This is a genomic window from Brevibacillus parabrevis, from assembly GCF_003710905.1.
Taxonomy (GTDB): domain Bacteria; phylum Bacillota; class Bacilli; order Brevibacillales; family Brevibacillaceae; genus Brevibacillus; species Brevibacillus parabrevis.
In genome coordinates, this window is record NZ_RHHV01000002.1 from 1 (window position 1) to 115,343 (window position 115,343).

Genomic DNA, 115,343 nt, shown 5'->3' on the forward strand with positions numbered 1-115,343 from the left:
CAGTTTTCAAAGAGCATTTTGCGCTTTTTACTAGCGCGGAATTTCATTCTATCATATCTCTTCAAGTGAGTCAATGACTTTTTTGAAGACGATTTGATATTTGTTCACTCGCTTTAAACTACTCATTTGCGAGCGGATTTTTAATATAACATCTTTCAAATGTAATTTCAAGAGGTTTTTTAAAACTCATTGAAATTTGTTAGTGGTGCGGTCGGCGAGACTCGAACTCGCACGGGTCGCCCCGCCACCCCCTCAAGATGGTGTGTCTGCCAATTCCACCACGACCGCATGTAAAAACGTCTCAGGAGAGGTTCGAACTCCCGACCGTCCGCTTAGAAGGCGGATGCTCTATCCAGCTGAGCTACTGAGACATATATCGTTATTTGAAATAAAAATGGGGCGATCGATGGGACTTGAACCCACGAGTGCCGGAGCCACAATCCGGTGCGTTAACCCCTTCGCCACGACCGCCATAATTGATTCAATATGTTCTTTTGGCAGGGGCAGTAGGAATCGAACCCACACCAAAGGTTTTGGAGACCTTCGTTCTACCGTTAAACTATGCCCCTATGGTAGCGGTGGAGGGGATCGAACCCCCGACCTTTCGGGTATGAACCGAACGCTCTAGCCATCTGAGCTACGCCGCCACGAACATCAGGTAGTAATTGAAATGGCGGAGGGAGAGGGATTCGAACCCCCGTGAGCTTGCACTCTAACGGTTTTCAAGACCGCCCCGTTATGACCACTTCGGTATCCCTCCGCAAAAAATGGAGCGGGTGATGGGAATCGAACCCACGCGACCAGCTTGGAAGGCTGGAGTTCTACCATTGAACTACACCCGCAAAAATATGGTGCCGGTGAAGGGACTTGAACCCCCACGGTTTCCCTCACGATTTTGAGTCGCGCGCGTCTGCCATTCCGCCACACCGGCATATCAAGTTAATAAAACTGGTCGGGAAGACAGGATTCGAACCTGCGACCCCTTGGTCCCAAGCCAAGTACTCTACCAAGCTGAGCTACTTCCCGACTATAAGGTAAAAATGGCGTGCCCTGAGAGATTCGAACTCCCGACCTTTTGATTCGTAGTCAAACGCTCTATCCAGCTGAGCTAAGGGCACATGTTATGGAGCGGACGACGGGTCTCGAACCCGCGACCTTCGCCTTGGCAAGGCGACGCTCTACCAATTGAGCTACGTCCGCATATTTGTTTAAGAAAATATGGTGCGGTCGAGAGGACTTGAACCTCCACGGTGTTGCCACCACTAGAACCTGAATCTAGCGCGTCTGCCAATTCCGCCACGACCGCATATTCACTTTGTAAAAACTGGTGAGCCATGAAGGACTCGAACCTTCGACCCTCTGATTAAAAGTCAGATGCTCTACCAACTGAGCTAATGGCTCTCATTATGGCTGGGGTACTAGGATTTGAACCTAGGAATGACGGAGTCAAAGTCCGTTGCCTTACCGCTTGGCTATACCCCAATAGCCATGAAGTAAAGATGGTGGGGAGAGACGGATTCGAACCGCCGAACCCGGAGGGAGCAGATTTACAGTCTGCCGTGTTTAGCCACTTCACTATCTCCCCATCTTGTCCTTTTTCAGCATCAGTATTATCAGCTGAAAATTAAAGGTGGTGCCGGCAATAGGACTTGAACCCACAACCCCCTGATTACAAGTCAGGTGCTCTACCAATTGAGCTATACCGGCATATTTGATTATTTCATGGTGGCTCGGGACGGAATCGAACCGCCGACACGAGGATTTTCAGTCCTCTGCTCTACCGACTGAGCTACCGAGCCTCGTGCATATGAGATGCCACCATTAGTTTGAATAATGGCGGAGCTGACGGGACTCGAACCCGCGACCTCCGGTGTGACAGACCGGCGTGAACTCCAACTTCACCACAGCTCCATATTATCATTTTGTAAAAATGGTGGAGGCTGACGGGATCGAACCGCCGACCCTCTGCTTGTAAGGCAGATGCTCTCCCAGCTGAGCTAAGCCTCCGTACTCCCCGACTTTTGTCAGGGACCCAACAAAGTAGTTGGGATTCATAGGTGACCCGTAGGGGATTCGAACCCCTGTATGACAGCGTGAAAGGCTGCTGTGTTAAACCGCTTCACCAACGGGCCATGCTTGTTAGGATGACTTCTGGTGCTCCCGACAGGAATCGAACCTGCGACCTCTTCCTTACCATGGAAACGCTCTACCGACTGAGCTACAGGAGCATCATATGGCTCCTCGGGACGGACTCGAACCGCCGACCGATCGGTTAACAGCCGATTGCTCTACCAACTGAGCTACCGAGGAACAATACAATATCCAGGCCAATTGCCTTTAGGAGTCTATGGTGGAGCTGAACGGGATCGAACCGATGACCTCCTGCTTGCAAGGCAGGCGCTCTCCCAACTGAGCTACAGCCCCATTTTCAAATGGGTAAGCGATCTTGATTTTGCTGCTATCGCCTTATGTAAGTGGTGGGCCTAGGCTGACTCGAACAGCCGACCTCACGCTTATCAGGCGTGCGCTCTAACCAACTGAGCTATAGGCCCGTATCGCTTCCTGGATCTTTAATCTAGCATAGATTTTTATTCATTGCAATAGAATTTTTGATTTTTTTATCGGGTAAAAGTGAATTTTTTGCAAGAAGGCTGGCCCAACTACGAAAAAGCCAGCGAAAAACCCGCTTCGATCCGCAAAACAGCGTGGTAGAAGCCTTTTCCACACCTGTTTCATAGCTGAGCCTTCCTGCAATCAATGTCTATATGGAGCCATCAAGGTCTTAAATATCCAAATCTCTGACAGTCGCTGCGTATTGCTCAATAAACTCTCTGCGCGGCTCAACTTCATCGCCCATGAGCGTCTCAAACACCATATCGGCATCCATGGCGTCTTCCAGGTCAACTTGCAAGAGTGTACGCATCTCTGGGTCCATTGTAGTTTCCCACAATTGGTCCGCGTTCATCTCACCCAACCCTTTGTAACGCTGCACATTTGGCTTTGGTGTAGTCTTCAGGGTAGCGAGTATTTCATCCCGCTGCCTGTCGTTGTAAGCATAATGCAGCGTTTTGCCCTGCTTGATGCTGTACAACGGCGGCTGCGCAATATAAATATACCCCGCTTCGATGAGCTGACGCATGTAGCGATAGAAGAACGTCAACAGCAACGTACGGATATGTGAGCCATCCACGTCGGCGTCCGTCATGATTACGACTTTATGGTAGCGCGCTTTGGTGATGTCGAAGTCTTCGCCCACCCCTGTGCCGAGCGCCGTAATGATCATGCGAATTTCGTTGTTGCCGAGAATTTTGTCCAAGCGCGCCTTTTCTACGTTCAACACTTTTCCACGCAAAGGAAGAATCGCCTGGAAGTGACGATCGCGGCCAGACTTCGCAGAACCGCCCGCAGAGTCTCCCTCAACGATGAACAGTTCGGATTCGGAAGCGTCCTTGGAAGAGCAGTCGGCCAATTTACCCGGCAGCGCACTGACTTCGAGCGCGCTCTTGCGGCGAGTCATTTCCCGGGCTTTACGGGCAGCCTCACGGGCACGCGAAGCCATCAGAGCCTTCTCGACCACTTTTTTCGCTACGCCAGGGTTTTCCTCCATAAAGGTGCTGAAACGATCGCCAAACACGGACTCGGTAATGCTGCGCGCTTCCGAGTTGCCGAGCTTTGTTTTCGTTTGCCCTTCGAACTGAGGCTCCTGGATCTTCACCGAAATAATCGCCGTGATCCCTTCACGCACATCATCCCCGGACAGGTTCGCATCCTTTTCCTTGAGGAGATTGAATTTGCGGCTGTAGTCGTTGATCACGCGGGTAAGAGCTGTCTTAAACCCGGTTTCGTGCGTACCGCCTTCATGCGTGTTGATGTTGTTGGCAAAGGAATAAATATTGCTCACGTAGCTGTCGTTGTATTGCAGGGCAACCTCAACAAGCAGGCCGTCTTTCTCCCCTTCGCAATAAATGACTTCTTCGTGCAGCGCTTCGCGGTTTTTATTCAAATATTCCACAAACTGAACAATACCGCCCTCATAGTGGAACGATTCTTCCTTTTCTTGTTCGGGACGGGTATCTTTCAGCGTAATCCGCAGTCCTTTGTTGAGGAAAGCAAGCTCGCGAATACGTTTTTGCAAAATGTCGTATTCGAAAACGGTTGTTTCTGTAAAGATGGTCGGGTCTGGCTTGAACGTGACTTTTGTTCCCGTCTCTTCTGTCTCGCCAATAACAGCAAGATCAGCAACAGGTGCGCCGACCGTAAAACGCATATAGTGAATTTGATTGTTCTGCTTTACTTCTACTTCCATCCACTCGGATAGCGCGTTTACAACCGAGCTACCTACCCCGTGAAGACCGCCGGAAACTTTATATCCGCCGCCGCCAAATTTTCCGCCGGCGTGCAGGACAGTTAAAACCGTTTCTACTGTCGACTTCCCGGTTTTCTCGTGGATGCCGGTTGGGATTCCCCGGCCATTATCAGTTACAGATACGGAGTTGTCCGGATGAATGACCACCAAGATGTTGTCGCAATAACCGGCAAGCGCCTCATCGATGGCATTGTCGACAATCTCCCATACCAGGTGATGCAAACCGCGGCTGCTGGTTGAGCCGATATACATGCCGGGGCGTTTCCGAACCGCTTCCAGCCCTTCCAGAACCTGAATCTGACTCGCATCATAGTTTGTATCGTTCGTCGTCACTTGATCCACTACTCTGTCAACTCCTCCACTTCAGCTTGTACAAAGGGAAACTGATCCAAGCTGTCCACGAACTGAGCGCGTCGCTTTAGCGTCAGAGAAGAAATAGGTGAACAGTAAATGGCATCCTTGGTGATTACATACGATTTTGTTTCTTCTACGCTGTGGTCGACGATCGTCTTCCGCTTTTCCTGCAAGAAAGCCTTGTTGACCTTCGAGGATTTCACGGTTTGATGATCGAGGATGGAAATGACTTCCTTTGTGCTCACCACAGTATCTCCACCAATGTGAATAAACATCCCTGATCCCTACCTTTCTCCCGAGATTGTCCCTTCCTTCACGTAAAAACGAGAGGCTTGCTGGAGAACCTGATGCTTTAAGCCTTCCACACCTGTCGTGCTCACAAACGTCTGAACCCGATCCTGAATGGTTTCGAGTAACAGGGTTTGCCGATGTTCATCCAACTCTGACAAGACATCATCCAACAAAAGAACGGGGTATTCCCCCACTTCTTCTTTAATCAGTTCGATTTCGGCCAGTTTGATGGACAGTGCGCTCGTGCGCTGCTGCCCTTGTGAACCGTACGTTTGGACATCCATGTTGTTCACTTTGAGCGAAAAATCATCGCGATGCGGTCCGATCAAGGTGCTTCCGCGCATGATTTCCCGGTCGCGAACCTCTTCATAGGCAGCCAGCATTGTATCAACAGCCTGCTCGACCGACATTTCTTCCGTAACTGGCGATGAGTTTACATAGTGCAAGGAAAGCTTCTCCCGGCCATTGGTAATGCCCGTATGGATCTCCTGCGCCCATACTTGGAGCTTGCGCAGAAACTCAAACCGCTTCCTCAACAATTTTACCGCTAAATCGGCTAGTTGGGTATTCCAAATTGCCAACATTTCCAGCGAATGGATTTTTTTCATCGCCAAGTCCTTCAGCAGTTGATTCCGCTGCGCCAGCACTTTGTTGTAATTGCTTAAATAATACAGATAAGTGGGCGATACCTGGCCGATTTCCATGTCAATAAAACGTCTGCGCTGAGCGGGTGCCCCTTTTACAATGGACAAATCCTCCGGCGCAAACATGACTACGTTCAAGGCTCCCACATAGGCGCTCAGCTTTTGCTGCTCCATCCCGTTGATTTTGGCCCGCTTTCCTTTGCTTGTCAACTGTAGCTCCAAACGAACAGAACCGTAGCGACGAAGAACATCGCTACGGATCGTGGCGAAATCGGCATCCCACGTAATCAGCTCCTTGTCTCGGGGCGTACGGTGGGATTTGGCCAGAGCCAGAACGTATATCGATTCGAGTGCATTTGTTTTCCCCTGGGCGTTGTTGCCAATAAACAACTGGATGGGGCCATCAAAATCCAAGGACAGGGATGAATAGTTGCGATAGTTGGTAAGCGACAGGTTCTTGAGAAACAAGAATCACGCTCTCCTCTCAGCGGCGTACCACTTGAAAGCGGCCATGGCCTTCAATCGCCACTTCATCGCCAGGATATAGCTTGCGGCCTCGTCTGTTGTCCAGCTCGCCATTGATTTGAATCGGCACCTCTGCCAAAAAAGCTTTGGCCATGCCTCCGGTATCGATGACGTCAGCCAGCTTTAAAAATTGGCCGAGAGCAATGTATTCGGTGTTGATGGAAACCTCACGCATGGCTTGGCTCCTTTCTTTTACGAAAAAGAACTTTTTTACGAAAAAACCCTAGTAAGTACGGACTGGCAAGATCAAATGCAGCATCCAATCGTGGTCCGTCGGACGAATGACAAACGGACTCATCGGGCCAGTAAAGCTGGCTCTGATTTCGGAGCTGTCAATCGCACGCAAAGCGTCAATCATGTATTTGGCGTTGAAGGAAATCTTCAGCTCTTCGCCTTCCATCGCTTTCGGGCTCAAAATATCCGTTACTTTCCCGATTTCAGGGGCGTTGGAGGTGATCTCCACAGTGCCATCCGGCAGCGTAACGAGCTTGACTACATTGGATTTGCCTTCGCGGCTGAGCAAGGAAGCGCGCTCGATCGACTGCAAAAATTCTTTGGTGCTGACAGTGATCTCTGTTTTGCTTCCTTGCGGGATGATTCTGGTCGTGTCTGGATAAGTTCCCTCCAGCAAACGCGAATAGAACAAAATGTGCTTGGACTTCACCAAAATTTGATTGTCGGCTACGACGATATCAGCAGGATTTTGGTCATCATCCAAGATTTTTACCAATTCGTTGCAGCTTTTTCCTGGTACGACTACGTTGTGGAAGGAAAGGTCATCCGGGCATTCTACCATGGCAGTACGGCTGGCCAAACGGTGACTGTCAGTCGCAACAAAACGAAGCTTGCCTTGTTCCAGGGACCACATCAATCCAGTAAGAATCGGGCGCATTTCAGAAGTGGATACGCCAAAAACAGTCTGACGGATCATTGCTTTTAGCAAGTCACAGGGAACGCTGAATACTTTATCCTCTTCGAGATGCGGCAATTGCGGATACTCGCTGGCATCCATTCCGTTGATGGTGAACTCAGCTTGTCCGGAACGGATTTGGGTAACAAGGCGATCGTCTACCTGGATATGGATTTCGTTGCTTGGCAGCTTGCGGACGATTTCGCTGAAAATGCGAGCTGTCAAAACGATGCTTCCAGGCTGATGGATCGTTACTCCCCATTCTCCCGCTTCTTCCAAAGGAATCTGTACTTCGATGGATACGTCCGAGTCGCTTGCAGTCAGAGTAAGCCCCTCGTCATCTGTTTTTATCTTAATCCCGGTCAAAATCGGAATGGTTGTTCGGCTGGAAACGGCTTTACTGACATGTGACACGGCGTTAGACAGCTTGTCTCGCTGAACGGTAATATGCATCAACGTGATCCTCCCTCTATCTGCGCCATTTTTTTAATGGACTATGCATAATGGCTGCGTCTTTATCATAACTTATTAGGATATATCTTTTTAACAGAAGTAGTAATAGGACCTGTGGATTTGTGGATATGTGGACTGATAACGTAAAAGATAGCCTATACACATGTGGGTAAGTTGTGTATAGGCTTTTTGCGTTATGCACAGGTTTAGTGGTTTGCTTTTAACTTTTCAATGAGCGACTGAATCGTAGTTTGCATCTGCGGATCACTTGCCAGTGCCCGCGAGATTTTTTCATGCGCATGGATGACAGTTGTATGGTCGCGTCCGCCAAATTCGTCGCCGATTTTTGGCAAGGAGGCGTCTGTCAGCTCCCGAGACAAATACATGGCGATTTGGCGAGGAAAAGCGACGGTTTTGGTCCGCTTTTTCGCTTTGAAGTCTTCCAGCTTCAGACTGAAAGCTTCTCCGACAGCACGCTGAATGTCCATAATGGTAATCACGCGCGGGCGAGAAGACGGAATGATGTCTTTCAAAGCTTCGGCAGCAAGCTGCGTATCAATGTCGCGATTGATCAAGGAAGAGTAAGCAACGACACGGATCAGCGCACCTTCCAGCTCGCGGATGTTGCTGTCGATTTGATTCGCGATGTAAGCCATTACTTCGTTCGGAATGTCGAGGTTTTCTGCCTTCGCTTTTTTGCGCAAAATGGCAATCCGCGTCTCCAGATCAGGCGGCTGGATGTCGGTAATCAGTCCCCATTCGAAGCGGGAGCGAAGCCGGTCTTCCAGCGTCGGGATCTCTTTTGGAGGCCGGTCGGAGGAAATGATGATCTGTTTGCTCTCTTCGTGCAGAGCGTTGAACGTATGAAAAAACTCCTCTTGCGTCGACTCCTTGCCAGCCAAAAACTGAATGTCATCAATCAAAAGAACGTCTACACTCCGGTACTTGTTGCGAAATTCGACGGCCTTGTTGTCCCGAATGGAGTTGATGAACTCATTGGTAAACTTCTCGGACGACAAATAGACCACTTTTGCCGATGGATTGTGTTGGATAACATAATGGCCAATTGCGTGCATCAAGTGGGTTTTGCCAAGTCCGACTCCTCCGTAAATGAAGAGGGGATTGTAAGCTTTGGCAGGAGCTTCTGCGACTGCAAGCGAAGCGGCATGAGCGAAACGATTTCCCGCACCGATAACGAAAGTGTCAAAGGTGTACTTGGGATTCAAAATGCTGGGTGGCTGGTCATCCGCTGCTGTGGGCGGAGCGCTCATTTTCACCCGTGGGGTAGGTTGTTCCTCGGCAAATGCGGCATCCTGATTTTGCAGGGCGACGAATTTTACCTTCATATTGATACCTGTCACTTCATATAGTGTATCGGTAATCAGTTGAGCGTACCGGGTTTCGAGCCAATCTCTCGCAAAGTCATTGGGCGCCACGACGATCAGTGCATCCTCTTCCAGGGTGGTTGCCCTGGTTGCTTTGAGCCAGGTATCGAAACTTGGTTTGCTTAGCGATTTTTCTATCTTGGCGAGAACTTTGCGCCATAGTTCGCTAATCGCTGCATCCAACCAGAATCCCTCCTTTTGGGCCATCCGAAAAATAAAAATCACCGATAAAAAATAAACGATAACAATTGCAAAAACCGCATATGTGTGACCCGATTGTCAACACGGTCGTATTTGACGACTGTGGATAAAAAAAGTCGAAAAATAGGGATTCTGCTCGCAGAAGAGAAAAAAAGCAGACGGTTATCCTCATCCCTGTGTGTAACGACATACACATAGGAAGGAATCTGTCCACAAACTTATCCACACCCTGTGGAAAAACCGATTAGCCTATCGGAGTTATTCACGCTTCAAAACAAAAACATAATAACAGATATAAGGCATGGCATCAATGGTTTTTTCATACTTATCCACAAACACAACCACTGGTACTAGCCACATATTCACATATCTATATTTTGTGTACAAGCTGTAGATAAAGTTGTCGAAACCTGTTTTTGTGGATAAAACGATATCCACAGACCCGGGAAATAGTTTTGTGGGGATATTTGCCTTGGAAAGGAAATTCCATCGCTGCTTGACTTTTTTTATATATGTCCTTATAATGCAAAAGAATGTCTGTGCTAGACGGAGGTGTATACGATAATGAAACCATCATTCAACCCTAACAATCGCAAGCGCAAAAAGGATCATGGATTCCGTAAGCGCATGAGCACAAAAAACGGCCGTAAAATTTTGGCTGCTCGTCGTCAAAGAGGTAGAAAAGTTCTTTCCGCGTAGGCCACATTTCCAGTGGCCTTTTTGTTTGCCAGATGATGTCGGAAAATTCTTTTTTTAGGTGGAAAGAGGAAGTCTCGCCGCGGCGTGGAACCTTTTGGTGGAGAATCATTACCTAGCTACCAAAAAAGTTCTTGATTCATGCTGTTTGAAAAGAGCGGGAGGGACGATGAAGCCTAATGAAGAGAATTTCACCGACTTTTTTATTGGGGTAGGCCGTGATTTTGTCCATGAGCTGGCTTTGCCTGACTTAGTTTGCGCCTATGCAGGAGGTTCGGTTGGGAGAGGGGAGGCAGACGCCTTCAGCGATCTCGACTTGAACCTTTTTGTGGAGGGAACGAGGGAACACCGCAGCGAAAATCATTCGTTTCGCGGTCAACTGATTCAGCTGCACGTCCATCCTGTGCCGACTGCGGATGATGTACGCGACAATCCTTGGCGTTGGCGCTATTTGCAGGAAGCACGGCTGGTGGCAGATCCAACTGGCCGCTTTGCAGACTGGTTTCCACAGATGCGTGCTTATCTCGAATCAGAAGAGGCAAAAGCGAAGATGATTGCACAGGCGAGGGCGGCGGTCGAGGAGTACGAGCGCATCGCAGATGAGGCTTTGGCAGAAGGGCGCTTGTACTCCGCTGCTTTGCTCGAATGGGCAGGGTGGCTGGAGGCCATGCAGCTGATTGCTTTCGTCCCGCAAGGACAGCTCAGCGATCGTGCGCTTTTCCAGCTCGTGAGTGAGTTGGACGGCTGGTCGGAGCTTGAGCGGCACTTTTCCGTGAGATACGCTGCAAGAGAAGCGCTTATGGAAGGGCTGGCGGTGCTTTCCGATTATCGTGCCCACTTGCAAACGAAGGCTGGTCCAGAGGCGTTCGCACTCGGAGCGGAAAACGATGTTCTTTTGCAGCAGAAGATGGGAAGACTTTTGCAGAAGGAGCAGTATGTCGAAGCGGGGTTCCTGCTGTTTTCCGAAGCGGTTTGGCTGTATTCGAGCACAGACGCCGACAACTGGTGGGAGGAGCATCGACAAGAGCTTCCGCCAGGGCTTGGGGAGTCGCTGCTGGAGCTGGGCTTTTTCCAGATGGATCAGGCGAAGGCGGCAGAACTGCGAAGCGCAAGAGCCGAGCTGATCGCGAAAATCGGCTAAATTTCTTGCAAAGTATGTGTACTTTGGGAAAAAAGTGGACGAAACAAGGATATACTGGTAGATGCTGTTTGCGTTTTCTACTATAATTGTGATGTTAGGGGTTGTTTACCTTGCATCGTTCACACCGGCTCAAAAAAAATGAGCACTTTCAAGCGGTTTTTCAACGAGGAACTTCTGCTGCCAACAAGCAATTTGTCCTGTATTCAGCCAAGCAGGAGGGACAAGCTGCTTTTCGCGCTGGAATTTCCGTCAGCAAAAAAATTGGTAACGCTGTTATCCGCAACAAAGTCAAGCGGCTGATCCGAGAAGCGGTAGCGCGGTTGGAGTCAGTCATTCCACTCGGCCTCGATCTAGTCATCATCGCCCGTCCGGGAGTGGAAAACATGTCGCTTGAAGCCATTGAGCAATCTTTGTTGCATGTGATGAAGCGGGCCAAAGTGATCAAACGGGCACCCGTACATAATGGAAAAAGAGGGTGAAACGATGGTTGCGAAAATCATGGTTTGGTTGATTCGGGGATACCAGCTGTTCATATCTCCGTTAAAGCCTCCTTCATGTAGATTCGCGCCCACCTGCTCACACTATGCGATCGAGTCGGTTCGCCGATTTGGCGCGTGGCGTGGAGGCTGGCTGGCTCTTCGTCGCATCCTGAAATGTCATCCGTTCCACCCGGGCGGGTTTGATCCAGTTCCGGATCAACGCAAATAGCATACCTCACTGAAGCGGGGAAAAGGAGGACCACCCTTGAGTAGACGTACCCTCAGCATAATTATGCTGACTATGCTGGTTCTTGTTCTGTCAGGCTGTAACCCGACGACTGCTGCACCAATCGGGCCTGACGCAACCGGCTTCTGGGACAAATATCTCGTATATCCCTTGTCCTGGTTGATTAAAGAAAGCGCTTTGATCCTTGGCAACAACTACGGCTTTGGTATCCTGGTAGCGACGGTCATCATCCGTTTGATCGTACTGCCATTGATGGTCAAGCAAATCAAGAGTTCCAAGAGAATGCAAGAGCTTCAGCCGGAAATGCAAAAAATCCGCGAGAAGCACAAAAACGATCCGCAAAAGGCTCAGCAAGAAACAATGGCTCTGTTCCAGAAAAACGGCGTCAATCCACTCGCGGGTTGCTTGCCGATGCTGGTGCAAATGCCAATCCTGATCGCCTTTTACCACGCGATCATCCGAACAGAAGAAATCAAGACTCAAACCTTCCTGTGGCTGACGTTGGGCGAAAAAGACCCGTTCTACATTTTGCCGATCATCGCCGCAGTTACGACTTACTTGCAGTCGAAAATGATGGGACAGGCTACACAGGGCAACCCGCAAATGCAAATGATGCTGATCATGATGCCGCTGATGATTTTGGCTATCGCAGTAACCTTGCCATCTGCGCTCTCCCTGTACTGGGTATACGGTAACCTGTTCACTATCGTACAAACGTATTTCCTGTATCGTGATAAAGGCAATAAGCTTACTCCCAAGGAGGGAACCTCCAAGTGAAAAAGGTGGTAGCTACGGCAAAAACGATAGACGATGCTGTGCAAAAAGCTTTGCTGGAATTGGGTGTACCGCGTGAAAAGGCGAGTATCCGCGTCCTGGAGGAACCTAGCAGAGGGTTGTTTGGCCTGATTGGGGCGAAGGACGCCAAAGTGGAAGTGGAATACCACTACGACCCGGTTGCACAGGGACGTGACTTTCTTCAAGATGTTTTGTCTAACATGAAGGTGAACGCCAAAGTGGAGACTCGTACTAATGAAGAGGGCATCCTGTTTGATATCCAGGGCAGCAACCTTGGAATCATCATTGGCCGCAGAGGGCAGACTCTGGATTCCTTACAGTATCTCGTAAACGTCGTAGCGAACCGTCATGCGGACAAACACGTACGCATCACATTGGATGCCGAGAATTACCGGATGCGCCGCAAGGAAACGCTGGAGCAGCTGGCTGACCGGGTGGCGAAAAAAGCTTTGTCGACCAGACGGGATGTGCGGCTGGAGCCAATGTCGGCTGCCGAGCGCAAAGTAATTCACGCCTTCTTGCAAAAAAGAGCGGACGTCGTTACCTTCAGCGAAGGAGACGAGCCAAACCGATACATCGTCATTGCACCGAAAGAAGCCTCGCGTTAGGCTTCTTTTTTTTGTGTCAAAAGGAACGGGTTATCGACAAAAGTCGACGTTTGCGCATGCAGGCGCAGCTTATGTCGAAGCAAACGGTTGTCCACTGTGGATAAATCAAAGCGAGGGTTGAGCTTTTCGAAAAAAGATCATACTGTGGATAACGAGAGCGGACAGCAACCTTGGACGGCAGGGTTGCTTTTTCCTGTTGATGAAGAGAGGGTGTAAAATTTACACTTTCATTTGGAATTTTTCAAGGCGATCTGTTAAGCTAATAAGTTAGTGGCTGACTTGTCTGATTGGAAAGCTTGAGGTGAAGGTCATGAAATTCGATACAATTGCAGCGGTTGCGACGCCGATGGGGGAAGGTGGCATTGCCGTCATTCGGGTAAGCGGTGCGGAAGCGCTCGAAGTTGTGGATAAGATATATAAAGGAAAACAGCGGTTGTCCACTGTGGACAGCCATACGATTCATTACGGGCACTTGTACGACCCGCATACAGGAGATCGGGTGGAAGAGGTACTGGTGTCTGTTATGAGGGCTCCGCGAACTTTTACGCGGGAGGATGTAGTGGAAGTAAACTGTCACGGAGGAATCGTGTCCGTTGAAAAGGTGCTGGAACTGATTCTCGATAACGGAGCCAGACTGGCGGAGCCGGGCGAGTTTACGAAGCGTGCGTTTTTAAACGGACGCGTTGATTTGTCCCAGGCGGAAGCTGTCATCGATCTGATTCGGGCGAAAACGGACAGAGCGATGAAGGTGGCACTGAATCAGGTAGAGGGGAAGCTGTCGCGTTTGATCCGCCAGCTGCGCCAAAATTTGATTGAAGCCATGGCCCATATAGAAGTAACGTTAGATTATCCCGAGCATGACGTGGAGGAGTTTACGCAAAACTTCCTGCGCGGAAAATGCCTGGAGGTAAAAAGCGAGATTCAACGTCTTTTGCAGACCGCAAAGCAAGGAAAAATCTTGCGTGAAGGCTTGTCGACAGCGATTATCGGGCGGCCAAACGTGGGGAAATCCTCTCTTTTGAACAGCCTTGTTCAAGAGGAAAAGGCGATTGTCACGGATGTAGCCGGGACGACTCGCGACGTTATCGAAGAGTACGTCAATGTGCGCGGGGTGCCGTTGCGTCTGATTGATACGGCAGGCATTCGCGATACGGACGATATCGTGGAAAAAATCGGGGTAGAGAAATCGCGGCAGCTTTTGCAAAAGGCGGATCTCGTCTTGCTCGTGATCAACTACAACGAACCGCTCACTGCTGATGATTATGCGATTTTTGAAGCGGCAAAAGGGTTTCAGGTCATCGTGATTGTGAACAAGTTCGACTTGCCGCAAAAAGTGGACCTGGAAGAGATCAAACGCCATTTTCCACAGCAGCCGCTCATCATGACGTCGGCGCGCGAAGAAAAAGGCATCGATTTGCTGGAGCAGGCGATCGGAGAAATTTTCTTCAGCGGCCGTGTACAGCAGGATGATTTGACGTATGTCAGCAATGCCCGGCATATTCAATTGCTGCGCCAGGCGGAAAGAGCGATTGACGAGGCGCTCGGCGGCATTGACGATCTGATGCCAGTCGATATGATTCAAATTGACATCAAGAAGTCGTGGGAGCTGTTGGGAGAAGTCATCGGCGAGAGTGTCGGTGAGGATTTGATCGATCAGATTTTCTCGCAATTTTGTCTGGGCAAGTAGGCTGGTAATAGAAAAGAAACAGTTCGTCATTCGCCGCAAGCAGGGGATGCAGGCATGGCGATGGTGCGTAGTCGGTTAGAGCGAGGAAAGCTCGCGGCATAGGCAAGAAAGAAGTCGTACTGTATTGGCAGGACGCAATCGTTTTTATGAAAAGAAAGTTAGATGCGAGATAGCACTTATGAGCAAGGGGGAAAACAAAATGAACGCTGTACCTGCGTATGAAGCAGGCTCGTTTGACGTCATCGTAATCGGGGCAGGTCATGCGGGGTGTGAGTCAGCTTTGGCTGCGGCACGCATGGGCTGCAACACGCTGCTTTTGACGATCAATCTGGATGCGGTCGCTTATATGCCCTGCAATCCGTCGGTAGGTGGTCCGGCAAAAGGCCACGTTGTACGGGAGCTGGATGCACTCGGCGGCGAAATGGGACGAAATACGGATAAAACGCATATTCAAATGCGGATGCTGAATACGGGAAAGGGTCCTGCTGTACATGCTTTGCGTGCACAGGCAGACAAGTTTGCCTACCAGCACGAAATGAAGAAAACGATTGAAAATACGCCAAATTTGATCCTCCGCCAAGCCATGGTCGAGGAGCTGCTCGTCGAAGATGGAGTATGCGTAGGGGTCATCACCCAGACAGGCGCTCGCTACAAGGCTAAATCCGTCGTGTTGACTACCGGAACGTACTTGCGCGGAAAAATCATCCTTGGCGACTTGCAGTATGAGAGCGGGCCGAACAACATGCGCCCGTCGATTCGCCTGGCGCTGCATTTGAAAGAGCTTGGTTTTGAAATGACTCGCTTCAAGACGGGAACGCCGCCTCGCGTTCATAAAAACAGCGTTGATTTTTCCAAAATGGAGATTCAGCCTGGCGACCCTGTTCCACGGGCATTTTCTTATGAAACGACAGAATTTATTATGGACCAGCTGCCTTGCTGGCTGACGTATACCAATGAAGACACGCATGGCTTGATCAATAGCAATTTGCACCGTGCTCCGATGTACTCCGGCATGATTGAGGGAACCGGGCCGCGTTACTGTCCGTCTATTGAGGATAAAGTGGTGCGTTTCAACGATAAGCCACGCCATCAAATCTTCCTGGAGCCGGAAGGGCGAAATACAGAAGAGATGTACGTACAAGGCTTGTCCACGAGCTTGCCGGAAGACGTGCAGCTGTCCATGTTGCGCTCGATGGCCGGAATGGAAGAAGTCAAAATGATGCGCCCTGGCTATGCGATCGAGTACGATTCGATTGTGCCGACACAGCTTTGGCCGTCGCTGGAAACGAAGAAATTGCCGGGATTGTTTACTGCCGGGCAAATTAATGGAACATCTGGCTATGAAGAAGCAGCGGGCCAAGGTTTGATGGCCGGGATCAATGCTGCACGCCGCGTTCAAGGGAAACCGCCTGTCATTTTGGGCAGGGAAGAGGCGTATATCGGCGTGCTGATCGACGACCTCGTGACAAAAGGAACGCATGAGCCGTATCGGCTGCTCACTTCCCGGGCCGAGTACCGTTTGCTTTTGCGCCACGACAATGCCGACTTGCGCCTGACTGATATCGGCTATGAAATCGGCTTGATCAGCGAAGATCGCTACAGACGCTACAACGAAAAACGCCGATTGATCGAGCAGGAAAAGGAACGTGTGGAAAATACGCGTGTACGCCCTGATATGCAACATGTGCAGGAAGTATTGCGCGCTGCCGGTTCGCCGGAATTGACAGAAGTGATCGAGCTGGCTCAGTTGTTGCGTCGTCCAGAGATCAACTACAGCCATATTGTGGCGATGGTGCCAGCCCCGGAAGTTTTGCCGGACGATGTGACAGAGCAGGTAGAAATCCAGATTAAATACGATGGCTACATCAAAAAGTCTTTGCAGCAAGTAGAGCGGATGAAGAAAATGGAGGAACGCCGCATACCAGCCGACATCGACTATCATCAAATTTCCGGCTTGTCCAAAGAGTCCCGCGAGAACATGTCCAATATCCGCCCGCTGAACATCGGGCAAGCAGCGCGTATCGCCGGGGTTACTCCTGCGGACATCTCGGTATTGATGGTGTATCTGGAGTATAAACGCGTAGGGGCAGCGGAGTAAGGAGATTAGCCAAAATGACTAAAGAACAGTTTGCCGAGGCGCTTGCCGCACAAGGCATTTCCTTAACAGAGCGTCAAAAGGAGCAATTCGACCACTTTTTCCGTTTGCTCGTGGAATGGAACGAAAAAATGAATTTGACAGGCATTACGGAAGAAGGACAAGTGTACGTCAAACATTTTTACGACTCGATCACCCCTGCCTTCTACTTTCCTTTTGACCAGGTAAAATCGGTAGTGGATATCGGAGGAGGAGCCGGGTTCCCCAGCATCCCGCTGAAAATTTGCTTCCCGCATGTGAAAATGACGATTATTGATTCGTTGAACAAGCGCATGGGCTTCTTGCAGCATGTAGCGAGTGAACTGGGGCTGGAAGATGTTCATCCGGTGCATGGACGGGCAGAGGATCGCGGGCAGGAAGCCAACTATCGGGAAAAGTTTGATCTGGTCGTAGCACGGGCTGTAGCCCGCCTGAATTTGCTTTCTGAATTTTGTTTGCCATTTGCTCAGCCAAAAGGTCATTTTATCGCTCTCAAAGGGGCAGATATTACGCCGGAGCTGAACGAAGCGAAAAAGGCAATCAAGACGCTGGGCGGCAAAACACGAAAGGTCGAGACGTTCCAACTGCTGGAGGAAGCAGGAGAGCGCAACATCGTGATTATCGAAAAGGTTGAAGCTACACCCAAGAGCTATCCGCGCAAAGCGGGCGTTCCTGCGAAAAAACCGCTGGTATAGTGACTGTATAGGCTCAAGGAACGATGGAAAGATCGCAGTTGGACGCTGCGGTCTTTTTTTCTGTGAAAAAAATCTCGATGTTTTTCATGAAATGGGATGGGACCGCTCGCGATCAACAAAACGGTCATGACCGTTTTGGGGGCAAAAGCCTTGGTGTGTTGCTGTAAAAAGGGAAATGCGATTGAGTGTCGATTGCCGCCTAAAACAGTCATGGGTGGTGTGGTTTCGTTTCGTGGAAAAAGCTTGTGCCAAGGAGAGGGAGGTTTTGGGGGCTAATGACGTGACGTGTATTTCCACCTTTTTCTCGAACGGGGGTTTTCTCGTGGCAAAAGTAGCGGATATCTTTTGGCAATCTATTGATAGGAGCAGAGGAAAGGTGTCTCTGTGTGTGTATCGGCCACTGACCGATTGGGGAGCGGGCCGACTAAACGAATCTACTTTTTCAAGCATGGAACTCTTTCAGAGGGCATATACATACCAGTAACGTTGCAGGGAACGACAACCGTTCTGAGAGGATGATAGACATGGAAGAAGTGTGGATGTCTCTTTTTCCATCAGAGCTTCCGACCATATTGCTGAGGCTGTTTCTCGCTTTTTTGGCTGGAGCCATCATGGGGTGGGAACGCGAGCGTTTTATCAAGGATGTGAGCAGACAACGAGGAGCGGGTTTTCGCACGTACAGCCTGGTTTGCTTCGGATCATGTCTGTTTGGACTAGCTTCGATTTACGGCTTTCAGTCCAGCGGGGTAAACAACGACCCGGGCAGGGTAGCTGCTCAGGTGGTGACTGGCATGGGCTTTTTGGGAGCGGGAGCCATCCTCAAATTTAACGGTTCCGTTAAAGGCTTGACTACGGCAGCAGGGATGTGGGTTGCGTCTGCCATCGGATTGATGTTTAGTGCCGGAATGTATATTACGGCGATTGTCGCTGCCTTCTTTGCCTACCTGACTTTGGACTTTCATCGACTGTTTCCGAAGCTTTTTGCTGTCACCAAGATTTCACATCCTACAGATGAGAGCATAGGAGGAGAGGAGCGGGGCAAACACAGCGGCAGAGCCAATTTCTATGACCATGATCACGATTGATGTTTCACGTGAAACGTTTTTCCCAAGCAGGAATTGGGCAAAGCTTGCAGAATTACTTATATAAAAGAAAACCGAAGTCATTTGCCTAGAAAATGACGATAGGTCAAAGGGGATTTTTCAAAACGATCGGATAGGCAAGAAGCGTCTTTTAGGAAGGACAGTCTGTAGGGCCTGAGAACCTTGTAAGCGAGATTTATGCGCTATCCTCTAAAGGAAACGGAGGAAATGAGGGAAAGAGACATTTCTGAGGGAAAGTGGCTGACGGTCTGAAATGCGAGGAGGACGGAAACTAGCTCTGAAGAACTAGCCTCCTTTCACAGTGTGAACAGAACATCTATCTCCACAAACATTTTCGAAAAGACTCGATCAGGTCCGTGCATGACTGAATGGTTGTCATTCACAGCAAGCATGTACTCTTCTGGCAAAACCTTGAAAGCGCACACACCGATGGATTTTGTCATGGAAGCGGGGATGACAAACTGTAGGCACAAGGAAATTGGGTATACGGTGAATAGTCCCTTCCAGCCGATGTATAAGAGAGACAGACAAATAGCTTCATGAAAAGATTCTGTCGTATGCATCATGCATAGACAGGGCCTTTTTTTCACGTGGAGGATTGCCTGCGCCTTCGCCAAGCAAAAGGGAATGGAAAAGATGATGTCGCGAAACGATTGGGGTGTTGTCAGCAAACGCTGCCAGGAGGTTGCTTTTTGCTGGCGATTGTTTCAAAAGACTCATCTGGTCGAGTATGCGTGGTAATGAGGTTGGAATGACTGATGAAGAAGCCCGTGCCATTGTAGCAGCAAGATTTTTTGTGAACAGCTTGGCGATGTTGATTTTTCCAGAGGCAATCACAAGCAGCACCGTAAGGATTACCAATAGTACGGATGGAACGGGTAGAAGTGGGGGATTTTTCTATGGCAGTAAGGGATTCATTTTCTCGGATTTTTGGATTAACGGACAAGACAGAGAATGAAGAGATCAGGCAATTACCAGTCGAGGAGATTGTACCGAATCCATACCAGCCTCGAACAGTATTTGATGACGAGAAAATCGATGAGCTGTGTCAAACGATACGCACTCACGGGCTTATTCAACCGATTGTTGTACGGTTGAGAGATGGTCAGTATGAGTTGATTGCCGGAGAACGACGTTTACGGGCAACAAAAAAGCTGGGCATGGAAAGAATCCCTGCGATTATCAAAGATTTCAATGATGCGCAAACAGCTTCCATTGCTTTGATTGAAAATCTGCAGCGAGAGGGATTAACAGCAATTGAAGAGGCGGTTGCCTACCAAAAGCTGATTGATTTGCACGACCTGACACAGGAAAGCCTGGCTCAACGCTTGGGAAAAGGACAATCCACCATTGCCAACAAGCTGAGATTGCTGCATTTGCCGCAAGAGATTCAAGATGCGCTGTTGATGCGACAAGTAACCGAGAGACACGCGAGAGCCTTGATCCCGTTGAAGGATGCGGAGTTGCAAAATAAAGTGCTGGCCGAGATCGTCGAGCGAGAGTGGAATGTCAAGCAAACAGAAGTGCGAGTCAAACAGCTTCTGGAAGCAGCAGAAAATCCAAAAGCGGAAAAAGAGTCGAAGCCGCGTTGGAAGGCATTTTCCCGAGACGCTCGTATCGCCATCAATACGGTGCGGCAATCGATTGATATGGTCATGCAGACGGGTCTGCCCGTAGAGACAAATGAAGAAGACCATGATGAATTTTATCAATTTACGATTCGGATTCCGAAAAACAACAAGTAGGAATGCCGCTTAGATTGGAGCAGATGACAGCGAGGGGGTCTTCGCTGTCTTTATAGAACATAGATAGCAAAAGCAGCAAGGGGATGGCGACAAGGTCGCCTTTCTTTTTGGGCAAATGTTGAAAGTAGCAAAACATGATGGTAGGACAAAAGGAGAAAAGCAGGTAGGCGGGCAGGGAGTTTTTTCTGTTCAAAATCGATTTGTCTGTAAACGTTTGTCAGAATCAGGCGCATCTTTTCCAGCAAAAAGGGGTCAATTGGAACTGTTCGGGCAAAATTAAAGACAAATTGTCTCAATATCAAAAAAACAGCGTACGGGCAAGCATTAAATCTGGTAACATGGGTATTACCGAGCCAGATCATGCGATTAATGGCTGTTCACTTCTGTAAAATGGAAGGGCGTCTTGCGGTTTGTTCGTATCCATAGCCCAGAGGATGAACGAGTTTTTGGGCACCATGTAGCGGATGGCAGAAAGAGTGCGTAATTATAGGTAACGAGGATCACTTTTCATGGTGGAGCAGGCTGATGTTTGCAGAGTACGTTATGTGTCAGACGGCGGGATTGTTGCACGAATGGCAAGCATCGCCCTGAACTGAACGTTCAGGCTGTACAAGCAGCTGGCCAGGCAATGAAAATGATCCATTTATGAGTCAATGAGCGTAAATAGATATTGATATGGGCGTTCCGGAAGGCTGTCGATTGTTTCATGGCATAATCAGCGGCATTCCTACACGAAGAGAATGAGGTGGAGAAGTTGGGTAAAATCATTGCGGTTGCGAACCAGAAAGGCGGCGTCGGAAAAACGACTACGTCCGTCAATCTAAGTGCTTGTCTGGCCGCATTGGGGAAAAAGGTGCTGCTGGTGGATATTGATCCACAAGGGAACGCAACCAGTGGTATCGGGGTAAACAAAGCCGATGTGCGCTATTGTATTTATGATGTTCTCATTAATGACATCAGCCCCGTAGATGCGACTTTGCCTACCGAGATCGAAGGATTGATGATCATTCCGGCTACGATTCAATTGGCGGGAGCGGAAATCGAATTGGTTCCGACCATTTCCAGAGAAGTGCGTTTAAAAAAAGCGCTGGAAGTAGTGAAGGACAAATACGATTTCGTCATTATCGATTGCCCGCCTTCTTTGGGGATTTTGACAGTCAATTCGTTGACTGCTGCTGATTCCGTTTTGATTCCGATTCAATGCGAATACTATGCATTGGAAGGTTTGAGTCAGTTGTTGAATACGATCCGACTGGTCCAAAAACATCTCAATTCGCAGTTGTCGATCGAAGGGGTCGTGCTGACGATGCTGGATGCACGCACCAACTTGGGGCTGCAAGTCATTGAAGAAGTGAAAAAGTATTTCCAGGAAAAAGTATACAAAACGATTATTCCACGCAATGTTCGCTTGAGCGAAGCGCCATCACATGGACAAGCCATTATCACGTACGATCCACGTTCGCGTGGTGCAGAAGTTTATTCTGACTTGGCGAAGGAAGTGGTTGGGGTATGAGTAGAGGTTTGGGAAAAGGGCTGAATGCGCTTATTACCTCCAATCTCATTGAAGAAGGGGAGCAAGTGAAAGAAGTCTCCGTCAGTGAGATTCGTCCCAACCCGTATCAGCCCCGTAAAGAATTTGAACAATCGGCTATTGATGAATTGGCACACTCCATTCGGGAGCATGGCATTATCCAACCATTGATTGTTCGGAAGAGCATCAAGGGATTTGAGCTGGTAGCGGGAGAAAGACGTTTGCGCGCCGCAAAGCTGGCGGGATTGAAACAAGTCCCTGTAGTGGTCAAAGCTTATACGGATCAGCAGTTGATGGAAATCGCCCTGATTGAAAACCTGCAAAGGGAAAACCTGAACCCTTTGGAAGAAGCCGAAGCGTACGAAAAGCTGATCGCACACCATGAGTACACGCAGGAGCAGCTTGCACAACGGATCGGAAAAAGCAGACCGCACGTAGCGAATATGCTGAGGTTGTTGCAGCTTCCCGAAAGCATTCGCAAGCTGGTCGCAGCTACAGAGCTGACGATGGGGCACGCCCGTGCACTGTTGAGTGTATCGGATGAAAACATGCAAATGCAGTTGGCAAAGGATGTCGTGGAAAAAGGTCTGAACGTCCGCCAATTGGAAGAACTGGTCAAGCAGTTGAATGTTTCACGTGAAACAAAGAAAAAAAAGCCGGCAAAAAATGAGCCGATTTTGATAGAGATGGAAGAACGGTTGCGCAGTCGCTTTGGAACCGCCGTCAAAATTAAAAAGGGCGCAAAACGCGGCAAGATCGAAATTGACTTTTATTCGCAGGAAGATTTGCAGCGAATCATTGAGATACTGAATGATGAGAAGTAAGTCCGGGAGGTAGTCATGGCGATCATCTATTTGGATAACGCAGCGTCAACTTGGCCAAAGCCACCAGGCGTGAAGGAGCGAATGGCTGAGGCCATCGAAGATTTTGCCGCTAACCCTGGTAGAGGTGGACATACCTTGGCGATGAAAGCGAGCAAGACCGTGTTTCGGACACGCGTGCAGTTATCGCGGTTGTTTGGGATTCAAAACCCGAATAACCTCTTTTTTTATCTAAATGCGACACAAGCACTCAATCAGGCGATCAAAGGCTACCTGAAAGCTGGCGATCATGTGATTGCTTCTTCCGTGGAGCACAACTCTGTCAGACGTCCGATTGAATATATGCGCCGTGAGCATCAAGTAGAAGCGACTTTTGTCGAGCCGAGAGCGGATTTCCTTTTTCATGTAGAGGACTTTGTCAAGGCGATTCAGCCGAATACGCGCTTGCTGGTAGTCAGCCACGCTTCCAATCTCACAGGTGTGATTTTGCCGATCGCTGAATTGGGGCAACTGGCAAAAGAAAGAGGTATCGCCTTTTTGGTAGACGCTTCTCAAACAGCCGGGGTACTGCCGATTCACGTAGAGGAAATGAAGATCGATATGCTGGCGTTTCCTGGGCATAAAGGGCTGTATGGGCCACAAGGCACGGGCGGTTTATACGTGCATGGCGACATCGATCTGGAGCCTTTGATTCATGGGGGAACAGGAAGCCAATCGGAAGCGATTGATCAACCGACTACACGCCCTGACCGATATGAGAGCGGTACGCTGAACACGGCTGGTTTGGCTGGCTTGCAAGCTGGCGTCGATTTCATTCTCGAACGAGGGGTGGATCGCATCCGTGAGCACGAGTGGGAGCTGGCGAAGCAAACGATCATTGGTTTACAGCAAATTCCCGGCGTTCAGGTGTATGGTCCAGGGATTGAGACAGAACGGGTTGCCGTCATCGCCTTCAATATCGGGGAAGTGGATGCTTCTGAAGTCTCGTTTATTCTCGATCAGCAGTATGGAATCGCTACGAGATCAGGGTATCATTGCACACCGCTTGGGCATCAAACAGCAGGGACCGAGCAGCGTGGAGCTGTGCGTGCCAGTTTTGGGATTTTCAACACAGAGAAAGACGTAGAAGCGCTTATGAACGCCGTGAGAGAGATAGCATCCGCGTTTTCGTAATGCAGCTATAGGGGGACACAATCGTGATCTTGTTAGGCACCCTGGTAAACGCTGGCGCCATCATCGTAGGAGCCTTGTTGGGCAGGCTTCTGACGAAAATTCCTGATTCGATACGACATACTGTCATGCAGGGCATCGGTCTTGCTGTCATGATTTTGGGAGTCAAAATGAGTCTTGGATCGGGGAATTTTTTGTTGGTGATCGTCAGTATTGTGTTGGGGGCAATCGTAGGAGAATTGATTGGGATTGAAAAAGGCTTGAATCATCTGGGGCATTGGCTGGAACGAAAGGTTGGCGGAGGCCAGGGAAGTATTGCCACAGGCTTTGTGACAGCGACTTTGGTCTATTGCATCGGTGCGATGGCTGTGCTCGGAGCCATGGACAGCGGATTGCGAAACAACCATGATATTTTGTTCACCAAAGCACTTTTGGACGGATTCTCCGCCATCATTTTCACTTCGACACTAGGAATTGGCGTCATGTTTTCGGCTGTGCCTGTATTTGTGTACCAAGGTTTGCTTACCTTGCTCTCAACGCAAATCTACAACTTTGTGAGCCAGACGATGCTCGATGCGATGTTGGCAGAAGTAACGGCAGTAGGCGGCTTGATGATTATCGCTATCGGGATTAACATTTTGGAGATTAAAAAGATCAATGTGGCGAACATGCTGCCAGCATTGTTGATTGCGGCTCTCGGGGTTCCTTTTAGCGAATGGTTGTCCAAGTTTTTATAAGAGAGTGGAAAAAGATTCTTCCTGAACGGGAGAATCTTTTTTTTGTAGGCAAAATCAGCTTTGCATATGGGACTGAGGCAGTCAAACAGTGGGGTGGGCGCGGACCTGCTGGTACGGGCAACAAAAAGCAAAGGAACAAATGCCGATAATAAAAGAGTCGATGAAATACTGGCAAGCGCACTGCCAAAAATGTTAAGAAGCTTGTAAGGGCCGGCATGACATAAAAAACCGCTATCATCAAAAGAAAATGTCGTGCGATAATGACGAGTAGAACAGAAAGCGCGTTATGGGGAGAGAAAGTCAATGGTAGGTTTTATCGTCAATCCTGTGGCGGGTAATGGCAAAGGGAAGAGAATCTGGGAGAGGATAGAGCCTGCTGTAAGTGGTCTGGGAGCTGTTTTTGTCGTCAGGGAGACATCTGGTGACGGGTCAGCTGAAAAACTGGCAAAAGAGATGATTGAAAAAGAGGGAGTAAATAAAATCATTGCCGTAGGGGGAGATGGAACCGTTCACGGTGTATTGAACGGAATCTATCAATCGGGCCAGTCATGCAAGTTTGGCTTGGTGCCGGCGGGATCAGGAAATGATTTTGCCAGAGCGCACGGGATTGCCACAAATCCTGTCGTGGCAGTAGAGCGGGTTTTGTCAGAGACAGCGGAAAAACGAATTGATTTGATGTGGATGAACGGGCGTGTTGCGGCAAATTCGATTGGTGCCGGATTTGATGCGCAGGTAGCAAGAGCGACTGATCAGGCAAAATACAAGGCATGGTTGAATCGGTGGCGATTGGGCGGTTTGGCGTATGTGATTTCCGTGTTGCGTGAACTGCGCAAATTCCAGCGCAGCAATCTCGTCATGCAAGTGGATGGACAAGTCATCAAGATGGAGGCAGCATGGCTCGTAACAGCTGCCAATATTCCGAATTACGGCGGGGGAATGAAAATTTGTCCCATGGCTGTAGCAAACGATGGTTGGGCCGATATTTGCGTCGTCAGCAATGCGAGCTGTGGGGAACTGTTGCGCGCCTTTGCGAAAATTTATTTTGGCTCTCATATTCATCATCCGAAAGTTTCATTTTATCGAGGGCGCCAGATCACGATTGAGACCGTTAGACCGTATTTGGTTCATGCAGATGGAGAGTTGGTTGGTGAAACGCCGATCGAGATGAAAATGCTGCCGGATCAGCAAGCGATTTTTGTATAAAAAAGGGACCTGTCATCCACATGGGAGTAAGACAGGCCAAAGCAATACGTATAGATGTTGAAAAGGTCGAGGGAAGATGGTCAGTCGTGCAAAACACTATCCAAACGGTTCGGCGAAGCAGCCATTGAAGTGGCTTTGGCCAAACCAGAAGCAATAATCTCTGCCATGTTCATGACGACGGCAAGACGGGTGTTTTGGAGAACGAAATACTCCATGAAGCCGCCGACATTGACGATTCCCGTGATATGGAACGTACCGACAGGCGGCAGTTCCTTTTTAACCCCAGCGCCAGGCTTTAGAGGCCCGCTGATGACGTTGATGTTGCCTACGTGGCTGAATTGGCCGAGACAGGCATCGACGGCAATCAGGGTAGATCTGGGGTGAGTTTCTTGGATGGAATCGAGCTTTTCTTTGAGATTCATCGCATGCACTGGATCGTCCAGCGTGCCGTAAATTTGCAAATGGCTTGGTGCGGCCGCTTGCAGCTTGGTTCCGACAAGAGGACCGAGTGCGTCACCCGTGGACCGATCTGTTCCAATACATACAATCACAATGTCTTCTTCATACGGTTTTAAGCGAAAGCGCTGCGCAAGGTGTCTAGCCAGATGATCCTCTGCGTTTTCACTGCGGTATTCCACTTTAAAAGGTGGCAAAGAACAGTTTTTGAGATTTTCAAATGTACTCATGGCTACCCCCACTCTTGCGGTCTTGGCTTAAAAGTTATAGAAGAGTATTCACAGTATAGTACCGATCCGTCATTTTTATACCTGCTAATGAGAAGGTTGTGTAGGTTTTGAAAAATCAGGGAAGCTGGCAAGCGGGATTTTGAACAGGTAAAATAAGAAGTGCACGAAGGAAAAGCTTTGCCAATAAGAAAGCAAAAATCCGGGAGGGAGATGGATGGAAGGAGAGACTGTACTGATTGCGTTTGATTCCACGCAGCAAGCTTTACGTGCAGAGATGCTGCTGGAGTACGAAGATATTGATATTGACACAAGACCGACGCCAAAAGAGATAACAGCCGGCTGTGCCCTGTCCATTGAATTTCCTCTGCCTGATTACTCTCGTGCCAAAACGGTCATGGAAGAGCAGCAAGTAGTCATCCGGGGATACTTTCGCCAGTTCCTGGGCAAGTACCAGGAAGTCGACGAAAACGGCAACCAGAAGGAGAGGGCAGAATGAATACAGAAAGCTTTTTTGAAAAAATATACGGTGAAATTTACAACTACGTAGCAGATGCAAACATGTGGGTAAGTATAGGGATGACGCTGCTGAAAATCGTTGGAATCATCATCGCATCGCGAATTGTGGTGTCGCTGGTGCAAACAGCAGTCAATCGCGTTTTCCAGCATCGTCAGGGAGCCAAGATACACCTGGATCAGCGCCGCGTCGATACGATGCGCGTGCTCGTCAACAACATCGTCCAGTACACGCTGTACTTCCTGGCGATTTTGATGATTTTGCAGCTGGTCGGCATCGATTTGAAGCCTGTTTTGGTGAGCGCAGGGGTGTTGGGGCTGGCAGTCGGTTTCGGGGCACAAAGTCTTGTCCGTGATATCATCACCGGGTTCTTCATTATTTTTGAAGACCAGTTCGCGGTTGGCGATGTCGTAACGATCAATAACATGACAGGTACTGTACAGGAAATCGGCTTGCGAATTACCCGTGTGCGCAGCTGGACTGGAGAGGTTCATATTTTTCCGAACGGCACGATCACGCAAGTAACCAACTTTTCGCTGCAAAATACGTTGGCTGTCGTGGATGTTTCGGTAGCGTACGAAGAGAATCTGGGTCAGGTGGAAGAAGTTTTGAAGGAAGTGCTGGCAAAAGCGCAAACCGAGCTGGACGATATCGTGGCAGAACCGCAAATTCTCGGAGTGCATGCATTGGGGCCGTCTGAGGTCGTTATGCGCGTAACAGCCGAGTGCAAGCCGAATACCCACCACGGCGTCAACCGCAATCTGCGCGCCATGATCCGCACCGAGTTTACAAAGCGCGGCATCCAGATTCCGTATCCAAAAATCGTTACGATGTCGGGTAAGGCACAGGGGCAAGCATAGGCAGAGAGGAGAAGAGAGATGGAAAGGAAGCAATTTGGACTGGGGGACGTTGTACAAATGAAAAAGCCGCATCCATGCGGCACAAATGCGTGGAAGGTCATACGCATGGGGATGGACGTACGAATCAAATGTACGGGATGCGACCATAGCGTAATGATTGGGCGGCTGGAGTTCGAGCGCAAACTGAAAAAAATACTGGTTCGCGCAGAGGAAGAAGCGCAGGAGCAATAGCCATTAGCGATAGCGAAAAACTTTTGAAGGACCTGTCTGTCTTTTTCTACAATGCCCGTAAACGGTGATGACGGCCAAAAGCAGCTGCACCGTTCAAACGGGAGGGATTTTTGCGATGGATGTCAGACGGTTTTGGATGCAATGGGTAGTGATGCTGGGGATTTTGCTGGTGTTTTCACATTCAGCTGCGGCGAAGGAGCCGAGCAGCTGGAAAGTGAACATCTTGCCCCAGGACAAAGCGGTCGGAGTCGCTGTGGATGATGTGATCACGATGACTTTTTCCGGGGCGATCCAGTTGAAAAATTCTCGGGACATCACTGACAAGTCGTGGTTGTCGCTCGTCCAACTGGTGGATGAGAAGAAAAAGAAGGTGGCTTTCGCAGTCAAGTGGAACGATTCAGCGAAAAGCCTCGTGATCGATCCTGTGGGCAATCTGGAAGCGGGGAAGACGTATCGCGTCACCCTTTTGGCGAAGAAGCTAAAGGATGCGCGAGGAGAGCTGAACCCTGAGCTTTCCGTTGCTTTTGCGACAAAGGCTCCCGTGGATAACATTGCGCCACAGGCGGTGATTTTGCCAGGGCATGGAGCCAAACAGGTGAAAAGCGGTGAGAAGGTGACGCTTCAGTTTGCCGAAGAGGTGGCATTGGTGAGCGGAGAGACGCTATCCAGCAAAACGGCGGGCAAATTGGTGCGAGTGACAGATGAACAAGGCAGGGCTGTCCCGCATACGGTCACCTGGAACAAAAGCAAGCGGACACTGACGGTCAAGCCAAAAGGAAAATGGCAGCCGCACACCAGCTATCATGTTCATCTCGTTGGCGGGCTGCTGCAAGATCGTGCGGGCAATGCGAATAACTCACAATCGTCCAGTTTCACGAGTGGCGCGAAGTAGTGAAAACGGACTGTGGATAAGCAGAAAAAAAGGATGCAGCCTTATGATGAGGCGCATCCTTTTTCCTTTTGTACGATCAGATGTATCTCCCGGTGATTGTACGAAGGTTATGACTGATCATTGTTTATCGGCTGCATAGCCTGCTAATGATCTATGTGGAATGGGGAAGGTAAGATGCACTCTTGTGCAAGCTTACCTTCAGATAGGCCGGATGGCAGCGGGAAGCTTAGTTGCAGTCACAACCTACGATTACGAGGAGAATGAAGAGAACCAAGATCAGCGCGAAATCGTCAAAGCCGTTAAAGATACCCACTTGCTAACACCTCCTACCCTAGTTTCAATACTCATGCTATGTAGGAACATGAAAATGGGTATGGGCGAATGCCCTGGTTCCGACGAAAATAAGTTATCCACACTGTATCCACAGAAAATGTGGACAACTTTTTGTCGAAAAAAGTAGAAAAAAATGGCGAGTTGAAAGCGGAGTAGCTGTGGATAGGTAGTTATCCACAATCTTATCCACAAAACTGAATTTTCTCTGGATAAATTGACTGTTGTTAATAAATATTTAAAATATTTTTATTAATAAGAAGGAGTTTCAAGGTGGAATAACGTAATTACTCTAACTAGAAATTGGAAAAGCTATATAGAGAAGGAAAAGGGGCGATTTGGATTTGAAAAAGCAAGTATTTGCATCTGTTACTGCATTGGCCATTGCACTTTCAACTGTGTCGGTACCATTCATTCCGTACAGCACACCGGCAGTCGCTTTTGCTGCTGAAAAACCAAATTATCAGACTCGCGCAGACATTCCCGATGAGTACAAGTGGAAATTGAATCATATTTACCCAACCGTGCAGGATTGGGAAAAGGACGTAGCCAAGGTGGAAGCTTTGGCGAATGCATTTACCAAGCATCAAGGCAAGCTGGGAACATCTTCGGCAGCCATGCTTGCGGCTTTTGATGATTACGTGGAGATGATGAGGCTCAATGACAAGGCGTATGTGTATGCCAACATGTCTCTCGACGTAAACTCGGCAAATGCTGATTTGCAGAAGCTGGGAGACCGTGCTGAAAAAATGTACACGCTTGTCTCGGAAAAAACCGCGTGGGTGCAGCCAGAAATCGTTGCGATCCCGGATGAGAAAATCAAAAGCCTGCTCGCTGACAAGTCGCTTGCGCCGTACAAGCTGTTCATTGAAGACATGCTCCGCACCAAGCCATACTCGTTGTCCAAGGAGATGGAGGAGCTGCTGGCGAAGTCTTCGCCGCTCGGCAATGCGCCGACCAACATTTACAGCATGCTGTCCAAAGACGTGAAGTTCCCGAAAATCAAGGATGAAAAAGGCAAAGAAGTCCAGCTTACGCGGGCCAACTTTATCTCGTATATGGAGAGCAAGGACCAACGCGTGAGAAGAGATGCGTTCAAGGCGTACTACAGTGCCCTGATTGACTTCCAGGATTCTTTTGCACAGACTTTGGCGGCAAAAGTGAAAGGCGACAACTTCTACGCGCAAGCACGCAAGTACAACTCTGCGCTGGAAGCAAGCCTGACGCCGAACAACATTCCGACCAAAGTATACGATGAGCTGATCGATACCGTTAACGACAACTTGCCGCTGTTGCATCGCTACATTGCATTGAAGAAAAAAATGCTCGGAGTGAAAGAGCTGCACATGTACGACATCTATGTGCCGATCGTGCCATCCGACGACAAATATATTTCCTTCGAGGAAGGGAAGAAAATCGTCACCGACGGTTTGAAGGCTATGGGCGACGAGTACGTGAAAGTGCTGTCTGACGGACTCAACGGTGGCTGGGTCGACGTTTACTCGACCGACGACAAACGCACAGGCGCTTACCAGTGGGGAGCGTATGACACGCATCCGTACGTGCTTTTGAATCATCAGGGCACGCTTGATGACGTATACACAATCGCTCACGAAATGGGTCACGCGATGCAGTCGTACTACACGAACAAAAATCAGTCGTACATCTCGTCCAACTATCCGACTTTCACGGCGGAAGTGGCTTCGACAATGAATGAGACATTGCTGTTCAAGAGCATGTACGCGCAGGCGAAGACGAAAGAAGAGAAGATGTATCTTCTGAACCACTATCTGGAGAACTTCCGCTCGACCTTGTTCCGCCAAACGCAGTTCGCCGAGTTTGAAAAAGCGATCCACGACAAGGAACAGGCAGGAGAATCTCTCAACGCCGAGGCGATCAAAAAAATCTACCTCGACATCAACAAAAAATACTACGGCAAGGACATGGTTTCCGATGAGGAAATCGGCATGGAGTGGGCGCGCGTATCCCATTTCTACAACTATAAATACTACGTATACCAATACTCTACGAGCTTTGCGGCATCCCAGGCGCTGGCGAAGCAAATCATCGACGAAGGACAGCCAGCCGTTGACCGCATCCGCAAAAACTTCCTGGAAGCAGGCAACTCGGCACCTCCGATCGAAGTGCTGAAAGCGGCAGGGGTAGATATGTCTACATCCAAGCCGATCGAGCAAGCCATGGAAATTTTCGAAGAAACATTGATAGAGCTGGAGAAATTGGTGAACGAGAAGTAAAATCGTGTAAAAACAAAGCAAAGGCTCCCTGCTGGTTGATGGCAGGGAGCTTTTTGTTGATGATGAGTTTTCGCCAGAGAGTAGACGTTCTGCGTTAAGACAACATCACGGTAACTTTGACAGACGTTTAGCGTTTAATGATGAACTTGCAAAAATCAATGACATGCAAAAAAATCCAGAAACAGCCATAAGCGTATTGTATTCATGGTAACTGTTCATGAAAGACTGGACCATAGAAAAGCCCCATAGGAAAGCGGGGAAAACAAGAAAATAAAACAATTCAGTGCTGGACGAAAGTTTAACATAGAGCAGGACTGTGATTGTGGAAATGAGTAATGTCAAAATCATATTCTGCATTTCAGCGGAAGAAATGGACATGGGAATATCACTGGAAAGCATCATCTTATACAGCCAGAGAACAACGAACCAAACAGCAATGACAGCGTTAGCACAATACATCAAAAGCTTTTTCATCATGCTCCCTCCAGATAAAGCCAGACCGTAAGTCTGAGGAATAGGCTAATCGTTATAACGGGAAAAAAAGGAAAAGGTTTCAATGAATATGTGGTGCGTCATTGCAGTATCAGATATGCTCCTTGTTCACTAAATGGCAGCTTCCCAGCCAAAACAACACCTAATAAGCAATCCCCACCCGCATCCGCAAATAATCCAAACTGTCGAGCTGCTTGTACGCAAACTCGGCTGTATCGGGAACGGAAATTTGCATGCCGTCTACAGGCAGGTGGTGTGCTTCCACCCGATAGTTGCCTGTGTAGCTGCCGTCTGGCAAGTAAGTCGGGCAAACAATCGTCCAGTCCAGCCCGGATTGCGCAAGCAGCAAGTATGCCTTGTGGTGTTCTTCGGCGGCGCGGGTCAGTTTTTGCCGGGATTCACTCGATTGGTAGCGCAGCAGTTCAGGGGAGACCCGGCTTTGCAAAATTCCTGCCGTACCTACCGTGACAATCCGGCTGACGCCTTCCTGCTTCATGGCATCCAGGATGAAAGGCATGCTCTCGGTGAGAGTTGTGGTTCCGTCCGTACCGAGAGCGCTAATGACTGCACTGGCTCCCGACATGGCCTGCTTGACATCGTTTTCGTTGCAAACGTTTCCGGCAAGTACGCGCACAGTTTGGGGCAAATCGTGAGGGAGTTTGTCTACAGAGCGAACCAAAACGGTCACTTCATGGCCGTCTTTCAATGCATGCTGCAAAACATGGCTGCCGACGCGTCCTGTTGCGCCGAGAAGCAGAAGCTTCATTATGTATCCACCTCATTAACGTGTGATCGGGTCAAGTGCTTTTTGTAAAGTCTAGCATGTCTTTTTTTGTCCCACCAGCTTCAGCTATCGTAGAGCTTGAAAGGAGGGAGGATTTCACGCAAGCTGCTTCCAGACAGGGTCTAAAGTTGCCACAAGGAGACAATTGTATTCTTAAAACCAAATCTATATACTTAAAAGGATGTTAGGATGATGACAAGGGAGTGTATATAGATGGGTGCATCTTGCGGGATTGTTGGTCTCCCCAACGTAGGGAAATCGACACTGTTTAATGCCATTACACAAGCGGGCGCTGAGTCGGCGAACTACCCGTTCTGTACGATTGACCCGAACGTGGGGATCGTAGAAGTTCCAGATCCGCGTCTGACCAAGCTGACCGAGATCGTGGTTCCGAATAAAGTCGTTCCGACTGCATTTGAGTTCGTGGACATTGCCGGTCTGGTAAAAGGCGCGAGCAAAGGCGAAGGACTCGGCAACCAGTTTCTCGGACACATCCGTGAAGTAGATGCGATCGCACACGTGGTTCGCTGCTTCGAGGATGAAAATATTACGCACGTGGCAGGCCGTGTCGATCCCCTGAGCGATATCGAGACGATCAATCTGGAACTGATTTTTGCCGATCTGGACTCCGTTGACCGTCGGATCGACCGCATCGCGCGCAAGGTGAAATCCGGTGACAAAGAATCGAAGCAAGAACTGGACGTGCTGGAAAAGCTGAAGGCTGCTTTCGAAGAAGGTCAGTCTGCACGCAGCGTAGAGCTTGACGATGAAGAGCGCAAATGGATTCGCGACCTGCACCTTTTGACAATCAAGCCGATGCTGTACGTGTGCAACGTAGCGGAAGACGGCATCAACGACGCAGACACCAATCCGCATGTGCAAGCGGTTCGCGAGCATGCGGCAAATGAAGGGGCAGAAGTAGTTGTCATCAGTGCCAAAGTCGAGGCGGAAATCGCCGAGCTGGAAGGCGAAGACAAAGAAATGTTCCTGGAGGAGCTTGGTTTGGCTGAGTCCGGTCTGGACCGTTTGATTCGCGCTGCCTACAAGCTGCTCGGTTTGGTTACCTACTTTACCGCAGGGGTACAGGAAGTTCGCGCATGGACCATTCGCCAGGGCACAAAAGCTCCAGGAGCGGCTGGCGTAATTCATACCGATTTCGAGCGCGGCTTTATTCGCGCAGAAGTGATTGCCTACAACGATCTGGTAGATGCTGGTTCGGTTGCAGCAGCGAGAGAGCGCGGAAAGTACCGTCTTGAAGGGAAAGAGTACGTTGTTGCCGATGGAGATGTCATGCATTTCCGCTTTAATGTTTAGTACGAAATAGTTGATTCGCCATAGGCATTTTGCTATAATACGATAATGCGAGTATTTATGGAGTGCATGTTATGCGTTTCGTTTTAGCACTCGCTCCTTGCCCGAACAGGGCCGCAAAGTCCATAAGGAGGTGAAAAGGTATGCGTCAATACGAAGTTATGTATGTATTGCGTCCAGACCTTGAAGAAGAGAAAGTAAAATCCAATGTAGCTCGTTACAGCGAAGTTGTGACTAACTACGGTGGCGAAATCTCTAAGCTTCAAGAAATGGGTAAACGTCGTCTTGCGTACGAGATCAATAAGTTCCGTGAAGGTTACTACGTTCTGATGAACTTCAAAGCGAACTCCGATGCTGTTGCGGAAGCAGAGCGTTTGATGAAAATCAACGACGACGTAATCCGCTTCATGTTTGTTCGTGATGAGAAGTAATCATTGTCGCGGTCAGAGGGGGAACCAAGATGAATAAAGTTATTCTCATCGGCAACCTGACGAAAGATCCTGAACTTCGCTACACGCCAAATGGCGTTGCCGTTGCTACTTTTACCGTGGCTATCAATCGTCCTCGCACTAACCAGGCGGGTGAGAGAGAAGCCGATTTCATTAATATTGTCGCTTGGCAAAAACTTGCCGATCTTTGTGCAAGCTACTTGCGCAAAGGAAGACAAGCTGCCATCGAAGGGCGCCTTCAGACGCGTTCCTACGATAATAAAGAAGGAAAACGCGTATACGTAACGGAAGTCGTTGCTGAAAACGTTCAATTTTTGGGCGGACGAGGCAATGAAGGCGGCGGAGATAACGCAGGATACGATCCAGGACCGGGCTTTGGTGGCGGTAACAAGCCATCCGGTCAGAGAAACAATGACTTTGATCCGTTTGGTGATCCCTTCGCGAGTGCAGGCAAGCCGATCAACATCTCTGATGATGACTTGCCGTTCTAAGAATCGTACAACTTTCACATTCCTAAGAAGGAGGGACTATCATGGCACGCAAAGGACGTCCTAATAAGCGTCGTAAAGTATGCTTCTTTAAAGTGAACAAAATCAAGCACATCGATTATAAAGATGTAGACTTGCTCAAAAAATTCATCAGCGAACGCGGCAAAATCTTGCCACGTCGTGTAACTGGTACTTCTGCGAAGTATCAACGTGCTCTGACAATCGCGATCAAACGCGCTCGTCAAGTAGCATTGCTGCCTTACACGGCTGAATAATTTACACAAGTGATAAAAAGGGGGACACAATTGCGTGGCCCTCTTTTTTCCATATTTTTTGCTAATCTCAAACGAGGTGCTGACATGCCTTCCAAAACAAAGCAATTGGCTGAAAATGCCCTGATGCTGGGTATTGCACTGGTGCTGTTGTTCCTCAGTACATATACCGTGCTGGGATCACTGGTCAGTTTCCTTTTGCCGCTGCCTTTTATTTTTCTGGCCGTAAGCCGAAGCGTGTCCAACATGGTGTGGATTTCAGTCGTATACACCTTCCTTGGGTGGATTCTCGCAGGGCCGATTGCCGCCACGATCGCATTGATGGGCGCGGTCTGGGGTTCTGCCATGGGGATTGTTTATGCGAAAAGAGGAAAGGCGCTTCCTGCGATTGTGGCCGGAGCGGCGGTTGTTTTCCTCAGTACCGTTTTTGGACTGGCTTTTATGGCGTACGGGATGAACTTCAGCTTTCAGAACATGCTGGAAGAAACCGCCCGCATGCGCCCTTCCTTTGTGACCAAGGAACAGTTTGATCAGATGCTGGCTTTGGTCAAGATGGTGTTGCCTACGAGCATCGTGATGTTCAGCTTTATTTCCAGCGCCATTACCCATGGTCTGGCTGGCCTGATTGGAAGACGGATTAAAAAGCCGATTCCGCTGCTCAAGCCGATCCGGGAATGGAGCTTCCCGAGATCTTTGATGTACTACTATTTTATCGCCATGATCAGTATTCTGGTCTTCGGCGCCAGTATGCAGGGAACGTTCTGGGAAACCGCAATCATGAACGTAAAAGTCATGCTGGATGCGATTTTTACGCTTCAAGGCTTGAGCTTCTGCCTGTTTGCCGCGTACTTGTACGGGTGGAAGAGATTGACTCCAGTGCTTGTTGTCTGTCTATTTATTTTTCCGTTCTTAAGCACTATACTTAGTCTGGTAGGGATATTTGACTTAGGGCTTCGTTTGCGTGAAAAACTGGAAACAAGAGTGAAGAGGGGCTGAGGAAATGCCCAAATTCCTGTTAAAGCGTTGGTACGGGATGCATATGGTCCTGGCACTCAGCTTTAGCTTGCTGTTGTTGGGGATTTTGACCCTGCACCATTGGATGTACGGGGCGATCGGCATTATCTGCTTGATTGGCCTGATTCTATACGCCCTTCAAGCGGAAAAAGGATTCCAGCGGGACTTGCGCCTGTATTTGGCGACAGTTACCCACCGGGTGAAAAAGGCCGGAGAAGGCGTTATTCAGGAGCTGCCGATCGGAATACTCCTATACAACGAGGAAAAGGCAATCGAGTGGGTCAACCCGTTCATGACACATATGTCCGGGGATGAGTCGATGATCGGGAAAAGCCTTCAAGAGGTATTTCCCCAACTCGTGTGGAAGCCGGAACAAAAACGGCTGGAATTTACTTATAATGAGCGGGTATACGAGGTCATGGTTCGGTCCGATGAGCGTCTTTTGTATTTCAAGGACATTACGGACTTTAAAGAATTAACGACGCGTTACCATCGAGAAAAGGCTGCTCTGGCGATTATTCACCTCGACAATCTGGACGAGGTTGGACAAGTCATGGACGATCAGAGCCGCACGCTGCTGTCGACGAGTGTGGCTGGCGTGATTACAGAGTGGGCCAACAAACATGGCATATACCTTCGCCGAATCACGGCTGACAAATTTTTGGCGCTGATGGAACGGGAAGCACTTGATAAATTAGAAGAAACACGTTTTGACATTCTCGATGTGGTGCGGGAAATGACAGCCGACAACAAAATTCCGATTACGCTCAGTATCGGGGTGGGAGCGGCTGCAACTACGTACATCGAGCTGGGGCAAATGGCCCAATCGAGCTTGGATATTGCCCTTGGCCGCGGAGGAGACCAGTGCGCGATCAAGATTGGCAACAAGCTCACCTTCTACGGAGGAAAATCGAATGCCGTGGAAAAACGGACGCGCGTTCGCGCACGGGTGATTGCCCATGCGTTGCGTGATTTGATCCACGAGGCTGAGCATGTGATCGTAATGGGCCACAAGCAGCCGGACATGGATTCCATCGGTGCTTCTCTCGGTGTGCTGAAGGCTGTGCAATTGCACAACAAGGCAGCTTATATCGTCATGGATGAAGGCAACAATTCTGTAGAACGACTGATGCGGGAGATTTACGCCAATGAAGAATTGGCAGAAACATTCATCACTCCGGAGCAGGCGATCAGACTGGTAACGGGCAGAACGCTGCTCGTGGTTGTCGATACGCATCGTCCGTCTTTGGTCATTGAGCCGAAACTGCTTGGTGAGACAAGCCGGATCGTCGTCATTGACCACCATCGACGTTCGGAAGAGTTTATCGAGCCGGTTCTTCTGTACCTTGAACCGTATGCTTCTTCGACATCAGAGTTGGTTACGGAGCTTTTGCAATACCAGAGCGAGCGCTTGAATATTGACAATCTGATCGCTACGGCTCTTCTGGCAGGGATCGTCGTCGATACGAAAAGCTTTGCCTTCCGTACGGGTTCGCGTACTTTTGAAGCAGCGTCTTTCCTGAGACGGAACGGTGCCGATACGGCTGCTGTTCAACGTTTGCTGAAGGAAGATTTGAGCCAGTACGTGAAACGGGCTCGCATCATTATGAATACAGAGACCTACAGAGACAACATGGCGATTGCCATGGGTGATCCTGCCGAGAACTATACGCAAGTCCAGGTCGCACAGGCAGCGGAACAGCTGCTCACACTTTCTGGCATCCAGGCATCTTTTGTCGTTGCCGAGCGAGGCGATGATACGATTGTCATTAGCGGTCGTTCTTTGGGCGACATCAATGTACAGGCGATCATGGAGCTGCTTGGCGGGGGCGGACACCTGACAGGGGCCGCCACCCAAATCCAGGGCATTTCCGTCAAGGAAGCGACCCGACGTTTGAAAGAAGCGATTGATTCGGTCGTGTAGGCCAATATGAAAAGGGGGAAACGATGATGAGAGTCATTTTTCTTCAAGATGTAAAAGGCCAAGGTAAAAAAGGCGAAATTAAAGATTTGTCTGAAGGCTACGTACGCAACTTCCTGCTGCCGCGCAAACTGGCAAAGGAAGCGACAGATAGCAACGTGAAAACATTGGACGCTCAAAAGCGCAGCGAAGAGAAGCGTAAGGAGCAGGAAAAGCTGGAAGCGCAAGAGCTTGGCGTGAAGCTGGGCGAGCTGACAGTGAAAGTAGCAGGAAAAGCTGGCGAGGGTGGACGACTGTTCGGAGCGATTTCCAGCAAGCAAGTCGCACAAGCGCTGGAAGAGCAGTTCAAAATCAAGCTGGACAAACGCAAGCTGGAGATGGATGCGATCCGTTCCCTTGGCGTAACCCAAATCAAAGTGAAGCTGCACAATGAAGTAACGGCGACACTCAAAGTTCACGTGGTGGAAGAATAATGACGCAAACTTGGAGGGTGTGACGTGAGCGACCTGTTTTTGGATCGTGTCCCGCCGCAAAACAAGGAAGCGGAACAATCGGTACTCGGTGCCGTGTTCTTGTCTAAGGAAGCTTTAATCACGGCTATCGAGATTCTCCGTCCGGAAGATTTTTATAAGACAGCGCATCAGCGTATTTTTCAAACGATGGTGGACCTGTACGAGAAGGGCGAGCCAGTCGACCTGGTTACCGTAACCGCAGATTTGCAGGACCACAAGCTGTTGGACGAAGTTGGCGGCGTAACGTATTTGACGGAAATCGCCAGTTCCGTTCCGACAGCAGCGAATATCGAATACTATGCCAAAATCGTCGAAGAAAAAGCTTTGCTGAGACGATTGATTCATACGGCAACCAAGATCGCCAACGACGGCTACTCCCGCGAAGACGATGTAACAGAGATCATCGCGGATGCCGAGAAGTACATCATGGAAATCGGGCAAAATCGCAACAGTGGCGGTTTTACACCCATTCGTGATGCCCTGTTGGAAACGTATGAGCGGATCGAGTTTTTGAGTCAACGCCGCGGAGACATTACGGGTATTCCATCGGGATACACCGATTTGGATAAAATGACCGCAGGATTTCAGCGCAGCGACCTGATCATTTTGGCGGCGCGTCCTTCTGTAGGGAAAACGGCTTTTGCCTTGAATGTCGCACAAAATGTAGCTGCACGAGCTGGAGAGACAGTCGCCATCTTCTCGCTGGAGATGGGTGCTTCCCAGCTGGTACAGCGTATGATCTGTGCGGAGGGCAATCTGGACGCTTCGCGCATGCGTTCCGGGACGTTGGAGGAAGATGATTGGCAGAAGCTGACGATGGCGATTGGGACACTGGCGAAAGCGCCGATTTTTATCGACGATACGCCAGGGGTAACCGTTCAGGACATCCGGGCAAAATGCCGCCGTCTGCAAGCAGAGCGCGGCCTCGGCATGATTCTCATCGACTACTTGCAGCTGATTCATGGCCGAGGCAAAGGCGACAACCGTCAGCAGGAAGTATCGGAGATTTCCCGTACGCTCAAAGGGATTGCCCGTGAGCTGAATGTGCCCGTGATCGCCCTGTCTCAGCTCAGCCGTGGTGTAGAGCAACGGCAGGACAAGCGTCCGATGATGTCTGACATTCGTGAGTCCGGTTCGATTGAGCAGGACGCCGACATCGTAGCGTTTCTGTACCGTGATGACTACTACGACAAGGAATCAGAAAACAAAAACGTGATTGAAGTCATCATTGCCAAACAGCGTAACGGCCCTACCGGAACAGTTGAGTTGGCGTTCCTCAAAGAATTTAACAAATTCGTCAGCCTGGATCAGCGCTTCCGAAACCAGGCAGGGTAATAGAAGAAAGAGAAAAACCGAAGCCGGAGTAAATTCCGGCTTTTTTTCTTGGCCAAAAAGATTGACAAGGCCAAGTTTTCTAAATTGAATTGCCGAACATATAATCTTTCCACTATTTAAATGTTCGTATTTTCCGTTGACATGCAAGAAATGGTTTAGTACACTTAGATTGTTTCAGGCCCAAAAGGACATGATGATATCAGGAGGTGTTTTTCGATGTCAACAGTCGTTGTCGTCGGAACCCAGTGGGGCGATGAAGGTAAAGGTAAAATTACAGACTATTTGGCTGAAAGCGCAGAAGTAGTAGCTCGTTACCAAGGTGGTAACAATGCAGGCCATACCATTATTTTTGATGGTAACAAATATAAGCTGCACCTGATTCCATCCGGAATTTTCTATACTGACAAGACCTGCGTAATCGGAAACGGCATGGTAATCGATCCGAAGGCATTGGTAAAAGAACTGGAGTACATTCACAGCTTCGGATTCTCTACGAAAAACCTGAAAATCAGTGATCGTGCGCATGTCATCATGCCATACCACATCAAGCTGGATGGCGTGGAAGAAGATAGCCGCGGAGCTAACAAAATCGGTACAACCCGCAAAGGGATTGGCCCGGCATACATGGACAAGGCAGCTCGCATCGGTATCCGTATCGCTGACTTGCTCGATCGTGAAGAGTTTGCTCGCAAACTGGAGCGCAACCTGGCAGAGAAAAACATGCTGCTGGAAAAGCTGTACAATACAACTGGTTTCGAACTGCAAGAAGTGCTGGATGAGTACCTCGCTCTGGCTGAAATCATTCGTCCATACGTAGCTGATACTTCTGTTGTACTGAACGACTCTATCGATAACGGCAACCGCGTTCTTTTTGAAGGCGCACAAGGGGTATTGCTCGATATCGACCAAGGCACGTATCCGTACGTAACGTCCTCCAATCCGATTGCAGGTGGAGTGACAATCGGTTCCGGTGTGGGACCAACCAAGATCAACCAAGTAATCGGTGTAGCAAAAGCATACACCACGCGCGTAGGTGACGGTCCGTTCCTGACTGAGCTGACTGACGCTACTGGCGATCACATTCGCGAAGTTGGCTTCGAATACGGCACCACAACTGGTCGTCCGCGCCGCGTAGGCTGGTTTGACAGCGTAGTCGTTCGCCACGCTCGTCGCGTGAGCGGTATTACTGGCTTGGCGATCACCAAGCTGGATACTTTGTCCGGTATTGAGACTCTGCGCATTTGCACAGCGTACAAATACAACGGCGAAATCATCGAATCGTTCCCTGCAAACCTCAACCTGTTGGCAAAATGCGAGCCGGTTTACGAGGAACTGCCAGGCTGGACAGAAGACATCACAGGTGTTCGCAACCTGAACGACCTGCCAGAAAACGCTCGTCACTACATTGAGCGCATCACCCAATTGACTGGTATTCCAATGTCGATCTTCTCCGTAGGACCAGATCGCGAGCAAACCGTTGTTGTACGCGGCATTTGGGGATAAGCATCACGTCAATAGCATACGTCCTCGCCAGTACATGTGCTGAGAGGCGATAAGAAAAGCTGTCGATGATTCGGCAGCTTTTCCTTTTTTTACGGACAGACAAGAAACGACACCCTCTGGGCATAAGGTTAGACATAAGGAGAAATGGAGAGGTGATCGTGATGATGGGATTTGATCAAAAAGCCAAGAAGCTGCTTGGGAAAAACGTACAGGTGAAGATGATCAACGGCGTCGTGATCAAAGGAACCATGACACATTTCAACAACGGTTACCTTTGCTTCATCACCACTTACAAGCAGCAAAATGACGCTGAAAAGACAACGATTCGCAGACTCGCACTCAAAGATGTAACATCGATGCAAGAAGTGTAAGTCTGGATGTCCGCGACGAAATAAGCCATCTTTCCGTACGATCAGGAAAGATGGCTGTTTATTGTTTGCCTCAGGCTATTGCTCTCCCAGTAATGAAAATATCCCCCAAATGTTTGTCCATCTGGTGAATATTCGCTCGTCATAATTTTTATTCGACAGCAATTTACACTTGATGTTGTCGTGAAACTTATGGTAAAGTCGACATAGTTGGTTTCTTTGGGCATTTTGGCAGATAATTGGAAACTAAATTTTGGGATATATGACCTAGTCGGTATTTTTAAAATTTTCGGAAATGGAACGAGATAGTTGTATCTGTTTTCAGGAGGGACAAGTTATGCAATGGTCTGAGTGGACGGCCAAGCTGCAAGAACGGTCAGAACGTATCGTTCGAGATTGCAGCGATCTGGCGAAACGCGCAATGAAACGTACAAGCTCGTACATCCAAGAACATAAAAAGCAGACACTTTCCATCGCAGCGGGATTGGTCGTTACGGTGGCAGCGGGAGCTTCTGCACAATACTATTACACGAGCAATGTCACATCCGTTTATCATGTCATCGTCAACGGACAGGAAATCGGTGTGGTGAACGACCCGAAAGTCATTCATGACTGGACGACAGCGAAGCTGGAAGAGGAAAAAGCAAAAAAAGGTCTGAACCTGACGCTCGCTGATTATGTAACATTCCAGGAAGAGCGTGAATTTAAAGCATCTTACGACAACGATGCAGCTGTCAAAGCACTTGCTTCGATCGCAGACATCAAAGTTCAGGCAGTGAAGCTGATCATTGACGGAAAAGTAGTCGGTTACTTGCCTGATCAGGAATCAGCTGACAAAGTGCTGGCTGACGTGAAGCAAAAATATTCCGGCGTACCAGCTTTGACTGGCAAGCAAGCGGCAGTAGCAGCAGCTTCCATGTCTGAAGTGAAAGCAAACCCGGTAAAAGAAGTAACATTCAAAGAAAACGTAGAGTTGCAGACCGAACCAGTAGCTGCAGCTCAAATTTTGCCTGCCGAAAAAGTGGAAGAACTTTTGGTCAAAGGCTCTTTCAAAGATTTGAAACACACCGTAGTTGAAGGAGATTGCATCGGCTGCATCGCCAAAAAATACGGCATTACTTCAAAAGACATCTATGCCAACAACCCGGGCATTACGGAAAATACACTTTTGCAGCTCGGTCAGGAAATCAATGTGACAGCGATTCGTCCGTTGGTTACCGTACGGGTAAAGGAAGAAGTATCCCAGCAAGAAATGATCGCGTTCTCTACGCAGATCAATAACAACGAGAAGCTTCCCAAAGGGGAAACAAAGGTTATTCAAGAAGGTAAAAACGGTACGAAGCTCGTTCAATACGAAGTAGTGAAAGAAAATGGACAAGTTGTCGATCGCAAGGTTATCAAACAAGATGTAGTTGCACAGCCTGTAGCAAAAATCATGGAACGCGGAACAAAAGTGATTCCTTCGCGCGGGACAGGCCGTTTGAGCTGGCCAGCCAGCGGATATGTGAGCAGTGGCTTCGGTTCTCGTTGGGGCAGACTGCATAAAGGAATTGATATTGCCGGACAAGGGTCTGTCATGGCGGCAGACAACGGCCGCGTAAAATTCGCGGGCTGGGACGGCGATTACGGAAAAGCAATCATCATCGACCACGGCAATGGCATGGAGACGCTGTACGGTCACCTGAACACGATCAGCGTAAAAGTCGGCGATGTTGTTGAACAAGGAAAGAAAATTGGCGTTAAGGGTTCGACAGGAGACTCCACAGGTGTCCATCTTCATTTTGAGGTTCATCAAAATGGACGAGTTCAAAACCCGATTCGTTACTTAAAATAGACATGTAATTTTTGGATGAAGAAGGGCGACTCTTTGGAGGAGCCCTTTTTGTCGTATCAGGATGTTTTTGCATACAAGGGCAGGGAGTGTCTGGCAGGGGTTTCTATGCAGCCCGGACATGGTGTATTGTAGAGGAATAGCGATGTGCGAAGTGGAATTGTTATAAGGAAAAGGAGGGAGCGGGATGGCAAAACTCCTCGTGGTAGATGATGAAAAGCCGATTGCAGATATATTGAAGTTCACTTTTGAAAAAGAAGGGTACCAGGTCGTGTGCGCCTACGATGGCGACGAAGCGCTCGTTGTCGTGCAGGATGAGAGACCGGACCTGATTTTGCTGGATGTCATGCTGCCTGGCAGGGACGGGATGGATGTATGCCGCGCTGTCCGTCAAACACATGATATCCCGATTATCATGCTGACAGCCAAAGACTCGGAGCTGGACAAGGTGCTTGGATTGGAGCTGGGGGCGGATGATTACGTCACGAAGCCTTTCAGTACGCGCGAGCTGGTGGCACGGGTGAAGGCTCACTTGCGCCGCAATCGTCCGAAAGCCGAAGAGAAAGACAGCCAGCATCTGTTGCGGGTACACGAGCTGGAGATCGATTTAAATTCCTACACGGTGGAAAAAGTGGGAGAGCTGCTGGATTTGACTCACCGCGAGTTTGAGCTGCTGATGTACTTGGCCCGCCACCAGGGACAAGTGATGACGCGGGAGCACCTGCTTCAGTCTGTTTGGGGCTTTGACTATTTTGGCGATGTGCGGACAGTAGACGTTACGATTCGCCGCTTGCGTGAAAAGATCGAGGACGATCCTAGCCAGCCGAAGTACATTATCACTCGTCGCGGCTTGGGCTACACGATGCGCAATCCCGGAGTGGGAGGCACGCCTGGATGATGAGGCGGCTGTTTAAAACGATCCAGTGGAAAATGGTCGTCATCTACATGCTGCTGATCCTGCTTGCTATGCAGTTCATCGGCGCTTATTTCGCCCGGGAAGTGGAAAGCTATTACATAAATAACTTTTCAGAGGCGTTGAATGCTCAAGCGAGTCTGTTGGCGAGTCTTCTGGAAAGCGATTTGCGGCCGCGTGACGGAAAAGAACCGAGCGTGGAGCAAAATCGCCAGGACATCGACAATCTCATCAACAACCTGGTGAAAATAAACGGTGCCAACGTCCAAGTCATTGACCAGACGGGAACGGTGGTCAGCACGACAGAGGACAAGAGCACGATCGGCCAGCGTACCTCGCAGCCGGAAGTTACGGTGGCATTGCTCGGAACGCGCAGTGAATCGATGCGGATTGATCCGCGGACCGGAGCGCGAGTCAAAGTGCTGGTACTGCCTGTAAAAGGCGATCAGATTGTCTACGGCGCTGTCTACATGATGGCTTCCATGGAAGGAACCTATACGACGATTCGCAAAATGAACGGGATCTTGGCGACGGGCACGATGTTTGCGCTCGTCATCACAGCGGTGCTTGGCGTGGTGCTCGCCCGGACCATTACGAAGCCGATCAAGGAAATGACGAAGCAGGCCAGGCTTGTTGCCGATGGTGATTTTAACAGCAGTGTGCGCGTGTACAGCGACGACGAGATCGGACAACTGGGGATGGCTTTCAACCATATGACGCTGCGGTTGCAGGAAGCGATTTTGCAGCAGGAAGAAGAGCGAGAAAAGCTCGCCGGTATTTTGAGCAACATGACAGACGGCGTGATTGCGGCCAACCGCAGCGATCAGATTATTTTGTTCAACCGCGCTGCGGAAGAGATGCTGCAAGTGCGAATGGCTGACGTCCTGCGCAAAAAGAGAACGTTGGCTGATTTGCTGGGGCTTCCCCCGGAGGACGAAATGTCGTTGTACGCCCAAGAGGAGCCGCTCTTCATTGAAATGCGCCTGCCCAATCAGGAAGAAGTTATTTTGCGCGTGACGTTTACGCCGTTGCAGCACGACAGCGGCAAAAAGGGCGGAATCATCGCAGTAGTGGCAGACGTGACAGAGCAGCAGCGGCTGGAGCAACAGCGCAGGGAGTTCGTCGCCAACGTATCGCACGAGCTGCGCACTCCACTGACGACGATCAAAAGCTATGTAGAAGCTTTGCTGGATGGTGCGGTGGACGAGCCTGATCTGTCCAATCGCTTCTTGAAAGTCACCATGTCCGAGACGGAGCGGATGATCCGTCTGGTCAACGACTTGTTGCAGCTAAGTCGCTTCGACTCGCAAGGTGTGCGCCTGCATTGCAAGGAGGCGGACCTCGGCCGACTGTTGCGCTATGCGGCGGATCGCTTTTCCATCTTCAGCGAGCAGCAGGAAGTTCAGCTTGCCGTTGATGTGCCGAGCAAGCTCCCGCCTGTTTACATCGACCTGGATGCGATCAATCAGGTGCTGGACAATTTGTTGTCCAATGCGATCAAGTATACGTCCCAAGGCGGCACGGTCGTGCTCTCTGCCAAAGAAAACCGCAGCTTGAACCGTGTGCAAATCTCCATCAGCGACACTGGGATCGGGATACCTGCCCGTGATTTGAAGCGGATTTTCGAACGGTTCTATCGGGTGGACAAAGCCCGCTCGCGGGGACAGGGAGGTACTGGTCTGGGACTGGCTATCGCTCGTGAACTGGTACAGGCCCATGGCGCAGATATCGAGATTACCAGCGAATGGAACGTGGGGACGACGGTGACGTTCTGGGTCCCATTTGCCCAAGGAGGTAGTGCGGGATGAAGCGGATGCTGGAGCCTGCCAAGACCGTCTTGCTTATCGTGCTGGTAGTGTCCAGTTTTTGCCTGACAGCGATGCTGTGGGCGAACCAGCCCAATTTGCAATTTATCGAGCCTGCACAATATACAGAGTCCAAGCCCGTCAAGGAAAAGACGTTGGAGCAACTGGTCACTCCGGAGTCGGTGGTCTTTCATTACGGGGAAGAACGCCATACGCGGGCAGTAGCGACAGATGCTCCGTACAGCTTGATCGTGAGTGAGATGTCCAAGTGGATTTTTCTCGATTTTTCTCCGTATGCGTTGTCGAATGACAAGTGGGGGGAAATTGCCCGGGAAAAGTTAGGGATCGAGGTTCGCTTTCGCAGCACGATTCCTTTGTCGATTGTTGGCCGCTTGGTAACGTTTCGCGACGAGTATGACCGCGAAATCAAAGGAATCGACCGGATTTGGCTGTACTACGAAAAAGACGAGGATGTCGTCTATGCGCTATTTCTCTCCACAGAGGAAGGCCGCATGATGCGTTCCCGCACGTCGATCAGTCCGAAAGATTTGCGAGAGTCGTATCTGGCTTCCGGAAGCTCCATGCCGGAGCAAATTATGAAGGTGGTCAAACCGGAGCGAACTTTTACAGCGATTGAAGGGCCGGCGCCGATTTGGAGTACGTATTATTTGCCGAAAAATCAGTCGCGCATGCAGCAATTCCGCTACAGCTATGTGCCAGTCACCAACGATCGTCTGATGGAAGCGTATTTTATCGACCAGTCGCTGGTGAGGCAAATCATGGAGCGGGACAAGACGGTTATTTTTACAGACGGAAGCAGATCCATTCAACTGAGGGCAGAGCAGCAGGCGATTACTTTTACGGACCCGGCTTACCAGCAGCGGGCGCAAGAGTTGTCTGATGAGGAAAAAGTCCAAGGCGCAGTTACTTTCATCAACAAGCATCTCGGATGGCTCGATGACTTTCATTTTGAGCGGATTAAAAAAAGCTACAATGAAAAGGACCTGATTACGTTCCGGCAGTATGTGGGCGCCTATCCGTTGATCAGCACAAGTGTGCCGATTCAGATTGATACGATCCAGATTACTTCGGAAGCGGGACAAGTTGTGACAATGAATCGCTCTCTGCTCGATTTGGACAAATATATTGGCAACAGCGAGCAGACCATCCTGTCGGGACCGGAGCTGTATCAGTTGATCAGGGACAAAAAACTGGCGGATACGGAGCAAATCACCAATGCGTATCTCGCCTATCAAACGGTCATCGGAAACGGTTATGTCGACTTGATCCCAACCTGGATCGTCGAGCTGGCGAATCAGGGGAATCTCTATATTCTCGCACGGGTGAAGCAGGGAGGGGGAGAGACGCATGGATTGGAGTAGAACCAAGACCATTCTGATCTGGGCCTTCCTGCTGCTCGATCTGTTTCTGTGCTACCAGGTGTACGTGACGCGCATCAGCTTGTGGAATGACAAGGAAGTGGCGCAGGGCGAGAAGTGGAATATGGAGATGTATCTCAACCAGCAAAATATTTCCCTGGACACGGAAGTGCCTCAGGAAACGCCCGAGATGGCTTATTTGGACGCTGAATACGTCGGGATTAATCCGATTAACCTGCATGATTTACCAGGGATTCAAGCTACGGTGGAAAAGATGTCGCTTGCGGCAAGACTTGATCCGCCGATTCAGCTTCGCGGTCAGCTGACGCCAAATGAGTTGCTGCGTCAGATCGGGCCAAAACTGATGTACGCCGATCAGTACGGGCCGGATTCGTACCAGTCGAACCAATCACGTCTGCTGTACTGGCAAGTTCACGAAAAGATGCCGATCTACATTGCCCCTTTGGAAGTGTACTTGGAAAGCGGGACGATTTTGGGATACAGGCAAACCTTTTTCCATGTACGGGAACAAAAAGGCGTGCGCCAGGTCATCTCCGGTTACAAAGCATTGCAGTCGATGGTGGAAAAGAAAATCATTCAGCCGGGAGAACGGATCGAGAATGTCAGCTTGGGCTATTACGGTTCATATGACGCGGACATTCAGGCGCTTGCTCCGGTATGGCGAGTCATTCACGACGGCAAGCAGCATTTTGTCAATGCGTTTACAGGTGCTCTGGAGCGCGCGATGGTTACGAACAGGTAGCAGATATAGATAGACTGTCAGGGAAAGTTACGGGAAGAGGGATGTTCGGTGAGATTTAGTGTGTTGGCAAGCGGGAGCACAGGCAATGCCATTTACGTAGCGACAGATCGTGTTTCCGTGCTGATCGATGTGGGGATTACGGGCAAACAGGCAGAGGCGGCGCTTCAGACGATCGGCGTCAATCCAGCCGATTTGAGTGCGATTCTCGTTACGCACGAGCACGTCGACCATATCAAAGGGGTCGGAGTGATGGCGAGGCGATACGATCTGCCGATTTACGCCAATGAAAAAACGTGGGCAGAGCTGAACGGGCAGATCGGCACGATCAAGGAAGACCAGAAGCGGCTCTTTGCCGTAGGAGAGAAGCAAGAGCTTGAGGATTTGGGCATTGAATCGTTTGGCATCTCGCACGATGCGGCGGAGCCGATGGGCTTTTGCTTTTACCATGGCAAAAAAAAGCTGAGTGTCGCAACAGACCTGGGCTATGTCAGCGATCGGATCAAGGAGACGATTCGCGGTGCGGATGCGTATGTATTTGAATCCAACCACGATGTGGAGCTGCTGCGCATGTCGCAATATCCGTGGAGCATCAAGCGGCGCATTTTGAGTGATGTGGGCCACTTGTCCAATGAAGCGGCAGGCGACGCCCTGATCGATTGTCTCACAGGGGGAGCAGAGCGAGTGTATTTGGCTCACTTGAGCAAGGAGAACAACATAATCGACCTCGCCAGACTGACGGTGAAAAACATTTTGGAGGAAAAAGGTCTGGCGGTCGGCAACGATGTGCATTTGCGCGATACATACCCTGATCGGCCGACCAAGCTGGAAGAGCTATAGGAGCGGTTTGGTCTGGGTTTGGCGACGGCTGATGGCGTTCGAAAGCTGGGCGATCGTATCGAGTTGAAAGCTCAGTTGACTATCCAGCTCGATTACTTTTTCTGTCAGCTCGTCATGTGTCAGCAAGCCTTTGGCAACGAGGATATCGATGAGAGCGTGCAGGACAAGCGTGTTGCGGTAATCGGTTTCTTGCAGATCGGCAAGCTTGGCGATGATCTGTACCTCTTTCATATCTATCAACCCTTTCATATTGGATGGGGTCGTAAAAAGCTTCTAATCTAGCATATCCGGGCTCTCGGTGAAATATTCCGAGGGCTTTTTGCATTCCACAACCTTTCCATATTTCTCACGCGATTTTGCCGAAACCAAGACGTATACTAAGGGTGTCAAAAGGAAGCAGTCAACCAGAACTCATACATGCAAACACATACAAACCTGTGATGCAGGTGTATAGGAGTAACGCAAACCTGTAACCCTAGTATTAGTAGAGGAAGAAGGAGAGTGTGAATCATGGGGTACTATGATGATTTGACTCATGTGGAGCGGAAAAAACGAAGCGGTTCAATCGGTCGTACTGTTCTGACGTCAGTAACGTCAGCGGTGATTGGGGGAATGGTCGTCCTGCTCATGCTGCCGACTCTCTCCAACTCCGGATATATCAACATGGTCAAGCCAGGGACAACGAATGTCATGAGCAACCCGGCAGCCAACCTGTTTGCCCAGCCTGTCTCTGTAAAGGTGGAAACGGGTACAGTCAACGCAGTGAAAAAAGTGGAGAACGCAGTAGTCGGCGTGATTAATATCGGACGAACTCGAACCAACTGGTTCAGCAATACACAAGATGTCGAGCAGGGCGAAGGCTCTGGCGTCATTTTCGAGAAAAAGGGCGGAAAAGCCCACATCATCACCAACTACCACGTAATCGATCAGGCGCAGAAGCTGCAAATTGCTTTGCCAACTGGTGAAAAGGTAGACGCGAAGGTTTTGGGTGCCGACCCGTACGCTGACTTGGCTGTTCTGGAGATCGATGGAGCGAAAGTAACGACAGTAGCCGAGCTTGGGGATTCCTCCACGCTGCAAGTAGGCGAGCCGGCCATCGCGATCGGGAACCCGCTGGGAATGAAGTTTTCCCGCACAGTGACGCAAGGTATCATCAGCTCGCTGGAACGCTCGATGCCAATGGACTTTAACGAAGACGGCCAGGACGACTGGGAGCTGGACGTTTTGCAAACGGATGCCGCGATCAACCCGGGCAATAGCGGGGGCGCACTGGTCAACATCGAAGGCCAGGTCATCGGAATCAACACCTTGAAGATTTCCAAAGAAGGCGTGGAAGGCTTGGGCTTTGCCCTCCCAATCAATGATGTAAAAGTCATCGTTAGCGAACTGATGGAAAAAGGCAAGCTGGAGCGCGCTTACCTCGGCGTGCAGCCATTCGACCTGACGAACGTGCCGCGAGTGCATTGGAAAGAAACACTGAATCTGCCGGACGATGTGCAGGCAGGGGTAGTGGTTCAAGGCGAAGTAGGCAAATTCTCCCCAGCAGGGCAAGTCGGCCTGAAGCAATACGACGTCATCGTCAAACTGGACAACAAGGACATCTCGAATGGCGCCCAGTTGCGCAAATTCTTGACCTTGAACAAAAAGCCAGGCGATTCGGTGGTCATCACTTACTATCGCGATGGTGTTAAGAAGACAGCTACAGTTAAGTTGACGAAAACACCGCAGTAAGTAGAGGCAAAGCATCGATTGGAATGACTCGTGAAATGACCCGCGCTTGCTATGGCGGCTGATGGCTTACGTATGCCGGATGCCGCTCCTTTTTCAAGCGAGGAGAGACGGATGGTAGATGTAAGCCGGATGCCGTTCCTCTTTCAAGCGAGACAGACAGATGGCATATGTAAGCCAGGCCGTGTGAGTGTAAGCGTTGCGGCAAGAAGGCAGTATGTTGGTGCTGGTGGCTTGTGGCGGCATGAAAGCCCGCAAGACGAGCAATCATTGGTAGCAATTCCGGGACGAATTTGTCCCGTTTGCATATATGTTCCCCCCTCTATCTATTTTTAAATAGATCCCTTCATTGAAGAGCGTCGAGCTGAGATCGGCGCTCTCTTTTTTTGCTTTTTAGCATGTTTGTGCTGGGGTATCTCCGCACTCTTTTGTGCATCTTTAGCTATGGTTCAGGAAGTGCCGGGATTCTGGGGTTCTGGTGCTCTGGTGCAGGCTTCGGGCTAGGTGATGACGTGAAGGAGCGTCCACGAAGACAAGTCAGCTTAGCTCGGTTCGAAGCAGATGGATTTGTTTTGCTGGCGTTCTGGGGTAGAATAGGAAACGACATGAAAATGCGCGGAAAAGAGGCAATGGACATGGACAAAGGCAAAATGATGGACAGCATTCAAATAGATGGGCAAAAGGTGGAGTTGGAGGCGGGGTATCCTGTACGGTTTTCTTGCATGGAGCATATAGAGCAGGAACTGGACGACTACGTAAACGACTTCGAGGCAGCGCCGGACACCTATCCGGCAAAAGCAATTGACGACGACGCAGCAGACAAGCGCTGCCGAGTATGCGGCGAGCCAGGCCAGATTGCGCTTTTGAAAGAGAAAGGAATGTAGACGATCGTGCAAATCACAATCATTACGGTAGGCAAACTAAAGGAAAAATATTTGCGCGAAGGCATCGACGAGTACAGCAAGCGCCTGTCTGCCTACTGCAAGCTGCAAGTAATCGAAGTCAGCGACGAAAAGGCTCCGGAAGAAATGAGCGCCGCCGAGATGGAGCAGGTGAAGCGCAAAGAAGGCGAGCGCATCCTGGCGCAGATCAAGCAGGACCAGTACGTAATCGCGCTGGCGATCGAGGGACAGATGTGGTCATCGGAAAAGCTGTCGGCGGAACTGGACAGGCTGGCCCTGCACGGGCGCAGCCAGGTGGCATTTGTGATCGGCGGATCGTTGGGACTGGCAGACACGGTTCTGAAGCGTGCGGATGCGTTGTTGTCGTTTTCAAAGATGACGTTTCCGCATCAGCTGGTGCGGTTGGTGTTGTTGGAGCAGGTTTATCGGGCGTTTCGGATTAGTCGGGGGGAGCCTTATCATAAGTGACGCAAATTTAAAGTGAGATAGCTTATGGGAGATATGTATTTGAAGATAAGCTAGGGTTATAATTAATAAGAGAACTTTTGAGTGGGGTGAAAGAATGTCCAATCTTACTGGCCAATTATCTCTTGATGATTTTTATAGAAGCAGTGATGTTGAAAAAACAGATGAATCAAGCGATATGTTAATAACAAATCCATTCGATCCAGCAAAGATTGATATAACTCAAAAATCACTAACAATTGATTTGCTCATTAAAAGATTGAAAGAAGACGAAATAAATCTCTTAACTGACTTTCAAAGAAAAGGGGGGTTATGGGACGTCGGACAACAGAGCAGGTTGATTGAATCATTAATCATTAGAATTCCTTTACCAGCTTTCTATTTTGACGGCAGTAACGACAATAACTGGTTAGTTGTTGATGGGCTTCAGCGCCTAACTACATTAAAGAGGTTTTTTATTGATAAAGATTTAAGACTGAACAGCATGGAATATGTTACACAATTTGAGGGTTTTACTTACGATCAGTTACCAAGGCATATTCAAAGAAGGGTTGAAGAAACCCAAATAATTGCCTTTATTATAAACGATGGAACACCTGAAGAAGTAAAGTACAATATTTTCAAAAGAATCAATACCGGTGGGGTTCCTTTGACGCCTCAAGAAATTCGCCATGCTTTAAATCAAGGGGTGGCATCTGCTTTCCTAACAAAATTAGCAGGAAGTGAAGAGTTTTTACAAGCCACTTGCCACTCTATTAAATCAGATAGAATGGAAGATCGTGATTTTGTGTTGAGATTTTTAGCTTTTACTATGACGCCTTATCAAAATTATACTCCGGATTTAGAAAACTTTTTGAATTCCTCAATGAGTCTTCTTAATAAAAAAAGTGAGAAGGAATTAAAGCAGTTAGAAGAAAAATTTAAAAAAGCCATGGTTAATTCGATAAGGATATTTGGTGACGATGCTTTTCGGAAAAGATATAACGTTGGTGATACACGAAAGCAAATTAATAAGGCTTTATATGATACTTGGTCAGTTAATTTAGGCGGTCTAAATGACGAGCAAAGCGAGATGGTTGTTAGCTGTAGTGGTTTAGTAAAGGAAAAGTTTATTAACCTCATGAAAGATAAGAATTTTGATGGTGCCATTTCTCAGGGAACAGGTGACCCTCGAAGGGTCCAATACAGATTCTCAAAGGTTGAGAAACTAATAAGGGAAGTGTTAACGTGATAACGGGAGTTCGTTTAAAAAATGTAAAGTGTTTTCAAGACCAATTTATAAAGTTTGGTCCTCTAACATTATTTACAGGATTAAACGGAGCAGGTAAATCGACTATTCTTCAATCCCTTCTTTTGTTAAGACAGTCTTATTTGCAAGGTACTATATTTAATCAGGGTTTATCATTGAATGGTGATTTAATATACTTAGGTACTGGTCAAGACTTACTAAACGAGAATGCAGAAAGCGAAGAAATCGGTATTGAATTGCAATTCCGTAATGATGAGAAGATAAGCTGGGTGTTCGATTATGAAAAATCGGCAGATTTATTACCAATCAGAGAAACGAATTATGATAACAAAATGATCGATATTTTCTCTGAAAAATTCCAGTACCTGAGTGCAGAAAGAATTGGGCCACGAACATATTTCAATCGGTCTAATTACAAAGTAAAACAACAAAATAACCTGGGGATAAACGGTGAGTATACCACCCATTTCCTTTCTGTTTTCCAAAATGAAAGTATCCAAAATAATCACCTCATTCATCCAGAAGGTGTTTCAGACAATTTAAAAGCACAAGTCGATGCTTGGCTAAGCATAATAACACCGGGTACAAAGATTGTTATTGGTGAACATACAGATATGGATATTATTAGCCTAAGGTACCGATTTACTGGCGATAGGGATTTGAGTAACACTTTTAGAGCTACAAATGTAGGGTTTGGATTAACATATACATTACCTGTTCTAGTTGCCTTGTTAGCTGCCAAGCCAGGTACAGTTTTGCTAATTGAAAATCCAGAAGCACATTTGCACCCTAAAGGACAGTCCATAATTGGAAAGTTAATGGGACTTGCTTCAATGGGGGGAGTTCAAATTCTTACAGAAACTCATAGTGATCATGTGCTTAATGGAATTAGATTGGCTATCCACGGCGGACATGTATCACCGGATAACGTTTCCATCAATTTCTTTGCAAAACGAGAAAAACAAGGAAATATTTTGCATTTAGTCGAAAATTTAAAAATTGATAAGAATGGTCGAATTGATAGTTGGCCGGAAGACTTCTTCGATGAGTGGGATAAAAGCTTAGACCAACTACTTAATATTACTGATTAAAGGAGGGAAGGGAAATTTGGACTTAGTATTCAATGAGTTATCCCTTTCCAAACCATTAGATAGTCTAGCCGAAGCAAGAAGTAGGATGGGAAATTTCGTAGAAATTATTCAACACTTATTTCGTGACGGATTAAGTAAGGACTTAAGAGTTACAGATGATTTTCTACATTTGTTATTGGCAAACGACTATAGGATAGTACAATGGTTAAATGATAGCGAAGTTGACAGGGAAATCAAAAGATTTTTTAAAGCTAGGATTTCAAGGAAACCATACATCGATGCACACACTGAATCACATTTATATAATCATTTTGTAAGTTCTGAATTCATGTACAATGGATTTAACAGCAGAGGGTTAGGGGTTGCGTTTCTTTTAGATGGAGTTGGGATTAGTGTGTTTTCTCATGAACAGTGGAATACACATTCAGTAGAAGCAAGTTTTATTGAATTAGATTCTCAGGGTGAACTATACGAAGAAAGAATTCAAATTCGTCATATTAGCACTTTTTCACATTTCGAATTTCATAAACCATACTACGAACAAAGAAAATGGTTAAATATTGAGCAGTTAGATTGGAGAAATTCATTAGAGGAGTTATTTCCGTCTTTAGAGTTTTGTGAACGTGCTGTAGCTCAATTGTATGAGTACGGAAAAGGTGAACATATACTCAAACAAATAAAAGGTAGATTAATTGAACTTGAAGAATACTTCAATGCTTGGAGTGAAGGTGGGTTTGATAGTTCGTTATTTTCTTTTAAAGTAACCCCTGAAAGTCAAAGAACTCTAGAACACTTTAAAGAAGAACATACTTTCTTATGCCCCGACGGGCAATATAGGGTTTTTTCTTGGCATTTAAGGATGACGCCTGGAGCAGGACGTATTTTCTTTATACCAGATGAAACTACTCGAAAATGTATTATAGGACATATTGGAAACAAATTAAAGACGGTGAATGACCCAACTTAACATCCCTCCTACTTGAAAGGAACCGAGTTGTTTTTAAGAAAAAACTCGGATTCTTTTTTTAATACATTTCTTACTGCAAAAAAAGCAAAGTTGCCTAAGCAGCCAAGACAGATAGCGATTTAGACATATTGATGTAATTTCGCATTAGCGATGATACGGTGAACCATACCACAAGTAAAGAAAGTTTCTACAGAGACGGAATTAGGAAAAATTTGTCTCCCCAACACCATACCATTTATACCCAAAAAGCCCCCACATTAGCCAGGGGGCCTTAAAACTGTCTATTCACATTACCGCCATTTAGAACCAAACATGACTACTTCGTCTTCGCAGTATCAGAATTTTTCCAAAACAATTTTCCCAATGGTCCGTCCGGATTCCAACTTTTCATGCGCGAGACGAAGGTTTGCTGCATTAATAGGCTCCAGTCGTTCAGTCAGTGTAGTTTTTATTTTTCCATCGTCGATTAAGTTCGCCAGTTCATTCAACAATTCGTGTTGTTTCATCATGTCATTGGTATGAAACAAGGACCGTGTAAACATGAACTCCCATACAAATGTTACACTCTTAGAAAACAGCAAGTCCATTTTCAGGCTCCCTGCCCAGGTAGCCTTATTTACAGGAACGATCGAGCAAATTTTACCTTGGGGCACGATGACTTCCGCCATGTTTTCAAGATGTTGAACAGTATCATTCAAGCAAAAGATATAATCTACAGCGTCAATGCCAACTTCCTTGAGTTGAGGGTGAAAAGCGTTGTTGTGGTTTATGGTAAAATCTACACCGAGATTTTTGACCCATTGGATTGACTCTGGACGTGAAGCCGTACCGATGACGGTCAAACCTGCTGCTTTTGCAAGTTGAATGGCAATCGATCCTACTCCTCCAGCTGCACCGATAATCAGTATGTTTTTGTTTTCACCTGTATTTGCGCTAATTCCCAAACAATCAAACAGGCCCTCCCATGCAGTTATCGAGGTAAGCGGCAATGCAGCGGCGGCTGCGAAATCCAAACTTCTTGGCATATTTCCCACAATACGTTCATCAACCAAATGAAATTCACTGTTACTGCCTGGACGAGACACGCTGCCCGCATAATAGACCTTGTCCCCAGGTTTAAACAATTGGCAGTCTGGACCAACCTGTTCTACGATTCCAGCGGCATCCCAACCAAGAATTTTCGGTGACTCGGCTTCGTAGTTATGTGTTTCGCGAACACCTACGTCGGCAGGGTTGACTGAGATTGCTTTTACACGTACAAGCAAATCGCGGCCTGTAGGTTCTGGTTTATCCAAGTGCAGATCAATAAGGCTTTCCGGGTTGGATATGGGGAGGTATTGGTAAGCACCGACAGCTTTCATCTTTTGGTGAGTATTCATGGGTATCATCCTCTCAAATAGGAAATGTTGTATAGTTGCATTGTAAATCGATGCAATTACTTTAAGTAAGTACGCATATTTTTATGGTATAGTATTAAAAATCAAACCATTGGGGGATAAGCTGATGGGAGACCGGAGAAACAAATATGGAGCAAGTCCGGATATGCAAGCATGTCCGGTTGAAACAACGCTGGATGTTATTGGTGGAAAATGGAAGGGGATTATTCTCTATCAGCTCCTAAACGGAACGAAAAGATTCAATCAATTAAGGCGCCTCAATCCGGGAATAACGCAGTTTATGCTCACATTGCAGTTAAGAGAGCTTGAACGGGATGGCGTCATTCATCGCGAAATATATAAAGAGGTTCCTCCGAGAGTGGAATACTCCCTTACTGATTTCGGAAGGACTTTGGAACCGATCATTATGTCAATGAAAGCATGGGGGGAGTCTTATAAAGTACGGCTTACTGAAAATCGAACGATACAAGAAGAGGAAAATTAAGGCGGTGGGTACAAGGCCACAGCTACGGGAAGGAAATCAGATATATATCATTTGAAGGCCATCCCCGCAAAGGATGGCCTTCGTAACTTGCTGTTACAGACAGCGCGGAGAACCTTACTATGAGTAAGGGATCGTTTTTGCGGAATGCCTTGCGGGGCATGGATCTTCAGGGAAAGAGAACGATGGATTCGTTGGAGAGGTGAATAGTGCCATGAATTATATCGAAACGAATTTAGCGGACAATATCTCATATGATGACATAGCTCAGCTCGCCTGGTGCTCTACGTATCATTTTCAACCAATGTAATCGTATGCGCGCATACAACTTGGACAAAATCAATCGTCCGTTTTTAGTTTGTCCATTGAGTACGGCACAGTTATCCATTACGATTACTTTTATACTGATAACGATTATCATTTTCTTTGATAATTTTCGGGGGAGAACTTATATGCATCGAGGATCCAAAGCATTCGTTCTATTAAGCACTTTTGCGCTGATGGGGGGACTATTGTTGGGTTGCGGCAACAACGAGGCGAAGGAAAGCCAATCGGCAAGTCCTAGCCCTGTCGCTGAAACGGCGAAAGCGTCTGCCGCAACGACTCGTATGTTCACGGATTGGGCGAAGCATGAGGTCGAAGTTCCGCTCACACCGCAGCGCGTCATTTATCATGGAGAGACGACGGGGGATTTGCTTGCCCTTGGCGTCGAACCGATCGGAATCATGAAGCAGGCTATTGAGGGCACTGTGTTGGAAGACAGGCTGCCGGCTGCCCAGGACGTTGGATTTCCGCTGAACGTAGAGAAGGCTTTGACGCTTAACCCGGATCTCATTATTTTCTCTAACTCCGACACACAGCAATACGAAGCGATTTCCAAGGTGGCTCCCACCGTCACCTTCAATACGTTCGATACGTTGGAAGTACGGATGCGCACCTTGGGCGATCTATTGAATAAGAAGCAAGAGGCGGAGGAATGGTTGGCGGCTTATACGGTTAAAGCGGCGGATATGTGGGCAAACCTGCGTGCAAACGGCATACAGGAGGGCGAAACGGCCTCTGTATTCACGATGTACCCGGGCAATCGTCTTTTCGTAATGGCAGGGGCGGGCCTCCCTCAATTCTTGTATGAAAAGGGCGGGTTCAAACCGTTGCCGATCGTTCAAGAATTAATCGACCAGCAGACCGGATTCATCGAGATATCCACGGAACTCCTTCCGAAATATGCGGCCGACCGTATCTTCATTCTGAATCCCGTCGATTCTGCGGCGCAGGATTCCACGAAAGAACTTCGTGCAAGTGAAGTTTGGCTGAATCTTCCCGCAGTGAAGAGCGGTAAGGTCTACGACTTCGATATTTTGAAAGCAAACAGCGATGCGACATCGAGGGAATGGATGATTACGGAATTGCCCAAAGTATTGTTAAACCAAAAAGGGAATCATTAACTCCCGAAACCTAAAGCCAACATGAAGAAGCTCTTCAACGCTTGTTGAAAAGCTTCTTTTTTTTATTTATAATGTCCTCAATTGATAATCGTTCTCATATATGGAAAGAAGGTGTCCTATGACTCCGTCTCCGACAGTCCCTATACCGCTGCATTCCTTGTTGTTTCATTATATAAATGTCGAATTGCTCAACCATGGCGCCGACGCGGTATTAGCCGAAGAAGTTACTTCAAGTTATACGTTATTCGTGTTTAAGAGTGGTAAAGGGAGAATCTATACGGAGTCGTTCAGCGCGGCCTTCTCGACGGACAGTGTTTTTCTACTTCCGCCTGCCGCCGTTTACCAATTCGAGAGCATGGACGATGGGCGAATCGAATATTTTCGGATCGCCTTTGGAGTGTTCCATATTGAGGACGGCAAAGCTGAGCCTTACAGTCAACCTTTATTCCCGGACCGCCAAGAGCTTCGCGTTTATCCGCAGTCGCAATGGAACGAATTGTTGGCCCAGTTGTATGTTGGCCATGCAAGCCGGCACGGCATAGAGGCGTACCGTCAACAATTGCAGTTCCAGGAGGTCATTGCCTTTCTGCTGGAGCATAATATGGGGGGCGATCAGTTGCAGGGTCCCACCCAAGCGGTAGAGCAAGCGATCCAATACATGCGAACGAGCTTCCAGGACCCGATCACCGTTGTCCAGCTCGCGCGCATGGCCAATGTTCCTTCGTGGCAGTTCACGTCGATCTTCAAAGAGCTGACCGGAAAAAACCCGCTCGATTACTTGACGGAGCTGCGTATTAATTGCGCCAAAGAGTTGTTAATCCGCACGGAGAGCCCCCTTCGGGAAATAGCTGAACGTGTCGGCTTTACCGATGAATACTATTTCAGTCGGCGCTTCAGGCACATGACGGGTTTCTCGCCTAGGCAATATGCCGTCTCCATGAGACAGAACATTCTCGTTAAAGATTGGAACGGCCACGAAGTACGAATCCCTTCCAACCCGCGCCGGATTCTGTACTGCGGGGAAACCGCGGGCGATATCAGCGCGCTGGGTATTCCGTTAATTGAGAAGCAGCTCTTCTGTAAAGATACACCGCTTAATCAGGAGCTTGCTTCCAAGCTCTCGCCGGACTTAATTATCGTCGATCATTCCGATGAGAAGCTCTATTCGCAAATTTCGCGGATCGCACCCACCCTCGCCTACAATTCCCGCGGTTCGCTGAACGACCGGATGCTCATGCTCGGCGAGTGGTTCGGCAGAAAAAAAGAAGCCCAGCAATGGCTTCTTCATCATAATAGCGATACGTTGCTGATGTGGCGTCAGCTTCGGCCGCTCATACGTCCCGAGGAGACGGCTTCCGTGTTCGTCTTCCATCGGGGAAAGCGGTTGTTCGTGATGGGGAATATCGGTTTGTCCGCCATCTTGTATCATCCCGATGGCTTCCGACCTGCGGGCAAGGTCCAGCAGATCATGAAATCAGGCAGGCCATACAAGGAAATCACGGCCAAGACCATCCATCACTACGCTGGAGATCGCGTGTTCATGATGCTCCCGGAAAGCGCCGAGTCCAGGACTGCGATGGAGGAGTTCATGAACGGCCCGATCTGGAACAATCTCCCCGCCGTGAAAGACGGGTTCAGCTATGTGCTGGACGAGAGGAGTTGGAACTACGAGGACGCGAGAACGAGGGTCAAGCTGCTCTCCCTACTGCCTACGCTCTTTACGCGGTCCTCATAGTATCACGGAGAGATAGATTATCCGGATTCTTTATCTAGTTACTTTGGCCGGAAAATATGGACTACAACGATTCAGGTGGACTATATCACAAGTGACAGCAAGCTTTCGGGAATAACCCCGTACAGAAATATTCGATAGCAGTTAGACCGAGATGTCGTGAACACGTTGCGGACGATCGGCGACATTGTGAACCGCAAAACGGAAGCGGAAGCGTGGATCGCCAAGTTTGAGGAAAAGCTGCAACGCATCCCGCGACCAGATCGACGTGTAGGCACGACGGCGACGAGCTTCATTTTCTATGAAGGAGAGTTTCTGATCGGGGGAACGGGTGGCACGTTCGGCAAGCTGAAATGCCCAAGAACCTGAAAAAGTTCAAGGACGGCGGCACGGGGCTTTCGATCGAGGCATTTGTAGCCGAACCAGCCAATTACTTCTTTACACAGATGACCGAGGCAGAATTGCCAAGTTTGCTGGAGCGCTTTAAGGAGCCGCTGTATCAAGGAATCCCGGCGATCAAGAACAACCGCATCATCAACGTATCCCGCGAAAACTGGAACTACGGCCCTTACCTGGTGGATAAAGCGGTTGACGACCTGATCTCGCAAATGAAAAATCTGCAATTATAAATGATAAGGGGTCGAGTGTTGCTGGCGTGAAGCTTGGCAAATCGCAATGACCCCTTCCTTTCTCTTCCGGCATCCGATTGGGTGCCTTTTTGATTCGCTAGACAACACCTAACAGTTGGAGGTGCGGTTTTTTGTGCGTGGCGCCAATCAACCATGAGCGGGCTGTGTGTGGCCACCGTTGATCGGCTTATGCGCACATCACATTTATGCGTGATCAGATGACGGCAGCAACGGAACAGGCATGAATCGACGCTGATCTTGCTAGTGTCGGCTTCGAATGAGGAAGATGAGGAGGAGAATGCCGATTAGAATGAACTACAGATTCGTGCTTACGGTGTCGCTGTATCTGAACCCCAACCTTTTTGACACGACTATAACTGTCAGTTGCATGATAGCCTGTCTTCCCAAAACGAACACAAATGACGAAATAGCCGTAGCCTTCACTACATTCATAAGAATATAATGAGAATAGTTATCATCTGGTGAAGGGGTGCAAAGATGGATGAGGACGACGAACCTTACAAATAAAGGTCATGAGGACACAAGCTCTTATTTGTTCAAATTAATCAAGGTAATTCAAATGGACGATGCGAGTTTGTCCGCAGCGCTGAGTAGAGAACACCATGCCTTGCTATATGTCCATCAATCCCGGAACGGTGAAGAGACTGCTCAGATGCACTATGCTGCGCCATACACTCCCTTCGTCTGGAAGCCGGAAGCTGCTGCTCAGCCTTCATCCTGCTATGAACTTCAATTTGCGTGCTACTCACCGAAAAACAATAATTATGAGCCTCATTTATCGCCGATCCTGCCTGCCCATGTGCCAATATCGCCATTTGCCGGCATTACCGACCTCGTGAAAGAGCTGGTACAACTGCAAGGTCATGCAATGGCGATGCAGTTGGAGCAAATGAAAGCCAATATCAAGTTTCAGGAATTATTGCTGGAGCTAATGGCAGGGTCAGCTGAAGAAAAGGATGGGCTTACCGAGCAGGGCATCGAGTATTCCCGCAAGTACATAGAGCAATTTTATGCTTCGGAAATTACCAGAGAGCACCTGGCAGCATTAGCTGGTCTAAATCCGGATTACTATTCACGCGCTTTTAAAAAGAAGTACGGCAAAACGCCGATCGAGTATGTAAATCAAGTGAGAATCAAGCATGCGAAGCAATCGCTTTTGCTGTCAAATGAGTCGTTTCGCACAATCGCCCATCAAGTAGGATATAGCGACGAATTTTATTTTAGCCGCAAGTTCAAGCTGGAGACGGGCATGTCGCCCACTTTTTACATCAATAAAATCAAGATGACGGATAAGATTGCTTCGTTAAAGCATTTAACAACCGGGCATCTGGTAGCTTTGAACGTTCAGCCTTATGCTGCGGTTAAAAATAATATATACCCGATTGAAGATCGTCTGGAAGACACCATTAACATCGGACAGAGCACCCCTGAACTGGAAAAACTATTAGAGGCGCGTCCTGAATTGATCATCATGCGAGAACATACCCATGAAGACTTGTCTTTGAAGGAACAATTATACAACCAGATAGCACCAACCATTACCTTGCCTTATCACCAGGACTGGCGTATTCACCTGCAATCCATCGCCAAAGCAATAGGCAAGGCGTCAGCCGCTAATGCATGGCTTGAGCAATACGAGGAAAAAGCAGAGCGAATCCGGCGGAAATATGCACAAAAAATCGAGGGCCAGACCTTTCTGATTGTAGGGATTGGAGCGGGGGAAATGTGCATTTACGGAAAACGGAACGTCGGGACTGTCCTGTATGGCGATCTACAGCTTGCTGTACCTGCTGGTGTCGAACAAATTGCCCACTATCAGGAAACGAATGTACAAGCATTGAAACAGTACGACCCGGAACATATTATTTTGACGAGCTATAGGCACGACGGATCAGAGAGGATGAATTACGCGATCAACCGTGAAGTCCAGCAATTGTTTAGACAAGCGGATTGGCAGGAGTTGAAAGCAGTCAGAAATTCATCTGTTTATCCGATGTACCAAAGGCAGCATCTTTACACTTGCTATACCTCTTTATCCCATGATTTGCTTTTGGATCAAATGGATCAGCTGCTAGAGTCTTATATCTCCAAATAACAGTCGGATACGTCCATGTTAAAAAGAAGATAACTTCATATAATTGATAATGAGAATTAATATCGGACAACAGTAGAGGAGACTGATGTATGCAGCAGAAACCGAAGTTATTGCTATTACTGCTTATGACGATGGTACTTTCGATTTTTACAGCAGCGTGTGGTAGTGCGGATAACAAGGTATCCAATAATTCGGAGGCTAAGCCAGCCGAGCAAACTCGCAAAATTACACATCCGCTCGGCACTACAGAGATCGTGGGAACGCCCAAGAAAGTTGTGACTTTATTTCAGGGAGCGACAGATGTAGCAGTTGCCCTGAATGTGAAACCAGTTGGCGCCGTTGAATCATGGTCGCAACAGCCTGTCTATGAATACTTGCGGGACAGCCTGAAGGATGTTGAAAATCTCGGAGTAGAAACACAACCTAATCTGGAACTGGTATCCAAGTTGAAGCCGGATCTCATTATCGCTTCTATTTCACGGCACGAGAAAATCTACGATCAATTAAGCAAAATCGCTCCAACCGTTATGATCGATCCATTATACGATTTTAAAAATACGCTGGCTGTCGTGGGTCAAGCACTGAATAAAGAGGCGGAAAGTAAAGTTTTGCTGGATCAGTGGGACAAGCGCGTGGCAGATTTAAAAACAAAACTTCAAACCAAGCTTGGCAGCGCTTGGCCGCTCGAAGCAACCGTATTGAATTTCCGGGAAGATCATGCGCGTATTTACGTGACTGGATTTGCAGGGGATATCCTCGATGAGCTGGGGTTCATTCGCTCCAAGACGCTACAGGCTGAAGCCGATAAAGGAACGGTTCACATGAAGCTGACGAGCGTGGAAAGCATTCCTTCGATGAATGCAAAGGTCCTTTTTGTATTCAAGTTTGACGATTCTGGAGCAGAAAAAGTGCAAAAGCTGTATCAAGAGTGGACGAATCATCCGTTGTGGAAAGGTCTGGATGCAGTAAAATCGAACAATGTACATCTGGTTGATGAAGTCACATGGAATGTCGGTGGAGGGATCATTGCCGCCAATCTCATGCTGGATGATATTTACCAACGGTTCGGATTAGAGAAGTAACATGGCGCATCTATTGTTTGACCAATCGAAGAAAATTTGGGGGTGTGTGGCTGCGTTCGTTTTGTTTATTCTGGCTGCTACAGCCAGCGTATCTCTCGGACAGATCACCATTCCCTTTTCGACAGTCGTGGATGCGTTCGTTCACTTTGACCCAGCCATTACCGAGCACATGCTTGTTCGTACAACCCGTTTAACCAGAGCGATTATTGCCATGGTTATCGGAGGAGCGCTTGCTGTTGCCGGAGCCTATATGCAGGCGCTCACTCGAAATCCGTTAGCCTCTCCGAGTATATTTGGAATTAATGCAGGTGCGATGTTTTTTATCGTACTTGCTCTTTCCATTTTTCCGGCAGCTTCGATGCTGGTCTATATGTGGGTCGCCTTTCTGGGTGCTGCGGTGGCCGCCGTCATTGTCTACTTTTTAGGCTCTTTGGGCCGAGACGGGCTGTCTCCTGTAAAAATGGTGCTGGCGGGTTCAGCCGTGGCGGCTCTGTTTGCTTCCTTTACGCAAGGGACGCTTGTCTTAAATGAAGAGAACTTGGAAAGCGTGCTGTTCTGGATGGGCGGCTCTGTCTCGGTTCGTACAATGGAGAACGTCCAACCGCTGCTGCCTATTATGGGTGCGGCTTTTATTCTTGCCTTGTGTCTGGCTCGTCCGGTGAATGTGTTGATCTCCGGGGATGACGTTGCGCGCGGTTTGGGACTGAGGCTGGGATGGGTGAAATTTGCCCTTGCTGTAGTAATCGTCGTTTTGGCAGGCGGTTCGGTTGCGATGGGAGGAACGATTGCTTTCATTGGGTTAATCGTTCCTCATATCGTCAGAGGATTGGTCGGGCAGGATTATCGCTGGATTGTTCCTTACTGCGCGCTAATGGGAGCAAGCCTGCTGCTGTGCGCGGATGTGTTGGCCCGCTTCATCATCATGCCGCAAGAGATGCCGATTGGCGTCTTGACGGCTTTAATGGGAACCCCTTTCTTTATTTACATTGCACGCAGGGGGTTTGTGAAGAAATGACAAGGCATCAGCGGATGATAGTCGTAATGGCAGCAAGCTTGGCATTGCTGGTCTGCATGGCGGGATTAACATTGGGGTCGACCCTGCTTTCTCCTTTGGAAGTGATTGCGGAGCTGTTCGGTTTAGGCGACGGTGAAAATGCTTATATTGTCATGACACTGAGACTTCCGCGGGTGCTACTGTCTTTTCTGGCGGGTGCGGCACTCGGGATATCGGGTCTTATTTTGCAAAGCGTCATTCGGAATCCACTGGCTTCCCCGGACATTATCGGGATTACGAACGGAGCGGCCGTAGCCGCTACGCTGTATACGGCGCTGTTGATGGGAAAATGGGGAGTGGCTGGCTTACCTTTTGCCGCCATGCTCGGCGCAGGAACGGTATCTCTCCTTATTTATCTGCTCTCCTGGAATAAAGGCGTGACTCCGATTCGGCTCGTTCTGATTGGGATTGGGATGGCAGCGGCAGCAGGAGCGGTTACGACGATGATGACTGTGCTCAGTCCAACTATGGTCGCTTCACAAGCGTACATTTGGATAATCGGTACTGTTTATGCGGCAAATTACGCGGAGGTTGGAGCAATGCTTGTCGTCATCGGCGTTTTGGTGCCGTTGACCCTGATACTGACTCGACCGGCGCACGTTCAAGAACTGGGAGATGATGTTGCTACAGGCTTGGGTGACGCCGTGCAGCGCCATCGAACGCTTTTTATCGTGATCAGTGTAGCGTTGGCTGGCTCTGCCGTGGCATATGCGGGTACGATCGGTTTTGTGGGATTGGTAGCTCCTCATATTGCCCGAACCTTGATTGGGCGATCGTTCTATCTGCTTGTGCCTGTAGCCGGGTTATTAGGCGGCTTTCTTGTATGTGCGGCAGATGTGATCGGAAGAACGCTGTTTTTGCCGTATGATATGCCGGCGGGAATCTTTACCGCAGCGATTGGCGCGCCGTTCTTTATCTATTTGTTGTACCGAAATCGAAACCTCTAATACCGCTCGGGAGGAGACTATCAGTTTGCAGCTAGAGACGAAAAGTTTGACTTTAGGATACGGTCACAAGACAGTCATCGATGCATTAGATCTTCAAATTCATGAAGGCAAAATCAGCGTGTTGATCGGCAGTAATGGCTGTGGGAAATCGACATTGCTGCGTTCGTTGGCACGGTTGATTAAGCCCGAAGATGGAACGGTTTTATTGGATGGCAAACAATTGGCCCAGTGGTCTACAAAAGAGCTGGCGAAGCAGTTGGCGATTTTACCGCAAGGCCCCATTGCCCCCGAGGGATTGACCGTCAGGCAGCTGGTCGAGCAGGGAAGATACCCGCATCAAGGCTTGTTGACGCCAAAGTCCGCACAAGATGAATGGATGATTAACCAAGCTTTGGAGGCGACACAGCTGACCTTGCATGCGCAGCGAGCGGTTGATTCCTTGTCAGGAGGACAAAGGCAACGAGCGTGGATTGCCATGGCCCTTGCCCAAGATACCCCGATCTTGTTGCTGGATGAGCCGACGACCTACCTCGACATGACGCATCAAATCGAGATTCTGGACTTGCTGTTTGAGCTGAACCGCCAAGCTGGGCGTACGATCGTAATGGTCTTGCATGATCTCAATTTGGCGTGCCGTTATGCCGACCATATAATTGCGCTGCGCGATCAGCGAATTTATGCGCAGGGCAAGCCAGAGGAAGTCATATCGGCAGCGGTTGTCAAAGCGGTTTTTGATTTGGACTGCGAAGTGATTCGCGATCCGCTTTTCGGCACACCACTGGTTATTCCTTACGGGAAACGAAAGAGCTATGCTGAATAAAAGCCCAAGAGCCCCTAGAGCAAGGGGGTTCTTGGGCTTTTGTGGTGTAGAGATATTGTAGAGAAGAGGTTGCGTCTTCCTGGAGCATCGCTGGGCTTTTTTACACGCAGTCTGTTCCCGTCCTTGCAACTGGTGCCTGCAATCCATGTGGAGCATTGTTCGGGGCGCGCAATAGGGACACAAACCAATCACCCGCGCCGATTCAGCTCTGCAAACCGTTGTATATTGACCTCAAACTCCGGCACGGATTGAGTTTCCTCAGCCTGCTTGACCAATTGCACAACGAGGTCGTTGTAAGGCGTCAAAATATCTTTGCCTGCCGCGAGCCGGGGAATGACACCGTTGATGCAATCGATTTCCGTTTTGCGTTTTTTCTCCAGATCTTGCAGCATGCTCGCTTTCAGCAGGCGGGAAGCCTTCATCAGCTGGAGCAGCTTTTGCGTGCTTGGGGAAATATCCTCTTCGCGGTTCAGTTCCAGTGATGCCGGATCAAATCCGTTCATGGCCGCGAACTGCACACCGTTGGCATGGCCGACCTTGATTGTTTCATCGGCAATATGAGCAGCGCTGATCAGGCTGATTTCATGATCGAGTACCCCGCCGAATGTAGTGTTAAGCGCCGCTGACAAGCCGCTGAACGCGTTGTTAATCAGCAATTTGGACCATTTTGTTCCGACCAGGTTGTCGGAAATGTGAGTGCCTCCCACGAGGTTTAAAATCGCTTGAATCTGCTGTAGCCGCTGTGTGGTGCTACCGTCCAATTCGCCGATTTGAAAAGCATACTTTTTAAAGTGACGATACTCGGTGGTAAGCTTGGAAACGCCCGGCTCCATAAACGTAGCGCCAAATTCGACCGACCCGGCAATGACGCGCTCGCGGCCTACGATAGAAGCTACCTTTTCTTCCGGTATCCCGTTTTGCAAAGAGAGGACGACGCTTTGGTCATGCAAAAAGGGCAGCAAGTCTCGCAGGACCGAATCGTTGTGCAACTGCTTGGTCAATAGCAGCACGAGGTCGTAGACGTCTGACATGTTGTCCGGGGTGACGGCTTTTACTTTTGCCTGGAAGTCCGTCGTACCGACAATTTTGGCGCCTGACTGATTCAGAGCATCCACATGCGCCTGGTAAACGTCAATCAACTCCACCTCTTGTCCTCCGGCAGCAATATAAGCTCCGGCAACTGTTCCCAAAGAACCTGCTCCTAGTATGGCAATGCGCATTTGAATAACCTCCCTTTATTTATTAGCTAAGTAATTATATGCGATTGTTGGAGAAGCCAATGACAGCTCGGTATCATGTAGCCCATCGTCGCAGAGGTATTCATTCGATTAACCTGGGCTGCTAATCCCTATTTTAAGGCGAGTTTATTATTTAATATAATACATAATAAACTATGAATTTATTTACGATAATAAATATAGGGGTGGCATTAATCGATGGAGTTGCTTCAACTAAAATACTTTCAAACGGTCGCCTATACCGAGCATATTTCCAAGGCCGCCGAGCAGCTGAGGATTGCTCAGCCTTCTTTGAGCCTGACGATCAAAAGACTGGAAGACGAATTAGGCACAAGCTTGTTTCACCGCAAAGGAAGACACATCGAGCTAAGCCCATCCGGACGTATTCTTCTAAAGCACGTGAACAAAATTTTTACCGCCATTGAAGCCGCAAAAATGGAGATTCAATCACAGACTGAACAAGCTGCGCGGACGATCAAAATATCGATCTCGAACCCCCGATTTCTTTCAGGACTGATCAGCGAGTACATTGCTTGCCATCCAGGGGCGAAAATCCAGCAAGGAATCGGATCGAGAAGTGTCATACAGACAAGCTTGAAGAAAGGAGAACTTGATTTAGGGATCGCGGGGCCGCCGATTGCCGATGAAGAGATTGAGAGCTGCGTGCTGGTGGATGAAGATATCGTGCTGGCGCTGCCCTCCAGCCACAAGCTGGCAGGCCAGACGGCGGTAGCGTTAAGCCAAGCGGCCAATGACCCGTTTATTGCCTTGGCTAACAATGAAGAATATCGCAGCTTTACCATGGCGCTTTGCGAACGGGCAGGATTCGTTCCTGCCATCAATTTTGAACTGGATTCCGGACTGTTGGCGGAGATTGTCAAGCTGGACCAAGGGGTAGCGCTGCTCCCGGTTTCCGTGTGCAGAAAATTGAATTTAACTTACGTCAAGATCGCCGATATGGATTCCACCTATACGATCGGGTTGTCCTGGCTGAAAGATCGCCACTTGCCACCGGCAGTAATCGAGCTGCGAGACTTTATCATTTCCTACTTTCAACAACGATACGAAGCATACAAGGTGTACTGACCGTTTCCGCTCGATCCGGTGTCTTAGAAGAAAAAAAGAGTAGGAGAGGAATACTTCTTGGCACATGATTCACCGAAATACCACATGAAAAAGAGCCATATTGTCCTGCTGCTAGGGTTGTTAGTGGTTGTCTTGTCCGTGTCGCGCATTTTGTGGATGGATTTGTTTCGGTATCACCAAGTGTCGATTCAGAACGGACAATTGGATTTGCGCGACTGGAACGCAGAAGATGGCGACATTGTGCTGCTTGATGGGGAATGGGAGTTTTTCCCCTCGCAATGGTTGATGGGGAGTCGATCCAACCAAGTAGCAGGCGAGAAGAAGCCGGCACTTATCTACGTTCCAGGGGGCTGGAATGAAGCGTTGAATGGCGAAAACCCAACTCCATACGGCTTTGCTTCTTATCGCTTGCGTCTTCATGTCAATCCGGAAAAAGAAAGGCGTTACAGTATTCGTGTACCAAGCGTGCGTACGGCATGGGAACTATATGTGAATGGCCGATTGCTTGCCAAATCGGGACGGACAGCGGAATCGAAGGAAAGCTATGTTGCCGAGAATTTGCCTTATTCCACAACCTTTACGGCAGATGAAAACGGCGTAATTGAACTGGTCATTCAGGCCGCCAATTATGTAGATGGGCGAAGCAGCGGCATTGTTCGATCCATCAAGTTTGGCTCAGAAGAAACCATTGCTAAGGAAATGAAAGCATCTGTTTTTACGCAGCTTTTGGCAGCGCTGATCTTTTTGATGCATGCCGTTTATGCGCTGATTTTATATGTACTAGGAAACAAGGAAAGAAGGCTGCTTTATTTTTCGTTGCTGGCATTAACGACGGCTTTTAGCACGGTGTTAAGCAATGATGAAAAGTTGTTCCACCAATTCTTCTACATGGGCATCGATTGGGATTTCCGTCTGGCTAATTTCTCTTTCATGCTCGGAGCTTACGCTTTGCTTGCGTGTACGAGCCATCGCGAGCTGCCTTATTGGAGCAGAATATATCCGGTTTACAAAATAGTCAGCCTGGGGATTGCGGGTATTACGCTGGGTTTAAACCCCGATCAAATAACGATGCTATTCCCGGTCTATCTTTTGCTGAGTGCGATTGCCGCAGCAGTTGCGATGATCTCCATTTTGAAAAGACTGATCAAGGATGTCATGGGCAATCTGCTGCTGCTTTGTGCTTTGCTCGCGCTCATTCACCATCTGATCTGGATGCTGGTCTGGCGGGAAAGCGGCTTGAGCCTGGTCTACTATCCGTTTGATCTGATCATTTCCGTCGGGTGTATTGCTTCGGTATGGTTTAAAGGTTATTTCATCATGCATGCCCAAACAAAAGAGCTTGCTGCAACCTTGCAAAGAATGAATGACCACAAAGATCAATTTTTGGCGAATACTTCGCATGAATTTAAAAATCCGCTGCATAGCATGTTGAACATGTCGCAATCTGTTTTAAGCAGGGAACGGCATTCGCTGCAGGAAAGGAGTGTCAAAGAGCTAGAGACGGTTTTAGCTGTAGGACGTCGGCTGACATTGATCTTGAACGACTTGATTGACGTGATGAGTTTGCGGGAAGGCAATCCGCGTCTGCAAAAAACCGTCATTTATATTCAGCCGATTGTGACAGGTGTGATTGATATGCTGCAAATTAACGCAGAAGTGAAATCTGTGAAAATGATCAATGAAATTCCGGAACAGTTCCCTCCCGTCCACGCGGATGAAAACCGGGTGATTCAAATCGTGTTCAATTTGCTGCATAATGCGGTGAAGTACACGAACGAAGGGATGATTTCGATTCAGGCTTTTTCCAAGGAGGGAAGGGCTTATATCGTTATAAAAGATACAGGGATCGGCATGGATGAAGACATGCTCAAGCGCCTGTTCCATCCGTATGAGCAAGCCAGCACGAGCGAAACGATGATTGAAGGCGGTTTCGGGTTAGGGTTAAGTATAAGCAAGCAGCTGGTTGAACTTCATGAAGGGACGCTAGAAGTGTTCTCTGTGTTGGGAGAAGGTTCAACCTTTACCTTTTCGTTAGAGCTGGCCAATGTGCAAGAGCAGGAAGAGGTCTTTGTCCCGGCCATGTCGATTCAGGAAAAAGCGGAAAGCTTGTCGACTACGAAACGAACAGCAGTAGTCAAAGCGAAAAGCGGCCGCCCCAGCCTGTTAATCGTGGACGATGATCCGATCAACCTGCAAGTGCTCGAAGCGATCCTGCCTCCAGAACAATACGATCTAACAATGGCGACGAGCGGAAAAGAAGCGTTGGCTTTATTGGATACCAAGGAATGGGACTTGGTCATTTCCGATATTATGATGCCGCAGATGTCCGGTTATGAGCTGACGCAGATCATTCGCCAGCGGTTTACGCTCACTGAACTGCCTGTTTTGTTGCTTACGGCAAGAAGCCAGCCGGAAGATATTCAGAGCGGTTTTTTGGCGGGAGCAAACGATTATGTGACGAAGCCAGTAGATGGAATGGAGATCAAATCGCGGATTGAGGCATTAACTACGATCAAGCAGTCTGTTCGGGAACAACTGCGCTTAGAAGCTGCCTGGCTGCAAGCGCAAATCCAGCCGCACTTTATATTCAATGCGTTAAGTGCTGCGACAGCTTTGAGTGACATAAATCTCGATAAGATGCGTGAATTGCTTTATGAGTTCAGCAATTTTTTGCGGTATAAATTTAAATTTGAAGACATGGGTGGACTTGTGCCGATCGAAACAGAGCTGAGTCTGATCCGTTCGTATCTGTATATTGAAAAGGTGCGGTTTGAAGAAAGGCTGGAGGTTGTTTGGGAGATAGATGACTGTGAGGAAGTAAAAATCCCCTATCTGACGATTCAGCCTCTCGTTGAAAATGCGATTATACATGGCGTGATGAAGCGCAATTCCGGGGGGAAAATCCTCATTCGGATTGCTGTCCACGAAACGCAAGTGGAGATAACCGTTGAAGACGATGGGATTGGAATGGACGAAGCCCACTTGCGACAACTGCTGGAAAGAAAGGCTAACAGCAAGTCAGGCGTTGGACTGATCAATACGGACCAGCGATTGAAGCGGCACTTCGGGACGGGACTTCATATCAAAAGCGCGCCAGGTATAGGCACGAAGATAACTTTTTATATACCAAGCACAGGATAAGTGGTTATTGGCTTCACCGAGCCGACAAGCGGGAATCGCGCTGAAAATGAACAAGCCATCCTGATAGGGGATGGCTTTCATGCTGTAGTGGCATGTGTCTATTACTCAAAAAACCGCACCAATTCAATCTCGCGCTCCACATGCGTCGTGAGAATATCCAGCTTCGGTACAGGCACGTCGGCTTTTCCGGTCAACAGCAGCTTCAGCGCCAGGTACGGGAAGTTCACCCCGGAGCGGCAAGATGCATACATTCCGCCGGAAGCACGCGGATTGATTTCCAGAAGCTTCGGTACGTTGTCCTTGTATTTGATTTGCACATTATACAGGTAGGAAAGCTGGAGCCGCTGCTGTACTGCTTCGGCTATGCTCAGCAACTCTTCGTTATGTTCCAGCTTGCGAATACGGCCCTCGACTTTTTTGCGCGGCACTGCTGCCAGCAATTGTCCTCCGTAGGCGAGGCAGTCGATGCTGTATTCATACTGGTCCAAATACTCCATAACCATGATGTCGTCAAAAGTCTCGCGCGTGGACAGCACGCGGAGCGCTTCTTCTGGCGTGATCTGATAGTGGGCTGATCGAAACAGGCGATCAAACGGATCGAGCTGATCTTCCACTACATAAAATCCCGCCCCGCCTTCGCCACGGGCAGGCTTGAAGCACACCTTGTCGCCATTTTGCTTGAGCTGTTCATAGGCAGACTGGAACTGCTCGGCTGTGTTCACAATTTGATACGCGGGAAGCGGTACTTCCGGCACGTCATGGAACAGTTGAAACAACTTGCCTTTATCCGAGATGTCCTCCAACAACTGGTGTTCCTGAGCGATCATAACCTGTGTGCCCAGCCGTTCAAATTCCTCGATATGCTGGGAGATTTCCACGAGGCGATAGTTGGGGAGAAATACGTCAATCTTGTGCTTTTGACAAAACGACAGGCAATAGTCGATGTATTGCGGTACATCGAGTGTCGGCTCCAGTTCAGCATAGTCTGCGATTTGCAGCATCACGCTATGGCGTTTCGGGTGAGTCACAAAAATCTCGAAGGCGATATTGTCAGGGTTATTGCGAATCATTTCAACGATTGGATACGCCGTAGCAAAAGTCCGATTGAACCAGAGCCGTTTTTTCATTTAAGCCAAAACTCCTTTTTGTTTTGCTTCTTCCAGCCAAAGCGGGAACTCGTTCAGCAGCAGGTCGTAGAGAGCTGCGTTTGAAATCGTGTCGATGTTATCGATTTGAAAAAAGTTGGCGTTATCGACAAAGCGTCCTTCGATTGTATCGAGCTTTTTCAACACGCCGAAATCTGCGTTGCCGATCCCTACGAATTGCCAAAACAGCGGCTTTGTGGCTGACTCGATGATCAGCTTTTGAACGGAATCGCCAGCTTCATTTGCCCCTTTTTTCACGCCGCCATCGTTGATGAACGTGATGTAGGTGGGCAGACTGCTCGGCTCTTCTTGCGTATATTTGGCGATAATATCGCGCATGACTAACGGCTCGTCGTTCCGGCCGAACTTTTCAACAGCGGCGTTTTCGAGGATGGCACGGTTTACGTAGTTTTCAAAGTCTTGCTCAGTTACGGATGGAAGTCGGGAGAAGCGATGATCATAGACCCATACGTCGAGTGTCTGGTCATCGTCAAACTGGCTGGCTACTGCCAAAATGCGTTCTACTACCTTTTGCACCGTCCCGTTTTTATAGTACGGACGCATCGAGCCGGTTATATCGAGGACCAGGGCAACCCGTGCCTTCACCTGTTGCAGCTTTTTCTTTTCCAGGACCACCTGCACGTCTTTAACAAACGATATCATCATCTAGCCTCCTTTTTTCGAAAAGAAAAGCGAGTGTCTGTTGACCTCGCTTTCTGCCTTTCCTATCATGCTGTTTCCGCAACTTTGTCTTTTGAAGCATCTTGATCTCCGTGTTTGCGCTTTTTCGCCCTATGCACGATGAATGTAGCGAGGAAGGTGAGAACGAGAACACCGAAGAAGATGTAAGACTCGATGTGGAAGCCAGCTGCGCCCAGGAACATTTTCACAGAGATGAGCGCAATCAGTACGAACGCTGTCGTCTCAAATTCAGGAATACGTGCAATCAGCTTCAGGAAGATTTGAGCGACACCCCGCATCATCAGGACGCCGAGAATCCCACCCAGGAACAGTACCCAAACCTGGTTGCTGACACCAAAAGCAGCCAAAACAGAGTCGATGGAGAAGGCAATATCCATCATCTCAACAGCAAGTACCGTTTTCCAGAAACCTTTTCCTTTGTTCTCGATTTCTGGTTCGTCGTCGTTGCCACTTTTGAATACGCGGTAGAGCAGCCAGACGATCAGCAATCCACCGAGGATTTGTACCGCCAGGATTGGAATGAAGTACAAGCATGCCGCCATTCCCAGATAGAGCAATACATTGATTGCTTTTTGTGCTTTCTCGTTTTCACCAACGAAGTAATCGGCCGCGATTTTGAGCAAGTAGAGGGCACCCATTACTTTGATCGCCGTCATTTTGACTAAGAAGACCCCTAAGCCGATCGCCAGGAAACGGAATAAATAGGCGCCGAGCAAGCCGTAAAACAAGGCGCGTTTCTTTTGTTTTTCTGGCAAATGATTGACCATGACTGCCAGTACAAGTGCATTGTCTGCTGACAGCAAACCTTCCAGAATGACCAACGAGAGAATAATGGTCCAGTTGGCAGGGTTCGTTAATACTCCTTGCAAGACTTCCCACGAGAAAAAGCTTGAATAGGTTTCAATCAGCCCATTCAAAAATTCCATTTTGTCTTCCTCCTACGCTATTTGCTGCCTGCGGCCCAACGCATGTTCCAACCATAGTGGCGATCCATTTGTTCGTGTCCATTGAAGTATTCGACCAGGCGCTTGATTTGGAACGTATCGTCTTTTCTCTCAATCATGGCAATGGCGCACATGATCTTGCGCGGGTCATGAACATCCATGCGGACGACGATTTCCGGGTTGTCCGCTTGTTTGATCGTGACAACACCGTCTGTTTCCGCCCATTTTGCCACACCATCGTAAATGTAGGCAAAGATCAGAACCCGACTAAACTCGCGTACTTGGTTGCCGTTAATGCGGAGGTTCTCCCCATCTGTTCTGGCTCCCGTGCGGTCGTCACCATCCAGCTCGATGAACGGGAAGTCCGTATATTGGCCAAACTTCCTGCCAAGCGCTTGAATGCACCCTTTGTATCCGTCTGACAACTCATACAAGCAACCGAGGTCGAGATCGATGCCAGAAGATTTGTCAAAACCTAAAAACCCGATAGATTTTTTGACTTTTCTGTTCCAGTTCAGGTTTACGCTGATTTGCCCAAGTGCTCCGCTCGATTTGCGCAGGCTGATCGTTTCGCCTTTTTTGGTCAGCTCTACTTTGGACAGATTGATAGGCGGTTCCGGCGGTTGCTCAACCTTTGGCGGCGCTGGAGGAGGTGGTGGTGGAGAAGATGGTTGTTCCTGTGCCACTTCCACGCCAAAGTTTCCGCACAAGGCAGCCAGCCCGCCGTTAAAGCCGCTCCCGATCGCATTGAACTTCCATTCACCCTTGTAGCGATACAATTCACCAGTCACAATCGAATTTTCCGTAGTGAAATCAACCAATGGGAACCGGATCATTTCAACAAAGGTCACGGGGTGCATGATCCGCAAATAAAGATCGGAAACCTGACGGAACGTTTGTCCGCGTGTAATGGCATCGTAAATCGTAATGGTAAAAGCGATCTTTTCCACGTCGGATGTTATTGCCGCAAGGTCCAGCTCGAATTGCTGATTATCTCCAGAGCCGTCGCGCAAGGAAACCGCTCCGTTTACTGATCTGGGGTTTCCGTAGAAAATGAAATCTTCCTCACGATTCACTTTCCCGGACGCGCCCAATTGAAAAGCCGATGCATCCAGCTCAATTCCGTTGCCAGCGCGCCAGCCAAGGCCGACAATTACTTTGCTCAATCCTGGAAACTGCTTAGTAATATCGACTTTTTGCCCCTTCACAATCGTCATCGTCATCACTATCACCTTTATCTTCGAAAACTTGGCTTCGCCAAAAGCATGGCGTCGCCGCATTGTGTCCAGCTTAAAAAAGCAAGAAAGGATGCTAGTCCCTACTATCAAACTAGCATCCTCAGGTTGACGAATTACCCTGCTTGTAATCCGAAGTTATTGCAAAGCGCTTTAAGTCCGCCGGAGAAACCGCTGCCTACAGCAGCAAATTTCCATTCGCCCTGGTGGCGATACAGTTCGCACACGACGATAGCCGTTTCTACGGAGAAATCCTCGCCCAGATCGTAGCGGAGAACTTCGCGGTTTGTCGTTTCATCAACGACGCGAACGAAGGCGTTGGAGACTTGTCCAAAATTTTGTCTTCTCGCTTCGGCATCGTGAATCGTGATAGTAATGGCGATTTTTTCGATCTCCGCTGGTACTTTGGTCAGATCGATTTTGATTTGCTCGTCGTCCCCGTCGCCCTCACCTGTCAGGTTGTCGCCTGTGTGCGTAACGGAGCCGTTGCCGCCTTGCATGTTGTTGTAGAAAACGAAGTCTTGAATGCCAGTCGCTTTGCCGCCTGCACGGAGCAAAAACGCCGCAGCGTCAAGGTCGAAATCAGAGCCACCATTGTATTTGTTCGTGTCCCAACCAAGTCCAACGACTAATTTGGTCAGGTTAGGATTACCTTTCGTCAGATCAATTTTTTGACCTTTGGATAAGCTGATTACTGACATGGGGAGTTCATCCTTTCCACAAATCGTAATGGGTTATTAACCGATGTTTACACCGTAATCGCGAGCCAGTCCTGCGAGACCGTCTTTGTAGCCTGCACCCACTGCGCTGAATTTCCATTCGCTTCCATGACGATACAGTTCGCCAACAACTACAGCAGTTTCAACGGAGAAATCTTCGCCGAGGTCGTAGCGGATCAGTTCCTCGCCGCTGCTTGCGCTCAGTACACGCGCATACGCATTGGATACTTGACCGAAGTTTTGGTTGCGGGTAGCCGCGTCGTAGATTGTGATGGTGAAAGCAACCTTTTGTACACTTGCGGATACTTTGGACAGGTCGATTTCGATTACTTCGTCATCGCCGTCTCCAGCGCCAGTGCGGTTGTCTCCGGAGTGAACCACGGAACCGTCAGGGCTTTGCGGGTTGTTGAAGAATACGAAATGTTTGTCGTCTTCCACTTTTCCGAGTTCATTCAGCAGGAATACGGATACATCGAGGTCAAATTCGCCGCCGCCATCGTACTTGTTGGTGTCCCAACCAAGACCGACTTTGATTTGGGTCAAGCCAGGGTTTGTTTTGGTCAAATCTACTTTTTGTCCTTTTTGCAATGAAACGGCCATGTGTGATTCCTCCTAATAATTGGGGTTTTATTGTGATGGGAAGTACAACCGGCAAAGAGCTATGTGTATCGTCCGACAAGATGGGAAATCGAAGTATCTGCTGTTCCTTCACCAATAGCAGCAAATTTCCATTCACCAGAGTGGCGATACAATTCACCCACGATTAGCGACGTTTTCCCTGCGTAGTTATCTGTCAGGTTGAATTTGCACAGTTCCTGGGTGGTAGATGGATTCATGATGCGGATATACGCGTTGCCGATCATCCCGAAATCTTGGCGACGGCTGACGCAATCGTAAATATTTACAACGAAAATGAGTTTGTGTACATCGGCAGGGACGCGGGAAAGCTCGACAGAAATTTGTTCATCGTCTCCATCGCCATCACCCGTCAAATTGTCTCCGGAGTGAACGACGCTGCCACAACCACTTCTCTTATTTCCGAAATAGACGAGATTTGTTTCTTTTGTAAATTTTCCGTTTTCGTTCAGCATGATGACAGAAGCATCGCAATCGATGTTGGCTTGTCCACCACCAAACAGTCCGCCAAGCAGTCCTCCCGATTTTTTCACCGGGTCCCAACCAAGTCCAACCAGCACTTTGCTCAAGCCAGCATTTCCTTTGGTCAGGTCAATTTTTTGCCCTTTTTGCAAACTGATAACTGACATGTACACCCTCCACTCTGTCCGGGTTTTCACCCATTCTTTTGCAGATTACAATTCGATTATTTCATTGCATGACGATAAAATCTACATAAATTTGCAAAAAACTTCAATTTATGCCTGATTTGTAACTTTTTCGGTCGATTTCCCGCGTTTCTTGTCTAGCGTGCTCGCAGCTCCTGGCGCAAGGAGGCGAGAACCGTCTGCAAAATCTCCTCGGAAGCGCTCATTCCTGATGCTTGCGTAAAATGAAAGCTGGCTACGGCATCATTGTGGCCGCGAAGCTGATAGATTTCCCCGTGCGGAGGAACGACAGCGAGGTGTGCTGCTTCCAAAAGCGGCATGTCCAGCAGGGAATCGCCGGCAGCAATCATCCGATCGTCTTGTTCCAATGCGCACACGTACAGGGAAGCATCGCGCTTGTTTACGGCTTGCGGTACGAGGTAGAGCTTTCGGCCTTGAATGGACATGCTCCAGTTTTGCTCAGTGACCCACTGTTCGAAGTCGCGCAGTTCGTCGACAGGCATTTTTTCGCGATCGATGATGCTGTAGAAAAACAAATCTTCAGCCATTCGCTCGCGGATGACCCATTGCTCGTGGCTGATCCGGGCGAAGCCTGCCAGCATGTCGTGGATTGCTGCGCATTCGTTGATCATTTTACTGCGCACCTGACGGCTCCATTGCTCGTCGATTTGTCCGTCACGAAGCACATGGCCGCCGTTGCTCGTAATGGCATAGCGCGGTACAAGCTCGTTTTGGAAAATGGCAATGCGTTTATACTGCTCAATCGTTCTTGTAGTTACTGGTACAAACAAACACTGCAAGTGCACCTCATGAAGCAAGTGAATCGCCAGGTCAGACATGTGCGAGATAGGCGCGCCGTCCAGCACCTCGACCACCTGAAACGGTTGTGTATGGTCTGCAAGGAAGCGCGTTCCGTACAGGAGCGTCTGATCCAGATCGCTGGCAAAAATCATTGGTTTTCCCCTCTCATCGGTCGGATAATGCCGCAGCAGGAATAGCTCATATCCGAACGTTCCTCCACCAATACACCCCTGTCTTTGGCGAGCATGATGATATGGGCAAGATTCGGGTTGTCGACTGAATCGACGAGGATTTTCCACGGCACTCTGCGCAAGAGTACGCGAGTCGTTTCACCAACCCCCGGTTTGATCAAATTGACATCATCTATTTCCAGCTCCTGCTGAATCCGCGAAATATCGTGCATTCCTTTCCAGGTTGGCACGTAGTCGTCTTCATGGCGGATCAATTCGGCTGCTTGTTCCTTGGCTTCGGCGGCAATATCGGCAAAATGGGCCGAGATCGTATCGACGAACAAGTTCGAGACATCTTCTGCGATCCATTCCCGATAAAATTTGGCTCCATGAAATTCGCCAGTTGCAAGGAGATCATCGCGGTGGACGGTACGGCTGATCAAGCCGGACACAGTCGAGTTCAGGCAAGCGCTGGGGATCAAAAAGTCTTCGCGGGTGCCAAATGTTTGGACGCAATGCCCCGGGTCAGCGAGTACAGCCAGATCGGCATCAAGCCGCAGCAGGTACTTTTGATTGAAACGGGATATCGCCTCGTGCAACACGGACGTAATCGCCCCTTTTCCCGTCCAGCCATCCACGAACTGAATCTTTTTGCCCGGATGCTGTTCCAGAATGTAGTGCAGCGCGTTTTCGTCAATGCCTTTGCCGCGAATGATCGAAATGCTGTAGTGAGGTGCATCGAGCTGATGAATTTGGCGCAAATAGCGGCGGATCAAAACACCAATGGGCGTCCCGGCCCGCGCCAGCGAGGCCAGCACAAGCTCCCTGCCTTTTCGCGCCAGAATCAATTCAGCTACGACTGCTGACGCCAGCGCCACTTTGCGTGCCGTCGTCTGCAAGGCGTGATGAAACAAGGAGATGTACTCGGCAGAAGGCTGATACTCAACAGGAAGCATTTCCGAATAGTGGGTGCCTGCCTGAATCAGTTCTTCGCGGTCTTCCGTGTTGGTTTCTTCCATCAATTCGCTGATATCTTTCAACAGGAAGGTAACATCTTCTGCTGGATAGCTCCCCATTTGGGGCGGCTTCATAAGTTCTACAGCGTATACTGATCCTCGATCCATGCGGTTTCCCCCTCTCTTGGCTGTTAGCAAAACATGACGACATACTTGTGCGGAATCGGCAGTTGAGCCAAAGCTGCGTACAAACTGTTCAGCCGCTCATCGCTCGTCCCGCGTTCAAGGAACAGGAACAACTCGCTATATCGCTGCTCCGGGATGTTGTAAATAAAGTTGGGAATGGCAGGATCATCGGGGCTCTCGTAGGAAAATGCATTTTGCACGGCATAAGCCTCTTTTGCTGCCGGATGGATGGGGCTTCGCGTCGTCGATTGATACAGGACGTCGTCGCCCATAAAAGCGGCGATCATCATCGGAACGTACATAAATTCGCCCGTTCCCATACATAAGGCCCTGCCTGTGCGGTATTGCTGCAAAGCTTGTCCCAACTCGCGAAGTGTGCCGTGCAATTCACGCTGCTGCTCGGCTGTTATTCCGAAGCGGCCCGTTTCCAGCAAGTATGGTTGTGTGTTGATGAACCCTGATGGAGTGATGGAAGAAAAGGACAGCTTGGTCAGCGCAGCCGTTTCCAGCGGGATAACAACCGGGGCTGTGCCTGCGTGGGCAGAGGCAACGATTGTTTGCTGTGTCGGTTGCTCGCCTGTTGCTCCGTTTACTTCAATCTCCCCTTTGAGCAGGGAAATGGCCGTGATTTTGATGTCCAATTCGGCTTCAAGCTCCTGGAATTTGCGATGATCCTCTTGCGAACGCCAATCCAGCAAGGAAGCGACGATGTATTGCTTTCGCGGGAAGTGACGCTGAATCTCGCGAATGATGTTCAACGCTGTCTTGCCAGTCGTAATCTCATCATCTACTAATACGATTGGGCACTCAGAACGTAGCAAGTTTTTATTTACCGGATAAAAGTGATGAGCTACTGCGTGGGAATGCTCTTCTTCAAAGTCAATCGTGGACGGAAGCTCATTGATGCGCTCCCTGGTCGTATGAATGTATTCGGTCTTGCTGCCAAACGCACTGAACATGCTGTGTCCAAGTGCCGTAGCCGTCTCCGCAAAGCCGATGAACAACAACGGTTCGGGCAATTCAAAAGGATGCAGCAGCAGCTGGTGAAGAATCTCATCGCTTTTTTCCTGGTGGACGATCCCTTGCACAATCGCGGGCAGCTCTGCGACTTCGAGGGAGTACCGTTCTTCGAGGAGCCGGGCGGCCAATGCCATTCCGCTCAGCACAGATGTGGCGGGACGAACGGGCAAATGCTTGCCGAGAACTTTGCTGACAAACAGAAAGCTTCGTTTTTTGTTAATGCGGGCAGCCATCTGAAACAGTGCTTCCGGCGGGAGTTGATACGGATTTTGCTGAACGCGGATGGTGATGTCCAGATTACCGAGAATATTGAAGTTGAATATTTGATGTTCGGGCGAGGAGGTTGATAAAGTTGTTATGTTCATGGAACACCCCGTACACTTTTGATTTGATCATGATTTTTTTCGCCCAGCTCGTATGCGGCTTGATTTCGTTCATCTTGTTGGCATATTGGCTCTTGGTCACGCCGTTTGTCTGGCTTTGCAGGATGGTACAGGCATCCTCGTATTCTTCTCGTGTAATCACTGCAAGGGAGTGGACAATTTTGATGTGGCTCGGGTGAATAATGGTTTTGCCAGTCAGGCCGTTTTCCTTGTCCAGCAACACTTCCTTGATCAGCCCGTCCTGCCAGTGATTCAACAGTTGTTGGCGAAGCCTTCTCCCGGATGAACCGCCGAGTTTTTGTTCAAAAGGAGACTGGCGAAGTTGCGGTTTCAGCAATCTTTCTCCGGTTCCAAAATACTCCCAGACCGGACCTGATACGACGTGCTCGCTGCCCTGGCGGGTAAACATGTTGACGATGTCGCCGATGCAGTCGCGAATCGTGGAAATATCGTAAATCGACACGTCCGGCCCCCGGCGTAATCCGAACAGGCTGGAAAAGTCGGTTGCTCCCATGCGCACGTTCAGAACGAGGTGCCGATATTTGTCTATCGTATTTTTGATAGAGAGCAGCTCGGCTGTCCGGGTCTCTTTGTAAATAACGTCGGCAGATTCCAGAATGGGCATGCCGTACACGGGAAAGGAAACATGCCGATTGCAGGATTCCAGCGCCTCCAGATACTCTTCTGCGTTGCGGCTGGTAAACTTCGGGAACACAAACCCTGTCAGGCAAATCAAGTCTTCTTGCAGCTCATCGACAATCCGGTTCATTTGGGCGACATCCCGTACCCGCACGAACATGATCGGAATATCGTCCTGGTGGATCAAGCCGTGCCGCATTTGGCTGGAAATATCGCGCACTTGCCGAATCAGCGATTGCTCCGCCTCAGGCACCTCATGATCACCGATGGCGTCTTCCAGGCAAATTACCATCGAAATCAAGCCTTCGTGTTTTTTGGTCATGACGTCCTGGGAGATGGTAGCCCGCATGGCTGGCATATAGAGCGTTGCTCCCAGTGCGTGGGCCAGCACTTCCTTTTCGGTACTTCGATTGATCGGAAGAGGGTGTATACTGAACAGTTCTGCTCTTTCATCTTCTAGCAAGTAATCAAAATGCCGCATAAAAAGAAACGACTCCCCTCTTCATCCCAATTCGCCATACGATAAAAAAACAAGACTGCCTCTGGTATAAGGCAATCCCGCTTGTTGGTTACAGCTGGAAATCGCCTGGATTCAAATTAACGGTCTGGCAAATTTCCCGAACTACCATTTTTTCTTTCTCATCAAAATCGCCGTCTGCTGCACCAATGGCACAACACACACTGATGAGAACTCGTGCTGCTTCCGAATTATTTTTGATTTTTCCGATTGCTTTGAGCGCTTCCATCTTGCCTACGCCATGATCAAATTCAAATCCGCTGACAAAATGGTTGAACCGGGCGATAACATCGTTCATATTAAAAACTTTCAATTCTTCGCTTCGGTTGATATAAGCGGCCATCTTTTGTTTTTCTGTGGAGTCTATTTGTCCATCGGCTGCGGCAACCAATGCGCATCCCGCGACGACTGCATCCATAAAGTCACGATTCTGAAACTTTTTAACCTGGTCCCGCAAGGTCGATTGCGTGCTTTTAAGCCAGTTCGAAAATGTGCCAGAAATTGACATTTTATTACCTCCATCAACAAACTTCTGAAACTATGACGCCTATGCTACAATCTTACAACATTTGATATAATTTGGCAAAATCATAACGGATTTGTAAGAATTCCAGTATTCTCTTAAATTATTTATTGTTGGTGAAAGTCTATTTTTGCATGATTTTTGCTTAATACCGTTCGACAAAAACAGATAAATTTCCACAAACAACCAGCCTATATGTAAAAATTGATCCTTTTATACAATTGTGTGATCAAGTTCCGACTGACATAGGCTACTTGTTGCAGGCCATCGAATGTAACAATGTATGTTTGACCAGACGGGTAGATGGCATGAATATCGTGGGGGGCGAAGCAATTGTACACATCCCCGAACGCTTTTTTGCGATGCGATCATATAATATCCCGCTATAAGGCAAAATAACGGAAGAACCCTGCCGATAACCCCGCAAAACTCATCGAGCAGTGGCTTTGGTTTTTGTGCCTTTATAAGGTTTTATGACCGTTTTTCAGTATGTCTCTATTAAAAGTGCATCATTACTAAAATTTAAGGCACCTTTAATAGCATATAACTATCAATATATAGCAAATATTTTATTCTAAAGATAAAAGTGTTACACTATATACAGGTTGTAATTATTCCAGAAAAGGTGTGTACTAGGTAGCACCCTGACTTGCAACGGGGCCAGATCAGGAGCCGCCTGCATCTTTTCTCCAAATACCAGCGAGTTAGGACGGTAAAAATGAGTAGCAGACAAATGCAAACAGACGTTATCTTAATTGGTGCCGGCATCATGAGTGCGACCCTAGGGTCACTGCTGAAGGAATTAGTACCAGACTGGAAAATTACAGTGTTTGAAAAGCTCTCAAAAGCAGGAGAGGAAAGCTCCAACGAGTGGAACAATGCAGGAACTGGGCATGCTGCACTCTGTGAGCTGAACTACACCAGCGAAAAGAAAGACGGATCGGTCGACATCAGCAAAGCAATCAAGATCAATGAGCAGTTCCAAGTTTCCATGCAGTTCTGGTCTTATCTGGTGAACAACAAGCTGATCAGCAATCCGCAAGATTTCATTATGCCATTGCCCCATATGAGTTTGGTGCAAGGGGAGAGAAATGTATCGTTTTTGAAGAAACGTTTCGAAGCGATGGCAAACAATCCTTTGTTCCAAGGCATGGAGTTCTCCGATTCTCCAGAAAAACTGAAGGAATGGATTCCGCTTGTGATGGAAGGCCGCAACTCCGACGAGCCAATTGCTGCCACAAAGATCGACTCTGGAACGGATGTCAACTTTGGGGCCTTGACGCGTATGCTGTTTGATCACTTGAAGAGCAAAGACGTTGAAGTGAACTACGAGCACAGCGTTGATGACCTCAAGCGGGCCAGCGACGGTTCTTGGGAGCTGAAAGTGAAAAACCTGCATAACGGCAGTGTTCAACGCCATAAAGCGAAGTTCGTCTTTATCGGCGGTGGGGGCGGAAGCCTGCACTTGCTGCAAAAATCCGGTATCCCGGAAGGAAGACGCATTGGCGGCTTCCCGGTAAGTGGTATTTTTATGGTCTGTAAAAACCCGGATATTGTGGCGCAACATCATGCAAAAGTATACGGTAAAGCCAAGGTCGGCGCTCCGCCGATGTCCGTACCTCATTTGGACACACGTTATATCGACAATAAAAAATCGTTGCTGTTCGGGCCATTCGCTGGCTTCTCGCCTAAGTTCCTGAAAACCGGCTCCATGTTCGATTTGATCACTTCTGTCAAACCGAACAACGTGATGACGATGCTGGCAGCAGGCGCGAAAGAGATGTCATTGACCAAATACCTGATTCAGCAAGTCATGCTTTCGAAAGAACAACGCATGGAAGAGCTGCGCGAGTTTATTCCGAATGCGAAAAGCGAAGACTGGGATATGGTTGTTGCCGGTCAGCGCGTACAGGTAATCAAAGATACCGAAGCTGGCGGCAAAGGAACGCTCCAGTTCGGTACGGAAGTCATCACGGCTGGCGATGGTTCGATCGCAGCTTTGTTGGGGGCATCTCCGGGTGCTTCTACCGCAGTATCTGTCATGCTGGAAGTCCTCAAAAAATGCTTCCCGCAACATGTAACCGAGTGGGAAGCGAAGTTTAAAGAAATGATTCCTTCTTATGGCATGTCTTTGATGGACAATCCAGAGCTGTTGCATGACATTCATGTAAACACAGCAAAGACGCTGGGGCTTGACAATAAACTGGTTGCTGTCCAGTAGACGGCAGACGGTTCTTTAATCCAATCATAAGCAAGCGGCCTTTCTCCTGCACATTGCGTTGCGGGAAGAGAGGCCGTTTTATTTTGGCTGTTTGCTTGGTCAGCCGCTCGTCTGTTCGTGGATGACAGGCTGGCATGGGACTGCTACGGATAGGCCGCAAGTAGCATTTTCAAAGACTTCCCTGATTTCAAAGGAATATGTTGGAGAATGGTGGAAAAAGAAAGAGAGTCATTTCGGGAGACAATTTTCAGACAAAGTGGTGAACCGCGTGGAACCTGTATATTCGCAAATCGATGCTATCCTTTCTCAGATGCGGTCAGTCGTGCAAGCAATGTGCGAACAAGACCCTGACTTTTACGCGAAACATCCGATGCAACTGCTTGCCGAAGCAGACGAGCAAGCAATCAAAAGCGTGACGGAAACATGGACGCTGCCTGAGGAGTACGTGTATTTTTTACAGCACTATGTTCCACAATCTGTGTCCTGGAGCACGGATGATTATATCAACCTGGATATATACGGGGCAAAGGATTTGCCGGATGGCCAGCTCGGGTACAACTACAATCCGGTGACAGATGAAGTGATAGAGGACTGGCCGAGAAGCTTTTTGGTGATTGCTAACGACGAGGGCGATCCATACTGCATCGATCTGTCCAGAGGCGACACCGTGATTTATACCGCAGAACACGGCAGGGGAGTCTGGGATTTTGCTGTCGCGTACGACAATCTGTCGGAGTTGCTGCGCAGCGCTCTGCGACCGCGGAGCATCACGGAAACAGACGTAGAAGAGATGGAAGACTTTATATACAACAAAGTCATGATCACAGGTGCGGGTGCTGACAAGCTCAAGACGCTGCTGTTCATCAAAAAATGGTTCAAATGCGATTACGGGCAAGCAAAAGCTCATCTGGAAGCTGCTCCTCTGCTCGTGTTCAAAGGACTGGAGTCAGTCGCTGCCAAGGTCGCAAACGAGCTGGCCAGCATAGGTGCGGAGTACGAGGTAAGCCAAATCAGTTTTACGGAATTTGTGCAAAGATAGGCTGGTGGGAGCATAGGGCTTTCTTTTTATTTACCCGCATGAGCACTTGATGTATACTCTTTTAGTGATAATGATTATCATTTTCTTTATTGATCGTTATTCATTAATGGAGAGGGGCTTTGATTCAGCTATGTTTAAAAAGGAACGCCTGCTTTCTCTGCTCGGTCTGCTGCTCGTGATGGCGTTTTTGTCAGCTTGCGGCGCAACGACTGCACCTGCCGCACCTGATGCTGGAAAAGCGAATGCGGGTACCGAGACAAGCAAAGACGCTGCTCCCGATACAAAACTGGCTACAAAAGTCGTAAAAGACGTGCAGGGACGCGAAGTGGAGGTCCCGGTTCAAGCGCAGAGGGTTGTTTATGTCGGCAGCAATCCGGGGGATTTGCTGGCGATCGGCGTGAAGCCGATTGGCGCCACCTTGAGCGTCATTGCGAGTCAGATTGCCTACCCTGAACAAATAAAAGGAATCGAAGACGTCGGTTATCCATACTCGCAGGAAAAAGTATTGGCGTTAAATCCGGACCTGATCATTTTCGACGACTGGGATGAAAAAGGGCTGGCGGCTCTGGAGAAGATTGCACCGACTGTCGTCACGGGGCTGGACGATGCCACACCGACCAAAGAGCGCGTGATGTTTACGGCAGACGTGCTCGGACGGACGGAGGCGGCAGAAGCTTGGTTCAAAGCGTACGAGGAAAAAGCAAAAGCGACCAAGGAGAAGCTGCAACTGAAAGGCGATGAGACTGCCGTATCGCTGCTGCTTTTGGGCAAAGAGATGTATGTGATGGGGAATCAAGGGCTGAATACGACGGTATACGGCCAGCTCGGTTTCAAGCCGTCACCAGGAACGCAAAAACTTGTAGACAAAAACGAGCGCTTCGTGGATGTCTCGAACGAAGTTCTCCCTGACTATATGGGCACCGATATTTTTCTGCTGACGGATGGTGGCAACGAGACGGTTGCCCTCCAGCAACAGTTGATGGACAGCTCCGTCTGGAAGACGATTCCGGCTGTGCAGCAAGGTCGCGTGTATATTTTGGATAGCAAATTCAACTACGATGACCCGCTGACCTTGGACTTGCTGCTGGACGAAATCGTCTCAGTCATGTCGGCGAAAGCAAACAAAAAATAACGGTCAACCGACCGGGTTATCAGAAGCTGCTCGCCACTTTTGCGGGCAGCTTTTCATTTTTCACCCGCCGCATAATCAAAGCGCAACAGGCAGCGGATCATCCGCGATGGAAATGATAAGACAAAAAGGAGTTCCCATGCAGATGCAGCTCGGGGTGGCCGGGAGTGGTATTTTGCGGGGAGGGTCGCGTGGTCGCTACCCGCGATTGTCTTCGATAAGGCGATGGACTATAGTAATAATATGAAAATGATTATCAATATCATGAATAAAACCGATTTTCTATGAAAAAGCGCAGGAGGTGGCTGAGCATGTTCAGGAATGAACGGAATCAAGGCAAGGAAAGCGGCATGGCTGCTCGTTTGTCGCTTGCGGAAGTCCGGGAGTATATCGCCAGCCGTTTTGCCGAACCTATATCGATTCATGAGCTGGCCCAGTTGACCGGACTTAGCCCCAATTACTTTGGAGATGCGTTCAAAAAAGCGTACGGACAGAGCGTGATGGATTATGTGACGGAGCTGCGCATCGGGCGTGCCAAGCAGCTTCTGCGCGATTCCGATTTGTACATGCACGAAGTGGCGCGAAAAGTCGGCTACACGGACGAGTTTTACTTCAGCAGAAAATTCAAGAAAGCAGTCGGCGTATCGCCTTCCGCATACAGCAAGGAGACGCGAAGGCGGGTAGCGGTCACGTCCACGGCCGGGACGGGAAATCTGCTCGCGCTGGGAATTGTTCCGGTTGCGGCTCCGCTTGATCCGAAATGGAGTCCTTTTTACCACTATTACTATCAAGACCGGATTCCAATTCATTTAAGCTCACCGGAGACGGAGTTGGACGAGGAAAGCCTCAGAAAGCTGAGCTTGGCCAAGCCGGATTTGCTCATTTTGCACCATGAATACGACCAGGCGATTCGCAGTCAGCTTGAAACAGCCGGGATTAAGTGCGTCGAAATCAAAGCAACCAAATGGCGGGAGCAGCTTAGGGAAATGGCAGCGATGGTGGACAGACAATCAGATTGTGAGCAATGGCTGCAAGCCTACGAGGAAAGCGCAGGGCAAGCCAGGCAAAGCGTGCGCGAAGCAGTTGGAAATGACGTTTTCGTCACTTTGCGTATCTCCGGGGAGGACATCTATCTTTACAGCAACAGGGGGATTCGCGACATGCTGTACCAGGATTTGGCCCTGGCAACGATCCCGGAGCAGAAAAAGCTGTGCAACGAAGTGATTTCGCTCGACCAACTGTCTCACATTAATCCTGACAGACTGCTGGTATTGATCTGCCCGGACGCGCGGACGCGAAAATTTTGGCTTTCCTTGCAGTATCACATGCAATGGAGAAGTCTTGAGGCGGTCAAAAACAGCAAGCTGTACGTCATTCCGTCCAACCCGTGGTTTGAGTATTCCGCCCTGGCGATTATTCGGATGATGGAAGAAGCGACGCTGATGCTAACAGGGAAAAATCCAGCCTCTTCTCTTGTTCCTGTCCATGGAGTCACCTGATGTTTTCTTCTATAATCCTTTCTTGTGAGAATGGTTATCATTCAAGGAGGGGGACTTATTTATGATAAAGAGATGGAGCAAGCGACCAAGTCGCGCCCACAAAACAATGGCCCTGCTGTCAACCGTGCTGCTCGTATCCGTGCTGCTTGCCGCATGCGGTACAGAAACAGCCAAGCCACAGGACAGCAAGCAACAGACGGCAGCCGAGAGCACTCCGACCGATTCGGCAAAAGGTACTGCCCAGACAGAGGTTGCCTACCCGTTGACGGTAAAAGACGAGCTTGGTCATGAACTGACGATTCCAGCCAAGCCTGGCAAAGTATTTGCACCTGTCATGGAGGATTCTCTGCTGTCACTCGGGATCAAGCCCGCGATGCAATGGTCGAACGGGGTAAGCCCGCAAGAATACTTGCAAGACCAGCTTGGCAGCGTGCCGCAGATCAGCTTCGCTGGCGGAACCCCTTCTTTTGAAGTCATTTTGGAATCGCAGCCGGATCTCATAATTTTGCACAATTCGTATTCGGCGGAAAACGGCGCGTATGAGAAATACGCCAAAATCGCTCCCACCTACGTTTTCAAAAGCGCCTCTACTGATTTGAACAGCTCGGTTCGCACGTTGGGAAAACTGCTGGGGGTTGAAGACAAGGCGGAGCAAGCTTTGAAAAACTACGCGGACAAAGCAGCCGATGCAAAGGCAAAGCTTGCGGCAAAAGCAGAGGGTAAAAAAGCCGCGATCATCCGCTTTAACGCAAAAGGAATGTTTTTCATGAACAGCGATTACTTCAGCGGCTATGTGCTTGCCCACGATTTGGGCTTTGAACCGAGCAAGCTGGTCAAAGACGGCGCGTTTGAAGTATCGATGGAAATATTGCCTCAACTGGATGCCGACTACATTTTTCTCGTGAACGACGGCAACCAGGGGGATGCATTTTTAAAGGAATTGAAGGACAGTGCCGTATGGAAAAACGTCCCGGCAGTGAAAAGCGGCCACGTATTTGAGACATCCAATGACTACTGGCTGAGCGGCGGTTTTATCGCCCAAAGCAAAGTGATTGACGATGTGGTGAGGTTCATGCAGCCATGAACAAGATGATCGAAACACCTCATATTCCGGAGCGTTGCTACGAATACAAGCTGACATCGAAAAGACAGCTGGAATACCGGATTTTGCTCGGGAATCCAGCAGATGAGGCACCTCCCGGCGGGTATGCTGTCATCTACGCCCTGGACGGAGATGCGCTATTCCAGACGCTTGCCGAAGCAGTCAAGCTCCAGACTCGCAAGCCTAAAGGCTTCGACCCCATTTTGGTTGTCGGCATCGGGTATCCTTCACGCGAGCCGTTTGATGTGGAGCGGCGATGCCGTGATTTTACGATGCATGTCGACGAAGCGTCGCTTCCCGAGCGGCCTGATGGCAGACCGTGGCCACCGCATGGCGAAGCGGATCAGTTTCTCGATTTTCTCGAATTTGAGCTGATGCCGGCGATTGCCAAGGAATGGCCGATTGATCCGAACCGACAATTGCTGGTCGGCCATTCGTTGGGTGGATTGTTTGCCTTGCATGCTCTGTTCACCAGGCCGCAATTGTTTACGCATTACGTGGCGGGCAGTCCGTCTGTCTGGTGGGCCAACAATGAGGTGCTCAAGGAAATGCAGCAGTTCAAAGCGGGCTGGCAAGGCGAGTATCAGCGTCAACTGTTGTTGACCATTGGCGCTGACGAGCTGGAGGATATGCTGGAAGGCGCAGAAGAAGTCGCCGCGGGTATGGCGACGCTTGCCGAGCAAGGTCTTCATCTGGAGTGGATAAAGTTCACAGGGGAAGACCATGTGACGGTCTTGCCTGCCATGCTTAGCCGTCTGCCGCGTTTTGTGTGGTCCGGCAAAGAACCGAAGTAAAGACAAGAAAGAAAGCGGATTGGCTGTCAAAAAGATGACAGCTGATCCTTTTTTGCGTTGCACGCTGACGAGCATCTATGATAATTTTTGTAAGGTCAACCGAGACAGACTAACCGTACAGCTGGGCGGGCGTCAATCCAGTGGCGCAAATGGCGTCCAGCGTCCAAGACTATTAAACGAGGTGCAGCATGTCGGCATATTTCATACCGATTCAAACGGCATTTATCGCATTCATCCTGCTGGGATTCGTGCTGGTCATTCCCTGGCTGATCTACAGCTATCGGAAGTACGGCTTTTTGAGCCTGTGGGCTTCCATCGTGGCCTATTCTTTTATGTACTATATGTTGTCTGCTTTGTTTCTGGTGCTGTTGCCTTTGCCGGAGTCTCGCAACACATGCGCCTACCAATCAGCGGATACCGTGTATTACTCGCTGATCCCTTTTTCCTTCGTCACAGATACGTTGAAGGATGGGGCGATCGTCTTGTCCAATCCGGCGACGTACATGCAAATTTTCAAGCAGAGCGCTTTCTGGCAGGCAGCCTTCAATTTCTTGCTGCTGCTGCCGTTCGGGGTCTACTTGCGCTATTTTTGGCAAGACAAGCGGTATTGGAAAAAGGCATTTGGCTTCGGCTTTGCCCTCTCCCTGTTCTATGAAGTCACGCAGGTAACCGGGATTTACGGCATCTACAATTGTCCGTACCGCATTTTTGACGAGACGATTTGATGCTGAACAGCACAGGCGCGCTTGCTGGCTACTGGATTGGCCCGATCATTCTCGCCTTGTTCCCGTCCAAAAAGACGCTGCTTGCGAAAAAGGCAAAAATCGAGTCTAGCCGACTGGTGCCGCCGCTGTCGCAATTGCTGGCAGTGTGGGTCGACTATTTCTTGATTCAGGCAGTCTGGCTGGTCACGATCGGATTGTTCTCGTCCAATGACGTGATGGAGCTGGTGTACACCACGGTCGGTTTCCTCGTTGTGTACTTCATCCTTCCGCTACTATGGGGCGGCCAGACAGTCGGAACGAGATTGCTGCGGTTCAAGCTGGCAGGCCCGCAAGGAGAGGTTCCTTCGTGGAGGGCGCTGTTAAAAAGGGCGTTTGCCTTGTACTTGCCTTGGGGATTATCGACTTTCTTTGGAATCCTGAATCGCGTCGAGATCGATATGGATTCGGCTCTTTACCCGATCCACGTCTGGATGACCGTCGTCCTCTTCGTGTGCATGGCGATCATGGTCGCTGTGCTCTGCCTGCACGTTTTGCTCGTGCTTCTGAAAAAGGGAGAGCGTACCTTCTACTTTGATGCCGCCGCCGATATCGTTCCGAGCAAAAAGTGAATATGTCCTGCAACCGCAACAGCAAATCTCTCAGCGAGGTTTGCTGTTCTTTTTTTAAGGATTCGTTAAGGTTCGGATTAAAACGCTGTAAGGTACGGGCAGCTATAATCGGCTCAGAAGCAATCAAAAGGACACGAGGTTGGGAGAGGAAGTCATGAAAAAGAGCATGATTACGTGGATCGTCATTGCCGTCATCCTGATTGCTGCCGTGCCGCTTATGCAAAAAGTGAATTTGAACAGGCTGGGAGCAGACGTCTACTATACGCAAATTCAGGGAGAGGGCAAGAAGCTGGTCGACAAAATCGGCAACGGAGAGACACTCGTCCGCTACGAATATGAATTGCCCGCCTACGATCAGGACGGCAGTCAAAAGACATTTACTTTCACCGCAGATAAACAGCTGAGGGAAAAAGCATACTTGAGTCTGTTTGTGAAAGAGGGCAAAGGCGTGACTTCTTATCAGGAAGTAACGAAGGAAGAATTGCCAAAGAAAGCGGACGAAAAACTGCAATAAAGAAAGGAGCACAAGCTAATGAATCCCTCTGTCCCGCAAAAGGAACGGATTGTCGCTTTAGATATTATTCGGGGTCTTGCCTTGTTCGGCATTTTGTTTATGGCTCTTTTCGCAAATTTTGTTGCTATTGCTGTTGTGGAAACGTGTGTTCTATAATGAAAATCAGGAAGTCTATAGGATTTCCATTTACCGTGAATGCACGCTTCGCTTGGTACTATAAATATCAAGCAACTCACGGCTTTTCTAAAAGCAACAATTTCTTAGAAAAGAGCGTTGTTTATTAACGTCAAAGGCTATATTGTCCTGACGGAAGGAATGAGCATTCCTGAATTTACAGGAGTGAACCAATGGATTGATACGCTTACCCTCATTCTCATTGAAAAGAAATTTTTCTCGATTTTCTCGTTTCTGTTCGGAGTAGGGTTTTACATTTTCGCTTCACGGGCCGAGATGCGGGGAGACAGGCCGCTGCGCCGTTTTTCCCGGCGCTTGCTGATGATGTTTTTGATCGGAATTGTGCATGTGTTTATTTTTTGGGGCACGATCTTGCCAGCTTACGCACTGATTGGATTTCTCCTGCTGCCGTTTTACCGGGCAAAGCTTGCCACGATCAACAAATGGCTCGCCGGAGTTGTCGCTGTGTACGTAGTGGCGCTGATTGCCAAGCTGATCGGAACAGAAGGTGTCCTGTCTACGGTGCTTGATGTGATCATCGGTGATTGGACTTTGATTTTCACTATGTTTTTGGCTGGGTTCTCTGTCGCAAAGGCTGATCTGATCAGACGCGTCGGTGAAGGCAAAAAGCAGCTGCGTCTTCTGGCAGCAGGTTTGTTGCCTGTCGTCGCTGGTTTTGCGATCTGGACGTGGTTTGCTTCGGCAGGAGCAGCCGAGAGTTTGCAGCTGATCGTTTCGCTTGGCACGATTCCAACGGTCTTGTTCTATGTCGCTGTGATGTTTTTGCTTCTGGAGCATGCGGCGATTCGCGCTTTCTTCGCGCCAGTTGCCCGGGTCGGACAGATGGCGTTGACCAATTACGTGGCGCAAAGCTTTATCGGCTTGCTGATCATTTCGATCATGGGGCTGGAGTATGTATCTCCGGTGAATGTCGTCATCATCGCCAGCCTGATCTTCGTCGTCCAAATCATTTACAGCAATGTGTGGTTCAAATTTTTCGCGATGGGGCCATTGGAGAAGATGTGGCGCTTTATGACGTACGGCAAGCAAAAGGCGAAATAAGCAATCATGGCGCGCGCAAAAAGGCTGGCAGCAAAAGTCTTTTTGCGCCTTTTCTCTATGGAAGAACGGCTTGGCTTGCTAAATGGAGGGCGGTCAGGCATACTCTCACATAAAAAGGGTTCGGTTTTTAAAGGAGGCGAAGCGGCAATGTCCGGGAAAAAGGTACTGATCATTGACGACGAAGAAGATATTTTGAAGCTGATTCAAACGGTTCTGAAAAAAGAAGGGATCGAGCACGTCTGGACTTCGACCACCGCCAAGGACGGCCTGGCTCAATTTCAGGAGAAAAAGCCTGACCTCGTGCTGTTGGACATCATGCTGCCAGACGGAGAAGGTTATGAAGTATGCAAACAAATCAGAGGCTTTTCCAAGGTGCCGATTTTGTTCATCTCCGCTAAAACCGAGGAAATTGATAAAATTTTGGGCTTTGCCATTGGCGGCGATGACTATATTACGAAGCCGTTCAGTCCCAAGGAGCTTGCCTACCGGGTCAAAGCGCAACTGAGAAGAGCCGATTATGCGGTCGTTGAGCCTGTAGTCGAGGAAGATCCTGTGCTCAAGGCTGGGCCGTTTGAGTTGGACCCGCAAAAAGCAGAGCTTTTGAAGAACGGCAGTCCGATTGACTTGAAGCCGAAGGAGCTTGGGCTGATGAAGGTTTTTTTGGCAAACGCCAACAAAGTCATCAGCAAGGAAAAGCTGTACGATACGGTCTGGGGCGAGGATTTTATCGGGATCGACAACACCGTCATGGTGCACATACGCCGACTGAGGGAAAAGATCGAGGACCAGCCTTCTTCTCCCGAATATTTGATTACCGTGAAGGGTTTGGGTTATAAACTGGTGATCGAGGAGCAGTGATGGATGAAGTGGAAGGTCACAGGACGGTATTTGCTGTCCGTTGTCTTGGTTGTGATTTTGGTTATTTTCATCAATTTTTTCGTTATGCTGGGATTATTTATTGCGCAAAAAGGCTTCGACGTCCCGATTTTTCAGGATCAGGCGGCTTCTCCCGAGCAATTTACGAGAGAGTTTGAGCAGCGGCTCGATCTAGCGGGAGACAGCATCGCGATAACCGCAGAAGGAAAAGACGAGCTGCAAAAGAAAAACGCCTGGCTACAGGTTCTGGACGAAAACGGCAATGAAGTGTTGACTTACCGAGTGCCCGCCGGACTAAAGAAGCACTACACGCCCGCAGACATGATTCAAATGTACAAATACCAGGAAGTAGATGGGGATACGACCGTTTTCGTCGGGGAAAAGGCAAGTGCAGCAAAGCGCTACAGCTACTTGATCGGGATTGAAAATCGCGACTTGAACAGGTACGTCATTTTCTACGACAACCAGGTTATCTTGCGCGCATTCAATGTGGGACTCATCATTTTTATGATCGACATCCTGATCGCTTTGTGGATCGGCTATTGGTTCAGCAAGCGGCTTACGCAGCCTATGCATTCGCTGATCGACGGGATCAAGCAGTTGGCGAACAATCAGTTTTACGTCCATTACAAACCGGAAGGCGTCTACCAGCACGTATTCGATAACTTGAATCAGCTGTCGCACCAGTTGCAGGCGAACGAAAAGGAACGCAAAAAGCTCGATCGATTAAAAGAGGAATGGATCGCCAACATTTCCCACGACATGAAGACGCCGCTTGCTTCGATTCAAGGCTACTCGGAAATGATCAAGGACCCGGACTATCAGTTTACATGGGACGAGATCAGGGAGTACGCAGGAATTATCGAGAAAAAGTCAGTGTATATCAAAGAAGTCATCGAAGACCTCAATTTGACGACCCGCTTGCGAAACAAAGAGCTGTCCATTCAAAAGAAGACGGTCAACATCGTTACCCTTTTGCGCGGCATCGTGATCGACATCCTGAACGATCCCAAGTATGCGAAGCGCCACATTGAGTTTACGGTAACCGAAGAGTTCATCCCCGTGGAAGTCGACGAAATCTTGATGGTGAGAGCGATCAACAATCTGATTTACAATGCGATCGTCCACAATCATGACGAGGTGAAAATCGAGGTGAGCGTGGAAAAGCAAGAACGCGTGCATATCTCGATCAAGGACGACGGGAAAGGGATCAAGAAGGCGGAGCTGGAGCGGATTTTTGACCGCTACTACCGGGGAACGAACACAGGCGATGCCCACAAAGGATCGGGGCTTGGGATGGCGATCGCACGCGATATCATCGACGCACACCAAGGCGAGATTGTCATCAGCAGCGAAGAAGGACAGGGGACGTCGATTGAGATTGTGTTGTAAGACGTAGACTAAGGCGAGACACCTGCATAAGGTGTTTTCTTTTTGTGCAAAAGAATTTATTTTATCTATCATATATTTTTTAATTTTATATAATCCGAATATATTGATTTACCAGCTATTTTTCCAGGGAATATAATTGTTATTATCAAAAAAACGTATTACAATAAACAAGTGTTGCTGAAGTAAAGCATTAATAGGGAGAAGAATAATCTGACCAACTATTAGGAATGCTTTACAAGAGCTCACATGAAGTGGATGGTTTGCCCATGTTCCACAGTTTTCTGAGCATACGCTAGCCAAGGCAGAGAGGAAGAAGAACCGAAGTGGAAAACAAAGAATTGAAAAGGGGTCTGGAAGCTCGTCACATTCAGATGATCGCTTTGGGCGGCACGATTGGTGTAGGGCTATTCATGGGCTCTGCAAGCACGATCAAATGGACAGGTCCATCCGTAATGCTTGCTTATGCAATTGTAGGAATTTTTATATTTTTTATCATGCGCGCCATGGGAGAAATGCTGTATGTGGAGCCAAGCACTGGCTCATTCGCAACTTTCGGGCATAAGTACATTCATCCGTTAGCTGGTTATTTGACGGCCTGGAGCAACTGGTTTCAGTGGGTAGTCGTCGGGATGTCGGAGATTATCGCGGTCGGGGCGTATATGAAGTATTGGTTCCCTGATTTGCCAGCCTGGATTCCCGGGATTATTGCCATGGTGATTTTGGGCGCAGCGAACTTGTTCTCGGTTAAATCGTTTGGTGAGTTTGAGTTCTGGTTTGCCATGATCAAGATCGTTACGATTGTGTTGATGATTATTGCCGGACTTGGCCTGATTTTCTTCGGAATCGGCAACGGCGGTCATGCGATTGGCTTATCCAATCTGTGGGAAAACGGCGGTTTCTTTACCGGCGGCTGGACAGGCTTTTTCTTCGCTTTGTCATTAGTGATCGGGGCTTATCAAGGGGTTGAGTTGATCGGGATTACGGCTGGTGAGGCAAAAGATCCGAAGAAGACGTTGACCAGCGCGATCCAGAGCATCATTTGGCGGATTCTGATTTTCTACATCGGTGCGATTTTTGTAATTGTAACCGTTTACCCGTGGGATCAATTGCAGTCGATCGGCAGTCCCTTCGTAGCGACGTTTGCCAAGATCGGCATTACCGCAGCAGCGGGACTGATTAACTTCGTAGTCATCACCGCAGCGATGTCTGGCTGTAATAGCGGGATTTATAGTGCAGGCCGCATGCTGTATACACTCGGTGTCAATGGACAGGCGCCGAAAATTTTCACCAAGCTGTCCCATAATGGTGTACCGCTTTTGGGAACGATCGGTGTTCTCGTCGGCTTGGGTGTCGGCGTCATCCTGAGCTATATCGCGCCGGAAAATCTGTTTGTGTACGTGTACAGCGCGAGCGTGCTTCCAGGGATGATTCCTTGGTTTGTGATTTTGATCAGTCAAATCAGATTCCGTAAACAAAAAGCGGCCGAACTGGGCAACCATCCGTTCAAGATGCCGCTTGCTCCACTGACGAACTACATTACCATCGCCTTTTTGCTGATGGTGCTGGTCGGAATGTGGATCAACGATGACACGCGCATCTCGCTGATTGCCGGGATCGTGTTCCTGGGGATCGTGACACTTAGCTTTTACGCTTTTGGCATTAACAAAGCCGTTCCGCTGGATGAGCAAGCACAAAGCGGCGAGCGAAAATAAATATGCAGCAGAAAGGGACATCAGCGACGATGTCCCTTTTTTTATTCAGACGCGACATGTACGACACGCATTCGAAAAGCGGAAAAGTGGAAGGCTGATGGAGGGAATGCAGTTGCAGACTTGAAATTTAAGATAGAGATTCTTAAAATAAAGATATTATTCAGAGCGAGAAGAAGAGGGAGGGCTTTGTGGTGGAGATTGGCATTAGCACGTTTGTAGAGACGACTCCTGATGCACAGACAGGTGAGGTCATCAGCCATGCGCAACGATTGCGGGAAGTCGTCGAGGAAATTATTTTGGCCGATCAGGTAGGACTGGATGTATTCGGCGTGGGCGAGCATCATCGCGAAGATTTTGCGGCGTCTTCACCTGCGATGGTGCTTGCGGCTGCTGCGCCACAGACCAAACGGATACGGTTGACCAGCGCAGTTACCGTGCTGTCGTCTGCTGATCCGGTGCGCGTTTTTCAGGATTTTGCTACACTCGACGCGATTTCCAACGGTCGCGCAGAGATTATGGCGGGTCGAGGTTCTTTTATCGAGTCTTTTCCGTTGTTCGGTTATGACTTGAACGATTACGACGAATTGTTCGAAGAAAAGCTGGAGCTGCTGCTGAAAATCCGCTCGTCGGAAAAGGTGACCTGGCGAGGCAAGCATCGTCCGGCCATTCAAAATCTCGGCATTTATCCACGGCCAGTGCAGGACCCGTTGCCCGTCTGGATTGGCAGTGGCGGGAATACGCAGTCGGTGATCCGGGCAGGACTGTTGGGACTTCCGCTCGTTCTCGCGATTATCGGCGGGCGTCCGGTGCAGTTTGCGCCGTTAGTCGAGCTGTACAAGCGAGCAGCGATCCAGGCAGGCCACGACCCGCGAAAGCTGAGCGTGGCTTCCCATTCACACGGTTTTGTCGATTGGAACACAGAAGCGGCAGCGGACAAATTTTTCCCGCCAACCCAGCAAGTGATGAACGTACTCGGACGTGAGCGTGGCTGGGGGCATTACGACCGATCGAGCTTTGACGCGGCGAGAAGCTTTGAAGGCGCGCTGTATGTCGGCGACCCGGAGACGGTGGCAGCGAAAATCATTCACCTGCGCAAACAGGTCGGGGTTACCCGCTTCATGCTGCACGTACCTGTGGGCACGATGCCGCACGACCAGGTTATGCAGGCAATTCGGCTCCTGGGCAGCGAAGTCGCACCGCGCGTACGCGAAGAGGTTGCGAAGTGGGAAGCGACCCAGTGAGTACATTCGGGAAGAGCGCAAGGCAGTCGTTGCATCAGGCAACAGGCTGTCTTGTTCTTTTTTTTCGTCCAAATGTTTTTTCGAGCGAAAAAGGGAGAGACATAAATGGCAGATGAATCGTATAACTTGTAAGCAAATTCCAATCTGTCCATAAGGGTGAGTTTCCAGTGAAAAAAGCGCTCATCGTCTGCTTTGCGTTGGTCGTCGTGGCGGGCTTGCCAGGTTGCAGCCCGGAACAAGCCGCCAATCAGAGTCCAGTAACCATATCGGAAGGCAAAGGCACGTCCCAAGTGGAGGAAGCACAAAATTCTCCCGAGTATAATCAAATCTTCAACTATATGAAGGAAGAATCGAAAAAGGCTTTCTCCGCGCATTACGAATTGCTCGGTTTCGAGTTGTCTGATTATCAGGAGTCGAATGTGGCAGGAAAGGTGGAAGCTACTTTTGGCTACAAAGTGATGTACAAAAATTTTGACAAAGACCCGGACACCGTCGCCTACATCAAGGAGGCAAAAGAAAAGGGCGATCCCCACTACCAGCAGCTTCACGATGAATATTTGCAGCAAAAAGAAATGAATTTTCAACTGAAAGCCGTCATCGAAAACGCCGATTCGGTCACGCTTTATACCAATGTGAATCCGAAAGGGATACAATGGGAGAAGGTTGTCATGTCTGATTTTATTTTGGAGAAGTAAGCGAGTGCGAGTAAACCGATTGTTATCCATGCTGCTCATTTTATCGCAAAAAGGGATGGTCACCGGAAAAGAGCTTGCCGACCATTTTGAAGTTTCCTTGCGAACGATTTATCGGGATATCGAAAAAATAGGGGAAGCAGGCATTCCCATTGCTTCGCTTGGAGGACGGGGCGGAGGGTACTACTTGATGGAACATTATCAGGTAGACAATCTGTTTCTGAACAAAGAAGAAGCCAATCTGTTTCTGGCAGTAGTGAACGATCTTGATTTTCTGTTCGGCAAAAAAGAGGCGTTTAACGATGTGCTGCTCAAGCTCGGGCATACATGGAAAAGGGACAGTGTCGCCGCAGACAAGTGGAGCGTGGACATGTCCCATTTCAGCATGGAAGAGGAGCTGAGAGAGTACCTGCTGCTCATGAACCGGGCGATCACAGAAAACAGGCTGCTTCACTTCGAATACATCAACAGAAACATGGATGCTGCGTGCCGAGTGGCAGAGCCTGTGCAGATCGCGTTTACGTCCGGGCACTGGTTTCTCGTTGCTTTTTGCCGGATTCGCAATCAGTACAGAAGGTTCAAGCTCGTGCGGATGAGGAACCTGACCATCGGGGAAGTTTTTGCAAAAAGAGCGGCTTCCCGAGAAGAGATCGCAAAAACGATCGAAGCGAGCTATCAGGAACGCGGGGTTACGGTGACATTGCGGTTTTCCAGCCGGATTGGTGAACAGCTCACCGAGTATTTTTCCAAAGAGAGTATTACTAAAGGAACGGACAGTCAGTACATCGTAGTGAAGTCGTTCCCGTATGAGGAAGGGCTGCTGAAGTTCATTCTGGGCTTTGGCAAGGACTGCGAGATTGTCGAACCTCACTTCCTGCGGGAAGAATTAAAAGAATACGTTCGGGAACTGATGCTTTCCTACAATGGCTGACAGACTGGTGTCAGTCATTTTGTTTTATAGTGGGGGTGTGAAGACAATGGCTGGTGAAACGGATGTGATCAGGCATGACAAACTCGCTTTCCTGCACAACAACATGGCTGCGGCGTCAGGGGCGCATGTTTTACTGTCGCTACTCGTTGCGACAAGACGCTCCTGCGGTTATTTTCATAGCGGGTTTGGGAGATAGCTGCGAGACGTGGGATAAGGTGCAAGCCCGGATCGCGCAGATGGCATCGACCTTTTCCCATGACAGGGCGGGCATCGGCAAAAGCGAGGCGGCCGCCAAAGTTCCCCGGACTTGTGTTGACTTGGTGGAGGAGCTTTGTGAGCTGGCAGCGCAGACCCCCATAAAGCCGCCCTATATTTTGGTCGGCCACTCGTTTGGCGGATTGGTCGCCAGGCTGTTTGCCAGCCGCTTCCCGAAACTGGCAGCAGGCATGGTACTGGTCGATGCAGCCGCCGAGTATAAAGAGCTTGCTTATGAAAAAGTGCTGCCCGCCGCGTTGATCGCGGAAAATCGGGCGTATTTGGAAAATCCGCTGTTGAACCGGGAGCAGATTGATAAACCGCAAAGCTACAGGCAAGTCTCGGCGCATACAGGCGTGAGCCGTATGCCTTTAGCGATCTTGATGCGGGGTCGGCCAGATTACGCACAAAATGATTGGCCCCACGAGGAAGTCTTGCAGATTGAACAGCAGTTGCAAGCCGATTTTCAAAGACTGTCGACGGCGAGCCGGATCAAGGTAGCCAAGGATAGCGGACACGAAATTCATCATGACGACCCTGATCTTGTGGCGGAAGAAATTACGATAATCGTGAATGAGGTGCGAAAAATGAGCGAAATCAAGCAGCAATTTGTCCGGGATATAGAGAGAATCGCAGCGAATCAGTATCAGCTTGATGCAGGTGAAAAGCCGGGGGACTTCGTGGAGCTGATGCTGCAATACATCGGCGACCCCGATCCACAGTTGCGGGATGAATCGATCTATCCGACGTTTTACGCCTGGATTCATCGCGAAAACAAGTTCACAGAGGGCGAGCTGCGCCGTTTGCTGCTCGTGTTGACGGATGAGCAGCATTTGTTTTATCAGATTGGCAGCGCCGGGGATGACAGCGTGTTTACGCGAACTTTTTCTGTCCTGCCGATCGCTTTGATTTTGGGACAGCATCGGAAGCAGCCTTTTCTCGATCAGACCGATTTCGAGCATGTCAAACGGGCGCTGCTGCGGTATTACAGGGAGGAGCGGGATTTGCGCGGCTATGTTCCCGAGGGCGGCTGGGCGCACAGCGCGGCTCACGGAGCGGATGCGTTGGACGAGCTGATTCAGTGCCCGGAGAGCGATGAGGCGTTGCAGCTGGAAGTGTTAGATGCCATTAGCGGGATGCTGCACAACGGCGCGCATATTTTTTGCGAGGAAGAGGACGAGCGGATGGCGACGATTGTCCATACGATGCTTGGAAAAGAGTTGCTGCCGATTGAGCAGATTGCCGATTGGATAAACAGTTTGACTGAGTGTGGCAACTGGCCGCGGAGCCGCAGCCAACGCATCGCCCAGGTGAACAGCAAGCAATTTTTGCGTGCGCTCTTTTTCAGAAAAACAGGGCCGCAGGGCTGCGATCAGCGTGTCGCAAGCGCAATAGTGGGCGCAGAAGCGAAGCTGAACCGATTTGCGGAGTGAGGGGCTTGGGTAAGACAAAAACACAAGGACACTTTCGATTCCATGCGGAGGTGTCCTTTTGGCATGTTTGCCTCTGCGCAAAATGATTATGTGAAATTTTCTGAATACGGTTTGACATTCTTTTTTCTCGGGTGATATGATCTAAATGAAATAAAACGAAAGTATACAAAATAAAACGAAAGACAAAATAATCGCTGTAGTAAGGAAGTGAAGCATCATGCTGGCAGCTGAACGGCACAGCAAAATACTCGAGCAATTGAGAGCGGAGCAAAGCGTGACAGTCAGCGAACTCAGTCAGGCTCTCGATGTATCGGAAGTGACGATTCGCAAAGATTTGATCAAGCTGGAAAACGACGGGCTGTTGACGCGCATACACGGAGGGGCGACGATCACTGACTTTCTCCCTGTGGAACGCAGTTTTACCGAAAAGCTCGCGGAGCGCAGCGAAGAGAAGCTGGCGATTGCCCACCAGGCGCTATCCCACATCCAGCCTGGCGACACGATCATGATCGGCGCCGGAACGACGACGATGGAGCTGGCCAAGCTGCTGCGCGGGATGAACGATCTGACGGTAGTCACCAACGCGGTCAATATCGCGATGGAGCTGAACAGCCAGGGAAAACATCACGTCATTTTGATCGGCGGGGAGATGCGGCACAAGTCGTTTGCGCTCGTTGGCTCTGTTGCCGCAGAAAACTTGCGCAATCTGTCTGTCTTCAAATGTTTCATCGGAGCCGATGGCATCCATCCGGAGCATGGACTGACCACATTGAACCTGGCCGAAGCGCAGATCAACCAAGTAATGATGGAGCGGGCGAGAAAAGTGTACGTGCTGGTCGACTACAGCAAGTTTGGCGAAACGTATTTAGCCAAATTTGCCGGAGTGTCTGACGTGGACCGGATCATTACGGATGCAGCCGCACGCCCTTTTGTGGAAAGGTACGTAGAGCTTGGCATCAACCTGGAGCTGGCCAGTCCGCAAGGGGTATCGAGATGAAGCTGAGCAAGGGAATGGGGGAATCGTTATGGCGTTAGTATCATCGACACAAATGCTTGGGGAAGCGCGGGCGGAAGGGTATTGCGTCGGGGCGTTCAACGTTCACACGCTGGAAATGCTGCAAGCGGTAGTGGAGGCGGCAGAGGAAGCGAACGCGCCGCTGATTTTGCAGACAACGGTTGGGACGGTGCGGCATCTGGGACCGGAGTATGTGGCTGCGATGGCCCGGGTGGCGGCTGAGCGCGCTCGGGTGCCGATTGCCCTGCATCTCGACCACTGCCAGGAGGAGGAGCTGATCGCCCGGTGCATCAAGGCCGGATATACATCGGTCATGATTGATGCCTCCATGCACCTTTTTGCGGAAAACGTGGAGCGGACGCAGCGGGTGGTGACATTGGCCAGGGCTTTTGGAGTCAATGTGGAAGCGGAGCTTGGCAAAGTCGGCGGGGTCGAGGACGATCTGGTCGTGGATGACGCAGACGCTTCTCTGGCTGACCCGCTCGAATGCGAGCGTTTTATGGAGCTGACAAAAGTCGATACGCTCGCACCAGCGATTGGGACGGCTCACGGAATCTACAAAGGGGAGCCGCGCATCGATTTTGTCCGCTTGGAGGAAATTGCCCGGCGCGTCCTGGCACCGCTAGTGTTGCATGGCGGCTCCGGGATTCCTGAAGCGCAAGTCAAACGGGCTGTCGCGCTGGGGATGGCGAAAATGAATGTGGCGACAGAGCTGCGCATCGCCTTTTCCAATGCGATTAAAGCAACGTTCGAGGAGCACCCAGCAGAAAACGATCCGCGCACCTACATGAAGCGGGCCAAGCAAGCCGTGAAGGAAGTGGCGCTCGCCAAGATGGAGATGTGCGGTTGCACGGGAAAAGCGTTGGTCAGGTAAGGGTAAGCCAAAACAAGCGATAGCGAGGAAAGGGACGATTGGCATGCGTATCAATCTGGATGATGTGAAGGTTTTGCAAGAGCTGGATACGATTCGGGCGTTGCAGGACACAGAAGCGTATGAGGAGCAGTTCCAGGCAGGCTTGAAATTATCTGATGATTTTGATGTATCAAACATTTCTGCTCCGATTGAAAATATTTTGGTATTGGGCACGGGCGGCGGCTCGGCTGCGAGCGTCAACCTGATCAAATCGTATTTGTTTGACGAGCTGCAAGTCCCGCTGCAACTGAATCAAGGCTACACGATCCCGGCTTTTGTCAACGAGCGCACGCTTGTGATCGTCGTCAGCCACTCCGGCAACACCGAGGAGGTGGTTAGCGGGTATGAGGCCGCGATTGCCAAAGGCGCGCAAGTAGCTGTCATCACCGCAGGCGGAACGGTGCTCGACATGGCGCGGGAAAATGGGCATGCATACTTGCTTGTGCCGGGCGGAATGATGCCGCGGATCGTGCTTGGCTATATCTTTTTGCCGATCCTCGCCATCCTGACCAAGTTGCAGCTTGTTTCCGACAAGCGCGCCGAGGTAGAGGAGACGATTGCCCTGTTTCGGGCCTGGAAGCAGGAATACGGGCCAGATTCGCCGATCGAGCAAAACGAAGCGAAGCAAATCGCGGTGGAGCTGGATGGGCTGGTGCCTGTTGTGTACGGAACGCTGCCTTATTTTGATGCTCCGGCCTGGCGCTGGAAAAATCAGTTGGGGGAAAACAGCAAGCTGATGGCTTTTTGGAACGCCATTCCGAGCTTGCATCACGACGAGGCGGTCGGCTGGGATTCTCCTGCGGCTCTTTTGAAAGGCTTTCATTTTACACTGATTCGAGATTGCGAGGACAGCGAAAAGACGGTGAAGCGGGTAGAGATTAGCGCGGATATTTTGCGAGAGCGCGCAGGGGCGGTGCGGGTTGTGCATTCGCGCGGCGAGTCACGTTTGGCCCGGTTGTTTTCCATCGTCTATTTGGCTGACTTTGTCTCCCTGTATGCTGCCTTGATTAGAGGTGTTGACCCTACCCCTGTGGAGGTCATCAATTTGTTTAAACAAAAAATGGGGCAGCCGCTCGTGACCGTGCAGGTGAAATAGCCATGCTCGTCACAGTGACGCTGAATGCGGCGATCGACAAAACGTACCGCCTCGCTCATTTTCGCGCGGGGGAACTGCATCGCACTCAGGAAGTATGGAGTTTGCCGGGGGGAAAAGGCATCAATGTAGCGCGGGTCGCGAATACGCTGGGCCAAAAGGTAGTGACGAGCGGGTTTGTGGCGGGGCATAACGGGAGGTTCATCGCCGAAGGATGCAACCGCGAAGGGATAGCCACCTCGTTCGTCGAGGTGCAGGGAGAGTCGAGGCTGTGCCTGACTTTTCTCGACGAGCAGGCAAAAACGGTGACGGAAGTATTGGAACCGGGGCCAGCGGTTGGAGCGGATGAGCTGGCTTTGCTGCAAGCGAGGTTGACGCGCTTGGCACAGCAAGCGACGTATGTGGTTTTTTCCGGGAGCTTGCCGCGCGGACTTCCGGTGAACACGTACGCCGTACTCATAAAAGGGCTGGCTTCCTCGGGAGCCAAATGTGTTCTCGATACGAGCGGTGCGGCGCTGGCAGAAGGGATCGGGGCAAAGCCTGAGTTGATCAAGCCGAATCAGCCCGAAGCGGAGGCGATTCTCGGCTACTCGCTGGACAGTGACGATGCCCGGTACCGAGCCGTTCGCGAGCTGTGCAGGCGGGGCGCCAAGCGGGTGCTGCTCTCGCTGGGACAGGAAGGAGCCTGGTTCGGCGATCAAGACCAGACATGGCGCATTTCGGCTGTCCCGTTGGCCGAAGCAGAAGTGAACAACACGGTAGGGTGCGGCGATTCGCTGCTTGCCGGAGTGCTGACCGGGCGCATGCGCGAGCTGGCATGGCCGGACGCGATCCGGTTGGGCATGGCTTGCGCTGCTGCGAATACAAGCTCGTTTGGGGCAGGCGTGGTGACGGCTGAGGCCGTTCAGAGCATGATGAACAGGCCGATGCATGTGGAGCAGGTTGGGTAAAGGAAAGGAGGGAGTGTCATGCGTCATGTAATCGGGCTGGATGTCGGCGGCACCACCATGAAAGGCGCGGTTATGGACGAGGCAGGGCGGATTTTGGTTCGGGGAGAAAAGGAGACGCGGGTGTACAACAATTTGCCCATCCTGATCGAGCGAATGGCTGGGCTCATTGATGAATTGCGGAAGCAAGCAAAAGGGAGCGTCGAAGCGGTAGGCATCGGCTTTCCCGGTCCGTTCGACGCCGAGCGCGGCATATCGGTACATTCGCCCAATTTTCAGCTCCATCAGGCCGACATTCGTACGCCGCTCGCCAAGCTGGTCGACTTGCCGCTGTTTTTTGACAACGACTTGCGCACGGCTACGCTCGGGGAAGCCGTATTCGGAGCGGGACGGAACGCGTCTCACCTCGTCTTTGTACCACTCGGCACAGGCGTGGGAGCGGGGATCGTGAACGAAGGACGGCTCGTTACTGGCAGCAGCGGGTTTGCGGGAGAGATTGGGCATGTCCATGTTCCCGGGCTGACCGCTGCCTGCAATTGCGGCAAGATCGGCTGCGTCGAGACGGTCGCTTCTGCTACGGGAATCGCGAGGCTGGCCCGCGAGCGACTTGCTCGGGCGCTGGCGGAAGGAGCGCCAAACGCGGAACCGTCGTCGGTCATGCATGCCTTGTGCGGCGGTGAGCTGGAGCGTCTGACAGCGGAACACGTGGCAAAAGCGGTTGCGCAGGAGGATCGGCTGGCGATCGAGGTATGGGAAAAAGCGTGCGACGTCATCGGCTGGGCGCTGTCTGTCCTGATCAATGTGTTCAACCCGCAGCTTGTGGTGGTAGGTGGAGGCGTTTGCCGTGCCGGGGAACTGCTGCTTGCGCCTGTGCAAAAAAGCGTAGCGCGCTATGCCATGGATGTCGTGGGACAGCAAGCCAAGGTTGTTTTGGCGCAGCTTGGGGCAGATGCAGGAATGTTGGGTGCGGGAGCGTTGGCGCTGCAAGCGATGCAGCGGGAACAAGGCACTTGCGAATCGTTACGAGGATAAAGGAGTGGACGCAGATGAAACAACTGAATGACTGGGCAAACCATCAACTGCTGCAAAGGAACCGCTTGCCGGCTCGGGCTTACTTTTTATCGTACCCGGAGGCGACGCAAGCATTGACTTACGACAGGGGCGCGACCCCGTGGTTTCAGCTGTTGAATGGGCAGTGGCAATTCGCCTATGCGACATCGCCGCTGAGTGCCCCGGATGACTTTTTTGCCGACGACTATGACGCTGCGGACTGGGGGCGAATCCAGGTTCCGGGTCATTGGCAGCTGCAAGGCCATGGGAAGCCGCACTACACCGACTTGTACTACCCGTTTCCCGTCGATCCGCCGCATGTGCCTTCCGATAATCCGACTGGCTGCTACTTGCGCGAGTTTACCGTTTCGCCAGAATGGGAACAGCATCAGGTCATTTTGCGGTTTGAAGGGGTGGACAGCGCTTTTCACGTTTGGCTGAACGGCGCAGAGGTTGGCTACAGCCAGGGAAGCCGCCTGCCGTCCGAGTTCGATGTGACGGAATTGCTGCGTACCGGGAAAAATCGTCTCGCGGTTCAGGTGTATCAATGGTCGGATGGAACGTATCTCGAAGACCAGGACATGTGGTATTTGAGCGGCATTTTCCGCGACGTGTCGCTGATTGCCCGGCCCAAGCTGCACGTCAGGGATGTGGCGGTCGTAACCGAGCTGGACGACAAGTATCAGGATGGCATCCTGCGTGTGCGCGTACATGTGGAAAACAGCGGGGCGGAGCGACTTGGCGGGGTAAGCGTGACAGCCAAATTGCTCGATCAGTTCCGGCAGCCTGTGGCGGCGGAAGTGCAGCGGATTGGCGGTACGGTTGAAGCAGGCCAGGAAACGCTCCTCGATCTGCGGTTGCCCGTGTCAGGGCCGAAAAAATGGTCAGCGGAGGAGCCGAATTTGTACCACTTGCTGCTGGAGCTTGGGCAGGAGGCGAGCGGAACGGTGGAGGTCATTCCGATTCGCGTCGGCTTCCGTTCGATTGAGGTAAAAGGGAACAACTTTTTCGTCAATGGCGTGCCCATTCGTCTGAACGGCGTCAATCGGCACGATCACCACCCCGATCTCGGGCGCGCCGTTCCTTTTGAAACGATGCGCGAGGACGTGCTGATGATGAAGCGCCACAACATCAATGCCGTTCGCACCGCGCATTACCCGAACGATCCGCGCTTTTACGACTTGTGCGATCAATACGGTCTGTACGTCATGGATGAAACGGATTTGGAGACGCATGGCTTCCAGTTGACCGGGAACATCAGTCAGCTCAGCGACGATCCCGAGTGGGAGAACGCCTATGTCGAGCGGATGGAACGCATGGTCGAGCGGGACAAAAACCATCCGTCGATCATCATGTGGTCGCTCGGCAACGAATCCGGCTTCGGCTGCAATTTCCGCGCGATGGCGGCGTGGTGCCGACAAGCCGATCCGACCAGACTGATTCATTACGAGGAAGATCGGGAAGCGGAAGTATGCGATGTGTTCAGCACGATGTACTCTTCCGTCGAAAAAATGATGCAGCATGGAGAAAACGAGCAATTGCAAAAGCCGCATATCATGTGCGAGTACGCTCACGCGATGGGCAACGGTCCTGGCGGCTTGCGCGATTACGCCAACGTCTTTGACAAGTATCAACGCCTGCAAGGCGGCTTTGTCTGGGAGTGGATTGACCACGGTCTGCGTCAATGGACGGAAGATGGACGGGAGTATTTTGCCTACGGGGGAGATTTTGGCGACTACCCGACGAACGGCAACTTTGTCATCGACGGTTTGATCCGTCCTGACCGCACCCCGTCGCCTGGTTTGCTCGAATATAAAAAAGTGATCGAGCCGATTACGGCAGCCGCAGTCGACTTGAAAGAAGGCGTCGTCACTCTGCACAATCGCTACGATTTTTGCACGCTCGATCACGTGCGGATGGTCTGGAGCATCACCGCAGATGGACATGTTTTGCAAAGCGGAACGATGAGTCTGCCTGACGTAAAAGCAGGAAGCCGTGCAGACGTCGTGATCCCGTATGAAGTGCCGGAGTTTGCGGCAGAACAAACCGATTATTGGCTTACCGTATCATTTGTGCTTGCCCAAGATGAGACATGGGCGCACGCCGGGCATGAGCTTGCCTGGGCACAATTCGCTTTACCAGTGTCCGCACCGCAGCCAGCAGCAGCGGTTTCCCGGAAAATCTCGCCTGGACATCTGGAAGCGGCAGAAACGAAGCGAGAAATCACACTTGCAGGCGGCGACTTCCGGTTTGTTTTTGACAAAGCAGACGGCGTGCCCAAAAGCTGGGTGTTTGCGGGCAAGGAATTGCTTGTTGCGGGGCCGCGGCTGACTTTTTGGCGGGCGCCGATCGACAATGACATGTACGTGGTAGAAGACTGGCGCAAGGCGTTTCTGGACCGTTTGCAGACACGGGTCGACTCGGTCGCTTTGCAGCAGGAACGCGATGATCGCGCCGTCATTGTTTGCGATGTGCGGATTGGCCCGCCTGTCTACGCCTGGGCATTTGCCTGCCGATACACGTACACGGTATTCGGAAACGGCGAAGTGCATGTTGAGGTGCAGGGAACACCGCACGGCACGCCGCCAGCCATGTTGCCGCGAATCGGCTTGAAGCTGTTGATTGCCAAAGATTTGGAGCGCGTATCCTGGTACGGCCTCGGCCCAGGGGAGTCGTACAGCGACAGCAAGGAAGCGAATCGCGTCGGCGTATACCACGCCAGTGTCGATGAGCTGTACACGCCGTATGTGTTCCCGCAGGAAAACGGAAACCGCACGGACACGAGATGGATGTCGATCACTGATCAGCGCGGGATAGGTTTGTTCGCGAGCGGCCAGCCGACGATGGATTTCAGCGCCCTTCGCTACGATACAGACGATCTGGAGCAGGCCAAACATGTGACCGACTTGGTGAAAAGGGACTATGTGACGCTGCATCTGGATTATCGGCAAAACGGTCTGGGAAGCAACAGCTGCGGTCCCAAGCAATCGGAACAACATGCGTTGCGTCCAGAAGCATTCCGCTTCCAGCTACGCCTCGCTCCCTTTTTCAAAGACGCCATTTCGGAAATCCAGTTGAGCAAACAGCAAATAAGTGACTAAAGCACACCTATTAGCCACCTGAAAAACGTTGTACAATTTAATTAAAGATTGAATAGTGCAACTAATCGAATAACGGTGGTGGTTCTGTCACATGAAATCATGGTTGCTCGTTCCGCGCAGAAGTATCCACGCCAAGCTGCTCGCTTGTATGCTCATCGCCGCCATCATCCCGCTGTTTATTCTCGGCAGCATGGCTTACTGGAAGTCGTCGATGGTCGTGCGGGAGCAGTTTGGCACATCCGGGGAGTACATTGCGACACAGCTGCAAATCCAGATCGACAACTACCTGAGTCAAATGCGCTACATCGCCTACGACATCAACACGTACTTGTCCGACCCCACGCTGATCGTCATGCGCGAGGAGCAGCCGAAAACATACGCGGGCTTTCTGGAGCAAAAAAACTTTGAACGTTTCTTGGGGGCGTACAGCACGCAGGATACGAAAGGCATCTTCATCGTGACGCCCTCGGGGTATTTTTTCGGGAAAAATGTGATCAACGGACAAGACTTGCAGCGCGAACAATGGTGGAAGGCGTTGCCCGCGAAGCTCACAGGAGAGAGCTGGATCGGTTTTTACACCCCTCGGCATTACGTCGGGTTTGAACAAACCGAATTTCGCCATAGCGAAAAGGTGCTGGGACTGGTCGTGCCTGTTCTCAGCGGTTACGGCGTGCTCAAGGACAGCCGGATTTTGATTGAAATGAAAGCCGGGAAGCTGTTTCAGCTGTTTCAAAAGCTGGAAGACGACATGAAGGCGTACGTAACGATCACCGATGAAAACGGCCGCCTGATTTACCAGACAGCGGGCCGTTTTACCGAACAAAAAGACGACATCGTCTGGAACAAGCCGCTGGAATCGAACAACTGGATGATGCAGGTGCGCTTGCCTTACGAGCAGATGAATCGTTCTGCCGATGTGATTGGCTCTTTTTTCGTGGCTGCCCTCGTCTTGTCGGCAGCGCTGGCAGTCATGCTCGCCTATTTGTTTTCCCGACGAATCACCGGAAAAATTCGCAGGCTGGAAGAAACGATGCGGCTGGTCGGCACAGGCGAGCTGCAAACGCGAGCGACAGTCGATACGGAAGACGAGCTGGGCAGGCTCGGCGTGAGCTTCAATCAGATGGTCAGGAAAATCCAGACGCTGGTCGCTGAGGTGAGCAAAACCGAGCAATTGAAAAAAGAGGCGGAGCTGCGCGCCGTCCACTACCAGATTAACCCACATCTGTTGTTTAATACGCTCAACTCCATCCAGTGGAAGGCAAGGCTCTCCGGAGCGAATGAAATCGGCAGCATGCTCTACCACCTGATCAAAGTGCTGGAAGGCAACCTCGACATCTCGCAGGAGCTGGTGCCGCTGGAAAAGGAACTGAAGACAGCCGGGCATTTTTTGGAGATTCAACAGTTTCGCTACGGGCCTGTCTTTTCGTTTGAGCAGGACGGCGTGGAGGCGTGCAGCCGTTATTTGATTCCGCGCATGACGCTCCAACCGCTCTTGGAAAATATTTTTTTCCACGCTTTTGAAGACGGAGAAGGGATCATCCGGATTGCGGTTCAGGAAGAAGCAGGCATCGTGACGCTGCTGTTGCGCGACGATGGCGCGGGAATCGAGCCGCAGCGGCTTGCCCAGCTCTTGGACCCGGAACTGCAACGCTCCAGCAAGCGGGGTCTTGGCGTGTTCAATGTGGATCAGAAATTCAAGCTTCATTTTGGCAAGGAATACGGGTTGAACATCTCGTCAGTCAGAGGAGCAGGAACCACGATTCAGATCACATGGCCGAAAAGGGAGGAAGTGCCTGATGAGCATCAAGGTAATGATTGTGGATGATGAGGTGCTGGTGCGAAAAGGTCTGAAGGCGATGGTGCCGTGGAGCCGTTACGGTATGGAGGTAGTCGCGGATGCCCCGAATGGGCGCAAGGGCTGGGAAGCTTTTATGCAGATTCAACCTGAGCTTGTGATTACCGATATCGTCATGCCGGAAATGGATGGTTTGGAGCTGTGCAGGCGGGTCAAGGAACAGGCGCCGCAGACGAAAGTGCTCTTGCTGAGCTGCCACCGCGACTTTACTTTCGCCCAGCAGGGAATCTCTCTCGGTGTGTCTGGCTATTTGCTCAAAACCGAGTTTCAGGATGATGAGTGGGATTCCCTGCTGCAAAGGATGAGAGCTGAGCTGACAGGGGAGAAAAAGCAACCGCCTCAACCTCGCGAACGGCAAAAGGAGTGGAGGCTCGAATTTGGAACATGGCTGACGGGCTTGAATCGCGGCTTTGAGCAAAGCCTGGCTGCCATGCTGGAAGCGCAGTGGGGCTGGATGAACGATGCCACGCGCGTATGGTTGCTGGCAGGCATGGGCGAGTATCGGGAAGAGCAGGAACGGGTAATGTTGTCACGGGAGCTGGATACGACCTGGGAATGGATTCCGTGTGGAGATCACCGCTTCCTGTTTTGTCCCGCTGATTCGTGCAGGCAGGTGGAATCGCTGCTGGTGGAATGGAAGCTGGCTGGAACCGTGACAAGCTGGGAAACAGCGGGTCCTTTTAGCGGGCGCGAGCAGTGGCTGCTGACGGTGCGCACGCTGTACAAAAAGACGGAATGGGCGAAAAAATTCGGCGTGATGCAGGATGCGTGGCAGGAGCCGATTCGCCAGGCCGTTCACTATGCGCTCGATCGGCTGGACACGCCGCTGACGGTAAGCGAGGTCGCTTCACAGGTCGGGCTGAGCCGCAGCCACTTTAGCGTGTTGTTTAAAAAAGGCGTGGGCGAGAGCTTCGGGGAGTTTCTCGACAAGCGTCGCGTGAGAATCGCGCAAGGCATGCTTGGCGAGACAACGATGTCGATCCAGGAAGTGGCGGAACGCGTCGGTCTGCCTGACGCCAAATACTTTAGCAAATGGTTCAAAAAATACACAGGCATGAGTCCCAGTCATTACCGTTTCAAACAAAAAGAGGAGTCTGGCCGAACAATCGTCCACTCCACCGCGCAAACTTGATTCGGCCCGGAAAAAGGAAACAAATTCGCGTACTAATTACGAACAGATGGCGGTTTCCCCATATTTTTTCTTTCATTAGAATGGAGAAAAATCAGGCTGTAACTCAAGGGGGGGCACAGATGAAAAAGATGGCGTCAAAATGGATGACAGCCGGGATGGCACTACTTCTCGCTGTAGTGACGGGTTGTTCGCAAAGCCAGCCAGCAGAGACACAAAACACGGGCAGTAACACTGGCAGCACAACGCCGACATCGTCTGAAAAAAAGGAAACGGTTACATTGCGCTTTGCGACATGGGACACGGATGAAATGCTGAAAATTCAGCAAGATATCGCGAAGAAATTCGAACAAAAAAATCCCGGCGTGAAAGTGCAGGTCGA

General features: G+C 49.7%; 107 protein-coding genes, 24 tRNA genes and 1 pseudogene (1 of these 132 running past the window's edge). 82 read left to right on the plus strand and 50 right to left on the minus strand.

Annotation, left to right across the window (positions count from 1 at the left end; genetic code table 11):
• Positions 1-203: 203 nt before the first annotated feature.
• From EDM60_RS00500 to dnaA, 30 genes are all read right to left on the minus strand, one after another.
• A tRNA-Leu gene (locus tag EDM60_RS00500) sits at positions 204-288 on the minus strand.
• A gap of 9 nt (positions 289-297) precedes the next feature.
• Positions 298-371 (minus strand) — tRNA-Arg (locus tag EDM60_RS00505).
• A 24-nt stretch (positions 372-395) separates the two neighbouring features.
• A tRNA-His gene (locus EDM60_RS00510) sits at positions 396-471 on the minus strand.
• 24 nt (positions 472-495) lie between these two features.
• Positions 496-569: transfer RNA gene (locus EDM60_RS00515), tRNA-Trp, on the minus strand.
• A gap of 1 nt (position 570) precedes the next feature.
• Positions 571-647 (minus strand) — tRNA-Met (locus EDM60_RS00520).
• Positions 648-671: 24 nt separating this feature from the next.
• Positions 672-760 (minus strand) — tRNA-Ser (locus tag EDM60_RS00525).
• Positions 761-768: 8 nt separating this feature from the next.
• A tRNA-Gly gene (locus EDM60_RS00530) sits at positions 769-842 on the minus strand.
• A 7-nt stretch (positions 843-849) separates the two neighbouring features.
• A tRNA-Leu gene (locus tag EDM60_RS00535) sits at positions 850-931 on the minus strand.
• 18 nt (positions 932-949) lie between these two features.
• Positions 950-1,026 (minus strand) — tRNA-Pro (locus EDM60_RS00540).
• Positions 1,027-1,041: 15 nt separating this feature from the next.
• A tRNA-Arg gene (locus tag EDM60_RS00545) sits at positions 1,042-1,118 on the minus strand.
• Positions 1,119-1,124: 6 nt separating this feature from the next.
• Positions 1,125-1,200: transfer RNA gene (locus tag EDM60_RS00550), tRNA-Gly, on the minus strand.
• 19 nt (positions 1,201-1,219) lie between these two features.
• Positions 1,220-1,306, minus strand: a tRNA-Leu gene (locus EDM60_RS00555).
• A gap of 19 nt (positions 1,307-1,325) precedes the next feature.
• Positions 1,326-1,401 (minus strand) — tRNA-Lys (locus tag EDM60_RS00560).
• Positions 1,402-1,407: 6 nt separating this feature from the next.
• A tRNA-Gln gene (locus EDM60_RS00565) sits at positions 1,408-1,482 on the minus strand.
• Positions 1,483-1,500: 18 nt separating this feature from the next.
• Positions 1,501-1,585, minus strand: a tRNA-Tyr gene (locus tag EDM60_RS00570).
• Positions 1,586-1,631: 46 nt separating this feature from the next.
• A tRNA-Thr gene (locus EDM60_RS00575) sits at positions 1,632-1,707 on the minus strand.
• A 16-nt stretch (positions 1,708-1,723) separates the two neighbouring features.
• A tRNA-Phe gene (locus EDM60_RS00580) sits at positions 1,724-1,799 on the minus strand.
• A 35-nt stretch (positions 1,800-1,834) separates the two neighbouring features.
• A tRNA-Asp gene (locus EDM60_RS00585) sits at positions 1,835-1,911 on the minus strand.
• Between the two features lie 20 nt (positions 1,912-1,931).
• Positions 1,932-2,007, minus strand: a tRNA-Val gene (locus tag EDM60_RS00590).
• A 51-nt stretch (positions 2,008-2,058) separates the two neighbouring features.
• Positions 2,059-2,132, minus strand: a tRNA-Glu gene (locus EDM60_RS00595).
• Positions 2,133-2,152: 20 nt separating this feature from the next.
• Positions 2,153-2,228: transfer RNA gene (locus tag EDM60_RS00600), tRNA-Thr, on the minus strand.
• Between the two features lie 6 nt (positions 2,229-2,234).
• Positions 2,235-2,310 (minus strand) — tRNA-Asn (locus tag EDM60_RS00605).
• A 38-nt stretch (positions 2,311-2,348) separates the two neighbouring features.
• Positions 2,349-2,424: transfer RNA gene (locus EDM60_RS00610), tRNA-Ala, on the minus strand.
• A gap of 51 nt (positions 2,425-2,475) precedes the next feature.
• Positions 2,476-2,552: transfer RNA gene (locus EDM60_RS00615), tRNA-Ile, on the minus strand.
• A 230-nt stretch (positions 2,553-2,782) separates the two neighbouring features.
• Positions 2,783-4,699 (minus strand): DNA topoisomerase (ATP-hydrolyzing) subunit B, encoded by a 1,917-nt coding sequence (gyrB, locus tag EDM60_RS00620; protein ID WP_370641116.1) that lies wholly within the window; start codon positions 4,697-4,699, stop codon positions 2,783-2,785.
• 8 nt (positions 4,700-4,707) lie between these two features.
• Positions 4,708-4,995, minus strand: coding sequence for an extracellular matrix regulator RemB (gene remB, locus EDM60_RS00625; protein ID WP_122962223.1), 288 nt, complete (start codon positions 4,993-4,995; stop codon positions 4,708-4,710).
• A 9-nt stretch (positions 4,996-5,004) separates the two neighbouring features.
• On the minus strand, positions 5,005-6,123 hold the full coding sequence (gene recF, locus EDM60_RS00630; RefSeq protein WP_122962224.1) for a DNA replication/repair protein RecF: 1,119 nt from the start codon (positions 6,121-6,123) through the stop codon (positions 5,005-5,007).
• A gap of 16 nt (positions 6,124-6,139) precedes the next feature.
• Positions 6,140-6,355 (minus strand): S4 domain-containing protein YaaA, encoded by a 216-nt coding sequence (gene yaaA, locus EDM60_RS00635; protein WP_063231699.1) that lies wholly within the window; start codon positions 6,353-6,355, stop codon positions 6,140-6,142.
• 48 nt (positions 6,356-6,403) lie between these two features.
• On the minus strand, positions 6,404-7,543 hold the full coding sequence (gene dnaN, locus EDM60_RS00640) for a DNA polymerase III subunit beta (RefSeq protein ID WP_122962225.1): 1,140 nt from the start codon (positions 7,541-7,543) through the stop codon (positions 6,404-6,406).
• A 206-nt stretch (positions 7,544-7,749) separates the two neighbouring features.
• Positions 7,750-9,111 (minus strand): chromosomal replication initiator protein DnaA, encoded by a 1,362-nt coding sequence (gene dnaA, locus EDM60_RS00645; RefSeq protein ID WP_063231697.1) that lies wholly within the window; start codon positions 9,109-9,111, stop codon positions 7,750-7,752.
• Between the two features lie 579 nt (positions 9,112-9,690).
• Here dnaA and rpmH point away from each other — a divergent pair.
• The 10 genes from rpmH to EDM60_RS00700 all read left to right on the plus strand — a co-directional run bounded on the left by rpmH (position 9,691) and on the right by EDM60_RS00700 (position 18,696).
• Positions 9,691-9,828 (plus strand): 50S ribosomal protein L34, encoded by a 138-nt coding sequence (gene rpmH / locus EDM60_RS00650; RefSeq protein ID WP_217022156.1) that lies wholly within the window; start codon positions 9,691-9,693, stop codon positions 9,826-9,828.
• Between the two features lie 166 nt (positions 9,829-9,994).
• Positions 9,995-10,966 (plus strand): nucleotidyltransferase, encoded by a 972-nt coding sequence (locus EDM60_RS00655; RefSeq protein ID WP_122962227.1) that lies wholly within the window; start codon positions 9,995-9,997, stop codon positions 10,964-10,966.
• A 110-nt stretch (positions 10,967-11,076) separates the two neighbouring features.
• Positions 11,077-11,445 (plus strand): ribonuclease P protein component, encoded by a 369-nt coding sequence (rnpA, locus tag EDM60_RS00660; protein WP_063231695.1) that lies wholly within the window; start codon positions 11,077-11,079, stop codon positions 11,443-11,445.
• A 4-nt stretch (positions 11,446-11,449) separates the two neighbouring features.
• Positions 11,450-11,674, plus strand: coding sequence for a membrane protein insertion efficiency factor YidD (yidD, locus tag EDM60_RS00665; RefSeq protein ID WP_122962228.1), 225 nt, complete (start codon positions 11,450-11,452; stop codon positions 11,672-11,674).
• Positions 11,675-11,710: 36 nt separating this feature from the next.
• On the plus strand, positions 11,711-12,469 hold the full coding sequence (yidC, locus tag EDM60_RS00670) for a membrane protein insertase YidC (protein ID WP_122962229.1): 759 nt from the start codon (positions 11,711-11,713) through the stop codon (positions 12,467-12,469).
• Positions 12,466-13,095 carry an RNA-binding cell elongation regulator Jag/EloR gene (gene jag / locus EDM60_RS00675; protein ID WP_122962230.1) on the plus strand — a complete coding sequence of 210 codons (630 nt, stop codon included), beginning with the start codon at positions 12,466-12,468 and terminating at the stop codon, positions 13,093-13,095. The genes yidC and jag overlap by 4 nt, the downstream gene beginning before the upstream one ends.
• Positions 13,096-13,405: 310 nt before the next feature.
• Complete coding sequence (gene mnmE / locus EDM60_RS00680; RefSeq protein ID WP_122962231.1) at positions 13,406-14,782, plus strand: tRNA uridine-5-carboxymethylaminomethyl(34) synthesis GTPase MnmE; 1,377 nt, start codon at positions 13,406-13,408, stop codon at positions 14,780-14,782.
• 199 nt (positions 14,783-14,981) lie between these two features.
• Complete coding sequence (gene mnmG / locus EDM60_RS00685) at positions 14,982-16,880, plus strand: tRNA uridine-5-carboxymethylaminomethyl(34) synthesis enzyme MnmG (protein WP_122962232.1); 1,899 nt, start codon at positions 14,982-14,984, stop codon at positions 16,878-16,880.
• 14 nt (positions 16,881-16,894) lie between these two features.
• Positions 16,895-17,611: a 16S rRNA (guanine(527)-N(7))-methyltransferase RsmG gene (gene rsmG, locus EDM60_RS00690; RefSeq protein ID WP_122962233.1), complete on the plus strand. Its 717-nt coding sequence runs from the start codon at positions 16,895-16,897 to the stop codon at positions 17,609-17,611.
• A 524-nt stretch (positions 17,612-18,135) separates the two neighbouring features.
• Positions 18,136-18,696: an MgtC/SapB family protein gene (locus tag EDM60_RS00700; protein WP_063231689.1), complete on the plus strand. Its 561-nt coding sequence runs from the start codon at positions 18,136-18,138 to the stop codon at positions 18,694-18,696.
• A gap of 555 nt (positions 18,697-19,251) precedes the next feature.
• Here EDM60_RS00700 and EDM60_RS28340 read toward each other — a convergent pair.
• Positions 19,252-19,560: a hypothetical protein gene (locus EDM60_RS28340; protein ID WP_141254205.1), complete on the minus strand. Its 309-nt coding sequence runs from the start codon at positions 19,558-19,560 to the stop codon at positions 19,252-19,254.
• 53 nt (positions 19,561-19,613) lie between these two features.
• Here EDM60_RS28340 and noc point away from each other — a divergent pair, with 53 nt between their 5' ends.
• The 6 genes from noc (at position 19,614) to EDM60_RS00730 (ending at position 25,921) form a co-directional block, all read left to right on the plus strand.
• The gene (gene noc, locus EDM60_RS00705) at positions 19,614-20,459 is read left to right on the plus strand and encodes a nucleoid occlusion protein (RefSeq protein WP_122962235.1); all 846 of its coding nucleotides are present in this window, start codon (positions 19,614-19,616) and stop codon (positions 20,457-20,459) included.
• A 754-nt stretch (positions 20,460-21,213) separates the two neighbouring features.
• Positions 21,214-21,972 (plus strand): ParA family protein, encoded by a 759-nt coding sequence (locus tag EDM60_RS00710; protein WP_063231686.1) that lies wholly within the window; start codon positions 21,214-21,216, stop codon positions 21,970-21,972.
• Positions 21,969-22,814, plus strand: coding sequence for a ParB/RepB/Spo0J family partition protein (locus tag EDM60_RS00715; RefSeq protein ID WP_122962236.1), 846 nt, complete (start codon positions 21,969-21,971; stop codon positions 22,812-22,814). The genes EDM60_RS00710 and EDM60_RS00715 overlap by 4 nt, the downstream gene beginning before the upstream one ends.
• Positions 22,815-22,829: 15 nt before the next feature.
• On the plus strand, positions 22,830-23,984 hold the full coding sequence (locus tag EDM60_RS00720; RefSeq protein WP_122962237.1) for an aminotransferase class V-fold PLP-dependent enzyme: 1,155 nt from the start codon (positions 22,830-22,832) through the stop codon (positions 23,982-23,984).
• 23 nt (positions 23,985-24,007) lie between these two features.
• Positions 24,008-24,718, plus strand: a complete 711-nt coding sequence (locus EDM60_RS00725) for a DUF554 domain-containing protein (RefSeq protein ID WP_122962238.1) — start codon at positions 24,008-24,010, stop codon at positions 24,716-24,718.
• A 303-nt stretch (positions 24,719-25,021) separates the two neighbouring features.
• Entirely contained in the window at positions 25,022-25,921 is a 900-nt protein-coding gene (locus tag EDM60_RS00730) for a diacylglycerol/lipid kinase family protein (protein WP_122962239.1), read from the plus strand.
• Between the two features lie 80 nt (positions 25,922-26,001).
• On the opposite strand, the gene yyaC is transcribed toward EDM60_RS00730, so the two are convergent.
• A complete protein-coding gene (gene yyaC / locus EDM60_RS00735; RefSeq protein WP_122962240.1) occupies positions 26,002-26,607 on the minus strand; it encodes a spore protease YyaC in 606 nt (201 codons plus the stop codon).
• Positions 26,608-26,821: 214 nt separating this feature from the next.
• On the opposite strand from yyaC, the gene EDM60_RS00740 reads away from it, so the two are divergent.
• The 4 genes from EDM60_RS00740 (at position 26,822) to EDM60_RS00755 (ending at position 29,104) form a co-directional block, all read left to right on the plus strand.
• Positions 26,822-27,103 (plus strand): putative Se/S carrier protein, encoded by a 282-nt coding sequence (locus tag EDM60_RS00740; protein ID WP_122962241.1) that lies wholly within the window; start codon positions 26,822-26,824, stop codon positions 27,101-27,103.
• Entirely contained in the window at positions 27,100-27,981 is an 882-nt protein-coding gene (locus tag EDM60_RS00745; protein ID WP_122962242.1) for a mechanosensitive ion channel family protein, read from the plus strand. The genes EDM60_RS00740 and EDM60_RS00745 overlap by 4 nt, the downstream gene beginning before the upstream one ends.
• 18 nt (positions 27,982-27,999) lie before the next feature.
• The gene (locus EDM60_RS00750; RefSeq protein ID WP_063231675.1) at positions 28,000-28,212 is read left to right on the plus strand and encodes a DUF951 domain-containing protein; all 213 of its coding nucleotides are present in this window, start codon (positions 28,000-28,002) and stop codon (positions 28,210-28,212) included.
• 115 nt (positions 28,213-28,327) lie between these two features.
• Positions 28,328-29,104 (plus strand): Ig-like domain-containing domain, encoded by a 777-nt coding sequence (locus EDM60_RS00755; protein ID WP_174769214.1) that lies wholly within the window; start codon positions 28,328-28,330, stop codon positions 29,102-29,104.
• Positions 29,105-29,330: 226 nt separating this feature from the next.
• On the opposite strand, the gene EDM60_RS00760 is transcribed toward EDM60_RS00755, so the two are convergent.
• On the minus strand, positions 29,331-29,417 hold the full coding sequence (locus EDM60_RS00760) for a YjcZ family sporulation protein (protein WP_016739383.1): 87 nt from the start codon (positions 29,415-29,417) through the stop codon (positions 29,331-29,333).
• A gap of 361 nt (positions 29,418-29,778) precedes the next feature.
• Here EDM60_RS00760 and pepF point away from each other — a divergent pair, with 361 nt between their 5' ends.
• Positions 29,779-31,689, plus strand: a complete 1,911-nt coding sequence (gene pepF / locus EDM60_RS00765; protein WP_122962397.1) for an oligoendopeptidase F — start codon at positions 29,779-29,781, stop codon at positions 31,687-31,689.
• A 105-nt stretch (positions 31,690-31,794) separates the two neighbouring features.
• Here the strand turns inward: pepF and EDM60_RS00770 are convergent, their stop codons facing one another.
• Positions 31,795-32,163, minus strand: coding sequence for a hypothetical protein (locus tag EDM60_RS00770; protein WP_229049782.1), 369 nt, complete (start codon positions 32,161-32,163; stop codon positions 31,795-31,797).
• Between the two features lie 160 nt (positions 32,164-32,323).
• On the minus strand, positions 32,324-32,947 hold the full coding sequence (locus EDM60_RS00775) for an NAD(P)-dependent oxidoreductase (RefSeq protein WP_122962244.1): 624 nt from the start codon (positions 32,945-32,947) through the stop codon (positions 32,324-32,326).
• A gap of 231 nt (positions 32,948-33,178) precedes the next feature.
• On the opposite strand from EDM60_RS00775, the gene ychF reads away from it, so the two are divergent.
• From ychF to EDM60_RS00855, 16 genes are all read left to right on the plus strand, one after another.
• Positions 33,179-34,279 carry a redox-regulated ATPase YchF gene (gene ychF, locus EDM60_RS00780; RefSeq protein WP_122962245.1) on the plus strand — a complete coding sequence of 367 codons (1,101 nt, stop codon included), beginning with the start codon at positions 33,179-33,181 and terminating at the stop codon, positions 34,277-34,279.
• Between the two features lie 140 nt (positions 34,280-34,419).
• Positions 34,420-34,707, plus strand: coding sequence for a 30S ribosomal protein S6 (gene rpsF / locus EDM60_RS00785; protein ID WP_047070274.1), 288 nt, complete (start codon positions 34,420-34,422; stop codon positions 34,705-34,707).
• Between the two features lie 29 nt (positions 34,708-34,736).
• Positions 34,737-35,216 carry a single-stranded DNA-binding protein gene (locus EDM60_RS00790; protein WP_063231668.1) on the plus strand — a complete coding sequence of 160 codons (480 nt, stop codon included), beginning with the start codon at positions 34,737-34,739 and terminating at the stop codon, positions 35,214-35,216.
• A gap of 41 nt (positions 35,217-35,257) precedes the next feature.
• Positions 35,258-35,488 carry a 30S ribosomal protein S18 gene (gene rpsR / locus EDM60_RS00795; RefSeq protein WP_005831740.1) on the plus strand — a complete coding sequence of 77 codons (231 nt, stop codon included), beginning with the start codon at positions 35,258-35,260 and terminating at the stop codon, positions 35,486-35,488.
• Between the two features lie 84 nt (positions 35,489-35,572).
• A complete protein-coding gene (locus tag EDM60_RS00800; protein WP_122962246.1) occupies positions 35,573-36,481 on the plus strand; it encodes a DUF2232 domain-containing protein in 909 nt (302 codons plus the stop codon).
• Between the two features lie 4 nt (positions 36,482-36,485).
• A complete protein-coding gene (locus EDM60_RS00805; protein WP_122962247.1) occupies positions 36,486-38,423 on the plus strand; it encodes a DHH family phosphoesterase in 1,938 nt (645 codons plus the stop codon).
• 26 nt (positions 38,424-38,449) lie between these two features.
• Positions 38,450-38,893, plus strand: a complete 444-nt coding sequence (rplI, locus tag EDM60_RS00810; RefSeq protein WP_122962248.1) for a 50S ribosomal protein L9 — start codon at positions 38,450-38,452, stop codon at positions 38,891-38,893.
• A 24-nt stretch (positions 38,894-38,917) separates the two neighbouring features.
• Complete coding sequence (gene dnaB, locus EDM60_RS00815; RefSeq protein WP_122962249.1) at positions 38,918-40,267, plus strand: replicative DNA helicase; 1,350 nt, start codon at positions 38,918-38,920, stop codon at positions 40,265-40,267.
• A 216-nt stretch (positions 40,268-40,483) separates the two neighbouring features.
• A complete protein-coding gene (locus EDM60_RS00820; RefSeq protein WP_122962250.1) occupies positions 40,484-41,770 on the plus strand; it encodes an adenylosuccinate synthase in 1,287 nt (428 codons plus the stop codon).
• A gap of 161 nt (positions 41,771-41,931) precedes the next feature.
• Complete coding sequence (locus EDM60_RS00825; protein WP_007780462.1) at positions 41,932-42,141, plus strand: hypothetical protein; 210 nt, start codon at positions 41,932-41,934, stop codon at positions 42,139-42,141.
• 334 nt (positions 42,142-42,475) lie between these two features.
• The gene (locus EDM60_RS00830) at positions 42,476-43,972 is read left to right on the plus strand and encodes a M23 family metallopeptidase (protein ID WP_122962251.1); all 1,497 of its coding nucleotides are present in this window, start codon (positions 42,476-42,478) and stop codon (positions 43,970-43,972) included.
• A 184-nt stretch (positions 43,973-44,156) separates the two neighbouring features.
• Complete coding sequence (gene yycF / locus EDM60_RS00835) at positions 44,157-44,867, plus strand: response regulator YycF (protein WP_122962252.1); 711 nt, start codon at positions 44,157-44,159, stop codon at positions 44,865-44,867.
• The gene (walK, locus tag EDM60_RS00840; protein WP_122962398.1) at positions 44,867-46,690 is read left to right on the plus strand and encodes a cell wall metabolism sensor histidine kinase WalK; all 1,824 of its coding nucleotides are present in this window, start codon (positions 44,867-44,869) and stop codon (positions 46,688-46,690) included. The genes yycF and walK overlap by 1 nt, the downstream gene beginning before the upstream one ends.
• The gene (locus EDM60_RS00845) at positions 46,687-48,069 is read left to right on the plus strand and encodes a YycH family regulatory protein (RefSeq protein ID WP_122962253.1); all 1,383 of its coding nucleotides are present in this window, start codon (positions 46,687-46,689) and stop codon (positions 48,067-48,069) included. Before walK ends, EDM60_RS00845 begins: the two co-directional genes overlap by 4 nt.
• A complete protein-coding gene (locus tag EDM60_RS00850) occupies positions 48,056-48,829 on the plus strand; it encodes a two-component system regulatory protein YycI (RefSeq protein ID WP_122962254.1) in 774 nt (257 codons plus the stop codon). The genes EDM60_RS00845 and EDM60_RS00850 overlap by 14 nt, the downstream gene beginning before the upstream one ends.
• 48 nt (positions 48,830-48,877) lie before the next feature.
• A complete protein-coding gene (locus tag EDM60_RS00855; RefSeq protein WP_122962255.1) occupies positions 48,878-49,666 on the plus strand; it encodes an MBL fold metallo-hydrolase in 789 nt (262 codons plus the stop codon).
• Here EDM60_RS00855 and EDM60_RS00860 read toward each other — a convergent pair.
• On the minus strand, positions 49,661-49,897 hold the full coding sequence (locus tag EDM60_RS00860; RefSeq protein ID WP_122962256.1) for a hypothetical protein: 237 nt from the start codon (positions 49,895-49,897) through the stop codon (positions 49,661-49,663). The two genes, EDM60_RS00855 and EDM60_RS00860, sit on opposite strands and share 6 nt — an antisense overlap.
• Positions 49,898-50,176: 279 nt before the next feature.
• Between EDM60_RS00860 and EDM60_RS00865 the strand changes: the two genes are divergently transcribed.
• The 6 genes from EDM60_RS00865 to EDM60_RS00890 all read left to right on the plus strand — a co-directional run bounded on the left by EDM60_RS00865 (position 50,177) and on the right by EDM60_RS00890 (position 56,068).
• Entirely contained in the window at positions 50,177-51,397 is a 1,221-nt protein-coding gene (locus tag EDM60_RS00865) for a S1C family serine protease (protein ID WP_122962257.1), read from the plus strand.
• A gap of 632 nt (positions 51,398-52,029) precedes the next feature.
• Positions 52,030-52,278, plus strand: a complete 249-nt coding sequence (locus EDM60_RS00870) for a CxxH/CxxC protein (RefSeq protein ID WP_229049781.1) — start codon at positions 52,030-52,032, stop codon at positions 52,276-52,278.
• A 6-nt stretch (positions 52,279-52,284) separates the two neighbouring features.
• Positions 52,285-52,764 (plus strand): 23S rRNA (pseudouridine(1915)-N(3))-methyltransferase RlmH, encoded by a 480-nt coding sequence (gene rlmH, locus EDM60_RS00875; protein WP_063231642.1) that lies wholly within the window; start codon positions 52,285-52,287, stop codon positions 52,762-52,764.
• A gap of 94 nt (positions 52,765-52,858) precedes the next feature.
• Entirely contained in the window at positions 52,859-53,992 is a 1,134-nt protein-coding gene (locus EDM60_RS00880) for a DUF262 domain-containing protein (protein ID WP_122962258.1), read from the plus strand.
• Positions 53,989-55,101, plus strand: a complete 1,113-nt coding sequence (locus EDM60_RS00885) for an AAA family ATPase (protein WP_122962259.1) — start codon at positions 53,989-53,991, stop codon at positions 55,099-55,101. The genes EDM60_RS00880 and EDM60_RS00885 overlap by 4 nt, the downstream gene beginning before the upstream one ends.
• 16 nt (positions 55,102-55,117) lie before the next feature.
• On the plus strand, positions 55,118-56,068 hold the full coding sequence (locus EDM60_RS00890; protein WP_122962260.1) for a hypothetical protein: 951 nt from the start codon (positions 55,118-55,120) through the stop codon (positions 56,066-56,068).
• A 335-nt stretch (positions 56,069-56,403) separates the two neighbouring features.
• Here EDM60_RS00890 and EDM60_RS00895 read toward each other — a convergent pair whose 3' ends face one another.
• Positions 56,404-57,447, minus strand: coding sequence for a zinc-binding alcohol dehydrogenase family protein (locus tag EDM60_RS00895; RefSeq protein ID WP_122962261.1), 1,044 nt, complete (start codon positions 57,445-57,447; stop codon positions 56,404-56,406).
• 124 nt (positions 57,448-57,571) lie between these two features.
• Between EDM60_RS00895 and EDM60_RS00900 the strand changes: the two genes are divergently transcribed.
• The 10 genes from EDM60_RS00900 (at position 57,572) to EDM60_RS00950 (ending at position 67,771) form a co-directional block, all read left to right on the plus strand.
• Positions 57,572-57,949 (plus strand): winged helix-turn-helix transcriptional regulator, encoded by a 378-nt coding sequence (locus tag EDM60_RS00900; protein ID WP_122962262.1) that lies wholly within the window; start codon positions 57,572-57,574, stop codon positions 57,947-57,949.
• A gap of 449 nt (positions 57,950-58,398) precedes the next feature.
• A complete protein-coding gene (locus EDM60_RS00910; protein ID WP_122962263.1) occupies positions 58,399-59,391 on the plus strand; it encodes an ABC transporter substrate-binding protein in 993 nt (330 codons plus the stop codon).
• 118 nt (positions 59,392-59,509) lie between these two features.
• A complete protein-coding gene (locus EDM60_RS00915) occupies positions 59,510-61,126 on the plus strand; it encodes an AraC family transcriptional regulator (protein ID WP_167470224.1) in 1,617 nt (538 codons plus the stop codon).
• Positions 61,127-61,282: 156 nt separating this feature from the next.
• On the plus strand, positions 61,283-61,492 hold the full coding sequence (locus tag EDM60_RS00920; RefSeq protein WP_122962265.1) for a substrate-binding domain-containing protein: 210 nt from the start codon (positions 61,283-61,285) through the stop codon (positions 61,490-61,492).
• Positions 61,477-61,752 (plus strand): substrate-binding domain-containing protein, encoded by a 276-nt coding sequence (locus EDM60_RS00925; RefSeq protein WP_122962266.1) that lies wholly within the window; start codon positions 61,477-61,479, stop codon positions 61,750-61,752. The genes EDM60_RS00920 and EDM60_RS00925 overlap by 16 nt, the downstream gene beginning before the upstream one ends.
• 502 nt (positions 61,753-62,254) lie before the next feature.
• Positions 62,255-63,868 carry a helix-turn-helix domain-containing protein gene (locus EDM60_RS00930; RefSeq protein WP_122962267.1) on the plus strand — a complete coding sequence of 538 codons (1,614 nt, stop codon included), beginning with the start codon at positions 62,255-62,257 and terminating at the stop codon, positions 63,866-63,868.
• 89 nt (positions 63,869-63,957) lie between these two features.
• Positions 63,958-64,950, plus strand: coding sequence for an ABC transporter substrate-binding protein (locus EDM60_RS00935; protein WP_122962268.1), 993 nt, complete (start codon positions 63,958-63,960; stop codon positions 64,948-64,950).
• Position 64,951: 1 nt separating this feature from the next.
• Positions 64,952-65,965: a FecCD family ABC transporter permease gene (locus tag EDM60_RS00940; protein WP_122962269.1), complete on the plus strand. Its 1,014-nt coding sequence runs from the start codon at positions 64,952-64,954 to the stop codon at positions 65,963-65,965.
• Positions 65,962-66,951 (plus strand): FecCD family ABC transporter permease, encoded by a 990-nt coding sequence (locus EDM60_RS00945; RefSeq protein ID WP_122962270.1) that lies wholly within the window; start codon positions 65,962-65,964, stop codon positions 66,949-66,951. Before EDM60_RS00940 ends, EDM60_RS00945 begins: the two co-directional genes overlap by 4 nt.
• Before the next feature lie 19 nt (positions 66,952-66,970).
• Positions 66,971-67,771 carry an ABC transporter ATP-binding protein gene (locus tag EDM60_RS00950; protein WP_278189525.1) on the plus strand — a complete coding sequence of 267 codons (801 nt, stop codon included), beginning with the start codon at positions 66,971-66,973 and terminating at the stop codon, positions 67,769-67,771.
• 188 nt (positions 67,772-67,959) lie between these two features.
• Here the strand turns inward: EDM60_RS00950 and EDM60_RS00955 are convergent, their stop codons facing one another.
• The gene (locus tag EDM60_RS00955; RefSeq protein ID WP_122962272.1) at positions 67,960-68,991 is read right to left on the minus strand and encodes a ketopantoate reductase family protein; all 1,032 of its coding nucleotides are present in this window, start codon (positions 68,989-68,991) and stop codon (positions 67,960-67,962) included.
• Between the two features lie 216 nt (positions 68,992-69,207).
• Between EDM60_RS00955 and EDM60_RS00960 the strand changes: the two genes are divergently transcribed.
• Both EDM60_RS00960 and EDM60_RS00965 read left to right on the plus strand, forming a co-directional pair.
• Positions 69,208-70,095, plus strand: coding sequence for a LysR family transcriptional regulator (locus EDM60_RS00960; RefSeq protein ID WP_122962273.1), 888 nt, complete (start codon positions 69,208-69,210; stop codon positions 70,093-70,095).
• Positions 70,096-70,152: 57 nt separating this feature from the next.
• Positions 70,153-73,236 (plus strand): hybrid sensor histidine kinase/response regulator, encoded by a 3,084-nt coding sequence (locus EDM60_RS00965; protein ID WP_122962274.1) that lies wholly within the window; start codon positions 70,153-70,155, stop codon positions 73,234-73,236.
• A gap of 101 nt (positions 73,237-73,337) precedes the next feature.
• On the opposite strand, the gene EDM60_RS00970 is transcribed toward EDM60_RS00965, so the two are convergent.
• From EDM60_RS00970 to EDM60_RS01025, 12 genes are all read right to left on the minus strand, one after another.
• Positions 73,338-74,363 carry an ATP-grasp domain-containing protein gene (locus EDM60_RS00970; RefSeq protein ID WP_122962275.1) on the minus strand — a complete coding sequence of 342 codons (1,026 nt, stop codon included), beginning with the start codon at positions 74,361-74,363 and terminating at the stop codon, positions 73,338-73,340.
• On the minus strand, positions 74,364-75,044 hold the full coding sequence (locus tag EDM60_RS00975; RefSeq protein WP_233454152.1) for a vWA domain-containing protein: 681 nt from the start codon (positions 75,042-75,044) through the stop codon (positions 74,364-74,366). It lies immediately after the preceding gene.
• 65 nt (positions 75,045-75,109) lie between these two features.
• Positions 75,110-76,009: a TerC family protein gene (locus tag EDM60_RS00980; protein WP_122962277.1), complete on the minus strand. Its 900-nt coding sequence runs from the start codon at positions 76,007-76,009 to the stop codon at positions 75,110-75,112.
• 17 nt (positions 76,010-76,026) lie between these two features.
• On the minus strand, positions 76,027-77,250 hold the full coding sequence (locus tag EDM60_RS00985) for a TerD family protein (RefSeq protein ID WP_122962278.1): 1,224 nt from the start codon (positions 77,248-77,250) through the stop codon (positions 76,027-76,029).
• Between the two features lie 128 nt (positions 77,251-77,378).
• Positions 77,379-77,963, minus strand: coding sequence for a TerD family protein (locus EDM60_RS00990; protein WP_122962279.1), 585 nt, complete (start codon positions 77,961-77,963; stop codon positions 77,379-77,381).
• Positions 77,964-77,999: 36 nt separating this feature from the next.
• Entirely contained in the window at positions 78,000-78,581 is a 582-nt protein-coding gene (locus tag EDM60_RS00995) for a TerD family protein (protein WP_063231632.1), read from the minus strand.
• A 59-nt stretch (positions 78,582-78,640) separates the two neighbouring features.
• A complete protein-coding gene (locus EDM60_RS01000) occupies positions 78,641-79,246 on the minus strand; it encodes a TerD family protein (RefSeq protein WP_122962280.1) in 606 nt (201 codons plus the stop codon).
• 155 nt (positions 79,247-79,401) lie between these two features.
• Positions 79,402-80,217 carry an HAD family hydrolase gene (locus EDM60_RS01005; RefSeq protein ID WP_122962281.1) on the minus strand — a complete coding sequence of 272 codons (816 nt, stop codon included), beginning with the start codon at positions 80,215-80,217 and terminating at the stop codon, positions 79,402-79,404.
• Positions 80,214-81,359: a cysteine protease StiP family protein gene (locus EDM60_RS01010; RefSeq protein WP_122962282.1), complete on the minus strand. Its 1,146-nt coding sequence runs from the start codon at positions 81,357-81,359 to the stop codon at positions 80,214-80,216. The genes EDM60_RS01005 and EDM60_RS01010 overlap by 4 nt, the downstream gene beginning before the upstream one ends.
• Before the next feature lie 23 nt (positions 81,360-81,382).
• Positions 81,383-82,762: a phosphoribosyltransferase family protein gene (locus tag EDM60_RS01015; RefSeq protein WP_122962283.1), complete on the minus strand. Its 1,380-nt coding sequence runs from the start codon at positions 82,760-82,762 to the stop codon at positions 81,383-81,385.
• Positions 82,695-83,900, minus strand: a complete 1,206-nt coding sequence (locus tag EDM60_RS01020) for an HpcH/HpaI aldolase/citrate lyase family protein (protein WP_122962284.1) — start codon at positions 83,898-83,900, stop codon at positions 82,695-82,697. Before EDM60_RS01020 ends, EDM60_RS01015 begins: the two co-directional genes overlap by 68 nt.
• Positions 83,901-83,988: 88 nt before the next feature.
• Positions 83,989-84,444, minus strand: coding sequence for a tellurite resistance TerB family protein (locus EDM60_RS01025; protein WP_063231626.1), 456 nt, complete (start codon positions 84,442-84,444; stop codon positions 83,989-83,991).
• Positions 84,445-85,135: 691 nt separating this feature from the next.
• On the opposite strand from EDM60_RS01025, the gene EDM60_RS01030 reads away from it, so the two are divergent.
• From EDM60_RS01030 to EDM60_RS01150, 27 genes and pseudogenes are all read left to right on the plus strand, one after another.
• Entirely contained in the window at positions 85,136-86,680 is a 1,545-nt protein-coding gene (locus tag EDM60_RS01030) for a malate:quinone oxidoreductase (RefSeq protein WP_256436830.1), read from the plus strand.
• Between the two features lie 268 nt (positions 86,681-86,948).
• A complete protein-coding gene (locus EDM60_RS01035; RefSeq protein ID WP_233454153.1) occupies positions 86,949-87,719 on the plus strand; it encodes an SMI1/KNR4 family protein in 771 nt (256 codons plus the stop codon).
• 130 nt (positions 87,720-87,849) lie between these two features.
• Positions 87,850-88,851: an ABC transporter substrate-binding protein gene (locus tag EDM60_RS01040; RefSeq protein WP_167470225.1), complete on the plus strand. Its 1,002-nt coding sequence runs from the start codon at positions 87,850-87,852 to the stop codon at positions 88,849-88,851.
• 308 nt (positions 88,852-89,159) lie between these two features.
• A complete protein-coding gene (locus EDM60_RS01045) occupies positions 89,160-90,347 on the plus strand; it encodes an ABC transporter substrate-binding protein (protein ID WP_122962287.1) in 1,188 nt (395 codons plus the stop codon).
• A gap of 61 nt (positions 90,348-90,408) precedes the next feature.
• Positions 90,409-91,431, plus strand: a complete 1,023-nt coding sequence (locus EDM60_RS01050) for an ABC transporter substrate-binding protein (RefSeq protein ID WP_122962288.1) — start codon at positions 90,409-90,411, stop codon at positions 91,429-91,431.
• Positions 91,428-92,243, plus strand: coding sequence for an alpha/beta hydrolase (locus EDM60_RS01055; RefSeq protein WP_122962289.1), 816 nt, complete (start codon positions 91,428-91,430; stop codon positions 92,241-92,243). The genes EDM60_RS01050 and EDM60_RS01055 overlap by 4 nt, the downstream gene beginning before the upstream one ends.
• A gap of 188 nt (positions 92,244-92,431) precedes the next feature.
• Positions 92,432-92,968 carry a VanZ family protein gene (locus tag EDM60_RS29010; protein ID WP_233454154.1) on the plus strand — a complete coding sequence of 179 codons (537 nt, stop codon included), beginning with the start codon at positions 92,432-92,434 and terminating at the stop codon, positions 92,966-92,968.
• Entirely contained in the window at positions 92,968-93,576 is a 609-nt protein-coding gene (locus EDM60_RS29015) for an RDD family protein (RefSeq protein ID WP_233454155.1), read from the plus strand. Before EDM60_RS29010 ends, EDM60_RS29015 begins: the two co-directional genes overlap by 1 nt.
• 154 nt (positions 93,577-93,730) lie before the next feature.
• A complete protein-coding gene (locus tag EDM60_RS01065) occupies positions 93,731-94,090 on the plus strand; it encodes a YxeA family protein (RefSeq protein WP_122962290.1) in 360 nt (119 codons plus the stop codon).
• Positions 94,091-94,363: 273 nt separating this feature from the next.
• Positions 94,364-95,326, plus strand: coding sequence for a DUF418 domain-containing protein (locus EDM60_RS01070; RefSeq protein WP_244226798.1), 963 nt, complete (start codon positions 94,364-94,366; stop codon positions 95,324-95,326).
• Positions 95,327-95,473: 147 nt separating this feature from the next.
• Positions 95,474-96,184, plus strand: a complete 711-nt coding sequence (locus tag EDM60_RS01075) for a response regulator transcription factor (RefSeq protein WP_122962291.1) — start codon at positions 95,474-95,476, stop codon at positions 96,182-96,184.
• Positions 96,185-96,187: 3 nt separating this feature from the next.
• Complete coding sequence (locus EDM60_RS01080) at positions 96,188-97,594, plus strand: sensor histidine kinase (RefSeq protein ID WP_122962292.1); 1,407 nt, start codon at positions 96,188-96,190, stop codon at positions 97,592-97,594.
• A 323-nt stretch (positions 97,595-97,917) separates the two neighbouring features.
• The gene (locus EDM60_RS01085) at positions 97,918-99,306 is read left to right on the plus strand and encodes an amino acid permease (RefSeq protein WP_122962293.1); all 1,389 of its coding nucleotides are present in this window, start codon (positions 97,918-97,920) and stop codon (positions 99,304-99,306) included.
• 191 nt (positions 99,307-99,497) lie between these two features.
• On the plus strand, positions 99,498-100,547 hold the full coding sequence (locus EDM60_RS01090) for an LLM class flavin-dependent oxidoreductase (RefSeq protein WP_122962294.1): 1,050 nt from the start codon (positions 99,498-99,500) through the stop codon (positions 100,545-100,547).
• Between the two features lie 167 nt (positions 100,548-100,714).
• Positions 100,715-101,242 (plus strand): hypothetical protein, encoded by a 528-nt coding sequence (locus tag EDM60_RS01095; RefSeq protein WP_122962295.1) that lies wholly within the window; start codon positions 100,715-100,717, stop codon positions 101,240-101,242.
• 4 nt (positions 101,243-101,246) lie between these two features.
• Entirely contained in the window at positions 101,247-102,170 is a 924-nt protein-coding gene (locus EDM60_RS01100) for a helix-turn-helix transcriptional regulator (protein WP_122962296.1), read from the plus strand.
• A gap of 125 nt (positions 102,171-102,295) precedes the next feature.
• Positions 102,296-102,967 (plus strand): annotated as a pseudogene (locus EDM60_RS29020) (alpha/beta fold hydrolase); the annotation flags it as partial.
• Positions 102,968-103,012: 45 nt separating this feature from the next.
• On the plus strand, positions 103,013-103,858 hold the full coding sequence (locus EDM60_RS29025) for a DUF2785 domain-containing protein (protein WP_233454158.1): 846 nt from the start codon (positions 103,013-103,015) through the stop codon (positions 103,856-103,858).
• A gap of 217 nt (positions 103,859-104,075) precedes the next feature.
• Positions 104,076-104,855 (plus strand): DeoR/GlpR family DNA-binding transcription regulator, encoded by a 780-nt coding sequence (locus tag EDM60_RS01110; RefSeq protein ID WP_122962297.1) that lies wholly within the window; start codon positions 104,076-104,078, stop codon positions 104,853-104,855.
• Between the two features lie 28 nt (positions 104,856-104,883).
• A complete protein-coding gene (locus EDM60_RS01115) occupies positions 104,884-105,747 on the plus strand; it encodes a class II fructose-bisphosphate aldolase (protein ID WP_122962298.1) in 864 nt (287 codons plus the stop codon).
• A gap of 43 nt (positions 105,748-105,790) precedes the next feature.
• Positions 105,791-106,882 carry a bifunctional phosphoglucose/phosphomannose isomerase gene (locus tag EDM60_RS01120; protein ID WP_122962299.1) on the plus strand — a complete coding sequence of 364 codons (1,092 nt, stop codon included), beginning with the start codon at positions 105,791-105,793 and terminating at the stop codon, positions 106,880-106,882.
• A 2-nt stretch (positions 106,883-106,884) separates the two neighbouring features.
• Entirely contained in the window at positions 106,885-107,829 is a 945-nt protein-coding gene (locus tag EDM60_RS01125) for a 1-phosphofructokinase family hexose kinase (RefSeq protein ID WP_122962300.1), read from the plus strand.
• Between the two features lie 18 nt (positions 107,830-107,847).
• Positions 107,848-108,858 carry an ROK family protein gene (locus tag EDM60_RS01130; protein WP_122962301.1) on the plus strand — a complete coding sequence of 337 codons (1,011 nt, stop codon included), beginning with the start codon at positions 107,848-107,850 and terminating at the stop codon, positions 108,856-108,858.
• A 14-nt stretch (positions 108,859-108,872) separates the two neighbouring features.
• Positions 108,873-111,977 carry a beta-galactosidase subunit alpha gene (gene ebgA, locus EDM60_RS01135; protein WP_122962302.1) on the plus strand — a complete coding sequence of 1,035 codons (3,105 nt, stop codon included), beginning with the start codon at positions 108,873-108,875 and terminating at the stop codon, positions 111,975-111,977.
• Between the two features lie 91 nt (positions 111,978-112,068).
• On the plus strand, positions 112,069-113,802 hold the full coding sequence (locus tag EDM60_RS01140) for a cache domain-containing sensor histidine kinase (protein WP_122962303.1): 1,734 nt from the start codon (positions 112,069-112,071) through the stop codon (positions 113,800-113,802).
• The gene (locus EDM60_RS01145) at positions 113,774-114,964 is read left to right on the plus strand and encodes a response regulator (RefSeq protein ID WP_122962304.1); all 1,191 of its coding nucleotides are present in this window, start codon (positions 113,774-113,776) and stop codon (positions 114,962-114,964) included. The genes EDM60_RS01140 and EDM60_RS01145 overlap by 29 nt, the downstream gene beginning before the upstream one ends.
• Before the next feature lie 119 nt (positions 114,965-115,083).
• Positions 115,084-115,343, plus strand: partial view of an ABC transporter substrate-binding protein gene (locus tag EDM60_RS01150; protein ID WP_122962305.1) — the beginning only. The gene runs 1,042 nt beyond the window's last position; the window shows 260 of its 1,302 coding nt (coding positions 1-260); its start codon is at positions 115,084-115,086; its stop codon lies beyond the right edge, outside the window.

Excerpts from the sequence above, each read along its gene's own strand:
- EDM60_RS01020 (WP_122962284.1), bottom strand. The coding sequence starts at position 83,900 with ATGCGGCATTTTGATTACTTGCTAGAAGATGAAAGAGCAGAACTGTTC.
- EDM60_RS01055 (WP_122962289.1), top strand. The coding sequence starts at position 91,428 with ATGAACAAGATGATCGAAACACCTCATATTCCGGAGCGTTGCTACGAA.
- EDM60_RS00720 (WP_122962237.1), top strand. The coding sequence starts at position 22,830 with ATGGCGATCATCTATTTGGATAACGCAGCGTCAACTTGGCCAAAGCCA.
- EDM60_RS00655 (WP_122962227.1), top strand. The coding sequence starts at position 9,995 with ATGAAGCCTAATGAAGAGAATTTCACCGACTTTTTTATTGGGGTAGGC.
- EDM60_RS01080 (WP_122962292.1), top strand. The coding sequence starts at position 96,188 with ATGAAGTGGAAGGTCACAGGACGGTATTTGCTGTCCGTTGTCTTGGTT.
- EDM60_RS00700 (WP_063231689.1), top strand. The coding sequence starts at position 18,136 with ATGGAAGAAGTGTGGATGTCTCTTTTTCCATCAGAGCTTCCGACCATA.
- yaaA (WP_063231699.1), bottom strand. The coding sequence starts at position 6,355 with ATGCGTGAGGTTTCCATCAACACCGAATACATTGCTCTCGGCCAATTT.
- ebgA (WP_122962302.1), top strand. The coding sequence starts at position 108,873 with ATGAAACAACTGAATGACTGGGCAAACCATCAACTGCTGCAAAGGAAC.
- EDM60_RS00755 (WP_174769214.1), top strand. The coding sequence starts at position 28,328 with ATGGATGTCAGACGGTTTTGGATGCAATGGGTAGTGATGCTGGGGATT.
- EDM60_RS00980 (WP_122962277.1), bottom strand. The coding sequence starts at position 76,009 with ATGGAATTTTTGAATGGGCTGATTGAAACCTATTCAAGCTTTTTCTCG.
- ychF (WP_122962245.1), top strand. The coding sequence starts at position 33,179 with ATGGGTGCATCTTGCGGGATTGTTGGTCTCCCCAACGTAGGGAAATCG.
- rpsR (WP_005831740.1), top strand. The coding sequence starts at position 35,258 with ATGGCACGCAAAGGACGTCCTAATAAGCGTCGTAAAGTATGCTTCTTT.
- EDM60_RS00830 (WP_122962251.1), top strand. The coding sequence starts at position 42,476 with ATGCAATGGTCTGAGTGGACGGCCAAGCTGCAAGAACGGTCAGAACGT.
- EDM60_RS01040 (WP_167470225.1), top strand. The coding sequence starts at position 87,850 with ATGTTTAAAAAGGAACGCCTGCTTTCTCTGCTCGGTCTGCTGCTCGTG.
- EDM60_RS00970 (WP_122962275.1), bottom strand. The coding sequence starts at position 74,363 with ATGAAAAAACGGCTCTGGTTCAATCGGACTTTTGCTACGGCGTATCCA.
- rpsF (WP_047070274.1), top strand. The coding sequence starts at position 34,420 with ATGCGTCAATACGAAGTTATGTATGTATTGCGTCCAGACCTTGAAGAA.
- EDM60_RS01025 (WP_063231626.1), bottom strand. The coding sequence starts at position 84,444 with ATGTCAATTTCTGGCACATTTTCGAACTGGCTTAAAAGCACGCAATCG.
- EDM60_RS00805 (WP_122962247.1), top strand. The coding sequence starts at position 36,486 with ATGCCCAAATTCCTGTTAAAGCGTTGGTACGGGATGCATATGGTCCTG.
- EDM60_RS01010 (WP_122962282.1), bottom strand. The coding sequence starts at position 81,359 with ATGGATCGAGGATCAGTATACGCTGTAGAACTTATGAAGCCGCCCCAA.
- EDM60_RS00800 (WP_122962246.1), top strand. The coding sequence starts at position 35,573 with ATGCCTTCCAAAACAAAGCAATTGGCTGAAAATGCCCTGATGCTGGGT.
- EDM60_RS01000 (WP_122962280.1), bottom strand. The coding sequence starts at position 79,246 with ATGTCAGTTATCAGTTTGCAAAAAGGGCAAAAAATTGACCTGACCAAA.
- EDM60_RS00955 (WP_122962272.1), bottom strand. The coding sequence starts at position 68,991 with ATGCGCATTGCCATACTAGGAGCAGGTTCTTTGGGAACAGTTGCCGGA.
- mnmG (WP_122962232.1), top strand. The coding sequence starts at position 14,982 with ATGAACGCTGTACCTGCGTATGAAGCAGGCTCGTTTGACGTCATCGTA.
- EDM60_RS00770 (WP_229049782.1), bottom strand. The coding sequence starts at position 32,163 with ATGAAAAAGCTTTTGATGTATTGTGCTAACGCTGTCATTGCTGTTTGG.
- EDM60_RS01045 (WP_122962287.1), top strand. The coding sequence starts at position 89,160 with ATGTTCAGGAATGAACGGAATCAAGGCAAGGAAAGCGGCATGGCTGCT.
- EDM60_RS00715 (WP_122962236.1), top strand. The coding sequence starts at position 21,969 with ATGAGTAGAGGTTTGGGAAAAGGGCTGAATGCGCTTATTACCTCCAAT.
- EDM60_RS01145 (WP_122962304.1), top strand. The coding sequence starts at position 113,774 with ATGAGCATCAAGGTAATGATTGTGGATGATGAGGTGCTGGTGCGAAAA.
- yidD (WP_122962228.1), top strand. The coding sequence starts at position 11,450 with ATGGTTGCGAAAATCATGGTTTGGTTGATTCGGGGATACCAGCTGTTC.
- rsmG (WP_122962233.1), top strand. The coding sequence starts at position 16,895 with ATGACTAAAGAACAGTTTGCCGAGGCGCTTGCCGCACAAGGCATTTCC.
- noc (WP_122962235.1), top strand. The coding sequence starts at position 19,614 with ATGGCAGTAAGGGATTCATTTTCTCGGATTTTTGGATTAACGGACAAG.
- EDM60_RS01050 (WP_122962288.1), top strand. The coding sequence starts at position 90,409 with ATGATAAAGAGATGGAGCAAGCGACCAAGTCGCGCCCACAAAACAATG.
- EDM60_RS00990 (WP_122962279.1), bottom strand. The coding sequence starts at position 77,963 with ATGTCAGTAATCAGCTTATCCAAAGGTCAAAAAATTGATCTGACGAAA.
- EDM60_RS00825 (WP_007780462.1), top strand. The coding sequence starts at position 41,932 with ATGATGGGATTTGATCAAAAAGCCAAGAAGCTGCTTGGGAAAAACGTA.
- EDM60_RS00985 (WP_122962278.1), bottom strand. The coding sequence starts at position 77,250 with ATGACGATGACGATTGTGAAGGGGCAAAAAGTCGATATTACTAAGCAG.
- EDM60_RS00910 (WP_122962263.1), top strand. The coding sequence starts at position 58,399 with ATGCATCGAGGATCCAAAGCATTCGTTCTATTAAGCACTTTTGCGCTG.
- EDM60_RS00860 (WP_122962256.1), bottom strand. The coding sequence starts at position 49,897 with ATGAAAGAGGTACAGATCATCGCCAAGCTTGCCGATCTGCAAGAAACC.
- EDM60_RS01140 (WP_122962303.1), top strand. The coding sequence starts at position 112,069 with ATGAAATCATGGTTGCTCGTTCCGCGCAGAAGTATCCACGCCAAGCTG.
- EDM60_RS01120 (WP_122962299.1), top strand. The coding sequence starts at position 105,791 with ATGCGTATCAATCTGGATGATGTGAAGGTTTTGCAAGAGCTGGATACG.
- remB (WP_122962223.1), bottom strand. The coding sequence starts at position 4,995 with ATGTTTATTCACATTGGTGGAGATACTGTGGTGAGCACAAAGGAAGTC.
- EDM60_RS00960 (WP_122962273.1), top strand. The coding sequence starts at position 69,208 with ATGGAGTTGCTTCAACTAAAATACTTTCAAACGGTCGCCTATACCGAG.
- EDM60_RS00870 (WP_229049781.1), top strand. The coding sequence starts at position 52,030 with ATGGACAAAGGCAAAATGATGGACAGCATTCAAATAGATGGGCAAAAG.
- EDM60_RS00745 (WP_122962242.1), top strand. The coding sequence starts at position 27,100 with ATGAATACAGAAAGCTTTTTTGAAAAAATATACGGTGAAATTTACAAC.
- EDM60_RS01110 (WP_122962297.1), top strand. The coding sequence starts at position 104,076 with ATGCTGGCAGCTGAACGGCACAGCAAAATACTCGAGCAATTGAGAGCG.
- EDM60_RS00790 (WP_063231668.1), top strand. The coding sequence starts at position 34,737 with ATGAATAAAGTTATTCTCATCGGCAACCTGACGAAAGATCCTGAACTT.
- EDM60_RS00775 (WP_122962244.1), bottom strand. The coding sequence starts at position 32,947 with ATGAAGCTTCTGCTTCTCGGCGCAACAGGACGCGTCGGCAGCCATGTT.
- EDM60_RS01005 (WP_122962281.1), bottom strand. The coding sequence starts at position 80,217 with ATGATTTTTGCCAGCGATCTGGATCAGACGCTCCTGTACGGAACGCGC.
- EDM60_RS00750 (WP_063231675.1), top strand. The coding sequence starts at position 28,000 with ATGGAAAGGAAGCAATTTGGACTGGGGGACGTTGTACAAATGAAAAAG.
- EDM60_RS01065 (WP_122962290.1), top strand. The coding sequence starts at position 93,731 with ATGAAAAAGAGCATGATTACGTGGATCGTCATTGCCGTCATCCTGATT.
- EDM60_RS00820 (WP_122962250.1), top strand. The coding sequence starts at position 40,484 with ATGTCAACAGTCGTTGTCGTCGGAACCCAGTGGGGCGATGAAGGTAAA.
- EDM60_RS00945 (WP_122962270.1), top strand. The coding sequence starts at position 65,962 with ATGACAAGGCATCAGCGGATGATAGTCGTAATGGCAGCAAGCTTGGCA.
- EDM60_RS00930 (WP_122962267.1), top strand. The coding sequence starts at position 62,255 with ATGAGGACGACGAACCTTACAAATAAAGGTCATGAGGACACAAGCTCT.
- rplI (WP_122962248.1), top strand. The coding sequence starts at position 38,450 with ATGAGAGTCATTTTTCTTCAAGATGTAAAAGGCCAAGGTAAAAAAGGC.
- EDM60_RS00900 (WP_122962262.1), top strand. The coding sequence starts at position 57,572 with ATGGGAGACCGGAGAAACAAATATGGAGCAAGTCCGGATATGCAAGCA.
- EDM60_RS00895 (WP_122962261.1), bottom strand. The coding sequence starts at position 57,447 with ATGAATACTCACCAAAAGATGAAAGCTGTCGGTGCTTACCAATACCTC.
- EDM60_RS00845 (WP_122962253.1), top strand. The coding sequence starts at position 46,687 with ATGAAGCGGATGCTGGAGCCTGCCAAGACCGTCTTGCTTATCGTGCTG.
- yycF (WP_122962252.1), top strand. The coding sequence starts at position 44,157 with ATGGCAAAACTCCTCGTGGTAGATGATGAAAAGCCGATTGCAGATATA.
- EDM60_RS00740 (WP_122962241.1), top strand. The coding sequence starts at position 26,822 with ATGGAAGGAGAGACTGTACTGATTGCGTTTGATTCCACGCAGCAAGCT.
- walK (WP_122962398.1), top strand. The coding sequence starts at position 44,867 with ATGAGGCGGCTGTTTAAAACGATCCAGTGGAAAATGGTCGTCATCTAC.
- EDM60_RS00865 (WP_122962257.1), top strand. The coding sequence starts at position 50,177 with ATGGGGTACTATGATGATTTGACTCATGTGGAGCGGAAAAAACGAAGC.
- EDM60_RS29025 (WP_233454158.1), top strand. The coding sequence starts at position 103,013 with ATGAGCGAAATCAAGCAGCAATTTGTCCGGGATATAGAGAGAATCGCA.
- EDM60_RS29015 (WP_233454155.1), top strand. The coding sequence starts at position 92,968 with ATGCTGAACAGCACAGGCGCGCTTGCTGGCTACTGGATTGGCCCGATC.
- EDM60_RS01075 (WP_122962291.1), top strand. The coding sequence starts at position 95,474 with ATGTCCGGGAAAAAGGTACTGATCATTGACGACGAAGAAGATATTTTG.
- EDM60_RS00850 (WP_122962254.1), top strand. The coding sequence starts at position 48,056 with ATGGATTGGAGTAGAACCAAGACCATTCTGATCTGGGCCTTCCTGCTG.
- EDM60_RS01125 (WP_122962300.1), top strand. The coding sequence starts at position 106,885 with ATGCTCGTCACAGTGACGCTGAATGCGGCGATCGACAAAACGTACCGC.
- EDM60_RS00880 (WP_122962258.1), top strand. The coding sequence starts at position 52,859 with ATGTCCAATCTTACTGGCCAATTATCTCTTGATGATTTTTATAGAAGC.
- mnmE (WP_122962231.1), top strand. The coding sequence starts at position 13,406 with ATGAAATTCGATACAATTGCAGCGGTTGCGACGCCGATGGGGGAAGGT.
- EDM60_RS00995 (WP_063231632.1), bottom strand. The coding sequence starts at position 78,581 with ATGGCCGTTTCATTGCAAAAAGGACAAAAAGTAGATTTGACCAAAACA.
- EDM60_RS00925 (WP_122962266.1), top strand. The coding sequence starts at position 61,477 with ATGCCCAAGAACCTGAAAAAGTTCAAGGACGGCGGCACGGGGCTTTCG.
- EDM60_RS01015 (WP_122962283.1), bottom strand. The coding sequence starts at position 82,762 with ATGAACATAACAACTTTATCAACCTCCTCGCCCGAACATCAAATATTC.
- EDM60_RS29010 (WP_233454154.1), top strand. The coding sequence starts at position 92,432 with ATGTCGGCATATTTCATACCGATTCAAACGGCATTTATCGCATTCATC.
- EDM60_RS00915 (WP_167470224.1), top strand. The coding sequence starts at position 59,510 with ATGACTCCGTCTCCGACAGTCCCTATACCGCTGCATTCCTTGTTGTTT.
- EDM60_RS01130 (WP_122962301.1), top strand. The coding sequence starts at position 107,848 with ATGCGTCATGTAATCGGGCTGGATGTCGGCGGCACCACCATGAAAGGC.
- yyaC (WP_122962240.1), bottom strand. The coding sequence starts at position 26,607 with ATGAGTACATTTGAAAATCTCAAAAACTGTTCTTTGCCACCTTTTAAA.
- dnaN (WP_122962225.1), bottom strand. The coding sequence starts at position 7,543 with ATGCATATTACCGTTCAGCGAGACAAGCTGTCTAACGCCGTGTCACAT.
- EDM60_RS00940 (WP_122962269.1), top strand. The coding sequence starts at position 64,952 with ATGGCGCATCTATTGTTTGACCAATCGAAGAAAATTTGGGGGTGTGTG.
- EDM60_RS00935 (WP_122962268.1), top strand. The coding sequence starts at position 63,958 with ATGCAGCAGAAACCGAAGTTATTGCTATTACTGCTTATGACGATGGTA.
- EDM60_RS00975 (WP_233454152.1), bottom strand. The coding sequence starts at position 75,044 with ATGATATCGTTTGTTAAAGACGTGCAGGTGGTCCTGGAAAAGAAAAAG.
- EDM60_RS01115 (WP_122962298.1), top strand. The coding sequence starts at position 104,884 with ATGGCGTTAGTATCATCGACACAAATGCTTGGGGAAGCGCGGGCGGAA.
- EDM60_RS00730 (WP_122962239.1), top strand. The coding sequence starts at position 25,022 with ATGGTAGGTTTTATCGTCAATCCTGTGGCGGGTAATGGCAAAGGGAAG.